This is a genomic window from Paraburkholderia sp. BL25I1N1 (assembly GCF_003002025.1).
In the GTDB taxonomy this organism is placed as follows: Bacteria; Pseudomonadota; Gammaproteobacteria; order Burkholderiales; family Burkholderiaceae; genus Paraburkholderia.
In genome coordinates this window covers 340821-436217 of record NZ_PVZB01000002.1, presented here as the reverse complement: position 1 = coordinate 436217, position 95397 = coordinate 340821, and the positions used below count along the sequence as shown (strand labels likewise).

79 protein-coding genes and 2 pseudogenes (1 of these 81 cut by a window edge) are annotated in these 95397 nt (G+C 63.7%); 53 read left to right on the top strand and 28 right to left on the bottom strand.

The window, feature by feature from the left end; translation table 11 throughout:
- The 5 genes and pseudogenes from B0G73_RS04790 to B0G73_RS04760 all read left to right on the top strand — a co-directional run.
- Window positions 1–128: pseudogene (locus B0G73_RS04790) on the top strand (electron transfer flavoprotein subunit alpha/FixB family protein); the annotation flags it as partial.
- A gap of 737 nt (window positions 129–865) precedes the next feature.
- On the top strand, window positions 866–1879 hold the full coding sequence (locus B0G73_RS04775; RefSeq protein WP_106278356.1) for an IS110 family transposase: 1014 nt from the start codon (window positions 866–868) through the stop codon (window positions 1877–1879).
- Between the two features lie 2053 nt (window positions 1880–3932).
- On the top strand, window positions 3933–4571 hold the full coding sequence (locus B0G73_RS04770; protein ID WP_106278355.1) for a TetR/AcrR family transcriptional regulator: 639 nt from the start codon (window positions 3933–3935) through the stop codon (window positions 4569–4571).
- Window positions 4572–4602: 31 nt separating this feature from the next.
- Window positions 4603–6183, top strand: coding sequence for an MFS transporter (locus B0G73_RS04765; RefSeq protein ID WP_106278353.1), 1581 nt, complete (start codon window positions 4603–4605; stop codon window positions 6181–6183).
- A 487-nt stretch (window positions 6184–6670) separates the two neighbouring features.
- On the top strand, window positions 6671–6943 hold the full coding sequence (locus B0G73_RS04760; protein WP_106278351.1) for a YodC family protein: 273 nt from the start codon (window positions 6671–6673) through the stop codon (window positions 6941–6943).
- Between the two features lie 73 nt (window positions 6944–7016).
- Here the strand turns inward: B0G73_RS04760 and B0G73_RS04755 are convergent, their stop codons facing one another.
- Window positions 7017–7328, bottom strand: a complete 312-nt coding sequence (locus tag B0G73_RS04755; RefSeq protein ID WP_106278350.1) for a superinfection immunity protein — start codon at window positions 7326–7328, stop codon at window positions 7017–7019.
- A 221-nt stretch (window positions 7329–7549) separates the two neighbouring features.
- Between B0G73_RS04755 and B0G73_RS04750 the strand changes: the two genes are divergently transcribed.
- From B0G73_RS04750 to B0G73_RS04740, 3 genes are all read left to right on the top strand, one after another.
- Window positions 7550–9010, top strand: a complete 1461-nt coding sequence (locus tag B0G73_RS04750; RefSeq protein ID WP_106278348.1) for a M20 family metallopeptidase — start codon at window positions 7550–7552, stop codon at window positions 9008–9010.
- A gap of 55 nt (window positions 9011–9065) precedes the next feature.
- Window positions 9066–10169 (top strand): malate/lactate/ureidoglycolate dehydrogenase, encoded by a 1104-nt coding sequence (locus B0G73_RS04745; protein WP_106278346.1) that lies wholly within the window; start codon window positions 9066–9068, stop codon window positions 10167–10169.
- Window positions 10170–10599: 430 nt separating this feature from the next.
- A complete protein-coding gene (locus tag B0G73_RS04740) occupies window positions 10600–11484 on the top strand; it encodes a crotonase/enoyl-CoA hydratase family protein (RefSeq protein ID WP_106278344.1) in 885 nt (294 codons plus the stop codon).
- A 75-nt stretch (window positions 11485–11559) separates the two neighbouring features.
- On the opposite strand, the gene pdeR is transcribed toward B0G73_RS04740, so the two are convergent.
- Window positions 11560–13563 (bottom strand): cyclic di-GMP phosphodiesterase, encoded by a 2004-nt coding sequence (gene pdeR / locus B0G73_RS04735; protein ID WP_106278342.1) that lies wholly within the window; start codon window positions 13561–13563, stop codon window positions 11560–11562.
- A 227-nt stretch (window positions 13564–13790) separates the two neighbouring features.
- Window positions 13791–18263 (bottom strand): DEAD/DEAH box helicase, encoded by a 4473-nt coding sequence (locus tag B0G73_RS04730; protein WP_258193168.1) that lies wholly within the window; start codon window positions 18261–18263, stop codon window positions 13791–13793.
- A 256-nt stretch (window positions 18264–18519) separates the two neighbouring features.
- Here B0G73_RS04730 and B0G73_RS04725 point away from each other — a divergent pair, with 256 nt between their 5' ends.
- Window positions 18520–19572 (top strand): aldo/keto reductase, encoded by a 1053-nt coding sequence (locus tag B0G73_RS04725; protein WP_106278338.1) that lies wholly within the window; start codon window positions 18520–18522, stop codon window positions 19570–19572.
- A gap of 30 nt (window positions 19573–19602) precedes the next feature.
- On the opposite strand, the gene B0G73_RS04720 is transcribed toward B0G73_RS04725, so the two are convergent.
- Window positions 19603–19974, bottom strand: coding sequence for a carboxymuconolactone decarboxylase family protein (locus B0G73_RS04720; protein ID WP_106278336.1), 372 nt, complete (start codon window positions 19972–19974; stop codon window positions 19603–19605).
- Window positions 19975–20090: 116 nt separating this feature from the next.
- On the opposite strand from B0G73_RS04720, the gene B0G73_RS04715 reads away from it, so the two are divergent.
- On the top strand, window positions 20091–21050 hold the full coding sequence (locus B0G73_RS04715; RefSeq protein WP_106278335.1) for an AraC family transcriptional regulator: 960 nt from the start codon (window positions 20091–20093) through the stop codon (window positions 21048–21050).
- Here the strand turns inward: B0G73_RS04715 and B0G73_RS04710 are convergent, their stop codons facing one another.
- The 4 genes from B0G73_RS04710 to B0G73_RS04695 form a co-directional block, all read right to left on the bottom strand.
- Window positions 21051–21620, bottom strand: a complete 570-nt coding sequence (locus B0G73_RS04710; RefSeq protein ID WP_106278333.1) for an aromatic acid exporter family protein — start codon at window positions 21618–21620, stop codon at window positions 21051–21053. It abuts the gene before it with no gap.
- Between the two features lie 66 nt (window positions 21621–21686).
- Window positions 21687–23006, bottom strand: a complete 1320-nt coding sequence (locus B0G73_RS04705; RefSeq protein ID WP_106278426.1) for a sodium:proton antiporter — start codon at window positions 23004–23006, stop codon at window positions 21687–21689.
- 91 nt (window positions 23007–23097) lie between these two features.
- Window positions 23098–23484: a DUF3175 domain-containing protein gene (locus B0G73_RS04700; RefSeq protein WP_106278331.1), complete on the bottom strand. Its 387-nt coding sequence runs from the start codon at window positions 23482–23484 to the stop codon at window positions 23098–23100.
- Window positions 23485–23637: 153 nt separating this feature from the next.
- Window positions 23638–24165: a PRC-barrel domain-containing protein gene (locus tag B0G73_RS04695; RefSeq protein ID WP_106278329.1), complete on the bottom strand. Its 528-nt coding sequence runs from the start codon at window positions 24163–24165 to the stop codon at window positions 23638–23640.
- Between the two features lie 27 nt (window positions 24166–24192).
- Between B0G73_RS04695 and B0G73_RS40390 the strand changes: the two genes are divergently transcribed.
- Together B0G73_RS40390 and B0G73_RS04690 are read left to right on the top strand one after the other, a co-directional pair.
- Window positions 24193–24336, top strand: coding sequence for a hypothetical protein (locus B0G73_RS40390; protein ID WP_181196492.1), 144 nt, complete (start codon window positions 24193–24195; stop codon window positions 24334–24336).
- Window positions 24337–24540: 204 nt separating this feature from the next.
- Window positions 24541–24834 carry a hypothetical protein gene (locus B0G73_RS04690; protein WP_181196491.1) on the top strand — a complete coding sequence of 98 codons (294 nt, stop codon included), beginning with the start codon at window positions 24541–24543 and terminating at the stop codon, window positions 24832–24834.
- An 84-nt stretch (window positions 24835–24918) separates the two neighbouring features.
- On the opposite strand, the gene B0G73_RS04685 is transcribed toward B0G73_RS04690, so the two are convergent.
- Complete coding sequence (locus B0G73_RS04685) at window positions 24919–26238, bottom strand: DNA topoisomerase IB (protein ID WP_106278325.1); 1320 nt, start codon at window positions 26236–26238, stop codon at window positions 24919–24921.
- 200 nt (window positions 26239–26438) lie between these two features.
- On the opposite strand from B0G73_RS04685, the gene B0G73_RS04680 reads away from it, so the two are divergent.
- From B0G73_RS04680 to B0G73_RS04660, 5 genes are all read left to right on the top strand, one after another.
- On the top strand, window positions 26439–26780 hold the full coding sequence (locus B0G73_RS04680) for a chemotaxis protein (protein WP_106278323.1): 342 nt from the start codon (window positions 26439–26441) through the stop codon (window positions 26778–26780).
- A gap of 148 nt (window positions 26781–26928) precedes the next feature.
- Window positions 26929–27480, top strand: coding sequence for a type 1 glutamine amidotransferase domain-containing protein (locus tag B0G73_RS04675; RefSeq protein WP_106278322.1), 552 nt, complete (start codon window positions 26929–26931; stop codon window positions 27478–27480).
- A 102-nt stretch (window positions 27481–27582) separates the two neighbouring features.
- The gene (locus tag B0G73_RS04670; RefSeq protein ID WP_106278320.1) at window positions 27583–28146 is read left to right on the top strand and encodes a DUF4142 domain-containing protein; all 564 of its coding nucleotides are present in this window, start codon (window positions 27583–27585) and stop codon (window positions 28144–28146) included.
- Entirely contained in the window at window positions 28143–28487 is a 345-nt protein-coding gene (locus B0G73_RS04665; protein ID WP_106278318.1) for a DUF1488 domain-containing protein, read from the top strand. The genes B0G73_RS04670 and B0G73_RS04665 overlap by 4 nt, the downstream gene beginning before the upstream one ends.
- 93 nt (window positions 28488–28580) lie before the next feature.
- Window positions 28581–29162 (top strand): hypothetical protein, encoded by a 582-nt coding sequence (locus tag B0G73_RS04660; RefSeq protein ID WP_106278424.1) that lies wholly within the window; start codon window positions 28581–28583, stop codon window positions 29160–29162.
- Window positions 29163–29269: 107 nt separating this feature from the next.
- Here B0G73_RS04660 and B0G73_RS04655 read toward each other — a convergent pair whose 3' ends face one another.
- On the bottom strand, window positions 29270–29512 hold the full coding sequence (locus B0G73_RS04655; protein ID WP_106278316.1) for a hypothetical protein: 243 nt from the start codon (window positions 29510–29512) through the stop codon (window positions 29270–29272).
- A gap of 368 nt (window positions 29513–29880) precedes the next feature.
- Here B0G73_RS04655 and B0G73_RS04650 point away from each other — a divergent pair, with 368 nt between their 5' ends.
- Window positions 29881–30333 carry a PA2169 family four-helix-bundle protein gene (locus B0G73_RS04650; protein ID WP_106278314.1) on the top strand — a complete coding sequence of 151 codons (453 nt, stop codon included), beginning with the start codon at window positions 29881–29883 and terminating at the stop codon, window positions 30331–30333.
- A 205-nt stretch (window positions 30334–30538) separates the two neighbouring features.
- Here B0G73_RS04650 and B0G73_RS04645 read toward each other — a convergent pair whose 3' ends face one another.
- The gene (locus tag B0G73_RS04645; RefSeq protein WP_106278312.1) at window positions 30539–30880 is read right to left on the bottom strand and encodes a BON domain-containing protein; all 342 of its coding nucleotides are present in this window, start codon (window positions 30878–30880) and stop codon (window positions 30539–30541) included.
- Between the two features lie 510 nt (window positions 30881–31390).
- Between B0G73_RS04645 and B0G73_RS04640 the strand changes: the two genes are divergently transcribed.
- The 12 genes from B0G73_RS04640 to B0G73_RS04585 all read left to right on the top strand — a co-directional run bounded on the left by B0G73_RS04640 (window position 31391) and on the right by B0G73_RS04585 (window position 47518).
- Entirely contained in the window at window positions 31391–32872 is a 1482-nt protein-coding gene (locus tag B0G73_RS04640; RefSeq protein WP_106278310.1) for an RNA polymerase factor sigma-54, read from the top strand.
- A 134-nt stretch (window positions 32873–33006) separates the two neighbouring features.
- Entirely contained in the window at window positions 33007–34185 is a 1179-nt protein-coding gene (locus B0G73_RS04635) for a pyridoxal phosphate-dependent aminotransferase (RefSeq protein ID WP_106278308.1), read from the top strand.
- A gap of 186 nt (window positions 34186–34371) precedes the next feature.
- The gene (locus B0G73_RS04630) at window positions 34372–36153 is read left to right on the top strand and encodes a S10 family peptidase (protein ID WP_106278307.1); all 1782 of its coding nucleotides are present in this window, start codon (window positions 34372–34374) and stop codon (window positions 36151–36153) included.
- A 181-nt stretch (window positions 36154–36334) separates the two neighbouring features.
- Window positions 36335–37081 carry a FadR/GntR family transcriptional regulator gene (locus B0G73_RS04625; RefSeq protein WP_106278305.1) on the top strand — a complete coding sequence of 249 codons (747 nt, stop codon included), beginning with the start codon at window positions 36335–36337 and terminating at the stop codon, window positions 37079–37081.
- 373 nt (window positions 37082–37454) lie between these two features.
- Window positions 37455–37787, top strand: coding sequence for a helix-turn-helix transcriptional regulator (locus tag B0G73_RS04620; protein ID WP_106278303.1), 333 nt, complete (start codon window positions 37455–37457; stop codon window positions 37785–37787).
- Between the two features lie 3 nt (window positions 37788–37790).
- Window positions 37791–39110, top strand: coding sequence for a type II toxin-antitoxin system HipA family toxin (locus B0G73_RS04615; protein ID WP_106278301.1), 1320 nt, complete (start codon window positions 37791–37793; stop codon window positions 39108–39110).
- Between the two features lie 236 nt (window positions 39111–39346).
- Window positions 39347–40090, top strand: coding sequence for a (Fe-S)-binding protein (locus B0G73_RS04610; protein ID WP_011492097.1), 744 nt, complete (start codon window positions 39347–39349; stop codon window positions 40088–40090).
- Complete coding sequence (locus tag B0G73_RS04605) at window positions 40087–41481, top strand: lactate utilization protein B (protein ID WP_106278300.1); 1395 nt, start codon at window positions 40087–40089, stop codon at window positions 41479–41481. Before B0G73_RS04610 ends, B0G73_RS04605 begins: the two co-directional genes overlap by 4 nt.
- The gene (locus B0G73_RS04600) at window positions 41468–42055 is read left to right on the top strand and encodes an LUD domain-containing protein (RefSeq protein WP_106278298.1); all 588 of its coding nucleotides are present in this window, start codon (window positions 41468–41470) and stop codon (window positions 42053–42055) included. The genes B0G73_RS04605 and B0G73_RS04600 overlap by 14 nt, the downstream gene beginning before the upstream one ends.
- Window positions 42056–42316: 261 nt before the next feature.
- The gene (locus B0G73_RS04595) at window positions 42317–44227 is read left to right on the top strand and encodes a VRR-NUC domain-containing protein (protein WP_106278296.1); all 1911 of its coding nucleotides are present in this window, start codon (window positions 42317–42319) and stop codon (window positions 44225–44227) included.
- Window positions 44224–46488, top strand: a complete 2265-nt coding sequence (locus tag B0G73_RS04590; protein ID WP_106278294.1) for an ATP-dependent DNA helicase — start codon at window positions 44224–44226, stop codon at window positions 46486–46488. Before B0G73_RS04595 ends, B0G73_RS04590 begins: the two co-directional genes overlap by 4 nt.
- Before the next feature lie 178 nt (window positions 46489–46666).
- A complete protein-coding gene (locus B0G73_RS04585; RefSeq protein WP_106278292.1) occupies window positions 46667–47518 on the top strand; it encodes an alpha/beta fold hydrolase in 852 nt (283 codons plus the stop codon).
- Here B0G73_RS04585 and B0G73_RS04580 read toward each other — a convergent pair.
- The 4 genes from B0G73_RS04580 to B0G73_RS04565 all read right to left on the bottom strand — a co-directional run bounded on the left by B0G73_RS04580 (window position 47457) and on the right by B0G73_RS04565 (window position 54403).
- Window positions 47457–50120 carry a mechanosensitive ion channel family protein gene (locus B0G73_RS04580; RefSeq protein WP_106278291.1) on the bottom strand — a complete coding sequence of 888 codons (2664 nt, stop codon included), beginning with the start codon at window positions 50118–50120 and terminating at the stop codon, window positions 47457–47459. The two genes, B0G73_RS04585 and B0G73_RS04580, sit on opposite strands and share 62 nt — an antisense overlap.
- A 380-nt stretch (window positions 50121–50500) precedes the next feature.
- Entirely contained in the window at window positions 50501–50851 is a 351-nt protein-coding gene (locus tag B0G73_RS04575) for an NIPSNAP family protein (RefSeq protein ID WP_106278289.1), read from the bottom strand.
- 156 nt (window positions 50852–51007) lie between these two features.
- Window positions 51008–52744: an MFS transporter gene (locus B0G73_RS04570; RefSeq protein ID WP_106278287.1), complete on the bottom strand. Its 1737-nt coding sequence runs from the start codon at window positions 52742–52744 to the stop codon at window positions 51008–51010.
- Between the two features lie 222 nt (window positions 52745–52966).
- The gene (locus B0G73_RS04565; RefSeq protein WP_106278286.1) at window positions 52967–54403 is read right to left on the bottom strand and encodes a sigma-54 dependent transcriptional regulator; all 1437 of its coding nucleotides are present in this window, start codon (window positions 54401–54403) and stop codon (window positions 52967–52969) included.
- Between the two features lie 131 nt (window positions 54404–54534).
- Here B0G73_RS04565 and B0G73_RS39980 point away from each other — a divergent pair, with 131 nt between their 5' ends.
- From B0G73_RS39980 to B0G73_RS04550, 4 genes are all read left to right on the top strand, one after another.
- The gene (locus B0G73_RS39980) at window positions 54535–54927 is read left to right on the top strand and encodes a hypothetical protein (protein ID WP_146144151.1); all 393 of its coding nucleotides are present in this window, start codon (window positions 54535–54537) and stop codon (window positions 54925–54927) included.
- A gap of 821 nt (window positions 54928–55748) precedes the next feature.
- Window positions 55749–56036, top strand: a complete 288-nt coding sequence (locus tag B0G73_RS04560; RefSeq protein WP_106278284.1) for a hypothetical protein — start codon at window positions 55749–55751, stop codon at window positions 56034–56036.
- 66 nt (window positions 56037–56102) lie between these two features.
- Window positions 56103–57305, top strand: a complete 1203-nt coding sequence (locus B0G73_RS04555) for an AAA family ATPase (RefSeq protein WP_106278283.1) — start codon at window positions 56103–56105, stop codon at window positions 57303–57305.
- A gap of 343 nt (window positions 57306–57648) precedes the next feature.
- Window positions 57649–59091 (top strand): nicotinate phosphoribosyltransferase, encoded by a 1443-nt coding sequence (locus tag B0G73_RS04550; RefSeq protein ID WP_106278281.1) that lies wholly within the window; start codon window positions 57649–57651, stop codon window positions 59089–59091.
- Here the strand turns inward: B0G73_RS04550 and B0G73_RS04545 are convergent.
- Together B0G73_RS04545 and B0G73_RS04540 are read right to left on the bottom strand one after the other, a co-directional pair.
- Window positions 59088–60941 carry an ATP-binding cassette domain-containing protein gene (locus B0G73_RS04545; protein WP_106278279.1) on the bottom strand — a complete coding sequence of 618 codons (1854 nt, stop codon included), beginning with the start codon at window positions 60939–60941 and terminating at the stop codon, window positions 59088–59090. The two genes, B0G73_RS04550 and B0G73_RS04545, sit on opposite strands and share 4 nt — an antisense overlap.
- Window positions 60942–60946: 5 nt before the next feature.
- The gene (locus tag B0G73_RS04540; RefSeq protein WP_106278277.1) at window positions 60947–61834 is read right to left on the bottom strand and encodes an extracellular solute-binding protein; all 888 of its coding nucleotides are present in this window, start codon (window positions 61832–61834) and stop codon (window positions 60947–60949) included.
- Window positions 61835–61929: 95 nt separating this feature from the next.
- Between B0G73_RS04540 and B0G73_RS40385 the strand changes: the two are divergent.
- Window positions 61930–62255 (top strand): annotated as a pseudogene (locus B0G73_RS40385) (nitrogen fixation protein NifQ); the annotation flags it as partial.
- A gap of 30 nt (window positions 62256–62285) precedes the next feature.
- Window positions 62286–62687, top strand: a complete 402-nt coding sequence (locus tag B0G73_RS04530) for a winged helix-turn-helix domain-containing protein (protein ID WP_241974981.1) — start codon at window positions 62286–62288, stop codon at window positions 62685–62687.
- A 27-nt stretch (window positions 62688–62714) separates the two neighbouring features.
- Here the strand turns inward: B0G73_RS04530 and B0G73_RS04525 are convergent, their stop codons facing one another.
- On the bottom strand, window positions 62715–64067 hold the full coding sequence (locus tag B0G73_RS04525; protein ID WP_106278273.1) for a DUF2325 domain-containing protein: 1353 nt from the start codon (window positions 64065–64067) through the stop codon (window positions 62715–62717).
- A gap of 147 nt (window positions 64068–64214) precedes the next feature.
- Window positions 64215–64814: a hypothetical protein gene (locus B0G73_RS04520; protein ID WP_106278272.1), complete on the bottom strand. Its 600-nt coding sequence runs from the start codon at window positions 64812–64814 to the stop codon at window positions 64215–64217.
- Window positions 64815–65144: 330 nt separating this feature from the next.
- On the opposite strand from B0G73_RS04520, the gene B0G73_RS04510 reads away from it, so the two are divergent.
- A complete protein-coding gene (locus tag B0G73_RS04510) occupies window positions 65145–65636 on the top strand; it encodes a nuclear transport factor 2 family protein (protein ID WP_106278268.1) in 492 nt (163 codons plus the stop codon).
- A gap of 94 nt (window positions 65637–65730) precedes the next feature.
- Complete coding sequence (locus B0G73_RS04505) at window positions 65731–66618, top strand: 2OG-Fe(II) oxygenase (RefSeq protein ID WP_106278266.1); 888 nt, start codon at window positions 65731–65733, stop codon at window positions 66616–66618.
- Between the two features lie 19 nt (window positions 66619–66637).
- Here the strand turns inward: B0G73_RS04505 and B0G73_RS04500 are convergent, their stop codons facing one another.
- The 4 genes from B0G73_RS04500 to B0G73_RS04485 all read right to left on the bottom strand — a co-directional run bounded on the left by B0G73_RS04500 (window position 66638) and on the right by B0G73_RS04485 (window position 70772).
- On the bottom strand, window positions 66638–67288 hold the full coding sequence (locus B0G73_RS04500) for a cation diffusion facilitator family transporter (protein WP_106278264.1): 651 nt from the start codon (window positions 67286–67288) through the stop codon (window positions 66638–66640).
- Window positions 67289–67454: 166 nt separating this feature from the next.
- Window positions 67455–67889, bottom strand: coding sequence for a GNAT family N-acetyltransferase (locus B0G73_RS04495; protein WP_106278262.1), 435 nt, complete (start codon window positions 67887–67889; stop codon window positions 67455–67457).
- Window positions 67890–67925: 36 nt separating this feature from the next.
- Window positions 67926–69365 (bottom strand): MFS transporter, encoded by a 1440-nt coding sequence (locus B0G73_RS04490; RefSeq protein WP_106278260.1) that lies wholly within the window; start codon window positions 69363–69365, stop codon window positions 67926–67928.
- Window positions 69366–69890: 525 nt separating this feature from the next.
- Complete coding sequence (locus tag B0G73_RS04485; RefSeq protein WP_106278258.1) at window positions 69891–70772, bottom strand: oxaloacetate decarboxylase; 882 nt, start codon at window positions 70770–70772, stop codon at window positions 69891–69893.
- 171 nt (window positions 70773–70943) lie between these two features.
- On the opposite strand from B0G73_RS04485, the gene prpR reads away from it, so the two are divergent.
- The 3 genes from prpR to ahpF all read left to right on the top strand — a co-directional run bounded on the left by prpR (window position 70944) and on the right by ahpF (window position 75416).
- Window positions 70944–72995 carry a propionate catabolism operon regulatory protein PrpR gene (prpR, locus tag B0G73_RS04480; RefSeq protein WP_258193167.1) on the top strand — a complete coding sequence of 684 codons (2052 nt, stop codon included), beginning with the start codon at window positions 70944–70946 and terminating at the stop codon, window positions 72993–72995.
- Between the two features lie 114 nt (window positions 72996–73109).
- Entirely contained in the window at window positions 73110–73673 is a 564-nt protein-coding gene (gene ahpC / locus B0G73_RS04475) for an alkyl hydroperoxide reductase subunit C (protein WP_054035375.1), read from the top strand.
- 150 nt (window positions 73674–73823) lie between these two features.
- Window positions 73824–75416, top strand: a complete 1593-nt coding sequence (gene ahpF / locus B0G73_RS04470; protein ID WP_106278256.1) for an alkyl hydroperoxide reductase subunit F — start codon at window positions 73824–73826, stop codon at window positions 75414–75416.
- 137 nt (window positions 75417–75553) lie between these two features.
- Here ahpF and B0G73_RS04465 read toward each other — a convergent pair whose 3' ends face one another.
- A complete protein-coding gene (locus B0G73_RS04465; protein ID WP_106278254.1) occupies window positions 75554–75967 on the bottom strand; it encodes a DoxX family protein in 414 nt (137 codons plus the stop codon).
- An 80-nt stretch (window positions 75968–76047) separates the two neighbouring features.
- On the bottom strand, window positions 76048–76773 hold the full coding sequence (locus B0G73_RS04460; RefSeq protein ID WP_106278252.1) for a pirin family protein: 726 nt from the start codon (window positions 76771–76773) through the stop codon (window positions 76048–76050).
- A gap of 131 nt (window positions 76774–76904) precedes the next feature.
- On the opposite strand from B0G73_RS04460, the gene B0G73_RS04455 reads away from it, so the two are divergent.
- Window positions 76905–77792 (top strand): LysR family transcriptional regulator, encoded by an 888-nt coding sequence (locus B0G73_RS04455; protein WP_106278250.1) that lies wholly within the window; start codon window positions 76905–76907, stop codon window positions 77790–77792.
- Here the strand turns inward: B0G73_RS04455 and B0G73_RS04450 are convergent.
- Window positions 77789–78805 (bottom strand): 1-aminocyclopropane-1-carboxylate deaminase, encoded by a 1017-nt coding sequence (locus B0G73_RS04450; protein ID WP_106278248.1) that lies wholly within the window; start codon window positions 78803–78805, stop codon window positions 77789–77791. The genes B0G73_RS04455 and B0G73_RS04450 overlap by 4 nt on opposite strands.
- Before the next feature lie 162 nt (window positions 78806–78967).
- Here B0G73_RS04450 and B0G73_RS04445 point away from each other — a divergent pair, with 162 nt between their 5' ends.
- The 5 genes from B0G73_RS04445 (at window position 78968) to katE (ending at window position 84535) form a co-directional block, all read left to right on the top strand.
- Window positions 78968–79498 carry an Lrp/AsnC family transcriptional regulator gene (locus B0G73_RS04445; RefSeq protein ID WP_106278246.1) on the top strand — a complete coding sequence of 177 codons (531 nt, stop codon included), beginning with the start codon at window positions 78968–78970 and terminating at the stop codon, window positions 79496–79498.
- A 147-nt stretch (window positions 79499–79645) separates the two neighbouring features.
- Window positions 79646–80161: a peptide-methionine (R)-S-oxide reductase MsrB gene (msrB, locus tag B0G73_RS04440; RefSeq protein ID WP_106278420.1), complete on the top strand. Its 516-nt coding sequence runs from the start codon at window positions 79646–79648 to the stop codon at window positions 80159–80161.
- Between the two features lie 24 nt (window positions 80162–80185).
- Complete coding sequence (msrA, locus tag B0G73_RS04435) at window positions 80186–80929, top strand: peptide-methionine (S)-S-oxide reductase MsrA (RefSeq protein WP_106278418.1); 744 nt, start codon at window positions 80186–80188, stop codon at window positions 80927–80929.
- A 383-nt stretch (window positions 80930–81312) separates the two neighbouring features.
- Entirely contained in the window at window positions 81313–82209 is an 897-nt protein-coding gene (locus B0G73_RS04430) for a MipA/OmpV family protein (protein WP_106278244.1), read from the top strand.
- 196 nt (window positions 82210–82405) lie between these two features.
- Entirely contained in the window at window positions 82406–84535 is a 2130-nt protein-coding gene (gene katE / locus B0G73_RS04425; protein ID WP_258193173.1) for a catalase HPII, read from the top strand.
- Between the two features lie 75 nt (window positions 84536–84610).
- On the opposite strand, the gene treF is transcribed toward katE, so the two are convergent.
- Complete coding sequence (gene treF, locus B0G73_RS04420) at window positions 84611–86425, bottom strand: alpha,alpha-trehalase TreF (RefSeq protein WP_106278240.1); 1815 nt, start codon at window positions 86423–86425, stop codon at window positions 84611–84613.
- 262 nt (window positions 86426–86687) lie between these two features.
- Here treF and B0G73_RS04415 point away from each other — a divergent pair, with 262 nt between their 5' ends.
- From B0G73_RS04415 to B0G73_RS04395, 5 genes are all read left to right on the top strand, one after another.
- Window positions 86688–90323, top strand: coding sequence for a response regulator (locus B0G73_RS04415; RefSeq protein ID WP_106278238.1), 3636 nt, complete (start codon window positions 86688–86690; stop codon window positions 90321–90323).
- An 18-nt stretch (window positions 90324–90341) separates the two neighbouring features.
- The gene (locus B0G73_RS04410; protein WP_106278236.1) at window positions 90342–91187 is read left to right on the top strand and encodes a protein-glutamate O-methyltransferase CheR; all 846 of its coding nucleotides are present in this window, start codon (window positions 90342–90344) and stop codon (window positions 91185–91187) included.
- A gap of 10 nt (window positions 91188–91197) precedes the next feature.
- Window positions 91198–91812, top strand: a complete 615-nt coding sequence (locus B0G73_RS04405; RefSeq protein WP_106278234.1) for a chemotaxis protein CheB — start codon at window positions 91198–91200, stop codon at window positions 91810–91812.
- Between the two features lie 9 nt (window positions 91813–91821).
- Window positions 91822–92949, top strand: a complete 1128-nt coding sequence (locus B0G73_RS04400) for a hybrid sensor histidine kinase/response regulator (RefSeq protein ID WP_106278232.1) — start codon at window positions 91822–91824, stop codon at window positions 92947–92949.
- 96 nt (window positions 92950–93045) lie between these two features.
- Complete coding sequence (locus B0G73_RS04395; protein ID WP_106278416.1) at window positions 93046–93864, top strand: helix-turn-helix transcriptional regulator; 819 nt, start codon at window positions 93046–93048, stop codon at window positions 93862–93864.
- Window positions 93865–93972: 108 nt separating this feature from the next.
- Here the strand turns inward: B0G73_RS04395 and B0G73_RS04390 are convergent, their stop codons facing one another.
- Window positions 93973–94914, bottom strand: a complete 942-nt coding sequence (locus B0G73_RS04390) for a LysR family transcriptional regulator (RefSeq protein WP_106278230.1) — start codon at window positions 94912–94914, stop codon at window positions 93973–93975.
- A 237-nt stretch (window positions 94915–95151) separates the two neighbouring features.
- Here B0G73_RS04390 and B0G73_RS04385 point away from each other — a divergent pair, with 237 nt between their 5' ends.
- Window positions 95152–95397: the start of an amino acid aminotransferase gene (locus tag B0G73_RS04385; RefSeq protein WP_106278228.1), read on the top strand. 954 nt of this gene lie beyond the right edge of the window; only the first 246 of its 1200 coding nucleotides appear in the window; its start codon is at window positions 95152–95154; its stop codon lies beyond the right edge, outside the window.

The window sequence follows — 95397 nt, the reverse complement described above, 5'->3', positions numbered from 1 at the left end:
TGAAAGACAGCAAGGTGATCGTTGCGATCAATAAAGACGAAGAAGCGCCGATCTTCAGCGTCGCCGATTACGGACTGGTGGGCGATCTGTTCACGCTCGTGCCTCAACTTTGCGATGCACTGAAGTAGCCAAGCCCTCATCGCTCACACGACTAGGGTTGCGGCTAAGTGTGCTCATGACCCATTTGAGGTTGTAGGCCAAGATCCGACCGACGGGAATGTGAACAGCAGACCCCAATATACCCGAAGATGAAGCGGCTGGGGCCTTTCGCCGATCCTGCGGAACGCTTCGGTGTTCGCCTCATTGTCATCTGCGATGAACAGATCTTGGAGCTTGACGCCGGTGTGCCATGCATCCAGCCTCGCGTGCATCTCTTTCGTCATAGACCGGGTTGCAACCGTCAAACGCGTCAGCAGGCACCTGTACATCGGCCAAGAGCGGTCTGTCGGCATTTACGCTCCGAAGTAGTCGAGTTGGGGCGTCATGCACTGAAGATCTGCGACCGAGAGCCTTATGTGCTCGCCTGTTGCAGATTCTGCTCCATATCGTTGCACGGTCCTTAGAATTCGACGTTTGTTCAACTCGAACGCGAGTCGCACCTGGTGTGCAGTCTCATTGCGAGCACCAAGCTCTTCGCAAACGACTTCAAATGGCAGCGCGAAGGCGCGGTATCCCCAGCCGAACCCACAACAATCTTCGACGCACAACTTTTACTGTAAGCGTGCGATCTGCCACACCGCATTTATAAGGGCGGATTGCTGGCGCTGAGTCGAATGATGATCATGTAGCCGGCCTCCTCGCCGCGGTTGTGCGACGAGGGTTAAAGTCAGTTTGCGAAACGCACTTTGACCCTGCGGAGACCGACATGAACTATTGTGGCATGGACCTGCATTCGAACAACTGCGTCATTATCGTCAGCGACGATAACGATCGCATCGTGTACCAGAAACGCCTGCCGAACGAGCTCGCGCAGCTTGCGGCAGCCCTTGAACCGTACCGGAACGAACTGGCGGGTGTGGTCGTCGAGAGCACGTACAACTGGTACTGGCTGGTGGATGGACTGATGGATTCAGGTTACCGGGTACACCTGGCCCATCCCGCTGCCATCAGGAAATACGACGGACTTAAACACAGCGGAGATTTCGCCGATGCGGCCTATCTGGCGCAGTTGCTGAGGCTCGGCGTGCTGCCCGAGGGCTATGTCTATCCGCGCGAGGAACGCGGGGCACGCGACCTGGCACGCAAGCGCATGCAACTGGTGCGCTATCGCACAGCACAAATCCTTTCGATCGAGGGCATCCTGATGCGGCAGACAGGGAGCAGGATAAATGGCGAGGCAGTCAAACGCCTGACGGCCAGTCAGATCGATGAATTTGCACTGGCGCCCGATGTCGCGCTGGCTCTGGAGGCCAACCGCGCGGTCAGCCAGGCGCTGGGGCAGCAGATCGAAGCGCTGGAGAAGCGATTGAAGGAATGCGTAAGTCTGCGTGCCGAGTACCACCTGCTCAGGACGGTGCCGGGCATCGGCGACACGCTCGCGACCACGATCATGCTCGAGACCGGATCGATCAGCCGCTTTACCCAGGTCGGCAACTTCAGTTCCTACTGTCGCTGCGTTGACAGTCTGAGGGAGAGTAACGGCAGGAAGAAAGGCGAAGGCAATACCAGGAACGGCAACAAGTATCTCGCGTGGGCGTTTGTCGAGGCAGCGAACTTCGCGATGCGTCACTGCCCGCAGGCCAGAAGCTTTTACGATCGCAAGAAGAGCAGGACGAACCGCGTCCTGGCGATCAAGGCACTGGCACACAAGCTTGCGCGGGCGTGCTACCACATGCTGCGAGACCAGAAGCCCTTCGATGTACACCTGTGTTTCGGGTAACGGTTTGGCCAGGGGCGATGAGCCAGGTGAAGGGACTGGTGTAAATCCATCCGAATGATTTGGACGCCGCCCTTGTGCCATCTGAACGCATGCAGAACGCTGAATCGCCCAGGCCGTGAGCCATCAAAGGACTGGCGTCGTCATGGCGATAGCCACAGGGAATGCAAACAACCCCCTGGACACGGTCTGGCACCAAAGTTTCTCTGGGGCGGCGACTGCCGCCAGGGCCGGTCGCGAAGCTTTGCGACCGGCTTGATCCCGACGGGTGTCTGGTGCGATTCAGTTCGCAACCAATGATTGAGAAAACGGGCGCGGTTACTGTTTGCACCAATGAAGATGGCGCACTGTCCTCGCTGTGAATTGACGCAACTGTTTGCGGCGTACTTCTTTTACCCTTGACTCCGGCCGGCTAATGGGTGTCCCTTCATGGCGTGCGCCGTGAAAAGGCGGCGCTTTTCCAGTGGGTGAAAGCCCCACCCGGCAACCGCTCCAGCCGGAAGCAACCGGAGCAATCGTGGAGGTAACGAAGCGGTTGAAGCCTTCGGTGAAGCGTGTCGCGAAATACGGTGACGGGGCGAGTGTGCAGGCCGTAACGCGAGTGAACGCCGAGCAAGCCTCGAAAAGGACGATGCGCAGGCCGACCCGAGAGCCATGTCGGGGAAGGCTGATACCGTTTCAATCTGCCATCCTTTTCCAGTTAGGGCATTGCGTATTGTCTGTGGGACACGACTCGCGTTTGCCGCAAGACATAGCAAGGTAGTTGGACGTGACATCGCCACGTAGAGGTCACGCATTTGTGCTTGCTGAGTCTTCGGAAGCTTGTTCAGCGGCTTTGAGGGCATGCCTGCGATGTACTCGAGTCCGAGCGTAACGTCGAACTTCCGACTGATGCCACCGTAGGACTCAAGCACGAGCGAAGCTGAATGCGTCTCTCCTTTCATGCTCGCGACTGTTCCCAAGTCGAATTGAAGTGACCGTCCTTGATCAGACACGTCGCACATGGCGACCGAAGGAGCGACTGCTGCGTTCGTAATGGCCGATGGTTTGTCGAACACACTCAACCCCATGAACGTTTCCATCTCAAGATCGTCGGGAAGATACGGCGCAAGTGCGTTGATTCAGTTTAGGCGATCAATGCGTTTTCACACACTCTGCCTCGCAAGCTGCCGTTGATTCAGGCGGCATCGAAGGGCGGCAACGGGTCGTCAAGACTCGTTCGCCGTTCCCGGAAGCCGACGTTCGACTGCATCTCATTGCGGATTACAGCAAAGTGGTGCTCTGCAGCCGCACGGCGACGGAACGGCGAGCGTCGGCAATGGCCGATATCGAGTCAATCGGCTTGGCAGTTCACCAGCGGTGATTGCCATTGGCCGTCCACGCTACGAGTACTCGCCTGCAGACGAGCAATCGTAATGGTTACGCTCTGAGCTGCTCGCACTGAAGGCGGCAAAGAGTTCGAATGTTTTTAACGCCATGAGAGCTTCAAGTCTCAATCGTATGGGCTCTTGTCGATCGGCACGCCCTCATTTTGATTGTTCGGTTTCGGATGTCGAAGTTGGAACTGCTTGCGGCCTCGAGTATTTGTGCCGCCATAGTGTTCGGCTACGCGACGATCGAAGGTGACGGGGCAAGAGGTACCCCGATTCGTCGGCCTTGTGTGTGCAAGGTGTGATGGCGATATCGCTGCGGTTCATCTAACGTAGAGTTGTTGTCGCCCGCGCACGCTCGTGCATCGCGAGTTAGTTGTGATGTGCGAGGGTAGCGAGGAAATTGTCTGCAGGCAAAGCGACGCTGATCGAGCTTTGGCGTGGCTCTGCGGGAAGGCCAACGACCTCTCGAATTATTGCAGGCCGACTCTGTGCGAAAGCGGCTGATACTTAAATATTAAAGACAGCTTTCATTTTTCGAGGTCTATTGCACGGCTGTCCAGCGAGGTTTCCGAGTCTATTGCTCAATTTTCGCGGTCTATTGTGCAGGGACACGATCTCTCGGACACTCACGCCTACGGAAACTCGTCTTGATTTCTTGAACGGTTAGTCATAATATCCGCTGCATGAAGCAATCAGGCGATTCGAAACAATCCACGAAGAAAGCCGGCGAGGTCTGCTCGCGCGGCAGGCCGCGCGAGTTCGACACGGACACGGTATTGGCGAGCGCGAGCCAGGTGTTCTGGAATCACGGCTACCACGCCACCTCGATCGACGACCTGTGCAAAGCCACCGGCCTGTTGCGCGGGAGTCTCTACGGCGTGTTCGGCGACAAGCACGGCATCATGCTGGCCGCGCTGGATCACTATGCGGAAGGGTCGGTCGCACGGCTCGCCGAGCGGCTGAACGCACCCGTGCCGCCGGAAGAATCGCTGCGCAACGCTTTGCTGCATTACGCTCGGGTCGCGTGCGCGCTCACCGGCGAGCGTAGCTGTTTCATCACCAACACCACGCTTGAAATGCAACCGGGCGACGAACAACTGCGCACCCGCGTCGCCGCGATTCAGCGCCGCATGGCGACGCTGCTGGCGGCGTCGGTGATACGCGGTCAGGCGAGCGGCGCCTTCAACTCCACGCTCGACGAAAAAGCTGTCGGCGATTTTCTGCTCTGCGTCATGCAAGGGCTGCGGGTGCTGGGGCGGGTCGCTCACAAGGAAGACGCGCTGATAGGAATCGTGGACGTCGCCATGCGTGCGCTCGTCTAAATTTTTTTGCCGAATTTTTGAACGATCAGTCATGAAAAGCGAAGCGATGAAGTCCGCTGCGGCGGCATGCGTTGGACCTCAAGGCGCCGCAGCCTCAGCGGTGATCTGTCCTAGCACCGCGGCCGCGAATCTGGCGACTGGTGTGCCAAAGGGCGTGGTAAAGGGTATGGCACCAGCGGCCGACAAGACCCAGACGCGCTTCGAACGGCAAGGCCTAGCGCTGGCGGTGCTATTCGTCGGCGCCTTCCTCGCGCCGCTCGACTACTTCATCGTCAACCTCGCGCTGCCCTCGATCCACACCGGCCTGAACGCCACCGACGCGCAATTGCAACTCGTCGTCTCGGCTTATGCCTCGGCGTATGCGGTGTTGCTGATCACGGGCGGGCGGCTCGGCGATCTGTTCGGCCGCCGCCGCATGTTCATGACGGGCATGGCAGCGTTCGTGGTCGCCTCGGCGCTGTGCGGGTTCGCGACCAGCGGACACATGCTGGTGATCTCGCGGATCGTGCAGGGCATCGCCGCCGCCGTCATGGCGCCGCAAGTGCTTGCCACGATTCGCGCGGTGGTGCCTCTGCATCAGCAGACCAAGGTGATGAGCCTGTATGGCTTCGTGTTCGGCTTGTCGTCGATCGTCGGTCAGTTGGGCGGCGGCGCGCTGATCACCTATCACCCGTTCGGCCTCGACTGGCGCATCATTTTTCTGATCAACATTCCGATCGGTATTGCGGCGTTTCTCGGCACGTGGAAGTTCGTGCCGGAGAATCAGCCGGCCACGCGCACCGGCATCGACGTGAAGGGCGTGGCGCTGCTGTCCGCCGTGCTACTGCTGGTCATCTATCCGATGACGCATGGCCGCGAAGCCGGCTGGCCGGCGTGGACCTTCGTGATGTTCGCGCTTGCGCTGCCGGCGTTCGCGCTCTTCGTGATCACCGAGCAGCGCGTGGAGCGCGGCGGCGGCCATCCGCTGGTGGATCTGCAGTTGTTCCGCAACCGGGCCTTCGCGTTAGGGCTCGTGCTTGCGTTTCTGTTCTACTGCAATAGCGCGTTTTTCCTGACCTACGGGATCTTCCTGCAGACCGGTTTGCACTGGACGCCGCTCGCCTCCGGCATGGCGATCATGCCGTTCGCGATCGGTTTCGTCGTCGGGCCGCTGGCCTCGCCGGCGGTGGTCAAGCGCATCGGCGGCCATGTGCTCACGCTCGGTTTTTCGATGATGACGGTCGGCTTCATGGTCACGGGCTGGTCCGCCACCCAATCGGCTACGCCGGATCTGCTGTTCTATTGCGGGCTGGTATGCGCGGGCGTCGGTCATGGGCTGCTGCTGCCGTCGATCATGCGCATCGTGTTGCTGGAGGTCGTGCCGGAGAAAGCCGGGCTTGCTTCAGGCGTGGTGTCGTCGACGCTGCAGATCGGCTCGGCGTTCGGCACGGCAGCCATCAGCGGTGCGTTCTTCGGCGCGATTGGCGGGCGCGCGGCACCTGGCGACTACGCGCACGCGTTCCAACTCAGCCTCGCGATCAACGCACTGCTGATGTTCTTGTGCATCGGCTTGAGCGTGCTGCTCGTGCGGCACCAGCAACTCGTGCTCCGCCGCCCGGCGCAGCCGGTTTGAAAATCCGGCAGCGGCAATCGTTTTCAACAAAGATTGCCCGAGGTTATTAGGCATTTTTTTAAACGAGAGTGATTTTAAGCATGGCGCATTTACCGGTGAGTTCGTTATTCACAGGTAATCTTGCTATGCACGATCAGAATAAACCCTGAATCGCTGTCCGCCGGAGCATTAGATATGACGAAACCGCATTCGCATTTTCTACTGGCGGCGCGGGCACTCCGCAGTAAGCCTTGCGATCGTGCAGTGCGGCATGGAAAGGCGGCCTGACAGCCGATTGCAGGGTTTTCCCGGTTTTTACCCATCGACAGCCGGAAGTGGAAGCCATCCCACTTCCGGTGAAAACGGTATCAATAAAAAGCGCTTGCGGCCATTAATTTCGATTGTTAATCTTGCCCAATCCTTTAGCGTTTTCCTTCAGCAGATCCATAGTCGAAAAAACCGGCACAATGACTTAAATACCGTTCAACGGTTCCGTAGGGGGACGAATATGCTGACCGCTACCATTGACGCATTCCAGGCACCGCTCACCGCCCCGATCAACATCGGCGACGTCGTCACCTTGAAGGAAGGCGGCTCGCGCATGACGGTAACCTACGCAGGCCCCGTTGCGCTCAATCCTGGCGACTGGCTGATTTGCGAATGGTTCGATGAGCACGGCGAACTGCGCCGCGAGATGTTTTCACCCGCGAGCGTACGCGTCGAGCCGCGCTCCATTCCCGCTGGTTCCGTCTTGTGGAACCGCATGAGCCGCGCGGCCTGAACGGCCCGCAGCGGGGTCGGCCGGCGCCTTGGCCGACCAGCCCGTTTTTCCGCCTCGCCACACCACGCCTGATTTACTTGCCGGAGCGATCCCGCTCGCTCGCGCGTCGTTGCACGCGCACCAGCAGCGCGCTGGAAAACGCCCGCATGCTGACGAGCTTGCGCGTCTCCACGACTTCGCCCGCAATGTTCTTCGGCGGGTTCGGTTGCAATGACCAGTAGAGCGCGAGCAGCCAGCCGAACACGGTCCAGCCGAGACAGGCATTGAAGAGCGCCAGCGTCAGCACGTCATGACGCTTGCGCCGGTCCGCCACCACGGCCGGCAAAAAGTAGAGCGCCAGCGCCAGCACCGCGGCGATGGCCTGCACGACGACATTGCCTCCCATGAAGCGGCTCCCTCGCGATAGGCGACCCATGCTGCGATTGTCGCGCGATTATTTTGTTTGCGTAAGCTCGCCGCAAAGCGTTGCGCCGTGCGTGGGATGACTGCCACCGGCAGTTCGCGCCGCCCGCTCAGCGAGGCCAATGTATTGCGAGGGGTTCAGCCAATCCCGCAACCGGACTATGATGATCGTTTCGACAGAACAGATCCCCACGGACCGCCATCATGATCTCCGACGATACCCAGCAGGCTCAGCGCATCAACCCCGAGACGCTACGCGAATTCGTGGACCGCAAGTGGAACGACGAGATCGTGCCCGCGTTGACGGACTACATTGCCGTGCCGGCCAAGAGTCCGGCGTTCGATCCCGAGTGGGTCAAGCACGGCTATCTGGAGCGCGTGATCACCGACGCGGCGCAATGGGCCGAACAGCAGCCGGTGCGCGGTCTGAAACTCGAAATCATCCGCTTGCCTGGCCGCACGCCGGTGATCTTCTTCGAGTCCCCAGCGACGCGTTCGGGCAGCGAAGAAACCATCGTGCTGTATGGGCACCTCGACAAGCAGCCCGAGTTCGACGGCTGGCGCAACGACCTCGGGCCGTGGACACCCAAGCTCGAGAACGACAAGCTCTACGGCCGCGGCGGCGCCGACGACGGTTACGCCATCTACGCAAGCATCACCGCTCTCGCCGCGCTGGACGCGCAAGGTGTCGAGCGTCCGCGTTGCGTCGGTCTGATCGAAACCTGCGAGGAGTCGGGCAGCTACGATCTGCTGCCCTATGTCGACGCGCTGCGCGAGCGGCTCGGCAAGGTCGGTCTGGTGGTGTGCCTGGATTCGGGCGCGGGCAACTACGATCAGCTGTGGCTCACCACGTCGTTGCGTGGACTCGTCGCCGGCGATCTCGAAGTGCAGGTGCTCGACGAAGGCATTCACTCGGGCGGCTATGGCGGCATCGCGCCGTCGAGCTTCCGTATCATGCGGCAACTGTTCGACCGGCTGGAAGACTCCGCCAACGGCACGCTGCTGCCAAAGGGTTTCCATATCGACATCCCCGCGGACCGTTTGCGTGAAGCGGAAGCCACCGCCAGGATTCTCGGCGACGACGTCTGGAAGAAGCTGCCATGGGCGTGCGGCCAGGACGGCCGCCAGGTGCTGCCCACCACCACCGATCCGAAAGAGGCCTTGCTCAATTCGACATGGCGTCCGTCGCTGTCGGTGACCGGCGCGGCCGGCTTGCCCGCGCTCGCTGACGCCGGCAACGTGCTGCGTCCGCGCACGGCGTTCAAGCTGTCGCTGCGTCTGCCGCCGATGATCGAAGCGGAGAAGGCCGTCGCCGAGCTGAAGGCGCTGCTCGAAGTCGATCCGCCGTACAACGCCAAGGTGACGTTCAAGCCGGACGCGGGTGCGGCGAGCGGTTGGAGCGCGCCCGATCTTGCACCGTGGCTCGCCACCGCGCTCAACGACGCGTCGCGCCGGCACTACGGCGCCGACGTCGCGTATATGGGGCAGGGCGGCACCATCCCGCTCATGAACGTATTGAAGGCAGGCTTCCCCAAATCGCAGTTCATGGTGTGTGGCGTGCTCGGACCGAAGTCGAATGCGCACGGGCCGAACGAGTTCCTGCACGTGCCGTATGGCAAGAAGCTCACGGCCGCGGTTGCCGAGGTGATCGCCGCCGCGCCCTGAGCAAGTTCTTTAACTTCTGCTTGGCCTGAATCCGTCACGTCCGCCGACCTTGTGAATGACCGATAACTCGACCGCTCAACCCGTCACGCCCCGGATTCCGGCCGATCAATTGCATGCCTATGTGAGGGCAATCTGGGAGCGGGCGGGCAGCACGCCACGGGAAGCGGAACTGGTCGCCGATCATCTGGTGGCGGCCAATCTGACGGGCCACGACTCGCACGGCGTGGGGATGATTCCGCGCTATGTGGCGTCGCTTGCCGACGGCGAGCTTCAGTTGAACCTGCATGCCGACGTGGTCAAAGACGCGGGCGCCGTGCTGACCGTCGAAGGCGGCAGAGGCTTCGGTCAGGTGGTGGCGTTCGAGGCGATGGAGCGGGGTATCGAGCGCGCCAAACGCCTCGGCATCTGCGCGGTCGGCTTGCGCGGCGCGCATCACATCGGGCGTATCGGTCATTGGGCCGAACAGTGCGCACGGGCGGGTCTCGTGTCGTTCCACTTCGTCAACGTGGCGGGCGATCCGCTCGTCGCGCCGTTTGGCGGCGCGGACCGGCGCATCGGCACGAATCCGTTTTGCGCGGCGTATCCGCGGCCCGGCAAGCCGCCGCTCGTGCTCGACTTCGCGACCAGCACGGTGGCCTATGGCAAGACGCGCGTCGCCTATAACCAGGGCAAGCAGGTTCAACCCGGCGCGCTGATCGATCACGAGGGCCGCGCCACGCTCGAACCCAAAGTCATGCACGAAGCGCCGTTCGGTTCGCTGACGCCGTTCGGCGGACATAAGGGTTTCGGGCTCGCGGCCATGTGCGAGATCTTCGGCGGCGCGCTCTCGGGCGGCTTTACCACGCACTCGACCACGCTCGGCACGACCAACGCGATCATCAACTGCATGCTGTCGGTGATCATCGATCCGGCCGCGTTCGACGCGCCCGATGCGCAAGCCGAAGCCGACGCGTTCATCGACTGGGTGAAGGCCTCGCCGCTCGCGGCCGGCGCCGACCGTATCTATGAGCCCGGCGAACCCGAGCGCGTGACGCGCGCGCAGCGCGAGGCGGAGGGTATTCCCGTGGATTCGGCCACATGGGCGCAGATTCTCGCCGCGGCGCTCGCCGTCGGCATGAGCGCGGAAGAAGCCGGCCGCTGGTCCGCGCGTTTGCAATAAACGATTTTGATGCAAAGGCGCGGGCGCGATGGGTCGCCCGCGTTTTGATTATGCGAAGCGCATACACCGTCTGTTAGCCAACCCATCGCAGAAGAAAATAATTCGCCGCTTATCATTTTCGATTGCATTTTCTAATCGAAAACAATTTCTCTTTCTTGCCATTCCGGTAAGACATTCAATCCCCGGCCGCGCGCAAACTGATTGCGCGCCGCGCGCCTGTTTGCGGGTTGATTTCGCCCATTTTCGGTGCGCAAGCGTTTGCGTCGATACGACATGCCCCCTGTGCGTTCTCTTTCCCGCAGAACGCCTGCTGGCGGGATTTTGAACGCGGCTTGCATTCATCTGTTGGTTACCCCGCTCCCATCCAATTCCGGTCTGCTTTAGGCTCGCATAGCAATACCACTGTTTAACCTTAAAAGGACCGTTCAAAATGAATCTGCATAACCATCACGCCTGCCGTCCGTTCCTCGAAGCCGGCAATCTTTCTCAAATTTCGGCTTACTACGAAGAAGGCCGCAATGTCATGTGGATGATGTTGCGGGCGCAGCCGCGTCCCTGTTTCAATCTCGATCTGGTGCATGACATCCTGGAACTCGCGCAGGCAGCACGGGAATCAGGATTGCCGATCGATTTCTGGGTCACCGGTTCGTTGATTCCGACCATGTACAACGTCGGCGGCGATCTGGACTTCTTCGCAGACGCGATCCGCGCCGGCAAGCGTCAGGCGTTGATGTCCTATGCGCGCGCCTGTGTGGATTGCGTGCATGCGGCGTCGCGGGGATTCGACACGGGGGCGATTTCGATCGCGATGGTGGAGGGCACGGCACTCGGTGGGGGCTTCGAGGCCGCGCTCGCGCATCATTTCCTGCTCGCGCAGAGCGACGCGCGTATGGGCTTCCCGGAGATCGCGTTCAACCTGTTCCCGGGCATGGGCGGTTATTCACTGGTGGCGCGCAAGGCCGGCATGCGGCTCGCGGAGGAGCTGATCGGCGTCGGCGAATCGCATACGGCCGAATGGCATTACGGCAAGGGTCTGGTCGATCAGCTGTTCGAACCCGGCGAAGCCTATATGGCGACCCGTACTTTCATCGACACGCTCAAGCCGAAAATGAACGGCATCCGGGCGATGCTGCGGGCGCGCCAGCGCGTGCTGCAACTCTCGCGCGCCGAGCTGATGGAAATCACCGAGGATTGGGTCGACGCCGCCTTCACGATCGAGGAGAAGGACCTCGCCTTCATGGAGCGGCTGGTGACGCTGCAGAACCGCCGCACCTCGAACCTGCGTCAGACGGCCAGCGCGGCCAATTTCGCCTGAACTGACCCGAGGTCGGCGACGGGTTCGACCGCGGGTTCGACCACAACGAGCCGCAACGGTGGCGGCACCAGAAGCTCAGGCAATCAGCCTGAGCTTCTGTCTATCCTGCAACCAGCGTTCGAATTCAGCCGCCGGCATGGCCTGACCGTACAGGAAGCCCTGCACGTAATCCACGCCCAGGCCCTTCATGAACACTTCTTCCGACTCGGTCTCGATCCCCTCGGCGACCACCTTGAAATTTAATTCCTGCGCAACGGCCACCATGGAGCGCACGAGTGCCTGCGCTTTGGTGTCGGCGTTGATCGAGCGCACGAAGCTGCGGTCGAGTTTGATGACGTCGAGCGGAATCCGGCCGAGCTGCGATAGCGACGAATAACCCGTGCCGAAATCGTCCAGATGAACCTGCGCGCCGAGTTGGCGGAACTGCTTGATCAGATCGATCGCGGCCGTTTCGTCTTCGATCAGGCAGCTCTCGGTCAGTTCGAGGTCGATCAGGCAAGGGTCGAGCCTGGCGTTCTGCAACGCCTCGCTGAAATGGCGGACCACGGCCGTATCGACCAGTTGCCGCGCCGACACATTGATTGCGATGCGCAGGTTGTAGCCGTCCGCCTTCCATTTGGCGGCCTGTTTCGCGGCCGTTTCCATGACCCAGCGGCCCAGTACGCCGATCAGCCCGGACTCTTCCGCGTAACGGATGAACTCGTTCGGCATGATCTGCCCGCGCTCCGGCGAATTCCAGCGCACCAGCGCTTCGACGCCCTGCACCACGCCGGTGGCGAGCGACAGTTTCGGCTGGTAGTGCAGCGTCAGTTGGCCTTCTTCGAGGCCGCGCCGCAGGTTGGTGTCGAGCCACATGTACTCGGCGACGCGGCGGTTCATTTCCGGCGAGAACACGCGGTGCGTGCGCTTGCCTTCGTCTTTGGCGACGTACATGGCCGTGTCGGCGGAACGGATCAGCGATTCGAGGCTGTCGCCATGTTCCGGATACAGCGCGATGCCGATCGAGCAGCCGGTGTAGACCTCTACGAGCCCGAGCGCGAACGGTGTGCGCATGCGTTCGAGAATGCGCTGCGCGGTGGTTTCGAGTTCGTGCGCCGTGCCCTTGGCGGCGAGGACGATGAATTCGTCACCGCCGAGACGCGCGAGCGTATCGCCTTCATTCAGGCACTCGCCGATGGCCGACGACACGTCGCGGATCAGGCGGTCGCCGAAGACGTGGCCGTAGTGGTCGTTGACCTTCTTGAAGTTGTCGAGGTCGAGGAACAGCACGCCGACGGCTTCGCCTGGCGCTGCGTCTTCGATAGCGGCGCGGATCTTGTCCTGGATCGCGTTGCGGTTCGCGAGGCCGGTGAGCGAGTCGGTATTCGCCAGTTCGGTGAGGCGTTCCTGCGCGAGCCGTTGCTCGGTGATGTCGGTGCCGGAGCAGATCAGGAATTGTTCGTCGATGCCGCTGCCGCTCTGCACGAACTTGTTGCGGAACAGAAACAGCCGCTCGCCATGCACTGTTTTGACGCGCCGCTCGACTTCGTACGACACACCGCGATTGAAGAAGCCCGCAATGTTCTGGCTGGAGGCCGCGCCGTCTTCGGTGGACATGAACAACGCCCAGACGTTGCGGCCGACAATGTTCTCTTCCTTGACGCCCGTAAGTTCTTCGGCAAGACGGTTGAAGCGCTGTATTCGACCATGCCGGTCGACGATCACGACAACCGAATTCACTTCGGACACGACCTGTTCGGCAAACGAGAGGCCGTGCACCAGATCGCGGGCGACGGATTCGGTGTCGTCATAGGCCGAGGCGGTGCCGGCCCAACTGTTGCTGCTGAGTTTTTTACCGACCAGATGCAGACGCAACGGTTCGCCGAACAGCCGCACGTCGAGGACGAGGTGCGAGGTCACGCCTGTGAGGCAACGGATTTGCGAAGCCTGCTGAGGATTCAACGGAATGGCGACACTGGCCGGCACGTCGCCAGTGACGGGCGTGAGTTCGAGCGCGTTGCTGTCGTTCGACAGACGCCAGCATGGGCTGCTTGTGCCGAACTGGGCAAATAGCACCTGCTCGTGTTGGTCGTCGTTCATGAGCTCCCCGGGCGGTGTGTGCCGGTGGCCGCCTTGAAGGCGGAGGCGGCAGACAGTCTTCATCATACTTAAGACTGTCCCCATTGTAGCGAAGCGATTGGAATAAGGCTTATAAAGATTTACGGTCAGTAAAACTTGTGCCTTTAGGCTTTTTCACGCCCTTTTCTACATGCTATTTTTTCCGTCACACTCAGGTAATTTACGGCGATCCGCGCGCATTCCAAAAGCTAAAACCGCCGCGCCAGCCACGCGCGAGCCTTTTCTCTTTCGGCGGGAACCGCTTCCAGCGACGGTTCGAACCAGAAAGTCCCTGCCACGAGCGTCGCCGCCACGACCCCGTCGCGATACAGAATGCGGTTTCCCGCTACTGCGGGCACCCGTTCGCCAACCAGCAAAGTGCCCGCGAGATTCAGTGGATCGGTCCCGGCGACACAGACAAAAGCACCGTCGTTCGCATGTCGCCGCACTTCTCGCAGCACGGGAATTGCTTCGGGCAGCGAAAATTGTTCGCCGGCGAGGCCGTTCACAAAGCGTCCGCCGCGAATCACGCCGCGCGCTTCGAGCCGCTGAAAAACGCGCAGCAGGTCTCGCCACGGCGGCAGCCACTCGGCTTCGCGTTCGAGCAGACGCCAGAACACCACGCCATAACGGCGCAACAGCGTCATCGCGACATGTTCCAGCACTTCGGGCGGCAATTGCCGGCGGCGCTCCGGCACATTTTCCGTCGCGGCAGCAGGACCGGCGGTGGGCCGGCTGACGAGCGCCCAGCGTCCCGCATCGTCCATGCCGCCGATCAGCGCGCTCGAGCGCGCGCGCCGGTTGCTGGAAAACGCGTTGCGTTTGGCAACCGGTTTCAGCAACGCGCGCAAGCCCGCGAAACTGTCGGAGTTCACGAGGCCCGCCGCCACTAGCTCACCCAGCGCATTCTCCAATTCCATACGCAATACGCGAACTTCGGCGAGCAATTCGTCGAAGAACATCGCGCCGTGTTGCAGGAGCGTTTCATACACGCTCTGCGCGCGCGCCGACAACTCCGGTTGTTTCGACGGATCGAGCAACGCGCTCCATACGCGCACTTGCGCACGCGGCAGCAGCACGATTGGCGTGCTGCGGATCGGCCCGCCGGTGCCGCGCGCGCGTTCCGTCAGGCGCGTCCAGACGATCTTGCCGGCCCGGCATAGTTCGTCCAGCGAAGTATTCGCGTACGCCTTCACGCGCGCGGGCAGGATGTCTTCCTCCCATGCGGCCGCCGCGGCCTGGAAACCTTCGAGCTGTTCGAGGACCGCGGCCAGCGCGTCGCGCCCTTCGCTGCGTGTGTCCGGCGTCAGATGCTGCCACTCGAACAGAAAGCGCATGAAATCGTGCCGCTCCACCGGCTCGATTTCGCGCCGCAAGCGTTTCACGGTGTAACGGTGAATCCGCGCGAGCAGATGTCGTTCGCACCATTCTTCTTCGGCCGCTTGCGGCGCGAAGCGGCCGCGCATCACGTAGCCTTCGGCTTCGAGGCGCGTCAGGCTCTGTTCGACCGATGCGGCCGGCAATTGCAGCGCGTCGGCAATCGCGCCGACAGGTAGCGGGCCGAAGCCGGTCAGACGCGCACGGAGCACGTCGATCAGCGCGTCGTCTTCGTTCCAGCTTTCCGTGAAACCTTTCGGCGCGGCCAGCGGCGGCGCGAATTCAGCGTGCGGATAGAGCGCCTGAAAACAGGTGACACGTTCGACCGGCAGCCACAGGGCGCAATCGTGGGCGAGCTGCAGGCGGGTGGCGCGGCCGGACTCGGCCAGCGAAGCGAGCCAAGCCGGCCAGCCTTCGTGGCGGCGCGCTTCGGCCTCGGTGATGCAGGCAAGGCCGGTCAACGCTTCGTGCATCTCGTCGGCGTTGCGCGCTTGCGGCCATGCTTCGTCGCGCACGCTTTCGATGGCGTCGGCATCGAGCGCGCCCAGATCGTCGGCACTCGACGGGTCGGTCCAGCGGCGGTTCAGCACGGCTTGCGTGCGGCGTTCCTCGATCGGCGCGTCGTCGAGATAGGCGTACGGTTTCGCGTTGAGGATTTCGGCGGCGAGCGGCGAGGGCGCCGGCAAATCGCGCGCGACCAGTTGCACGTCGCCCTGTTCGATACGGCGCAGCAGCGCGATCCAGCGTTCGCTGTCCATCGCCTCGTGCAAACAGTCGTCGACGGTTTGCTCCACTAACGGATGATGCGGCAGCTCGCGTTCACCGACCACGTTTTCCAGACACGCGGCCTGTTCGGGAAACACGTTCGCGAGCAGATCTTCGCTGCGCATGCGCTGCAATTGCGGCGCGGTTTTGCGCCCGCCCGTGTATCGCGGCAGGCCGAGCGCGGTCGTGGCGTTCCAGCGCCAGCGCACGCCGAACAATGGCGCATCGAGCAGCGCCTGAATCAGCAGATGCTCGGCACTGTTCGAATGCAGATAGCGCCATACTTCGTCGAGCACGAAGGAGTGGCTGCCGGTCAGCGACAGCACGATCGCGTCTTCGGTGGCGGCGGCTTGCAGCTCGAAGTTGAACGTGCGGCAAAACCGTTTGCGCAACGCGAGGCCCCACGCGCGGTTGACCCGGCTGCCGAACGGCGCGTGGATCACGAGCTGGGTGCCGCCAGATTCGTCGAAGAAACGTTCCATGACCAGCGTGTTCTGCGTGGGCAGCACGCTGAGCGCGGCGCGCGCGCGGGCGAGATAGTCGACGATCTGGCGCGCGGCGGCTTCGTCGAGATGCAGGTTGTCGATCAGCCAGTCGATGGCGTGGTCGATGCGGGCGGAAAGCGTGTCGGCTTCGGCGCCCGTTTCCTCGGCCGCCGCGTTTTTATCGTCGAGAAGGCGAGCGATCTGTTCGCGCAGACGCGCGACGCCGAATGACAACTCGTCGCTGCGCCCCGGCGCTTCGCCGAGCCAGAACGGAATATTCGGCGGCTGGCCCTGCGCGTCTTCGACCCGCACGCGCCCGCTTTCGATCCGCAGAATCCGATATGACGCGTTACCGAGTTGAAACACGTCGCCGGCCAGACTTTCGACAGCGAAATCCTCGTTGACGGTGCCGATATTGATGGCCTGCGGTTCGAGCACGACGGCATAGTCGGCGTTTTCGGGAATCGTGCCGCCCGACGTCACGGCGACCAGCTTGCCGCCGCGCCGGCCGCGCAGCGTGCCGCTCACCACGTCGCGATGCACGTAAGCGGCGCGCGGACCGTTGCGGCTCGTGTAGCCTTCGGCAAGCATGCGCAGCACGGCGTCGTACTGGTCGCGCGTCAGGTCCGCGTATGGGGCCGCGCGCCGCATCAGGTCGAACAGCGCGTCCTCGTTCCATTCCGCGCTCGAGACTTCCGCGACGATCTGCTGGGCCAGCACGTCGAGCGGCGCGCGAGGAATGCGTAGCGCGTCGAGTTCGCCGCGCCGCACGCAATCGAGCAGCGCGGCGCATTCGATCAGATCGTCGCGCGAATTCGGAAACAGTCTGCCTTTCGGCATGCCGCCGACATGGTGGCCCGAGCGCCCGACCCGTTGCAGGAACGGCGCGATCGCGCGGGGCGAACCCATCTGGCAGACCAGATCGACGTCGCCGATATCGATGCCGAGTTCCAGCGAAGCCGTCGCGATCAGCACGCGCAGTTCGCCACGTTTAAGGCGCTGTTCGGCGTCGAAACGATGTTCCTTCGCGAGACTGCCGTGATGCGCGGCGACCACGTCCTTGCCCAGCCGCTCGGTCAGATGACGCGCGGCGCGCTCGGCCATGCGGCGCGTGTTGACGAAGATCAGCGTGGTGCGGTGCATCGCCACCAATTCGGCGAGGCGGTCGTAGACGCGCTCCCATACTTCGTTGGGCATGACCGCTTCGAGCGGCACGGGCGGAATCTCGAGCGCCAGGTCGCGTTCGCGAATATGACCCACGTCGACGATCGCGCAGTCGGCGGGAATCCCGCTGTCGATGCTGCCGCCGCCCACCAGAAAGCGCGCGACCGCGCTCACCGGTTTTTGCGTCGCCGACAAACCGATTCGCGGCAAGCGCCTTTGGCACAGCGCGTCGAGCCGTTCCAGGCTGAGCGCGAGATGGCTGCCGCGCTTGCCGCCGGCGAGCGCGTGAATTTCGTCGACGATCACCGTGCGCACGGTCGACAGCATGCGCCGGCCGGAGTCCGAACCGAGCAGCACGTAAAGCGATTCCGGCGTGGTGACGAGAATATGCGGTGCGCGCTTCTTCAGCGCATTGCGTTCCTGCTGCGTGGTGTCGCCCGTTCTCACGGCGGTGCGGATATCCAGCGGCGGCAAGCCGCGCGCGTCGAGTTCCGCGGCGATGCCCTGCAGCGGTAACTGCAGGTTGAGGCGGATGTCGTTGGAGAGCGCCTTCAGCGGTGACACATAGACCACCAGCGTTTCGTCGGGCAGTGCGCCGCCGTTGGCGAGGCCCTGCTGGACCAGATCGTCGAGCGCGGACAGGAAGGCGGTGAGCGTCTTGCCCGACCCGGTCGGCGCGGCCACCAGCGTGGAGCGGCCACCGCGAATCTGCGGCCACGCGGCGGCCTGGGCGTCGGTCGGCGCGGGGAAGGTCTTGAGGAACCAGCTCGCGACCGCGGGATGGAAATCGGCGAGCGCGCCGGCCGTCGAGAGCCCGATGGCGGGCGTCGCGACGGATGTGACGGCGGGCGCCGCGCCCAAAGCAGCAGTAGTGGTGGAAGCCGAAGTCATGCTTGCATAGTTGGGGGCGAGGCGTGCCATATCCAGAGGGCGGCGAAAGCTGCCGGTTGCATGGTTCAGGAGTTAGTCTGGCAGGTTTACCCCAGTTTTGCCGAGGGCTGCGGATCGGCATTTATGTCGCGAGCGAAAGCCGCGTTGCGGGAATTTTTGCCGCGTGACGCGCGCCTGAGTCACGCGCTGCCGGATTTTGCCGATTGCAGTACTCTCTACGCCTCACCCATCCACGAACCACGATGGAGTCTCGACGATGCGATACAACCAGTTGGGCCGTACCGGTGTTTTTGTCTCAGAGCTATGTTTGGGCACGATGACCTTCGGCGGCGGCGGGGGCATCTGGAAGCAGATCGGCGACCTGCAGCAGGCGGACGCGGAGCGGCTGGTCGGCCGGGCGCTCGACGCGGGCATCAATTTCATCGACACAGCCGACGTCTATTCGGAGGGCCTGTCCGAACAGATCACGGGCCAGGCGCTGAAAAACCTCAAGGTGCCGCGCGACAAGATCGTGGTGGCCACCAAAGTCTTCGGCCAGACGGGCGAGTTTCCCAATGCGCGCGGCGCTTCGCGTTATCACATCATCGACGGCGTGAAGGCGAGTTTGAAGCGTCTGCAACTCGATCACGTCGACCTGTATCAGATCCACGGTTTCGATCCGGCCACGCCGATCGAGGAAACCCTGCGCGCGCTCGACACGCTCGTGCAGCATGGCCATGTGCGCTACGTGGGCGTGTCGAACTGGGCCGCGTGGCAGATTGCGAAAGCGCTCGGCATTTCCGAGCGCCTCGGGCTCGCGCGCTTCGAAACGTTGCAGGCGTATTACACGCTGGCGGGCCGCGACCTCGAACGCGAACTTGCGCCGATGCTGCACAGCGAAGGCCTCGGCCTGATGGTGTGGAGTCCGCTTGCGGGTGGCCTGCTGAGCGGCAAGTATGGGCGTGAGCAGCAGGGCGAGGCGGGCAGCCGTCGCACGACGTTCGATTTTCCGCCGGTCAATCGCGAGCGCGCGTACGACTGCATCGACGTGATGCGCGCGATCGCCGAGTCGAAGCAGGTGTCGGTCGCGCAGATTGCGCTCGCGTGGCTGCTGCATCAGCGGGTGGTCACCACGGTGATTGTCGGCGCGAAGAAGGTCGAGCAGCTCGACGACAATATCGCCGCGACCGGCGTTTCGCTCACCGCGGATGACCTCGTCAAACTCGATCAGGTCAGTGCGCTGCCGACGGAATATCCGGGCTGGATGCTGGAGCGTCAGGGCGAGCCGCGTCGCAAACAGCTCGAAGAGGCGCGGCATCCGGCGGTGTAGCGGCAGCCCGGCATCTCGCGATGCCGCCGGTCATTCCGTAGCAGCCTGCGCTGCGTCAGACGCCTGCGCTGTATAAGCCGCCGTGGCATCCATCGTGCGAGCCGAGTACACCATGGCGGCGCCCGCATTGACGGCGATCGCCACGCCCAGCGCTTCGGCGATTTCCTCGCGCGTTGCGCCATGCTTGAGCGCTTCGGCGGTATGGACAGTGATACAGCCGTCACAACGCAGGCTGACCGCCACCGCGAGCGCGATCAGTTCGCGCGTCCTGGCGCCGAGCAGGTCCTTCTTCTGGCCGGCGGTCGACAGCGCCTGATAGCCCCTGACGGTATCCGGCGAGAGTTTGGCGATTTCGCCGATACGGCCGAACAGTTCCTGACGGTAATCGATCCAGTTCAACATGGCAGTGCTCCTTGGGGTGATGCGCGTCGGCAAGTGCCGGCGTCGTGAGACAAGTATTGCGCCGCGCCGCGATATCCTGAATACTCGATTCGCTCAACTTTTAGCGCGATCGTCTCATGGATACGCTTAGCCGACTGATCGACCTTGCCCGGCCCCAAGCCAGTCTCGACCTGCGTTGCCTGCTGTCGGGCGCCTTCGACATCGATCATGGGCAATTGGAAGCGGGCATCGCGCCGTTTCATCTGGTGCTGGACGGCGCGTGCGTCGTCGAAACCGCCGACGGCGCCCAGCGCGAGTTGCGCACGGGCGACTTCATGCTGTTTCCGCGCGGCGCGGCGCATCGGGTGCGCGATGTGCAGCGCTCGAACGCCACCGCACCGTTGACGCAAAGCCATGACGGCATGCTGCCGTTGCGACGCAACGACGGGCACGACGGGAACGACAGCGCGCGCGTGCCCGCGGACCTCGATCTTCTGTGCGGACGCTTCGTCTATTCGCCGGGTTCGTCGGCATTGCTGCTGAACGCGCTGCCTGATCCGTTGCATGTCTCGCTGAGCGGCATGGAAACGCGTGGCTCGCTGCAAACGGTGATCGCGCTGATGCGCAGCGAGGCCGAACGACGCCAGGCGGGCGCGCTCGCGATCGTCACCGCGTTGAGCCACGCGCTGCTCGCCATCGCGCTGAGGGCGCACGGCGAGCAGAACGCCTCGGCGTCAAGCGTACTCGCCTTGCTTGGCGACGCGCGCCTCGGCGCTTCCGTGCAGGGCATGCTGAGCGCGCCCGAACGGGCGTGGACCATCGCCGAACTCGGCGCTCTCGCCGCCATGTCGCGCGCCACTTACGCACGCCACTTCAACGAGCGCGCGGGCATGACGGTGATGGACTTTCTTACGCAGATTCGCATGACCATCGCCTGCGATCTGCTACGCCGCACGCAGCGCAGCGCGGCCGAGATCGGCGAGGCGGTGGGCTATCAATCGGAAGCCGCTTTCGGCAAGGCGTTTCAGCAAAGTGTCGGCGTGCCGCCGGGACGCTACCGGCGTCGTCCGCAAGAGAACGATGGGGCGGAAATCTAGCTACGGCTTGCCCGGTTTGCCCAACCAGCGATGCTCGATCCACGACATCAGAAAGGCCACCAGCAACGCGCAGACCGTGCCGAGCGTCACTTCGCCGAGGCGAAGCAGGGCTCTGTCCCACGCGGGCCCCATGCCCGGCACCAGCAGCATGATCGTTGCCGTGATTCCGCCCAGGCGCGCCGCGCTGCCGACATTCAGAGTCCAGCACAGGGCGATCGCCACGCCCACCGTGGCCGCGTAAGCCGCGAAATAGCCGGCGCCGAACGTGGCGCCCACCAGTCCGCACAAGCCGCCCAGCATCGCGCCGATGAATTGATCGCGCGACAGGTTGCGGGTGTCGACATAGCTATGCTGGCTGACCGCGATCGCCGTGATGGCGGCCCAGAAGCTTTGTTCCGTATGCAGCAGGCGGCCGATGGCGACCGCCAGACTCGCGCCGGCGACCGCCTGCACAGCCATGAAGCTGCCTTCGATCAGGCGCTCGCCGAGCGGCAACGACTTAAGAAAGGCAAACAGCGAGTTGGCGGCGCTCGCCCGTGCGGTGCGTCGGGAATCGTCGGGTGGGATCATCGGATGGGAGGAGCCTTGTTGCGGCATGAAGGTCACGTATTCTAGCGACTCCAATTGACGGTCGAACTAACCTTCACGACTGCGCAGCCGGCGATACCAACTCATCAACGGTGTCGCCGAAACGCCGTGAATCACCACGGACGCCGCGATCGCCGCCAGCGTGAACGGCACGAGTGGGGCGACCTCGGTTGCAGCGCCGTTTTCCAGCGCGTACGCGAGGTAGTAAAACGAACCGATGCCGCGTATGCCGAACCAGCTCATCAAACGGCGCTGCGCCGGCGTCGCGCTCGATCCGAGCAGCGACAACTCCACCGCTGCCGGCCGCACCAGCACGAATAGCGCCGCGGTCAGCGCGACGGTGTGCCAGGTAAAGAGCGGCGTGTGCAGCGTGGCGAGCACATTGCCGACCATTGCCATGACGGCGACCTCGGCGATGCGTTCGAGCTCGATCGTGAAGCCGAGCACCGACTCCGTCATATACGCGTGCGCCTTGCTCGGATTCGCCGCGGTCGCTTCGACGTCTGCGGAATCCACGGTGCCGATGGTCTCGCGTGGCGACTGGCCGCCGCTCGCGCGGTGTTCGACACGGCGCATCGCGACACCGGCGGCGAACACGGCCAGAAAGCCATAGGTGTGCGCAAGCTGCGCGGCGCCGAACGACAGCACGATCAAACCGAGCGCAAAAAAACCTTCGAGTCCGAGCGCCTGCGCGTGGCGCGTGCGCAGCCACGTCACCGCGTGTGTGGTGGCCCAGCCGAGCATGCCGCCGATCGCGATTCCGCCCGCCACGCCCCACACCATGCTGCCTGCGAGCGCCAGGTTCAACAGATCGCCCGCTTCGGCGGCGGGCGCCGCGCATAACGCGAGGCCGAGCATCGCGAAAGGCAGCGCGATGCCGTCGTTCAGTCCGCCTTCGCCGGAGAGCGCGAAGCGCAGCAGATCGTGGTCGCCCGGGTTGTGCACTTGCACATCGTGGGCCAGAACCGGGTCGGTCGGCGCGAGGATCGCCGCCAGCAGCAAGGCCGGCCCCCAGCCGAGATGCAGGACGTACACGCCGAACAGCATCAGCAGTGGAATGGTCGCGAGCATCGCAAGAAAGCCCAGACGCAGCGGCACGGTCCAGAGTTTTTCGAGCATGCCAAGCCGCAACCGCAGGCCGATAGCGAACAGCGAGACGAGCAATGCGACTTCGGTAATGGTGCGCAGCAGGTGCGCGTCGGCGATCATATCGAGGTGCAGCAAGCCAACACCGGGCGGCCCGAGAAAGTAGCCGATCGCGAGATAAAACATGGCGGCGCTGATGGGTAGGCGCCGCAGTGTGGTCGCCGCCAGGCCCATGAAAACGAGCACGGCGCCAACAATGAGAAACCACAAAGTTTCGTGCATGAGCATCCGGTGAGGGCCCGCATGCGCGTGCTGCATGCGTGGCCGGTTGAACAGCGGTGCGCCCCGCCGCGCCGATTACTGGCGTGTCATTTCAGGGCGCGCGTCCGAATGCTTCGCGCAGCTTGCGCTTGGCCTGTTGCAAGGTGTCGCGGCGCGTTTTCGGCAGGTTTTTGCCGGCGCGGTTGATATAGAAGTTCAACATCGACATGGCCGACTGGAACGGCGTGCCTTTGCGGCGGCGGCTCTTCGTGGATGACTGCTTGAGCGATTGCGCGATTGATTCCGCGCTGCCGGTTTTGAACACATCGTGCTGGATATCCATCGCGTCACTGGTTTCCATCACGTGATGCGACCACTTCTTCGGGCTTTTAGCGGCATGCGCCGCGTGAGCCTTGGCATGCCGCTGGCGCGGCGGCCGGCCCGACTTGCCGCGCGTGACCGGGCGCCTGGACTTGCTGGTGGATTTGCGTGTGGCCATGCTGCCGCCTCCTTATCAAATCTTGCGCGCGCTGATCACGCTCATTGTGCTCTCAAAGTGAAAGGCGCCGGCTGCCGCGATGGCGGCATGCCGGCGCATCGGTGTCAGCACACGTGGCGCCCTACGGCCACGTGCGCCGACCGTGAGCACGCGTTACAACTTCAGGCCGCCGGCCTCCGGCGCATCCGACGACGCGGGCGGAACGTCGCCCACGCCATAGTCGTCGCGACGCAAGTTCGAGTCGCGGCCCCAGTAGGGTTCGCTGCCGTAGTACTGATGCACGGACGTGGCCCAGGTCTGGTCCGCCATGGATGGCCAGTGGTCCTTGTCGAAGCCCGGGGCGTTCTTCACGCGTTCCGCGGTCATGTTCAGCACGAAACATTTGCGGCCGGTATCGAGCGTCAGTGCATGCCATGGAATGGCGAGCAGCTTGTCGCCGATGCCGAGAAAGCCGCCGCTCGAGAGCACGGCATACGCAACGCGGCCCGAGCCGACGTCGAGCATGATGTCCTTGATCTTGCCGATGTCCTCGCCGTCGCTGCTGAGTACCTTGTTGCCGTCGAGTGTGGCGGCGGCCATCACGTCCGGGCCGGGGCCGTCCGCGGTCGCGCTGCCCTTGCCGATGACCCGGGCGCCCTGTTCCTGGCGCATGCCGCCTTGCGTCTGTGTCTGGTTCACCATGATGAGCCTCCTCTACAGGTTGGGTGTGTGCAAGTTGAGCAACCGGCGTTCCTTGGTGTGGCGCAAGGCGTGCGCGCGATATTGCGCGAGGTGCTCCATGCGTCGTACACGCGCGCGGTTTGCGCGAAGCGCGTGCGTAGCGGCGTGCCGGACGTGGCGTTGAACGCGTAAAGCGTGCTGACACGATTGAAAATATTTCGTCGGAGAAGAGGAAGACAGCTAAGGAGCAACTGCCGACTGACTGGCTCGCGACGACGCGTTTCACAATGAGGCTGGCGGCATGTCCTTGCAATGCGGCATAGCCCTTGCGGGATGGTTGGCCAGCAGCGCGATTGATCATTTGCGCGCGCTGTCCATCTATCCACGGAGACTTTGATGAAACATACAAAAGCATTGCTGGTGTCGGCACTCGTTGCGACGTCGGGCGCGGCGTTCGCCCAAGCGGGCGGCGGCAACGGTAACGGCGGCGGTGCCGGCACCGGCGGTTCGGGGAACGCTCACGGCGCGGCGACAGCGGCACCGACCACGAATGGACAACCCACATCGGGAGCGATGAGTTCCAGTGGCTCCAAATCGCATCACATGTCCAAAACGAAAACCAAGAAGCCGATGACCGATTCGACCAATACGCCGGGCGCGGACGCAAGCAGCGATACGAAAGGTCAGTGAGCGCGCAGTGAAGCGGCGGGGCCAAACGCGACGATTCAAGAAGCGCGACAGGCCCCGCGCTGTGATCTCTCCAGTTTCAAGGTTCTAAGGCGCGGGCTGTTTCACTGCACGCGACGCACTCGCCGCGCGCGCGCCTGCCACCCGAGGTGCGGCGGCTCGCCGTGCAGCTTGCGCTCCCGTCTTTGCATCGACCTTCGCGGCTGCCGCTTTGCGCACCACGCGCGATTTCTTCAGCAGACTCGTGATCGAATCGTCGATGCTTTCCGCCACCGCCGATTCGCGCGCCTTGCGGCCTTTCGCACCCGCCTGCCGTGCGAGCTTCGCCGCGCGTTTCTCCGCCTCCGCAAGCAGCGTGGCCAGCGCGACTTCATCCGCTTTCAACCCGCGGCGCGATTCAGCGGGCGCGAGGCGCTGCAACTCGTCCGCTTCGAACGAACTGATCACGGCGGGGTGAATGTAGCAACGCCTGCACACGGCCGGCGTATTGCGCAGCAACGCCGCCACGTCCTTCACGGTCGCGACGATATGACGGCGAGCTTCAGCCGCGCTGCTGCATATCAGGCGACGCAGCGCGGCCAGCGCATAGACGCTGCCGGCCCACGTGCGATAGTCCTTGGCCGTGAAGTCCGCACCGCTCGCGCGGCGTAGATAGTCGTTGATATCGGCGGAGCCGACGGTGTGGCGCGTGCCGTCTGCGTCGAGATACTGGAACAGGTCGTGGCCCGGCAGATCGGCGCAACGCCGCACGATGCGTTTGACGCGCGGGTTGTTCACTGTCACGTCGTGTTCGACGCCGCTTTTACCGCGAAATTTGAAGCGCAACTGGCCGGCTTCGATCTTCACGTGCTTCTTGCGCAGCGTCGTCAAGCCATACGACTGGTTATCGCGTGCGTATTCGACACTGCCGATCCGGATCAGCGTCGTATCCAGCAACTGCACGATCGCGGCGATGACTTTGTCGCATGGCATGCCCGGCAGATTCAGGTCGCGCGCGACACGGGCGCGGATCTTCGGCAACGCACGGCCGAACTCGGCCATGCGTTCGTATTTGTCCGCGTCGCGCGTTTCACGCCAGCGCGGGTGATAGCGGTATTGCTTGCGGCCACGCGCATCGCGGCCCGTCGCCTGGATATGGCCGCGCGGATCCGGACAGATCCACACGTTTTCATACGCCGGCGGAATGGCGAGCGCGTTGATGCGTTTGATTTCGTCTTCGTCGCCGATGCGTTTGCCCGTCACGTCGAAATACGCGAAGCCGTCCTTTTCACGCTGGCGCGTGACGCCGGGCCTGGTGTCGTCGGCGTGGCGCAGGCCCGGCGGCAGGGCGGCGGGCGTGGACTGTTTAGCGCTGTCGTCGTCCGCGCGTGCAGGGCGGCGTTGAATCGGGGTCGTTGTAGCAGCCATCGTCGCTGGTAGAAATTTCAAGCAGAAGGCGCGTGGCGCCGGTGACCGTGCCTGCAAGCAACGGCAATGCCTGGCGCCGTCGTCGGCACGGCGGGGATGGCGCCAAGGTTGTTTCGGAATTGCTTCGCGAGCGGGCGGAACAGTCCTTGCGGAAGCTCGCTACGTGTATTGAACGAAGCGAATCAACCAAGGAGAGCGCCATGAGCAGCACCCTGAATCCCGATGAAGAGCCGCAACAGGTCGTCAAACGAACCGCCGGCACGACCGGCGCGCTCGGCCCGAGCGATTCGTCTGATAGCGGCAGCGATGTGGCCGGTGCGAAGCGTCATGAATTCGACGTGGATACCGAATTGGACAATCACGCGCTCGAAACCGGCGACACCGAACTCGGCAGCGATACAGATCGTGCCGGCACAGGTGAACGCGCCGCCGCCGACGGCGATTCCACCCTGATACCGGATGCGGACATCGAGCCGGACCGTGTGATCGATCCGCTGGCCAATGACGATGACGGCCTCGACGATGACCCGCAAGGTTTGTGAACGGGCGTGGGGCGGCAGGCGTCACGCGGGCGCGTGAACCGGGCGTGCGGTCCGGACGTATGGGCACGTACTTTGCTCACATTGAGTTAATCGAAGGGGCTGGCCACGCGGCATTGCCGGCCCGGCACTGAAACGAAGGAGATGAGGGATGGCTAGTGCGTTGAATGGTTACAAGGTGGCGGTACTCGCGGTGGACGGATTCGAGCAGGCGGAACTGATCGAGCCGCAACGCGCGCTCGTCGAGGCGGGCGCGACAGTGCATGTGATTTCAGCGAAGCCCGGCAAGATTCAGGGTTTCAAGCACGTGGATAAGGGCGACGCCGTCGAGGTGGATGCGACCTTCGACAAGGCCGGCGCGGACGATTACGACGCGGTGGTATTGCCAGGCGGCGTGGTCAACGGCGACGCCATCCGTCTGCTGCCGCAGGCGCAAGCCTTCGTCAAGGCAGCAGACGGCGCAAAGAAGCCGATCGCGGTGATCTGCCATGGCGGGTGGTTGCTGGTGTCGGCTGGAATCGTTAAGGGCCGCACGATGACGAGCTGGCCGAGCCTGCAGGACGACATTCGCAACGCCGGTGGCAGCTGGGTGGACCAGGAAGTCATGGAAGACGGCAATCTGATCAGTAGCCGCAAGCCCGACGATCTGCCGGCCTTTAACAGAACGCTGATTGCGCAATTGTTGAAACGCAAGGCGGCATGAATTGGTATTGAAGGTGACGAAGCGCGCGCGGAGTTGGAATGAAGGCTGCGCTCCGTCTTATCGGTTCCGCTTCGGCGTATCCGTCGACCTGGGAGAAAATGCATGAAAATCCGGTATTCCCTACAAGCGATGACCGTCGCACTGAGTTTCAGCGCGGCGTCCATCGGCGCGGTCTACGCGCAGGCGAGCGACGCCCCGGCGAGCGCTGCGCCGGTCAGCGGCACGAAGCTTTCGCCGGCGGATCAGCAATTCGTGCAGGACGCGTCGCAGTCCGACGCCACCGAAATCGCGGCCAGCAAAGTCGCGCTGAAGAATTCCAGCGATCCGCACGTGAAGAAATTCGCGCAGCAGATGATCACGGATCACACGAAACTCTCGCACGGCATGGCGGCGCTCGTCTCGAAGAAGGGCTTCACCTCGACGCCGTCGGCGGATTCCGCGCTGGTTGGCAAACTCCAGACGCTCAAGGGCAAGGATTTCGATCAGGCCTATGTTGAGCAGGTTGGGGTGGAAGCACACCAGCGAGCGGTCGATCTCTTCCAGCAGGAAAGCACCAGCGGCACCGACGCGCAACTCAAGGCCGCAGCCGCGCACGCGCTGCCGACCATCAAACATCATCTCGCGATGGCGCAGCAACTCGCCGGCGCAATGAAGGGTTCGCCATGAATGCGATCCGGCCGCGGCCGGCCTATGAGGATTCCCTTATGCAGATCACTTTTTCCGACGACAAGCCGGTCTTCGACGGAGCGAACCTGACCGTGCGCTTCATGGCGCGGGTGGACGGCGAGCCGGTCGTATGCACGATTACCGCCGAGGCGCTCGAGGATCATTTCGGCGCCGATTCCGCCCTGGAAGCCACGCTGATGTCGGCTTTCGACAAAGGTCGTCAACGTATCCGTTCGGTTTGCGCCGAAGCACTCGACCAGAACGACGGTGAAGGCGTAGTGTTGCATAGCGGACTGTTCAGAGTGGAAGGCATGGAACCGGATCGCGGCACCACAGCGTAAGGCCGGCGCGTGCCGCCGCTCGCGCGCGCGATGCCGCGCGGCGAAATGCGGCGGCATGGTCCGCAAACGCTATCAACGATGCAAGGAGGCCTTATGTCACTCATCGTCGCTGCACGCTTTACGACTTTTCCCGCCGCTGAAGACGCGGCGGCTAAGCTCTTCAACGCAGGTTTCGTCGAGGAAGACGTCACGCTGTTCTTCGTCAATCCGCGCGGTCAGCACGCGCGTTATCCGATCGGCGGCGACACCGGCACCGATGCCGGCGCCAAGGAGGCGCCCAAAGGTGCGGGGATGGGCGTCACGATCGGCGCGGTAGCCGGCGCGGTGGTGGGCGTCGGGATCTTCGCGGCTTTCTCCGCGCCGATTATCGTTTCGTTGATTGCCGCGGGCGTCGGCGCATATGTGGGCTCATTGGTCGGCGCCATGTCCCTTACGCGCGATGCCGGCCACACAGGCCATCGTTCGGCATTCCATGAAGAGACGCGCGATTCCGGCGTGCTGGTCGCCGTGCATGTCTCGCCGGATAATCAGTTCGATGCCGCGCGGGTGCTGCGCGAAGCCGGCGGCATGGCCATCGAGCGCGCGAGCGGACGCTGGCAGCAGGGGCGCTGGGCCGACTTCGATCCGTTGAAAAAGCCGGTGCCGCTCAGCGAGTTCAGCGAGAAGAGTGCTTGAATCGCTGGATATTTTCCTCGCGGTAATTAGCAGAACGGCCCGATATCGATCGGGCCGTTCTTTTTTGCCTATCCGGTCGCTATTCAAACAAGCACCTAAACCCATGCTCAAACCCAGACTTGCGGCGCACTGCGCTGGGGTTGGGGTGCTCGATCGACCTGATGCTTGTCGCGCGTCGCCTCGCAGGCGGCCGACACCAAGCCGTCATGCGTCAAGCCACATGACGGCGACGTAGCCTGCGCTTGCGAAGCCGGCGCTTCCTGCGCCAGCACGTGTTCGCGAATCTGCATCACAGTTGCCGAGCTGATGATCGCGACGGCGGCGAGAAATTCTGCGCTCCTGATCTTCATGGTGATTCTCCCTGTCGTTGTTGCTTGCCCATTCTTTTCAATCCGTTGGCACGTCTTGCCGTGTGTTGTTGCATGCACGCGTGCTCGGGCGGAGCATATTAAGCAACCGTTGTGCCATCGAGCAGAAGCCCGCTGCGCGGGGCGTTGCCGCCGATTGCGCCGCGTAGCGGCGGGCAAGATTTACGCGTGTTGGCAAGATCGGACCCGCGCGTCGACGCAGCGCGCAAACGTTCATTGCCGCGTGTTCCGGGCACGCGCCGTGCGAACGCATCTATGAACTCCGTCGCCGGAGGGAGAGTGCCTCGCGATTCGGGCAACTTATCTCCGGCGGCGGATTCCGTGACTAACGAAACCCCTGGAGGTATTGAATGGCTACGAACGTTGTTTCCGTGCTGAACGATCTGGTCGAAACGTCGAAGGATGGCGAGAAGGGCTTTCGCAAGGCAGCCGAAGATGCGCATGACGCACAGCTGAAAACGCTATTCCTGTCGCGCGCGGAAGACTGCGCGCGCGGCGCGCGTGAATTGCAGGACGCGGTTCAAGGACTGGGCGGCAAGCCCGAAACGGGCGGCAGCATGAGCGGCGCGTTGCATCGCGGCTGGGTCGACGTGAAGTCGGCTGTGACGGATCGCAGCGACCACGAGATTCTCGCCGAGTGTGAGAAGGGCGAGGACGTCGCGAAGAAGCGCTATCACGATGCACTCGAAAAGGAATTGCCGGCGGATGTGCGGGCAATCGTCGAGCGGCAGTATCAGGGCGTGCTGCAGAATCATGATCGCGTGCGTGATCTACGCGATCAATATGCGGCGGCGAAGCGTTAAGAAATAGGTGAGTGACCGGCGCCCGAAAAGGGCGCCGGTTGTTTCGGATCGAGCCGGATCGCATCGGATTGCGACGGGCAGAACTCCAAAGCGAGCCGCACGTAAAAAAAGCCATTCGCATTGCGTATGGCTTTGTCGTTGCTGTGAGTCATGAGCACCGGACGGTGCCGACCGAGATCGACACCGTCCGGCCAGACCCGCCGTTTTATTCGGCGGCGATCTTCAGATGGTTCTTCACGCTCGACACACCCTTCACGGCTTCCACGACTTCACCGGCCGCTGCCTTGTCGTCGGCCGAAGGCACCGTGCCCGTGAGCCACACCACGCCCTTGCGGGTCTTCACGTGGATGTGCGTCGACTTGACGTTCTTGGCGGCCAGCAGATCGGCCTTGACCTTGGTGGTGATGGCGCCGTCGTCGACATGCTGGCCGACGGTTTCCGATGCCGCCGACGGGGCGCTGCTTTGCGCCATGGCGTTCGTCGCGTTCAGTGCGAAAGCGACACAAGCGATGCTACCTGCGGTCTTCAGAAGTTGGATGGTCTTCATGGTTTCTCCTTCGGGTGTTGATCAAAATTGCGGTCTTGTTGCCTGCGGTCGATCGCGGTCGAAACCGCTGATGACACGCGTGGGATCGTTGCCGCTACGGTTCCGTCAGGGCCCGTTATCGACACCGGCCGACGGTCTGTGCATGCGTTTCGCTTCCGAGTTGCTTGCGCGTCTGGCATGCACGGACCGGCGTCCGTCCACATACTGCAGGGACGCAAGCGGTGTGCCCGGCGTGGCGTCAGAAACCTGGGATGGCGGGAAAGCCGTTACGGCACAAGTATTTAGGCTGACGAATACGATGCCGCAGTGCATCGACGCCAAGCATGGCGGCTGTCGGCGGGAGGGACCGCAATTTGCCGGGAGCTTGTAAAAAAGGCGCCTGGCGGCCTGCGCAATTGGCGGGCCTGAAAACACAAAGCGTAGAAAAAACAGTGCGTTGCGGGAGTTGGTACGACAGTTGCTTTAAACGGGCTACTCACCCATTTTCGCTATCAAAGGGACCTCACTACAATGCCTTCCATTGAACTACGCACAAGGCAGTCTCTCGCACTCACGCCGCGTCTTCAGCAATCGGTGCGTCTGTTGCAGTTGTCGTCTCTAGAGTTCCAGCAGGAGTTGCGCACCGCGCTCGACACCAATCCGTTCCTCGAGTACGACTCGTCGGAAACGGAAGACGTAGCGCTCGCAACCGCGACCTCCGGCGAAGACGGCGGCGCGCTACCCGCCACCGACGCGGTCGCAACCGCCGAGCCCGATGCACTGCCGTCTGAATCCGGCGCCAACGACACGCTGGAAAGCGCGGGCCAGGATGACATGCCCGGCGACTTCTCCGGCGACTACAGCAGCCGCAGTTCGACGCGCCAGAACGGCGACTCGGACAGCAGCGACCCCGCCGAATGGGCCCGCTCGCAGCCGACCTTGCGTGAGCAGTTGCACGATTCGCTGCGCCTCTATCGACTTGACGACCGCGACCGCGCGGTGGCCCGCTTTATCATCGAAGCGCTCGACGACGACGGTTATCTGCGTCAGGAACTGTCGGACCTCGCGGCCAGCGTCGATCTCGAACCGGAACTGACCGAAGAAGAATTGCTGGTGGCGCTGCGTCTCGTCCAGTCGCTCGATCGTCCGGGTCTGGGCGCACGCTCCTTGTCCGAATGCCTGTCCCTGCAGGTGAATGCGTTGCCCGCCGACACGCCGGGGCGCGACGTGGCGCGTCAAGTCGTCGAACATCATCTTGAACGGCTCGCGCGTCGCGAGCAGGCTGAACTGCAGAAGCAGATCGGCTGCAGCGCGGAAGAGTTGCGCGTGGCCTGCGCGCTGGTGCGCAAGCTCGATCCGAAGCCGGGCAACAGCTACGGCCGCACTGAAGACAATTACGTGGTGCCGGACGTGATCGTGCGTCAGGTCCGCAACAAGTGGGTCGTAACGATCAATCCGGCGGTGCAGCCGCGGGCGCGCATCCATCGCATGTATGCGGAATTGTTCGCGCAGTCGGCCGGCGCCAGCCGTTCACCGCTCGCGCAGCAATTGCAGGAAGCGCGCTGGCTGATCCGTAACGCGCAGCAGCGCTTCGATACGATTCAGCGCGTGGCCGAATGCATCGTCGCGCATCAAAAGGCCTTCTTCCAGTACGGCGAAATCGCGCTCAAGCCGATGGTGCTGCGCGATGTCGCCGACGAACTCGGCCTGCACGAATCCACCATCTCGCGCGCCACCGGCAACAAGTACATGGCCACGCCGCGCGGTATTTTCGAGTTCAAGCATTTCTTCCCGCGCGAACTGGGCACGGAAAGCGGCGGCACCTGTTCAGCCGCTGCCGTGCGCGCGCTCCTCAAGGAAATGATCGCCGCGGAGAACACGCACGATCCGCTGTCGGACGTCACGCTTGCCAGAATGCTCGCCGATCAGGGCGTGCTGGTGGCGCGCCGCACCGTGGCGAAATACCGGCATCTGATGAAGGTCCCGCCGGCGGAGTTGCGCCGCCAAATCTAAACGCGTCGCCCGCGAATCGGGGGCAAGCCCGAGCGCCACGCGGGACTGTTTGTTCGCGTGGCGCTTTTTCGTATCTGGACGTTTCGCGCGCGCCCCTTTACATTGGCGGGTCCATGGGAAACGGGGTGCGGTCAATGAAGTATTCGAATCTGGTCGAACGCCTGCAAGGCCGGCGCACCTCAGCGTGGGAAATCCATCGTGTCGCGCAGCAGGCGGAGGCGAGAGGCGAAGACGTCATCGTCCTGAGCGTGGGCGACCCCGACTTCGCCACGCCCGCGCCGATCGTCGAGCGCGCCATCGAAGCCTTGCGCGGCGGCGATACGCACTACAGCGCCGTGTCCGGCCGCGAGCCGGTGCGCGCGGCGATCGCCGCGGAACACACGCGCATGACCGGCTGCGCCGCGAGCGCCGCCAATGTGATCCTGACCGCGGGGGCGCAGAACGGCGTGTTTGCCGCGTCGCTGTGTCTGCTGGAAGCGGGCGACGAAGTGATCGTCCCCGAGCCCATGTATCTGACCTACGAGGCTTGCGTGCGCGCGGCCAGCGCCACGCTCGTGACGGTGCCTGTGGATCCGGCGCGGGCGTTTCATGTCGACTGCGACGCGCTCGAAGCCGCTGTTACCTCACGCACCAAAGCCATCTTCTTCGCGACGCCGTGCAACCCGACCGGCGTGGTCATGCAACGCGCCGATCTCGAACGTATCGCACGGCTCGCGTGCCGGCACGACCTATGGGTGCTCTCCGACGAGGTCTACGCCGAGTTGACGTTCGAACGCGAGCATGTGAGCATCGCCGCGCTGCCCGGCATGGCCGAGCGCACCGTGACGCTCGGCAGTCTGTCGAAATCGCATGCCATGGCCGGTTGGCGCGTGGGCTGGGCGATCGGGCCCACGGAGCTGATCGAGCACATGGGGCGGCTCGCGCTTGCCATGCTCTACGGCTTGCCCGGCTTCATCCAGCAGGCCGCATTGACGGCTGTGCAGCACAAGGCGCGGATCGCCGCCGAGATGCGCGAGATCTACCGGCGCCGGCGCGACGTGGTGTTCGAGCGTTTGCATCGCGTGCCGGGTTTGCGGTGCCTGTTGCCCGAGGCGGGCATGTTCATGATGGTCGACGTGAGCGGCACGGGCCTCGATACGGTCGACTTCACCTGGCAGCTGTTTCGCGCGCAAGGCGTGTCGCTGCTCGACGCGAGTGCGTTCGGCGAGACGGCGAATGGTTTCGTGCGGCTGGGTTTCGTCGTCGACGAAGCGCGTCTGATCGACGCGTGCGAACGTATTGCTGCATTCGTCGGCGCGTTGCCCGGTCGTTGAGTCTTTCGCCAACGTTTCGTTTGCTTTTCGATTGGCGTAACGCGGCGATGCGTCGTGGGAGGAATGCGTGTTCTCGCCGGTTTTCGATTGACGCCGTAAATGCTTGCGTCAAAAATCGAGCGCCGAGTTCGTCTTAAGCCTGCACCTTGCGGACATCGGCGCCTATTGACACTCGTCGGGAAACTCATGGGCCTTCGCTTTACCTTCTGGTTGCGCCAATCCTTGATGGCGGGATCCATGGCGGCCGCGCTCGTCGCGACGGCGCTCGTGCTTGCTGCAGTCGCCATGTTCAGCACCCTGTGCGCGGCGGCTGAACCGGGCGACTCGCCGGAAGCCGCAGCGAGCGCCGATACCGAGGCATCGGAGCCGGACGCGCCCCGCTTCGTGAGCGGCCAGCCCAATCAGAGCGCGGAGCCGAACGGCCAACCGCAGCAGGACTCGCATGCGGCGGCGAAACGCGCGCCTCGGCAGCCACGCGCGGTCGCGTCGGCGCAGAACGAAGCGTCTGGCAGCACGGCGCAGCGCAACGCGAAAGCGGAACCGACGGGGATTCCCATACCGCCGGAAACCGCATCGGTCACGCAGCATTCCATTCGGCTCGATGGCCGCAAGATCGACTACACGGCCACCGCCGGCAACCTGCTGTTGCGCGACAAGACGGGGCAGGCCAACGCGAGCGTTTTTTATATTGCCTACACTGTCGCCAGCAAAACGCCGCAGACGCGGCCGGTCACGTTTCTGTTCAACGGCGGTCCGGGCGCCGGCACCGTCTTTCTGATGATCGGCTCATTCGGGCCGAAGCGGGTGCGTACCGCGAGCCCGGATATCACGCCGCCCGCACCCTATACGCTCGCCGACAATCCCGACAGCCTGCTCGATAGCACCGACCTCGTCTTCATCGACGCCGTCGGTGCGGGCTTGTCGCGCGTCGTGGGTCATGGCACGGGCAAAGACTTCTGGGGCGTCGACAAGGATGTGGATGCGTTCTCGCAATTCATCGACCGCTATCTGACGGTGAACCAGCGCTGGAATTCGCCGAAGTATCTGCTCGGCGAATCGTATGGGACCGCGCGCGCCGCGATGCTCGCGTATCAGTTGGGGCAGAACAATATCGCGCTTAATGGCGTGATCCTGATGTCGTCGGTGCTCGATTCGGCCGCGTTTTCGGCGGGCTCGGATTTTAAAAGCGAAAGCTATCTGCCGAGCTTCGCGGCGATCGCCTGGTATCACGGCAAGATCGTGCCGAAGCCGGCCAGTCTGCCTGCTTTCCTCGACGAAGCCCGCGCGTTCGCCCGCGGGCCGTATGCGCAAGCCCTTGCACAAGGCGATGCGCTGCCCGACGCCGAGCGTGACGCGATCGCCGCGCGCGTCGCGCAATTCACCGGCCTCGATATCGCTTATGTGAAGCGCAGCCGCCTGCGTCTCTATCCGTCGCGTTATCGCAGTGAATTGCTGCGCGATCAGGCGCGCAGTGTCGGCCGTTACGATGCGCGTTTTGAAGGCATCGACTTCGACAGCGTGTCGGATCGCCCCGACTACGACGCCTCGGTGAGCAGCGTGTCGAGTGCTTTCGACGCGGCGTTGCATCAGCATTTCGCTCAGGACCTGCACTTCACGCCGGCCGACCGCTACCGCGTCTTCAACGACGAAGCGCTGACGCAATGGGACTGGAAGCATCGCGAATGGTGGGGCGAGCGTTTGCCCGTGCCGTATGCAGCCGGCGATCTGGCTGAAGCGATGCGGCAGAATCCGCAGTTGCGCGTGATGTCGGTGAACGGCTATTTCGATCTGGCCACGCCGTTCTACGCCACCGAATATGCGCTCGCGCATCTGGGCCTGGACGGGCCGCTGCGCGCCAATGTGCGAATCGCATACTATCCGACCGGTCACATGATCTATCTCGACGACGCGGCCTTGCACACGCTCCGGCGCGATCTGGCGGTTTTCTACGCGGCGGGTGCGCGCTAGCGGGTTCCCGACGACTCGCAACGCCGGCAGGCTCGCGTGCCAGCCGGATTCGGCGTGTCCCGTTGAACGGTATAATTCGCTGCAACGTCGAAGCGCGACTGCAACGTCGCAACGCATCGTGCCTGGACACTCTCCACGGCCTGAAAACCGCTTGCTCAACCGGCTTTACTCACCGCTGCCCATGCCATTTCTCCCGATCCAGGCCTTCACGCGCAAACGGCTGTCCGACGTGGTGTCCGACCAGATCAAGCAACTGATCTCGGACGGCACGCTGATGCCCGGCGACCGCTTGCCGGCTGAACGCGATCTGGCGACGCAGCTCGGCGTGTCGCGGCCGTCGTTGCGGGAAGCGCTGATTCGGCTTGAAGCGGACGGCTACATCGAGACATCGGGGCGGGGCGGTTTTACGGTCGTCGATGTCACGGCGCCGATCATCTCCAAGCCACTCGCCGAGCTGCTGCTGCAGAATCCGCGCACCAGTGCCGATATTCTGGAGTTGCGCCAGGGGCTCGAATCGATTTCGACGGTGTATGCCGCGGAGCGCGCCACGGCCGCCGACCTGAAAAAGATCAGCGTCGCGTTCGAGGCGTTGAAGGCCGGCTCGCAGTCTCAGGATCGCGTCAATCTCGCGGAACTGGACGCCGCGTTTCACCTCGCGATCGCCGACTCTACGCACAACATCGCGCTCGCGCACGTGATGCACGGCATCCATACGCTGATTCGCGAGGGCATGCGCCAGTACCATCGGCTGATCGATTACGACGACGCGATGGAAAAGCAGTTGATGAGCCAGCATCAAGCCATTTACGACGCCGTCATGGCACGCGACGCGCAAAAGGCGCGCAAGGCCGCCGAGCGTCATCTGACCTTCGTGCGCGAGATGTACAAGGAAGATGCGGCGAAGCCTTCGTCGAGTGTGGTTTCGTGATTGCGCGGGCGCGCCCACTGGCCGGCATCTGTTGCTTTTAGTCTTCGCCCTTCAATCATCTTCGGCCGGCGCGGCGATCCATCAACGCGCGAAGTGAAACGCTCGGGCACTCCCTCCCTGCTGATGCATGACCGACTCATCTGCGGAAGGACCACGTGTTCAGCTCCGGGCAGTTGCTGTCAGTGCAAAGGGAAACCAGCATTGCCGTCACCGCGGTCGGCGTGGTCCAACGGCGTCTTTATGTGTCATATAGAGCACATTGACAGATATAAGCGACTTAAGGTGTAGTATACGACACATAATCTTTAGCCGATAACGTATCGCTTAGAATACAATGTCACCTTGACTGCACTTAACGTATCGCAGGTGGCACATGGACCTCTTCGAGCTTGGAGAAACATTTCGCCTCGCGCGGATTGCCGCAAACAAGACTCAGCAGCAGGTTGCCGAGCAAAGCGGCATCACGCGCGCGCGGATTAGCCGCTTTGAGACGGGACTGCTTCCCGAACTCGGCACCGTCAAGCTGCTGAGTCTCTTCGAGGCAGTGGGGCTCGAGCTTCTGGCTCGTCCAATAGGCCATCGGCGTACGCTCGACGACGTTCTGACCGAACAGCGAACGCTTCCTGTTTCCGTCGACGAAACCCGGCGGCGTGTCCGGCTCCCGCGCTCCGAGGTTAGCGTCAGGGCCACAGGAAAACGCGGATAGCTCATGGGCGTACTCGATATCTACTGCAACTTCACGTTGGTCGGGACGCTGACGGAAGAGGCGCACAGTGGCGTCTTCACCTATCTGCCCGGTACGCCGACCGCCGACGTCGTCTCGCTTCTCATGCCGGTACGAAACGGCTCCTACACCTGGCCCGGGGGCATCATGCCTTCGTTCCAGATGAATCTGCCGGAAGGCTTCAAGAAAGATCTCATTCGTCAACATCTCGGTCCTCACGCGGACGTGAGCGATATGGGGCTACTCGCATTGACGGGCGCCAATACCATCGGGCGGGTGAGAGCAGTCCCGCACGGGACGCCGCTCGACACTGCGGGGTCTAACTTCGATATGGCAACGCTTCTCGCGAGTCCGGACTCCAGAGACAACCTTCTCAAACACCTTGAGGCAGGCATTAGCGAGGGTGTTTCGGGGGTCATGCCTAAAACACTGGCTTCCGGTGAGGAGAAGGCGACCGTCTGGACGGATGAGTTCATTTTAAAAACTGGTCCGGTCGACCTGCCGGGGCTCAGCATCAACGAATACCTCTGCCTTGAGGTCGCGAGGAACACGGACCTGAATGTTCCGGAAACACGCCTTTCAGAGGACGGCCGTGTGCTCGCGATACGGCGTTTCGATCTGCAAGCGGATGGCACGCGCCTCGGGGTCGAAGACTTTTGCGCATTGAAGGGCTTTGATCCTGTACGCAAATACCAGGGCACTGTCGAAGACCTTGCGAAGCTCTGTAATCAGTATCTCGGCGTGGATCACCGGAAAGACAGCAAGCGCAAGCTGTTCTTGCTGTTGCTGCTGAACTATGCGCTGCGTAACGCTGACGCGCACATGAAGAACTACGCGTTGACGTACACGAATGAGCGGGACGCTCGCCTTTCTCCCGTGTACGACATCGTGACTGTCACCGCTTACCCTCGCTATCAGGATGACGCACCGGCGTTGTCGCTGAAAGGCAAAAAATTGTGGTGCTGCGGTAAAGCGCTGTTCGAATACGGCGGTGCGCGGCTGAGTCTCTCGCCGACGGATATGAACGCAGCACTCGAGCAGGTGGTAAGCGCGGTGCAGAAAGTGCTTCCGCTGGTCAGCGCATACGCGGACCGGTATCCCGAGTTCAGGAATGTCGGCAAGCGAATGCTGGAGGCGTGGGCGCGAGGTCTCGAGGACATCAAGCCGGATGCGAAGCCTGGAAAGGGGGTGCCTGCTCCTTTGCGTGAACAGGCGGGATTGTCCGAAACGCATTCGGACATGAGGCGAAAAAACCATAACCCGTATAGCGACCCGAACGGACCGTTTGGTCACAAGTCTCGATAACTGGGCGTAGCGTTTGCGACTCGCGCGACGCAAGCTGTCATCCGTCGCCATCGCGCCATTGACACGCTTTCTGGACTTCCTTATATTCTTGGTCAGACCAACCTTACCAGTCAGACTAGTGCGGCGAAATCCTTGACAATCGTTCAACGCCGCCGCGGCGCCGTGCTGGTTCACCAACGCGATTCCGCAGTAGAGTAGGTGAATCGCCGGCTGCTGCTTTTCCTTTCAAAGAGCCTATGAAAGTCGCCCTGTTCATCCCGTGCTTCATCGACGCGTTCTATCCGGAAGTGGGGATCGCCACGCTCGAATTGCTCGAACGCTTCGGCATCGAGGTCGACTATCCGCAGGAGCAAACCTGCTGCGGCCAGCCGATGGCCAACAGCGGCGCGCATGCAGAGGCCGCCGGCGCCGAGCGCGTGTTCGCGCGCAACTTCGCCGGTTACGACTACATCGTCGGGCCGTCGGCGAGTTGCATCCATCACGTGCGCGAGCATCTAACCGCGCTCGAACAAACCGACGAAGTGAAGAAGGTCCGCGCGAACGCTTATGAACTCGTCGAGTTTCTGCACGACGTGGTCGGTGCGCGTGAATTTCCGTGGGCTGAGTTTCCGCATCGCGTCGGATTGCACAACAGTTGCAGCGCGTTGCGGCATCTGAAGGAAGCGTCGATTTCGGAAGTGGCGGGTACACCGTTTTCCAAGCCGCGTACCTTGCTCGAAGGCGTGAAGGGCATCGAGTTCGTCAAGCCGGCGCGGCCCGACGAATGCTGCGGTTTCGGCGGCACGTTCTCCGTCACCGAAGAGCCGGTGTCGGTGCGCATGGGGCAGGACAAGGTGCGCGATCATCTGAACGCGGGCGCCGAATATATCGTCTCGGGCGACATGTCGTGTCTCATGCATCAGCAAGGCTGCGCCGAACGCATGAAAGCCGATGCGCGCTTCATCCACATCGCGCAGGTCCTCAACGGAGCACGCGCATGAGCAACCGGATCGATCACGCGAAAGCGGCAGGCGCTTTCATCGGCAAGACAGAGCATGTTGCGTTTCACGACAAACGTCTATGGGATTTGCGCGAGAAGCGCGACGTGCAGGCGCGCGGCATTGCCGAATGGGAGACGATGCGCGAACTGGCGTCGGGTATCAAGGAACACACGCTTTCGAACCTCTCGCAGTATCTCGAACAGTTCGCGGCGGCCGCCGAGGCCAACGGCGTGACCGTCCATTGGGCCGCCACCGCTGAAGAGCACAACGCCCTCGTGCACCAGATCATGTCGGAGCGCGGCATGACCACGCTCGTCAAAAGCAAGTCGATGCTCACCGACGAATGCAAGATGCGCGAGTACCTCGAACCGCGCGGCATCACGGTGATGGAAACGGATCTGGGCGAACGCATCCAGCAACTCGATCATCAGGATCCGAGCCATATGGTGGTGCCGGCCGTGCACAAGCTGCGCGCCGATGTCGCCGAACTGTTCGGCCGCACCATCGGCACCGATCCGAAGAACAGCGACATTCACTACCTGGCGGAAAGCCAGCGCATGAACACGCGGCCGTACTTCGTGCGCGAGAAAACCGCCGGCATGACCGGCTGCAATTTCGCGGTGGCGGAGACCGGCACGGTGGTGGTGTGTACGAACGAAGGCAATGCGGATCTGTCGGCGAATGTGCCGCCGTTGCATATCGCGTCGATTGGAATCGAGAAGCTAATTCCAAAAGTGTCCGACCTCGGCGTGTTCATCCGCATGTTGTCGCGCAGCGCGCTCGGCTCGCCGATCACGCAGTACACCTCGCATTTCCGCGCGCCGCGTCCGGGCACGGAGATGCATTTCATTCTCGTCGATCACGGCCGCTCGGAGCGGCTCGCCATGGTGGACTTCTGGTATTCGCTCAAATGCATTCGCTGCGGCGCATGTATGAATACCTGTCCCGTGTACCGGCGCAGCGGCGGGCTGTCGTACGGCGGCACCTACTCGGGGCCGATCGGCGCGATCATCAATCCGACTTTCGATCTGAAGCGCTATAGCGCGCTGCCGTTTGCGTCGACGCTCAATGGCAGTTGCACCAATGTGTGTCCGGTGAAAATCAATATTCACGAGCAGATCTACAAATGGCGCACGGTGATCGCTGAACGCCATGAAGTGCCGTTCGTGAAGCACGAAGTCCTGAAAATGGCCGGGCGTTTGCTGGCGAGTCCGACCTTGTATCGCGCGACGGTGTCGTCCATGGGCAGCGCGCTGCGGCGGCTGCCGAATTTCGTGCTGTATAACCCGCTGAATATCTGGGGCAAGCAACGCGAGTTGCCGGAGGCGCCAAAGCTGACCTTCCACGCCTGGTACAAGAAGAATCGTGGAGACGGCAATGGCAACGCGTGAGGCTTTTCTGGACAAGGTGCGGCAGGCACAGCCACCGTCGCGGCCACGGCCTGAAGTGCCGCTCTTCGACGAGGCGGGCGGCGATCTGCGCGCGCGCTTCACGGCGGCCTTGCAGGCAATGGGCGGCACCTGCGTCGAAGCCACGTCTGCTGCCGAGGTGAGCGGGCTGATTCGCGAGCGCTTCGGCGCTGAGGCGTCGGTGGCTTCGGCGACCGCGGAAGTGTCGGGCACGCGCCCGCTCACCGCCGACACGGAACCCGCATCGCTACAGGATATCGACGTGGGCGTGGTGCGGGCGCGCTTCGGCGTCGCCGAAACCGGCTCGGTGTGGTTCAGCGAGCGCGAGTACGTGGTCAACGCGCTGGGCTACATCGTGCAGCATCTGGTCGTGCTGCTCGACCCGGCGCAACTGATCGACGGCTTGCAGGACGTGTACCGGCGCGACGATTTCCGTGACGCCCGCTATGCGGCGCTCGTCACCGGACCGTCGGCGACGGCGGATATCGAAGGCGTGCTGATTCGCGGCGCGCAAGGCGTGCGTTCGTTGACGGTGGTGTGGCTGGCGGCGCAATGAAAATGCAGTAGCGGCGGCACCATCGAATGGCACAATGCGGCATCCCGTTCGATAAGCCTGTCACTCTGCTGACATGGAACTTCGGCATCTCCGATACTTCGTCGCCGTTGCGGAGCGCGCGAGGGTAAAGCGGCGCGCGGACGGATTCGCATGGCGGTACGTTCAAGCCGCGCCATGATGTCGCCTCAAGGCCGTGCGGCCGGGCTGCCCACGGAGTTTGCTATCATCACTGTATAAACATACAGGTTTCATGAAAGTGCCGTGGCGACACCCGTCTCTCCCTACGCCCTCTACTATCTGCTGAACTTCGAGCGCGCCCTGGCGTGGCTCGCGCAGCGTTACGACGATCTGTTCGACGCGCACGAGCAAGCGTTTCTGCGCGAGTTCGCCGCGCTGCCGCAGTCTTCGCGCGCGCTACTGGTTCGCATGCTCATGCGCAAAGGCACGCTGTTCCGCGCGAGCCGCCTGTCTTACGACGAAATCGGCTGCCCGTTGCAGGCAGCGGCGCCGATCGCGGCGCTTGGCTGGGTCAACACCGAACCGGGACTCACGCTCGACGAATTGTTCGCACTCACCACGCGTGCCGAGTTGATGGAGATTTTCTCAGACGCCATCGCGATGATTCCGGGCGCAAGGAGCCTGCGCAAGCCGGATCTGCTGGAAACACTGCGCCCGTTTTTTGCAAGCGAAAGCGACGAGGAAGGCGCCACTGCGCGTCCGCTTTCGGTATGGCATAGCCGAACGGAGGACCGCGTTTTTCACGTGGCGATCGCGCCGCTTTGCGAACGCTTGCGGTTGATGTTCTTCGGCAATTTGCAGCAGGAGTGGTCGGAGTTCGTGCTCGCCGACCTCGGCGTCTTCCAGTACGAGAAAGTGGCGTTCGCGCCGTCGTCGCGCGCGTTTCAGAAGCGCGCGGACGTCGACGTCTATCTCGCGTTGCACGCGTGCCGTGAAGCGCTCGAATGGTTACCCGGTGGCGAGGCGGAAGCGGCGGCAATCGAAGAGATCGTCGCCACTGTCGCCTCCGTTGAAACGGCCAACCCCTGGCTTGAAACGCGTCGCGCGAAACTGTTGTTCCGCATCGGCCACCTGTGCGAGCGTCGGCAGAACTGGGCGGCGGCGCTCGCCGTTTATGAGCGTTGCGCGTGGCCCGGCGCGCGTCATCGGCGCATGCGCGTGCTCGAACGCAGCGAGCGTTTCGACGATGCTTTCGCGCTGGCCTCGCAAGCCGCCGCCGCGCCGGAGAGCGAAGAAGAGGCGCAACGCGTCGCGCGCATGCTGCCGCGTTTGCAGCGCAAACGCGGCGAACCGGTCGCGCGTGTGTCTGCCGCTCGGCCGGTCGAGCGCAGCACGCTCGTGCTGCCGCGACCCGATGCGCCGATGCCGGTCGAATACGTCGCCCGCGATCACTTGACATGCGAGACCGCGCCGGTGCACTACGTCGAGAACGCGCTGATCAACTCGCTGTTTGGGCTGTTGTGCTGGGAGCCGGTTTTCGCGGCGTTGCCCGGCGCATTTTTTCATCCGTTCCAGCGCGGTCCGGCCGATCTGCACGCGCCGGATTTTCATGCGCGCCGCGCTGAGCAGTTCGCCGCGTGTCTCGACCAACTCGATAGCGGTGGCTACCGCGAGACGATTGTGCGGCATCTGCATGGCAAGGCGGGGCTGCAATCGCCGTTCGTGTTCTGGGGGCTGCTTACGCCGGAACTCGTTGCATTGGCGCTCGACTGTCTGCCGGCCGCGCATCTGAAGCTGTGGTTCGAACGCTTGCTGCGCGACGTGCGCGGCAATCGGTCCGGTTTGCCCGACCTGATCCGCTTCTGGCCGGCCGAACGTCGCTATGAGTTGATCGAAGTGAAGGGCCCGGGCGACCGCTTGCAGGACAACCAGATTCGCTGGCTCGCGTATTGCGCGCAGCACGGGATGCCGGTGCGCGTGCTCGACGTGCGTTGGGCCGATGAAGAGGTCGTTGCCGAAGGTGGCGCGGCGGAAGATGCCGCCGAAGTCGCTGCCGAGGCCGCCATCGAAGCTGTCTCTGAGGCCGCTTCAGAGGCTGCCACCAACGCCACTATCGAGGCCGCTGCCGAGGCCGCGACAAAGGCCACTATCGAGGTCACCACCAAGCCCGCCACAAAAGCCGTCATCAGCCCCACCACCGAGGCCCGCGCATGACCTACGTGGTCGCCGTACGGGCGATGTGCGAGTTCACCGCGAGGCGCGGCGATCTGGATCTGCGCTTCACGCCGGCGCCGACCTCGCTAGAAGGCATGGCGGGCCACGTGACCGTCGCCGGCCGGCGTGCGAGCGGCTACGAAACCGAGATCACGCTGACCGGCACGCACCGCAATCTGACCGTGCGCGGGCGTGCCGACGGTTACGATCCCGTCGCGAACCGCGTGGAAGAGGTCAAGACCCATCGCGGCGATCTCGAACGCATGCCGGCCAATCACCGCACGCTGCACTGGGCGCAGGCGCTCGTCTACGGTCATCTGCTGTGCCGGACGCGGGAGCTCACGGAGCTGACCGTAGCGTTGGTGTACTTCGATATCGGCACGCAGAAAGAGGTGCTGCTGACGCAAACGCATACCGCGCGCGACCTGGAGATTTTCTTCGTCGAACAATGCGAGCGCTTTCTCGATTGGGCCGTGCAGGAAGAGGCGCATCGGGCCGCGCGCAACGCGGCGCTCGGCGCGCTGCAGTTTCCGCATGGGCAGTTTCGCAGTGGGCAGCGTGAGCTGGCGGTGTCGGTGTATCGCGCGGCGCGCGACGGCAAGCCTTTGATGGCGCAGGCGCCGACCGGAATCGGCAAAACGCTCGCGACGATTTTCCCCTTGCTCAAGGCGTGCGCTTCGGACCAGATCGAGCGGATATTCTTTCTGACCGCCAAGACGCCGGGCCGCGCGCTGGCATTGGACGCGATCGAAACCCTCCATCAAGGCGCCACGCGTCTGCCGTTGAGAGCCCTCGAACTGGTCGCGCGCGACAAAGCCTGCGAGCATCCCGACAAAGCCTGCAACGGCGAATCCTGTCCGCTCGCGCGCGGCTTCTATGACCGGCTCGACGCGGCCCGAAGCGCGGCGTTGGCCGGTCCGCGCCTCGACCGCGCGGCGGTGCGCGACGCGGCGCTCGCCAACCAGGTCTGTCCGTACTATCTGGCGCAGGAACTGGCGCGCTGGGCCGACGTGGTGGTCGGCGATTACAACTACTACTACGACAGCAGCGCGATGCTGTACGCGCTCACGCAGATCAATCAGTGGCGCGTCGGCGTGCTGGTCGACGAGGCGCACAATCTGCTTGATCGCGCGCGGCGCATGTACAGCGCGTCGCTCGATCAGGCGGCGTTCCGGCTCGCGCGCAAGACGGCGCCGGCCACCTTGCGCAAGCCGCTCGAGCGGTTGCAACGCGAGTGGAGCGCCGTCAAGCGCGCGCAGACCGAGACCTATCAGGTCTATGCCGACGTCCCCGGCAAACTGCTCTCGGCCGCGCAGAATCTGATCGGCGCCGTCACCGATCAACTGGCGGAAGCACCGCTTTCCATCGACGAAGCGTCGCTGCGCTTTTTCTTTGACGCGATGCATTTCGTCGCGCTGGCCGAGCAGTTCGGCGAGCATTCCATCTTCGATATCACGCTCGCCACAGACCGTTACGCGCCGCGCGACAAAACGAATGCCACGCTGTGCGTGCGCAACGTGATTCCCGCGCCGTTTCTCGCGCCTCGCTACGCGGCCGCGCGCACCACGGTGATGTTCTCCGGCACGCTCAACCCGCATCATTTCTATCGCGACACGCTGGGCCTGCCCGAACAGACCCAATGGCTCGACGTGGAAGGCCCCTTTCGCGCCGAGCAGTTGCAGGTGCGCGTGGCCGGCAACGTATCGACGCGTTGGCGCGACCGCGAGCGTTCTCTCATGCCGATCGTCGATCTGATCGCCAGGCAATACGCCGCGCAGCCGGGCAACTATCTGGGCTTTCTGAGCAGCTTCGAGTATCTGCAGCGCGTGGTCGCGCTGATGCGCGAGCGGCATCCGGATTTGCCGGTCTGGGCGCAGGAACCCGGCATGGACGAAACTGCGCGCGACGCGTTTCTTGCGCGCTTTCGCACCATGAACCAGGGCGTGGGCTTCGCAGTGCTCGGCGGCGCGTTTTCGGAAGGCGTCGACCTGGTCGGCCAGCAATTGATCGGCGCCTTCATCGCCACGCTAGGTTTGCCGCAGATGAACGAGATCAACGAACAGATGCGTCGCACGATGGAGACGAGGTTCGGCAACGGTTACGACTACATGTATCTGTACCCTGGCTTGCAGAAAGTGGTGCAGGCGGCTGGGCGCGTGATTCGCACGGAGCAGGACCAGGGTGTCGTGCATCTGATCGACGACCGCTATCGGCGGCCGGAAGTGCGGCGCTTGCTGCCGCGCTGGTGGGACGTGCAATAAATAGCGCGACACCGGCGCTTCACTAGCGCGCCTCTTTACCTCTCAGGTAATCGACCCGCCTACCGCCGCCCGGCACAGTGGCGGCACGGCATCACGATTCCCACTTGAGGCCGCAACGATCTTGCACGGGACCAGAGTAAGCGCTAAAGCGCCGACTCTGGTCGACAAAGGAGACTCTATGAACGCGACCGCACCCTATCTCGCCGACGAACCGAACACCATCCGCACCGCCGACAATACGCGCCTGTTCTACCGCGACTGGGGACAAGGCACGCCGCTCCTCTTCCTCTCGGGTTGGACGCTGAACTCCGACATGTGGGCGTACCAGATGGAACCGCTGTCGCGCCTCGATTGCCGCTGCATCGCGTACGACCGGCGCGGGCATGGCCGTTCGAGCGACCCCGGCCGCGGCTACGACTTCGACACGCTGGCCGCCGATCTGGAAAGCGTGTTGAGCGCGCTCGATCTGAGCGGCGTTACGCTGATCGCGCATTCGATTGCGAGCGGTGAAGCGGTGCGCTTTCTGACGCGCTACGGTTCGGCGCGCGTCGCCCGGATCGCTTTCGTCGCGCCCGCGGCCACGCCGTATCTGCTAAAGACCGACGACAACCCGAACGGCATCGACGCCGCGTTATTCGAGCAGGGCCGCCGCGCGCTGAGCCGCTCCTTTCCCGACTGGATCGAGGCGAACGCGGCGCCGTATTTCGGGCCCGGCGTGTCGCGCGCGCCGATGGACTGGACGATCCGCATGATGCTGCAAACCTCGCATCAAGCGATGCTCGAACTGGCCCGCGTGCAGACCATCACCGATTTTCGCGCGGAACTGGCGCGTATCGAGGTGCCGTCGCTCGTGCTGCATGGCGACCGCGATGCGTCGGCGCCGCTCGAACTGACCGGCCGGCCCACCGCGGCGCTCATTCCTGGCGCGTCACTACATGTCTACGAAGGCGCCGGCCACGGCTTTTACTTCACTCATGCGGAGAGGTTGAACCAGGATTTGCTGGCGTTCCTGGGCCGCCAGCCGGCTTAGGATCGACGGGCAACTGGTCTTCCACCGGCGCGTCGGCTTTGCCGGCGGCGGCATCGGCGGAGGGCGCGGCGGCGGGCGGTTCGTCCTGCGTTGCATCAGATGATCTGGGTGCGCCTTTGTGCACCTCATCCGCTTCGATTCTGGCCGGCGCGCTGTCCGGGTCCCACGTCAACAGATTGCGCTGCGGGTTCGCGATCTCGATGCCGCGCTCCTGGAACTGGAAGAGGATGCGCCGGTTGAATTCGCGCTGCACGCCCCAGCGCGCGCTGTCGCGGCACTGAATCTGGCCGGCCAGCGTGATGGCGGAGCCGTCGAGCGCATCGACACCCCAGAAGCTGAAGTCCGACAGAATGCCGTCCCTGAACTTGTCGTCCTCGCGCAAGGCGGCGCCGATTTCCTTCAAGGTGTCGATGGCGAGATCGACATCCTGGCCGAATACGATGTTGACCTTCACCGCCGCATTGCCGATGCCGCGATTCGTGTTGTTCACCGTCGACACCGAGCTGAACGGCACGGTGTAGAGCGAACCGTCGCCGCCGCGCAGCCGCACGGTGCGGATCGACAGATATTCGACGGTGCCGGACACGCCCGCGAGCGTGACCCAGTCGCCGACCTGCATCGCGTTTTCCATCAACAGGAAAATGCCGGTGATGAAATCCTGCACCAGTTTCTGCGAGCCGAATCCGAGCGCCACGCCGAAGATACTCGCGCCCGCCAGCAGCGGCCCGATGTTCACGCCGAGTTCGCTCAAACCGGTCAGCACCACCACCAGCGCGATCGCGCAGAAGAGCGCGCTGCGCAGCATCGGCAGCAGGGTGCGCAAGCGCGCGGCGCGCACGAGGTCGCCGCTGGTGGTCCAGCGGTCGAGCCGCTGTTCGACCGAGACGTTGACGCCTTCCCACACCAGCAGCGCGACCACGGCAGCCACGCCGATCGTGATGATCGCCGAAGCGAGCCGGTGCCCGATCGTGCCCGTACGGAACAGGTCGACCACATGCACGCCCCACACCTGCAACAGCGCGAGCGCGGTCACGATGCCGATGACCCAAGCCACCGTACGGCGCAGCAGCGGGTAATAGCGGTACGCACGCTGATGCACGAGCGACTTCGTTGCGTCGTCCTGCACATTGAAGAGCCGGGCGAGCGCCCCGAACACCACGATCGACACGACCCGCGCGCCTACCAGCACCGCCAGCGAAATGCCGCCGAGGTGCAGCAGCGTGTGATAGCCGTTCCGCACGTCGAGCGCCCAGATGAACCACAGCGCCATCACGACGAACACGGTGGCCCACGCCCAGACTTCGGCGAATACGTTGCCGAACATCTCCAGCGACTTGCGCGCGGCGAGGCGCTTGCGGATCAGTTCGCCGACCGGGTTCGCGCATTGCAGCACGAGGATCGAGATCATGACGTGGCCGGCTAGCGCGACCACTTTCATCAAGGCAAGATGCGCCGCGTCGTTCAGGCCGAGCGACTGCGCGATCTCCGCGACCGCGGAGCCCGCACCCACCACGCTGACGATCCGCACCACCCAGCGCTGCATGAAGGCGGCCCACGCATCGCTCATGCGCAGCAGGCGCAAACGCGGCGCGGCCGGCTGCAGGAAGAAACCGCAGACGATCACGATCACCCGGCACAGCACGTAGATGTCGATCAGCGAATCGAGCGCGCGGTCTTGCGGCGTGCCGTCGTCGGTGAAGATCGACATCAGCGCGCTCGCCGCGCCGACGAACACCACCAGCGGCAACAGCCGCAGCACCATCGTCAGGAGTGCGCGCGGCAGGCGGCGCAGGAGCGTCCAGTGATGTTTGGCGTTCTGCTTGCCTTTGGCTTCGGTGAGCTTGCCTTCGGCCTTCGTAGCGGCGGAGGTGCCCGACGGGACGGCTTCCGCTTGCGCCTGTGCCGCGCTTACCGGCGAAGCCGGCGACACGGGCAAGGGCGGCGCGGCGTTCGGCGCATCGGCGGGTTGAGGCGCGACGTCGACGGGCAGGTCGGCTCGCGCGGCGTCGTCTTCGTCTTCCAGTTCGCGGCGCGCGGCCAGCGCCCGGTAGGCGCGGCGCAGCAGGCGGCGCGCTAGCCATTCGAGCACGAGCGCGGGAAGCAGCGCGGCCAGCAGCGACCAGGCGACGTGGCCCAGCACGGCTCGCGCTTGCGGGTTGGTCGATTGCCAGTTCCACCAGGCGCGCACCGATGCGACGTCGAGCAGCGCGGCGGCCGAGCTGCGCAACGACGCGCCGAGGTGCACGGCCCAGTGCGCGCCCTGGCGGGCCAACTGCGAGGCAAGGCCGTTCGACTTGAACGCCGCCGGCACGAGCGCGGCGGCGCCGCTTGCCGCGGCGGGCGCCGAGCCGGCCGCGGGCGCGGAAGCCGGCGGCGCGCTCAGCGCGCCGGCGGCGGCGATGGCCTGCAGCGTGTCGGCGACTTGCGCGCGGCGCTTGGGATCATTGAGAACGGCGAGCGCCTGGCGGGCTTGCTCAGGCGTCAGCGTGACACCGACGCCCGAGGCCGACGACGAGGGCGTGGCCGGCGCCGCGGCGGCGAAAACCGGCGCGGCGATGAAAGCGAGAAGGAAGAACAGCCAGATTGGGAATAGTTTGCGCATAGGGTGGAAAGCGGGGGACAGAGGCGGAAGGCTGTGCCGACGCATACGGGCCGGTTCGGCGGCGTGACCATGAACCGACATGGGTCTGGTCGTACAAGTTCCTTGGCCGGCCTCGGCGCGAGGTGCCTGAAAGCCGGCAAGCCCCGTGCGGCGGCATCTTGCGGTAGCAACAAACCTGCCTGTCGGAAAGAGCCGCATTGTCCCATGCCGGCTGCGGCGGGGCGGAATTCCCCGTTCTGCCGCCTTCGCGAGTGCCTGCCGGCTGCAAGCGTCTTTGCAACCGCAACCGCAACCGCTGGCGCTGGCGCTGGCGCTGGCGCTGGCGTAGGCGCGCCGCCCGCGTAGATGCCGCGGCCGTCGCTACGTCCACCGCCTCGCCATCACTCCGTCGCCGCCCCCCTACGCACCGGCGGCACACCCAAGGTGCCTTCCACGACTTCGGTGAAGGTGCGCTCCTCGCGCAGAATGAAGCGCTTCGTTTGCGCCAGCTTGAAATTGTCGCGTGCCTCGGCATCGGCGCGCAGTCTCGCCCGATACGCTTCATAGGCCGCGAGACTGTCGAACGCGATCAATCCCCACGCGATGTCGTTGGTCCCCTCGTGCGGCAGGAAATAGCCGATCAGATAGCCGCCGCAGCGCGGAATAATGCGGCCCCAGTTGCGGGCGTATTCGTCGAAGGCATCGCGCTGGAACGGATCGATCTGATAGCGGATGAAGCAGGTAATCGCCATGTGCAAGCTCCCTGTCTAGTCGAAGGTCCTTGTGTGAAGGACCGTGACCGCAGTATGGCGCGCGCCGGGCAGCGATGTTTCAGCGCGGTCTGAACTATGGATGGGCGTCCGTGCGCGAGGCGTGAATCAGGCGCGGTGCATCTCGAGCGGACGTTGCTAACGGATCGTCAAAAACGCCAGCGCTGCACCGGCCAGCGCGCACAACGCCGACACCAGCGCCACCGCGCGCAATGCCGCGCCGAGGGCGTCGGCTTGTGCCCGCGCCACCTCAGGTTGGGCCCGTGCCGCATCCACGTTTGTGTGCGCCGCGTCGGTTTCGGCGTGCGCCGCCGCCACATCTGCCTCGCCCACTTTGCCCTTCGACGCACCCGCCCCCGCGGCAGGCAATGCAGCGCCCGCATCCATGCCGACCTGCGCCAGGCTCGCCGCCGCGCGCGCCGCCTGCGGCACATGCAGCGCATCGAGCCGCGCTTCAAGTGCCGCGTCGTGCGACCACACGAACACGATTCCCAGCACCGCGATCGCCAGCAGACTCGCCACCCGCGCCACCGCGTTGTTGATCCCCGAAGCGACGCCTGTGCGCGCGGCGGACACCGAGGCCATTACCGTCGTCGTCAGCGGCGCGACGGTGACGGTCATGCCGAGTCCGAGCACGGCTAGCGCGGGGAGAAAGCCGCGCCAGTACTCGCCGCCGACCCACGGCAGCGCGAGCATCGCGAAGCCGGCCGCGGCGACGATCGGCCCCGCGGTCAGCAAGGCCCGCGCGCCGTAGCGGCTCGTCAGGCCGCCGGTGAAGCGCGACAGCAGGCCGATGGTCACCGGCACCGGCAGCAACGCCGCGCCCGCCTGAGTCGCGCTGTAACCATAAGCGCGGATGAGCGTGAACGGCAGGAAGAACAGCGCACCGCCCAGGCCAAAGTAGACCAGCAGCGTGACGAGATTGGCGCCGACGAAGTCGCGTGAACGGAACACGTCGAGCGGCATCATCGGATTGCGGGTTCTCGCTTCGAGCGCGACGAAGGCGATCAGCACCAGCAGGCCGCCGAGGATCGACGCCAGCACCCAGCGGTCGCCGAAGCCGCGCGCCGAGGCGAGCGTCAGGCCATAGGTCAGGGCGGCGAGTCCGGCGGTGGCCGTGGCGGCACCCGGCCAGTCGAGTCCGGCCGCCGCGTGTCCAGTGGCCCCGCCGGCGCGCGTGGACGGATTTCCGTCATCGTCCTGCCGGCTGTCCGGCACGGCCATGACCGCCAGCGCGACCGTCGCGCAGGCAATCGGCACGTTCAGGAAGAAGATGGCCCGCCACGAGAACGCATCGACGAGCCAGCCGCCCGCCACCGGCCCGAGCGCCGAGGTGATCGCGCCGACGCCGGCCCAGGTGCCGATCGCCTGGCCGCGCTCCTTGTCGTCGAACACCGCGCCGATAATCGACAGGCTGCTCGGCACCAGCAGCGCCGCGCCCACGCCTTGCACGGCGCGCGCCGCGATCAGGGCCGCGGCGCCGGGCGCGAGGCCGCAGCCGATCGAGGCGAGCGTGAACAGCCCGATTCCCGCGATGAACACCGTGCGCCGGCCAAGCTTGTCGCCGAGCGAACCGCCCACCAGCACCAGCGCGCCGAGAAACAGCAGATAAGCGTCGACGACCCACTGGATCGCCGCCACGCTCGCGCCCAGTTCGCTCTGGATGGACGGCAAGGCGACATTGACCACGGAGCCGTCGATGAAGGCCATGCTCGAGCCGAGGATAGTCGCGGCCAGCGCGAGTTTTTTACGCCGGCACGGGTGGACGAGACTGGCAGGTTGCGCGCGGATGACGAGCGCATCGCACGGGCTGGCCTGAGCGGGCAGGACGGACGAGGAACGGCGCTTGAGCGCCGGTGCGTGCGGGTCGGCCAAGTCCGCCCCCGGAGGATGGATGAACGGCCTTCAGCATAGCAATGCCGGCGCAACGGCGAAAGGCGCGAGCGATGTGGGCGACGCATGCTGATGCATCGAGTCGCGTCATTGAGCACCAGTGTGCATGCAAAGGCGTGCCCAGTCCGCGATCTTCCCGCCGGCGAGGTTCAAGCCGGCGTCAATCGAATCAGGCGCAGCAAAAACGCCGCTGAACTTACCCGCTCACACCAAAGAAGGCGCCCGTCGCTCCGCGTCGCCGTCGGCATCCGCGCCGCCGGCCGTATTGGAAGCGCGCCCGGCCGCCGGCTCCTGATGCAGCCGGTTGGCATGCATCAGCCGATACAGCGTGGCCCGCGAAATGCCGAGTTCCGCCGCCGCTTCGGACAACTTGTAGCCGTGCCGCTGCAAAGCGTGTTCGATCGCATCTTTCTCGGCCTTGCTGCGGATTTCCGCCAGCGTGACGGCCGGCCCATTGTCGGCTTCCGGCAGGCCCAGATCGCTGGCCGTGATAAAACGGCCTTCGCTCATCACCACGGCGCGGCGCACGCAATTGATCAACTCGCGCACGTTGCCGGGCCACGGATAGTTCGACATGGCGACGATCGCGTCGCTCGACAGGCCGCGCAGTTTGCGCGCGCCGTCCTGCTTGTACATGCTCAGTGCATAGTTGGCGAGCAACTTGATATCGCCGCCGCGCTCGCGCAACGGCGGCTCGACCAGACGCAGCACGCACAGGCGGTGATACAGGTCGGAGCGGAAGCGGCCGTCTTCGACCGCCTTGTCCAGATCGACGTGGGTCGCCGAAATCACTCGCGCATTGACGTTGATCGGGCCGTTGCCGCCCAGCCGTTCGATCGTGCCTTCCTGCAGAAAGCGCAACAGGACCGCCTGGCATTCATGCGGCATATCACCGATTTCATCGAGAAAGAGCGTGCCTTCGTGCGCACTCTCGATCCGGCCGATCTTGCGCTGAAGCGCGCCGGTAAACGCGCCGCGTTCGTGGCCGAACAGTTCGGCTTGCAGCAGGCTCGGCGGAATTGCCGCGCAATTGATTGCGACGAAGGGGCGGCCGGCGCGCGGCGAGCGCTCGTGAATCGCCTTGGCGGTCAGTTCCTTACCCGTGCCGGATTCACCGGCGACGAACACCGGCGCGTCGGTCACGCCGCATTTGTCGATGCGCCGGTACAACTGCTGCATCGCCTCGCATTGCCCCACCATGCCGTGCCGGCCGGCCGAAGGTTCCGGCGCGACTTCCACATGCCGCAGGCTCGACAGGCCGTGCGCATGGCCGAGCGCGAATACGAGCCGCTCGTTGAGCCACGGCCGGGTCACGAAGTCGAAGCAGTAATCGAGGATGAAGCGGCTGACCAGTTCGTTTTCCGCCTGGCCCGGCGCGATCTGGGCGACCCAGTTGGTTTCGACGCGCCGCATGCAGGACGCCAGCGCGGACAGATGTTGGGATGTGCAGTCGCCCGGCAGTTCGACCAGGCCGACCTTGATGTTGCCGCGTTCGAGCATACGCTCGGCCACGGCCGTGCTTTTGGCATGCACCGCTTGCCAGCCAGAAGCCGCCAGAAAATCGGCGAGTTTCTGATCGGGCGAGTTCGACACATACAGAACGGTACGTTCCGTGTCGACAGGCGTGCAAGTCGTATTCATGTTACCCCCGGTTGATGCAGCTCTCAGGACTGTTCTGCGACGTACGCGACAGACCGGCGTGATGCCGGCTTCCGGCCAACGGAGCCAGCCGGTCCGCTTGCGCGAGTCCGGACATGGAATGATCCACCGGTTTGGGTTCTGCTCCTCCCAGCCCGGCGGTCACGATTCACGATAGCGGCAATCTCGGGGAGCATGGAGCAGGCGGCGCAAACCGCGAGCTGCTGCATATCGGACGAATGGCGGGAACAGTGTTCACCGTTGAAACCGTCACGCGATCTTTTCCCCGAATCACTCAAACCGTTTTTAACCTCGTTGACCTGATAAAGGCGCTCTTGTTGGCGCATGGGCTTAACGATAAGCGAAACCGCTGTGAAGCGCCATATAAACAAGTCTGGATTCAGAAACGTTTTTTACGTCGCCCCGTTGTCCATGCGCTTCAAAAATGGATGGTCAAGTCCTGCTATGCGCGGCGTCGCACATATCGCCTCAATTCGTTTTACGGCAAATGTCAAACGGAACTGTAGTTCGTGATTTGCCTTGTCTCACGCGTGCGACACATTGGGCATACGTGCACTGCTACCGGATAGGGTTCCGAAGCGTCGGCATATTTAACCGGGATGCGACGCAACGCCCGGCCACGCGCGGAGCGCGCGGGCTGCCCAGCGGTCAGATGGCCGCGAATATCGCGCTGCGGCGTATCGCCGGGCGCGGAAACATGTGTCGAATTCGAATCAACGCGAGCTGCGAAGTACGCCCAAGTCCGGTGCGCCGCATCGACGATCACGGTGGCATAAGGGTTTGAGGGTGCATGGCATAGCCGTTGCAATAAGCACTTCACAGCGAAGGCTGTTGCCGCCCGGTCCCAGGTTCAGGGAAGCCAGAATAAGAAGAGACCGGCGGCAAAAAGACTTCGTAGGCGCGGCTGGGGAAAGCCATTGCGTTCTACGAGGGTGCGGCGGGGCCAATAAAAAACAGATGTCATAAAAAGAACGGCGCAATGGTCGGTACAACGTACCGGTCATTGCGACCGGACGATGTAAAGGTTGACCTCGCCACTTTTTCCGTCGGTTCTGGCGGATGTGAAGGGCGGAAAAAAACAACATGTACCGCGCTCGTGGAGTCCGCGAGCGAACGGTACGCACAACAACAAGAAAACAGCGAAAGAGCAGCGACGGGGCAGCGCGCGGTCAAGGACCAACCGGGCGCGACGAAGCGGGGAGGAATGGCCGGAGTCTCCGGAGAGAGACGCGGGTTACGAGGTGGACCGGGCGCCGTGTCCGCGAAGTTGCGGACACGGCTCACCTGGACAGAGCGGTAGAAGAAGCACATTTTTTCGGGGGTTGTCATGACCAGACAGATCACCAAACCGGCCGGCACAGTACGGCCGATTCGTCAAAGCACGACTCACTCAGTGGGCGTTTTCTATCAACGGCATATCGCCGCGCCGCGCGCTTTGTTCGCCGCTGCGCCGGTCGATCTGACTACGCTGGTGATTGCCGAGGCGATCAAGCGCCGGGCGCAAGCGGAGATCCAGCGCGAGGCGCTGCGCGACTCGGTGTATGAGATGCCGGTGTCGCAGGAACGAAACTACGAGCGCGGTGCGGACATTCATCCGTCCGATGCCGACGACTAAAACGAACCTCGACCGCTGTCGCGGCGGCTTCGCCAACCGAACGCGCCAGACCGGCGGAGAGCCGACATGATCGACATCTTCCTGATTTCATCCAGCATGGAGCGTGCGCCGCAAATCGTCGCTCGCCTCGAAGCAAGCGGCGTGGCGTACCGGCTGCGCACCGCTCAGGGCACAGCCCGGCAAGTGCGGGCGCACGACCGTGCGATTCGGAGCGCCGATATGCTGATCGTCGACGACGCCGATCTGAGCGCGCGCGATCTGGACGGCGTCGAGGAAGCGCTGGCTTGCACGCCCGCCCTGCATTGCGTGCTGATGACGGCGGCGCCGTCCACCGCCTTGCTGGGCGTGGCGATGCGCGTCGGCGTGCGACACGTGTTGTCGTGGCCGGCCGACGCCGACGAGATCACCATCATTCTCATCCAGGCCGACGCGCGTAAAAACGCCACTAGCCGTCGCGCCGGCCGCGTCGTTTCGCTTGCTTCGAGCAAGGGCGGCAGCGGCACCACGCTGATCGCCGTGAATCTCGCGTATTCGCTGGCCGCGCTGAGCAACCGGCGTGTGCTGCTGATCGACCTGAGCCAGCAATTCGGCGACGCCAGTCTGCTCATGGCCGACAAACCGCCGCCCACCACACTTGCCGATCTCTGCTCCCAGGCGGAGCGCCTCGACGCCGCACTACTCGAATCCTGCGTGATGCATGTCCACGCGAATCTCGATGTGCTGGCGGGCGCAGGCGACCCGCTCAAGGCAGCCGAACTGCTGCCCGCGCAGTTGGAATGCATTCTAACGCTGGCGCGCGAGCGCTATGACGCGGTGCTGATCGACGTCGGGCAGAGCCTGAATCCGATGACGATCCACGCACTCGATCGCAGCGATGCGATTTGCATGGTGGTGCGCCAGAACCTGCTGTACTTGCACGGCGGGCGCCGCATGCTCGATATTTTCAGGGAACTGGGCTATCCGGCCAGCAAGGTGCGGGTGGTGGTGAATCACTACGACAAGAACGCCCAGATCAACCTGTCGACGCTCGAACAGACCCTTGGCGCGAAGGTGGCGCATCAGCTTCCGCGCGACGACAAGCAGGCCAACGACGCGCTCAGCCGCGGTGTGCCGCTGGTGACGTCGGCGAGAGACAGCACGCTAGCGCAAGGCATCAGCCTGCTGGCGGACATGCTGTGGCCGGCGAGCGCCGAGCGCCGCAAAGGCGTGCTCGGCCGGTTGTTCGCGTCGCGACCGAACGTGCCGCCGCAGCTCAAGCCGGGGCATTGAACCCATCCTGTCGAGCGGGACACACCAGTTGGAAGCAAATCCGCACGTCCATCGGCTGATCTGGACAGCGGACGCGTGCCGCTGCTACGCTGCGACACCAGAGGCCGGCAGCCCGTGGCGCAGCCGACTCAAATAATAATTCGCATATCGAACGAGTCTGCAATGACATGGACCGCTCATGCTCGCGCCCTCAGTGGAAGTGCTTCGTTGCCCCGAACCTATCGCGCCGATCGAAGCAAGGCGCGGTTCGGTGTGTTTTGACGGTGTATCGTGTCGTTGTGGCCGGCCGGATGCGCGGCCCGTCTGCTTACTTTTCAGAGCGCCTATGAGCGCAGCATTGTCCATGCAAAACGAGTCCAGCGGTCTCAACGATATCGCGTCGATTCTGTCCAATCCGATTCTCAACACGGATTCGTACAAGGCGTCGCACTACCTGCAGTATCCGCCCGAAGCGTCGGCGATGTTTTCATACATCGAATCGCGCGGCGGGCGCTACGACCGCACGCTGTTCTTCGGCCTGCAGATGCTGATCAAGGAATACCTGTGCAGCCCGATCACGCCGGCCATGATCGAGCAGGCGAAAGCATTCTTCACGGCGCACGGCGAGCCGTTCAACGAAGCGGGCTGGCGCTACATCGTCGAACACCACGGCGGTTATCTCCCGGTGCGCATCCGCGCGGTGCCGGAGGGCTCGGTCGTGCCGACGCACAACGTGCTCGTCACGGTGGAATGCGACGACCCGCAGGTGTTCTGGCTGGCGTCGTATCTGGAGACCATGTTGCTGCGCGTGTGGTATCCGATTACGGTTGCGACGCAGAGCTGGCATCTGCGCGAGACGATCCGCGGCTATCTGCTGAAGAGCAGCGACGACCTCACGCAATTGCCGTTCAAGCTGCACGACTTCGGCGCACGTGGCGTGTCGAGCGCGGAATCGGCGGCGATTGGTGGCGCGGCGCATCTCGTCAGCTTCATGGGCTCGGATACCGTGCTCGGTGTAGTCGCGGCGAACCACTACTACAACGAGACGATGGCGGCGTTTTCCGTGCCGGCGGCGGAACACAGCACGATCACCTCGTGGGGCCGCGAGCGCGAAACCGACGCGTTTCGCAACATGATCGCGCGGTTCGGCAAGCCGGGCGCGATCGTGTCGGTGGTGTCCGACTCCTATGATCTGTTCGCCGCACTCGACGCCTGGGGCAACGAGCTGAAGCAGGCCGTGCTCGACTCGGGCGGCACATTGGTGATCCGGCCCGACTCGGGCGATCCGCAAACCATCGTGCTGCAAACGCTGCGGGCATTGGAGGCGTCGTTCGGATCGGCAGTGAACGGCAAAGGGCGGCGGGTGCTCAACACTGTGCGGGTGATCCAGGGCGACGGCGTGAATCCCGATTCGATAGAAACGATTCTCGCCGCCATGGACGAAGCCGGCTTCGCCGCGGACAACATCGTGTTCGGCATGGGCGGCGCGCTGTTGCAGCAGATCAATCGCGACACGCAGCGCTTCGCGATGAAGTGTTCGGCGATCCGCTTAGGCGACGAGTGGCACGACGTGCTCAAGGATCCTGTCACGGACGCCGGAAAGCGCTCGATGAAAGGGCGGCTGACGCTGCTGAGGAATCGCCACACGGGCGAGTATCGAACGACCACGCTACCTATTGCCTGGGATGAGCGCACGGTCGCGAGCGATTGGGAAGACGCGCTGGTGACGGTGTTCGATTCCGGCAAGCTGCTGATCGATATGTCGCTTGCCGAAATCAGGAGCCGCGCTCACGCGCACGAAGGCTAGTGCGCCGCGTCGCTCGCTGGCCAGACCGCAACGCCCGAAGCGCGGACATCGATCCTGCACGGTGCGCCTTCGCGCAGGCGGGTATCTTCGTTGGCAATGTCGAAGCGGACGCCGGCGATATTCACGCGGACATAGCGCTCGCCGCGCCGTAGTTCGACCGCATCGACCACGCCCGCATGCGTGCCGTCTTGCCCGACAACAATCGCATGTGACGATACGCGCCACATGACACGCTCGCCGACGGGCAGAGCGAGCCCGCTGTCGCCGGTTCCGATCACGAAGCCCGGCGCGATCTCGACCTGGCCCGACGCGCTCATCACACCTTCGCCGACGTTATGCAAGCCGAGCAGACCGGCCACGCGCATCGACGCCGGCCGTTCAAACACGGCGTCGATAAAGCCCGCTTGCAACACACGGCCCTGTTCAACCACCAGCACTTCATCAGCCAGCAACGCGGCTTCATCGGGATCGTGCGTGACGATAATCGTCACCGCCGCGATCTCGCGCTGCAACGCGCGCAAGGACTGCTGCAAACGGCGGCGCCGCGGCGTGTCCAGCGCGGCGAACGGCTCGTCGAACAGCAGCAGTTCGCTATGCCGTGTCAGCGCGCGCGCGAGCGCGACGCGCTGCCGCTGGCCGAACGACAGTTGATGCGGCAGTCGTGCAACCAGTTGCGCGAGACCCAGATGATCGAGCCAGTAACGCGCGCTCGCCGGATCGGCATCGACGGAAAAGGCCAGTTGCTGCGCGACCGTCATGTGCGGAAACAGGCCGTAGTCTTGCGGCATGTAGCCGATCTGCCGGCGTTCCGGCGGCAACGTATTCAATGGCGTCGCGCCGAGCGTCACGCTGCTCGTTGCGTTGGATTCGAGTCCCGCGATCAGACGCAGCGCCAACGACTTACCCGAACCCGACGGCCCGATGATCGCGAGGCGCCGCGTCGCCGGCGTCCATGCGAGATCGAGATTGAACGCGCCCAGTTGTCGTCGCAAATGGAAAGCGAGGCGCAGGTCCGCTGTTTCGCCGCCACTCGAAGCCGTCAGGCCCACGCCGGGTGCGAGCGTGTCGTCGCCGTTTTCGGTTTGCTCGAGCGCGGTCTTTTGCCGAAGGCTGTAGATCGACAGCGCCGCGCAGACGATCGCGATGGCGAGCGTCGGCAGCAGCAGGGGCATCATCGCCGGCAACCCCTGGCCGCCGAATACGACGTACGTGTAGACCGGCAACGAGTACGGGTGATAGGCCACCATCACGGTCGCGCCGAATTCGCCGAATGCGCGCAGCCACGCGAGCGCGAGTCCCGCGCGAATCGCCGGCCATGCGACCGGCAGCATGACGCGGAAAAAGCGGCTGCCGGCGTGATGGCCGAGCGTCGCGGCGACGTCGTCGAGTATCGGATCGACGGCGGTAAACGCGGACTTGGCGGCGATGATCAGGAAGGGCGCGGCGACGAAGACTTCCGCGAGCACGATCCCCGCGAACGAATCCGTCAGTACGCCGTTGGTGAAGCGGCCGACCCAGCTATACGGGCCGAGCAGAAACAGCAGCAGCACACCGCTGGTGAGCGGCGGCAGCGCCAGCGGCAACTGCACGACAAAGCCGAGCAGCGCCACCTTGCGCGAGTTCGAGCGCGCGAGGAAATAGCCCAGCGGCACGCCGCCCAGCAGAATCGCGAGCGAGGCGACGCTCGCGCTCGCGGCGGAAACGCCGACCGCCGACCACGTCGCGCGCCAGTCGACATTGGCCCAGTCCGCCGCGCCGAGTTGCGGCACGCTCGCCACGAACGGCGCGCACAGATAGATGGCCAGCAGCGCCGCCAGCCACAGCAGCGGACGCGCAGCGGTACGTTTCATCGCGCTTACTGCGCGGCGTCGATTACGGCTTGCACCGACGGCGGCATGGCTTGTACGTTGCCGCTCACGGTCGGTTTGATGACGTCCACGCCATGTTGCTTGAGCAGCGCGCGGCCTTGCGTGCTCAACAGGAAGTCGACGAAGCTGCTCGCGCCTTCACGATTCGGCGCGTCGCTGAGAATGGTCAGCGTGTAGCTGGCCTTGGCCTGCAATTCGGGTGCGGGGCGGATTGCAGGAATCTTCAGGTCGGACGTTTCGGTGGAGTAGAAAAAGCCGGCGTCGAGCTGGCCGGATTGCAGACGGCCCACCAGCGTTTCCTCAGGCAACACCTGTTCGGGGTTTTCTGCGGCGCCAAGCGTTTTCTCGACGAGGTCCGGTTGATGGTAGAGCGCAGCCGCCCTGGTCACCATCTCGACGGTGAACGCGCCCTTCGGGTCGAGCTTCGGATCGGTCCGCCCGATGCGGATGCCCGGCTGCTGCAGCACCTGGTCCCAGCGCTTGCTCCTGAACTGCGGCGCGAATCTGCTCTGCGGGTTGTAGCCGATCATCAACGGCGATTCGGCGAAGTTCACGTACCACGTGACGTGATCGCCGTTTGCCGCCCCCGTCAGACCGTCATTCACCTTGGGGCTCGCGCTGATGAATACGTCGCCGCGGCGCAGTTTGCCCTTGATCTCGTTGGCGATCTTGTTCGAGCCCGCCGCGTAGCCGCGAAAATGCTGGCCCGTGGCTTTCTCGAATGCCGGGCCGATGCCGCGCTCCATCAGATTGACGAGCGAACCGGCGTACAGCACGTTGACTGTGTTGTCCTGCGCGAACGCGGGCACGGTCGTCACGATGCCGGAAACGACCACGACAGGAGCGACGAGAGAAGCGAGCAGCTTGCGAATCATGCGATAACCCCGATGCGTTATTAAGAGCGCTATATTACGACGTCCTCGCGTTGTCTTGTGTGACGACGCTGCCCCGAGTTAATTGAGCGGGAGGCGTCCACACGCTCCACGCCCTATTGCTCATACACGCCAGCGCCACGGTCCGTGGGGACGACGCGCAGTGTCTCGCGGCGATCATCGCTCATGCCTGTTTGCGCCCGGATCATCTGTGGCGCGATCTCGGTCTCGCCGGCCGCGACGAAGTCACGTGGATGTTGACGCGTTATTTCCCTACGCTCGTCGCGTTGAATACCGCTAACCTGCGGCGGAAGAAATTCCTCGCCGAACGACGCGCGCTGTCATTGGGTTTGCAGCCAGGGCGAGCGCCAGGTTGTCCGGCTGCGAAGACTACGGGCATTGCATCCCGGCGCTTCAAGCATGACTGTGCGGCCGTTCGTGTATGCTTTCGCGCATGGCTGACACCCCAAAAAACACCCCCGCGCCAGCGGCAAAAAAAGCCGCGAAAACGCGCCCCGAAGTGCGCTTCAGAATGCGCATCCGTAGCGCGGACGCGGTCGCGCTCGGGCCGGGCAAAGTCGAATTGCTCGAAGCCGTGCGCGAATTCGGCTCGATCTCGGCGGCGGCGCGCAGCCTCGATATGTCGTACCGGCGCGCGTGGCTGCTGATCGACGAACTGAACCGCTCGCTCAAGTCGCCGGCCACGCATTCGGAGCAGGGCGGTCAGAGCGGCGGCGGCTGTACGCTCACGCCGGTGGGAGAAACCATCATTCGCCTGTACCGCGACGTCGAAGTCGAGGCGCAGCGCAGTTGCGCGAAACAGATCGCCGAGTTGACCAGGCTGATCCGCTCCTGAGCCGCCGGGTTCGTGAACAGAGCTCGCTCAGCCGTGCCGCAGGTAAAACACCGGAGTTGGCGGATTGCCCAGTTGCGCGAGATTTTCCGGATACAGACGGGCCATCAATTCGACAAAGCTCGCTACGCTGGCCGTGCGCAGCGGGTGATACCGGATCTGATGGCGTTCGCAGACGCGCTTGAGCATGTTCATCGAATCGTGGTCAACGCAGTCGACCGGGAACACGACGAGATCCGCGCCCGGCAACGCCGCGGCAAGCAGGCCCTTGCGATCTTCCACCCCGCCGTCGTGCACGATGAGTTCGCCGCCTACCGCTTCCACCAGTCGCTTGAGCGCGGCGTTCGAACCTGGCCTGCCGCCCACGTACACGATCCGTTTGCCTTGCACGCTGTCGAGGCTCGCCCGGCGCGTGCCGGCTCCGCTCACCGCGTCGGCTGCATCCAGCGTCGCATGTTCGAGGGCGTCGCATTCGCTTTGCACGAGTCTGAGCAGCGTCAACGTTTGATCGTGGCTCCGGCGTAGCGCGAGTGCTGCGGCCTGTTCCTGCAGCGCGCGGTGTTCCGCGGCCTCGCGGCGGCTCGTGTGCAGGGCGACACGCTGATCGGCGTCGGCCAGTTTGTCGCGCAGCCGTTGCGCTTCGGCTGCGAGATCGGCGGCATCGGCGGGGATCTGGCGGGTTGAATGCGCCGTGAGTTGGGCGATCTGTTCGTTGAGCGCCGCAATCCGCGCGTCGCGTTGCAAGCTGAGCTCCTGCAAGCGGCTCTGCTGACGCTCGATTTTTTCCTTCAAGGCGGCGTTTTCCTCTTCCAGCGCGACCAGCCGGCGTATGTCCGCGCGATTGGCCGCGCCCACCAGATGCGACAGCATGTGCAATTCGCCGAATGCCTTCTGACGGACGGGCAGGGTCGCGAACGGATGCGTCATCAAGGCCCAGTAGGCGGGCGGAATGTCGCCGCTCTTCAGCGCTTCGTCCCAGAGATTGAGCAGATCGACGTCGTCGGCGGCTTTGTCGAAGCGGCGGATCGCGCCCGCATAGCGTTCGTCGAGCAATTTGTGCAGCGCCTTGGCGGCCGCGCCGCCTGCGATCGCGAGTTCGACCGCCGCGTGATGAATCTCGAGATCGCTCGCGTCGCGGCGGTCGAGTCCCTTGAATTTGGGCACCAGCTTGCGCAATTCATGCGTGCTCAGACACGTGCCGATGATCGAGCAATGCAAATGGCTGTCGAGTTCGGCGAGACGCGCGCGCCGTTTGGTGTTCGAGAACGATACTTTGGCGGGAACGCAGCACGCGTCGGTGACGTGCATGCCGGTGCCGGCAAGTTCGTCGCCGGACAGTTTCAGACGCGTGGGCTGGGCGAGGCGGAACGGGGGCGTGTGCATGGGAATCTCGAATCCGGTTCGTGTCAGGCGGGTTGAACGTGCATGTGAAGCACATGGCGCACGTTCGCCCCGCGAGTGCGGTCGACGATATATTCGGGAAGATATAACGGTGGGCGCGAGAGAACGTTCATCTGCGGATGTCGCGAATCAATCGTTTGAAGGAGTGAGGGCGGGTTCGGCGACGCGCGCTTTGCGTCGGGGCGCCGTGCCGCCCGCCGGGCTCCGGGCAACAGCCGGGCGCGGGCCGGCTACCGGACTCGTCGCGCTCGCCGCGCGTGCGTGCTGTTCGAGCACATGCCCGACGCACAGGCCCACGAAGGCCGCATCGAGCCGTTCGAGTTCGGCGACCACCTTGCGCAGCGCAGTCAGGTCGTTGCTGAAGGTGTCGCAAAAGATCGCGTCGCGCAGTTGTTCGGCGCAGCGTGCTTCTTCGATCGCCGCTTTCAGGTCGTGCAGACGCGCGAACGCCGCGGCGCTCGCCCGTTCGGCGAGGATCGACAGCAACTGGTGCAGTGAATGCGAGCCCGACGTGCCGACCGAGGCGAAATTCAACGGGTCGTCGGTGAGCATCAGCACGAAACGCTGCACGCTGCCGTAGAGACGACGGTAGGCATCGACGACATCGCGGATCGATTCGGCGCGGCCACGCTCGGACGCCGCCTTCACAGCGACGATGGTCGACGAAAGCTCGTTGGGCGAGCGCCCGAGGCGTCCGGCCGGGGCGGATAAGATGGATCGACTGCGCACTGCTAGTGGCTCCTGTTGGCTCTTACTGGCTCGTTTGGCCTCGTCGCGCGCGGCTCACGGACGTACCGAAGAACGCGCCGCCACGCACCACGAAGCGTACCGTGATATTCAGCAGGATATAACGAAAAGCGACCCGCGTGCTGAACAGAAGCTGTGGGCCGGCCGCAGCGAGGCCGCGCGGATGCGTGGCGCGGCGTCGAACGGCCAGGCACGCCGCAATGCCCATTGGGCCCGTTTTCCGATATCGTGTGCGGCGTGCCCGCCGTCGAATGATCGCCGGGCGCTTTTCCGGATCGACTTCGAAAACGGCCAACGCACCCCATCAAAACAATGAGCCATCCCAACGCCAACACCAACACCGATCTGATCCAGCGTTTCTACACAGCGTTCCAGCAACGCGACGCCGAAACCATGGTGGCCTGTTACGCGGACGACGTCGTCTTCAGCGACCCCGCGTTCGGCGAGCTACGCGGCGAGGAAGCGCGCGATATGTGGCGCATGCTGGTGGCGCGCGCGCAAGATTTCTCGCTGACGTTCGAAGGCGTCGAAGCGGACGAGCGCAGCGGCCGCGCCCACTGGATTGCGAGTTATCTCTTCAGTCAGACAGGGCGCGCGGTGGTCAACCGCATCGACGCCCGTTTTGTGTTCCGCGACGGACGCATCGTCGAACATCGCGACAGCTTCGATTTGTGGAGCTGGACGCGCCAGGCGCTCGGCCTCAAGGGGACGCTGCTCGGCTGGTCGCCGCTCGTGCAGCGCGCTATCCGGGCGCAAGCGCGAAAGGGCCTCGAACTCTACCGGCGGCGTCAACAGCGCACTTGAGCAGCGTGCCGCGCAGTCGGGCCTAAGACCGCCTGCTTGCTATCATTCAGCCACGTGATGCTGAATTTCTTCGAGCGGACGAATGAGGAATGCTATGCCAGTAGTGGATGCCGCATGGGAAGAGTGGCTGAGCAGCAACGTGGCGCGCGGCTGCAGTCCCGATTCGATGGTCGACGCCATGGTGCAGGCCGGTTTTGCCACCGACGCCGCGCGCGCGGCCGTGCACAGGACCTTCGGCCAAGACCCGGCTAAAGCGGCGAATCCGGCCTTTGCCGCGGCGGCCGCGACCGAGGCGGCGCTCGCCAAAGCCGCGCCACGAACGTACCAATACGATGATCCGCCCGTCGCGCGCGGCAATCTGATCCGCGCGCACGATCGCGACGTGCGTGTGCTGATGCGCTGCGAGCGTCCCCAGGTGATCGTGTTCGGCGACGTGTTGTCGCCGGACGAATGCGCCGAGATGATCGAGCGCTCGCGTCATCGGTTGAAGCGCTCCACCACGGTCAATCCCGATACCGGCAAGGAAGACGTGATCCGCAATCGCACCAGCGAAGGCATCTGGTATCAGCGCGGCGAAGACACGTTCATCGAACGGATGGACCGGCGTATTGCGAGCCTGATGAACTGGCCGGTCGAAAACGGCGAAGGGCTGCAGATTCTGCACTACGGCACGACCGGCGAATACCGCCCGCACTTCGACTACTTTCCGCCGGATCAACCCGGCAGCGCGGTGCATACCGCGCAAGGCGGCCAGCGCGTCGCCACGCTGGTGATCTACCTGAACGACGTGGCGGACGGCGGTGAAACTATCTTCCCGGAAGCGGGCATATCGGTCGCGGCAAGACAGGGCGGGGCGGTGTATTTCCGTTATATGAACGCTCAGCGCCAACTTGATCCACTCACCTTGCATGGTGGCGCGCCGGTGCTCGGCGGCGATAAATGGATCATGACGAAGTGGATGCGCGAACGCGCTTACGGCTGACGCGAACCGCTTCCAGATTTTATTCAGCCGGTTGACCGGCGGCGGCAGTCGCGTTGCCGGGCGAGCCGGCGAAGAGTTGCTTCAACGCACTGCGGCCGCTTACGAAGCCCATGCGCATGATCATCAGGCCGATCGCCGCGCCGACGGTGTGATCGAGCATCGGCATGCCGGCCAGACTGCCGGCGAGTCCCAACGTCGCCACCAGCGCCGAAACCGCGTCGACGCGCGCGTGCCACGCGCTGGCCAGCAGAATCGCCGAGCCGGTGCGGGTGCCTTCGGCGCGCATATAGCGAAACAGGGCTTCCTTGGCGAACATGACGAAGCCGCTCACGGCCAGCGCGCCGATATGCATCGTGGTGCCGCCGCTGAGCGTCGAGGTTTGCGCGACGCTGGTCCAGAGCATTCCGGCGGCGGTGACCATCAGTGCGGCGGCGATGAACAGCGCGCCCAGCGCCTGCTCGATGCCGGGGTCGGCGCTGGCTCCGGCAGTGCGCGGCTGTCTTGTGGTGAGGTACAGCACGATCAGCACGACGCCGTCAGCAGCGAGGTCGCTCAAGGTGTGGATGCCGTCGGCAAACAGCCCGTCCGAATGCGCCATGACGCCGATGGCGATCTGCATCGCCGAAAGGAACGCATTGAGCAGCGCGCTGGCGAAGGCCGCCTTAAACAAGGCGGCCGCCGTCGACGGAAGCGCTGCGGGTCGCGCGCGCGGAATGCTGTGGCATGGGCTGGGGACGGTTTTTACTGTCTGTGCGGTTTCTGTTCCCGCAGCAAATTAACCATCCAACGTGGCACACCGATGACAGCGCCGCGAGGGTTCGCGGCGCGCGCTGCGCTCAGGCCGGCTTGTAGACGTCCGGGTTATGCCGCTCCATGTAACGTTCCGGCGTCGCGAGTCCTGTGAAGCCGTGCGGCTCGTATACGCGATGCGCGTCCGTCGTCACCAGCACGATCCTTCGCAAGCCCTGCAGCGACGGGCTCGCGAAAACGCGCTTCATTAAAGCGGACGCATATCCCTTACCGCGATACGCCGGCAGCACGAACACGTCGCACAGGTACGCGAAAGTCGCCTCGTCGGTGATCAGGCGCGCGAACGCGATCTGTTTGCCGTCGATATAGCCGCCGAAACACAGCGAGCCCGCGACGGCCCGCTCGAACGTCTCGCGCGGCATGCCCCTGGCCCACGGCGTTTCTCGCGACAGGAACGTATAGACCATCTCCATATCGAGAGCGGCCTTGTCATTCGAAACCGTCAGTTCGTGTGCTTGCAACGCGTATCTCCTGCCGTTTATCAACGTGCGTTCTCGTCAACCCTTGGCCGGGTCTTCGCTGCCGCGCGACCCGCCGCCGATGCTCTGGCCGGCATTGCGTGCGAGACCCATATAGCCGATCACGGATGCCAGCGTCACCACGCCCGCGAACAGAAACGCGAGACGGAAATCGTCGAGCGTGAACACGCGGCCCGTGATCTCGCCATTGAAGAACGCCGCCGCGCGCAGCGACACCGCGCCGAACGCGATGCCGAGGCCGATTGTCATTTGCGCGGCCGCGCTCCATAGCGTGCTGGCGGCGCTCATCTGCGGTTGCGCGACGTCGGCATAGGCGAGTGTGGCGAGCGTGGAGAATTGCATCGAACGCGCCACGCCATAGATGAACACGACGAACAGCACCAGCGCGAGCGGCACGTTCGGGCTCAGCAATCCGCACGCGATGATGAACACGCCGGCGACCGTCACGTCGACGATCGACACCATGCGGAAACCGTAACGCTGCAGGATGCGTGTGGTCAGCGCCTTCATGCCGAGGTTGCCGAGCGCGCTCGCGAGCAGCAACAGCCCCGACTTGAACGCCGACAAGCCGAAGCCGACCTGGAACAGCAGCGGCATCAGATAGGGCACTGCGCCGATGCCGATGCGCGTGAACGAGCCCGTCACCACCGTCACGGAAAAAGTGGGGATTTTCAGCGTCGAGACGTCGATGAGCGGATGCGGATGACGCTTCGCATGCTGGAACGCCACCACGCCCGCCAGCAAACCGCCGACGATGATCGCCCCCGCGATCCACGGATTCTCGCCGGGCTGGCTGGCCAGCTCCGCGCCGTAGAGAATCGCCGTCAACGCAGTGCCGCTCAGCAGCAGGCCGACCACGTCGAGCGGCTTGCGTTCGGTGCCGCGCAGGTTCGGCACCAGCGCGAGCGCCACGGCCATGGCGGCGAGGCCGAACGGCACGTTGAGCAGAAAGATCCAGCGCCACGACGCGTAGGTCGTGATGAAGCCGCCGATCGGCGGGCCGACCACCGGCGCGGCAATCGCCGGCCACGTGATGGTCGAGATCGCCTGCATCATGCGGCTCTTTTCGGTGCTGCGGACCACGATCAGGCGGCCCACCGGCACCATCATCGCGCCGCCTATGCCTTGCAGGAGACGAGCGGCGGTGAACTCGACGACGTTCTGCGACAGGCCGCACAACACGGAAGCCACGGTGAACACGCCGATCGCGCTGAAGAACACCGTGCGCGAGCCGCAGCGGTCGGCGACCCAGCCGCTCGCGGGGATGAAGATCGCCAGCGCCAGCATGTAGGCCGTCATGCCGAGACTGAGGCTGTTGGGGCCGACACCGAACGAGTGCGCCATCTGCGGCAACGCGGTGGCGATCACCGTGGTGTCGAGATACTCCATGAAGAAGGTGGCCGCGACGATATACGGAAGCCAACCGACGTGCGTGTTGCGTGTCTCGCTGCCGCTCATTGCGCGGCTCCTGTCGGGCGGCTTGCGGTGTCGTGCGAGCGCATTCGAGCGCCGATGCTGTGCCGGCGCTTCACGCGCGATGGTTGGACCTTCATGTTCTTGCTACTACCTTTTGAAAACGTGTTTCCGGCATCCGGACGGGGCGGACGAGCGACGGGATCGCGGCCGCGGGTGGGGCGCACCGGCGCAGCCATCGACGATGGCAAGCGAGCGCCAGCCCTGAATCCTAACGCAATAAATGGCGCCATACCGTCTACCGCGGCGAGTGCCGCGCATGCGCGGCGGGCGGCGCACGCAGCGTGCCTGTTAGGTCGGCAAGTCAGTGGGCTTGAAAGCCCGTAAGCTCGTAAGCCCGTAAGCCCGAAAGCCCGAAAGCCCGAAAGCCCGCAAGGCCGAAAGCCCGCAAGGCCGCAAGCCGCGCGCGCCCCTGCAACGCGTCGAGCCCACACGCGCACGGAAAGCCGGCAAAGCAGCAAGCCCGCTAGCCGAGCCAATCAACCGGACACAGCGTCCTCGTCATGCTTCTCAGTCTTTCGCGGCGTACTCCCGATCCAGCTTGTCATACAGCGGCTTGTTGACGAGCCGCTGGCGTTCGCTGAACGGCGCGACCAGCGTGGCGTCCTCGTCGAGCCGGCCATTGCTCTTCAGCGTGCCGAGCGCGCGCTGCATGCCGAGCACCGCGCCTTGCAGCGCCGCGTTCGCGTACAGCACGATGCCGTAGCCGAGCTTGGCGAGCGCCTCGCGCGATTGCACCGGCGTCTTGCCGCCGATCACGATGTTGATCAGTTGCGGCTTGTCGAACAGCCCCGGCAAACGTTCGATGTCGGCGAGCGACTCGGTCGCTTCGATAAACAGGATGTCGGCGCCGGCCTCGATGAAGCGATGGCCGCGCTCGATCGCGTCCTCGATGCCGTGGACCGCGGCCGCGTCGGTGCGCGCCATGATCTGCAGATTGCCGTCTTCGCGGGCATCGACGGCCGCGCGGATTTTGCCAACCATCTCGCTCACGCTGACCACTTCCTTGCCGGAAAAGTGGCCGCATTTCTTCGGCATGATCTGGTCTTCAAACTGGATCACGTCGGCGCCGCTGCGCTCCAGCACGCGCACCGTCTGGCGCACGTTCAGCGCGTTGCCGAAGCCGGTGTCGGCGTCGACGATCAGCGGCAGCGCGACCGCGTCGCGAATCCGCGCCGTATGTTCGGCGACTTCGGCAAGGCCGATGAAGCCGAGGTCGGGCAGACCGAGCGACATATTGGTCACGCCCGCGCCCGTGATGTAGATCGCCTCGAAGCCGGCGTCCTCGATCACACGGGCGCTCATCGCATTGAAGGCGCCGGGCACGAGCAGGCCCTGGCGTTGGTTGACTTTGGCGCGGAAGGCGGCGCGGCGGGCGGCGGATTGGGTCATGACGGTGTGTCTCCTGTGAGGAAAGTCGGATAAAAGTCGCGAGCGGGATTAGGCAGAAAGCGTGCCATTCCTCCGTTCAGGCAGTTTGCCCCAAACAATCAGAGAGTTAGCCCGCAAGCGGCGGGGCGAGCGTTCGTGGCACAATGAGCGCACTGTTCCATGAAACGTTCCATGGAACGTTTCAACATAGACCGGAGCGCCGCGGTGTCTTCTTTCACGTCGTCCCTTGCGAACCCCGATCCGGGCCGCCCAGGCATCGCACTGGTGAGTATCAGCCGGTTGCAATCGCTTTGCGAGACTGTCGCGCCGCGCTACGCCGGGCGCGCGAAATTCTTCTCCGTCCGGGAGGGCTACGGCGCCGCGGTCACCGCCTTGCAAGCATACGTGGACGCAGGCTCCGTCGACGTGGTGCTCGCCGCCGGCTCGAACGGCGCTTACCTGCGCGACAACCTGAACGTACCGGTCGTGATGGTCAAGGTGAACGGCTTCGACGTACTCAGCGCGATCACCCGCGCCACGACCACATGGCCGAACGCGCAGATCGGCCTCGTGCTGCACGAAACGATCTCGCACGAACTAGCCGACCTGAGCGCGTGGCTGAAAGTCAGCCTGAAGCAGCGCGCCTACCGTTCGATCGACGAAGTGCGGCTCGCGGTCGACAGCCTCGCGGCCGAAGGCTGCAGCGTCATCATCGGGCCCGGCATGGCGTGCGACTTCGCCCAGCAGGCCGGCCTCGCGAGTGTTTTCCTGTATTCGCTCGGCGCCGTCGAAGAAGCGTTCGAGCGCTCGGTCGAACTGGCGCGCGTGAGCCGCCAGAAGGAATCGAAGCGCGTGCGCCTGAACACGATCGTGGCGCATCTACGCGACGGCGTCGCCGCTTTCGACGACGCCGGCCAGGTCGAGGCCGTCAATCCCGCCATGCTCGACCTGCTGGGTCTGGACCGCGAGCAGGACGTGCCCGCGCAAGTCGAGCGCGCCGTCGGGCCGCTGTTGCGTGAGACGCTCGAACACGACCTGCCGATCGAGGAGCGTATCGAGCAGATCGGCGGCCGCGCGCTGATCGTCAATTGCGTGCCGATCGTGGAGCAGGGCGTGCGCTCCGGCTCCGTGGTGACCTTGCAGGACGCGCTGGTCGCGCAGCGGATCGACCGCTCGCTGCGCACCAGCCAGCGCCCGAAGCATCTGGTCGCGCGGCATCGGCTGGACGATCTGATCGGCAACTCGGCGGCGCTCGAGCGCGTGCGGCGGCTGGCGCGCGCCGGTGCCGCGCACGACGCCACCGTGCTCCTGAGCGGCGAAAGCGGCACCGGCAAGGAGTTGGTCGCGCAAGGCATCCACAACGCGAGCCGGCGGCGCGGCAATCCGTTCGTCGCGTTCAACTGCGCGGCGTTGCCCGAGGGCCTGATCGAAAGCGAACTGTTCGGTCATGAGGAGGGCGCATTCACGGGCGCGCGGCGCGGCGGCAAGCCAGGGCTGTTCGAAATCGCCCATACGGGGACGATTTTCCTCGACGAAATCGGCGAAATGCCGGCGGCGCTGCAAAGCCGCCTGTTGCGGGTTCTGCAGGAGCGCGAGGTGATGAAGCTCGGCTCGGGGCGCGCCACGCCGGTCGACGTGCGGGTGATCGCCGCCACGCACCGCGATCTGCACGTGCTGGTCGAGCAGGGCGCGTTTCGCGCGGATCTGTATTTTCGTCTGAACCTGCTTCAGTTAAAATTGCCGTCGCTGCGCGAACGGCGTGACGATGTGCCGCAACTGGCGCGTCACTTGTTAAGCCGCAGTGCGATCGAGTATGGCTTGTCGGAACGCGCGCTCGAGCGGGTGCTGGCGTTTCTCGCGCCCCTGTTCGAACACTACGCGTGGCCCGGCAATGTGCGGGAGCTGGAAAATCTGTTGACGCGCGCCGCGATCTATCTCGGCGATGCAGCGGGCGTTGCCGGTCAGGATTGGCAGGCGATGTTTCCGGAATTCGGGCGCATGGAGCGGGCGGGGACCGCCAAGGCGAGTGTAAGCGGCATAAGCGGCACGAACGGCGGCGCGAATCCAGCAAACGCCGCCGCCGAGCCCGCCCTGAGCCGCATCAGTCCGAACCGCGAGGACGTGCTCCACGCCCTCGAACAGGCTGGCGGCAACCGCGCCGCGGCGAGCCGGGCGCTGGGAATCGGCCGTACTACCCTCTGGCGGCTTCTGAAGGCTGACCCACGGCGTGATAGGCAGGAGTAGCGAGATAAATAGCGTCAGACTATCGTCGTTATTAAAACACTCTGCTTTACCTATTAAGCGTCGTCTGACATACTGACTCCACTTTCCAACCACTCCGAAAGAGGACTCAGCAAAATGCCGATCATCAACAGTCAAGTCAAACCGTTCAAGGCGCAGGCTTATCACAATGGCGATTTTCAGACCGTCACGGAAGAAAGCCTGAAGGGCAAGTGGTCGGTGTTCGTTTTCTACCCGGCTGACTTCACCTTCGTGTGCCCGACCGAACTGGGCGACCTGGCCGATCGTTACGCCGAATTCAAGAAGCTCGGCGTCGAAATCTACAGCGTGTCGACCGATACGCACTTCACGCACAAGGCATGGCACGACACGTCGGACACGATCCAGAAGATCAAGTACCCGATGATCGCTGACCCGACGCTGGCAATCTCGCGCAACTTCGACGTGCTGATCGAAGAAGAAGGCCTGGCACTGCGCGGCACGTTCGTGATCAACCCGGAAGGCGAAATCAAGCTGGCCGAAATTCACGACAACGGCATTGGCCGTGACGCAGGCGAACTGCTGCGCAAGGTGCAAGCTGCGCAATACATCGCGGCTCACCCGGGTGAAGTCTGCCCCGCCAAGTGGACGCCGGGTGCAGAAACGCTGACCCCGTCGCTCGACCTGATCGGCAAGATCTAAGGTCTCACGACCTTTCGCAGTCGGCGCCTCGCGGCGCATCAGCGTGCGGATCGCTTTTCACAGTGATCCGCACGTCCCCGGACCTCGCGCGCTCTAACCGGCGCGTGCGGCGCCGGGAACCCAACACCATCGCCACGGAATCGAATAGCCATGCTTGATGCCAATCTCAAGACTCAGTTGAAAACGTACCTCGAAAAGGTTAGCAGGCCTATCGAGATCGTCGCGTCGCTCGACGACAGCGCAAAATCGCAAGAGCTGCTGGCATTGCTGAACGATATTGCGACGTTGTCGGAACGCGTCAACGTGATCGAGCGTCGTGGCGACGCCGAGCGTAAGCCCTCGTTTTCGATCGGCGAGCCGGGCAAGGACACGGGCATCCGTTTCGCCGGCATTCCGATGGGTCATGAGTTCACGTCGCTCGTGCTGGCGTTGTTGCAGGTGGGCGGCCATCCGGTCAAGCTCGAAGACGCCGTGATCGAACAGATCCGCAATCTCGACGGCGACTATCAATTTGAAACCTATTTTTCGCTGTCATGCCAGAACTGCCCGGAAGTCGTCCAGGCACTGAACGTGATGGCGCTGATCAATCCGCGCATCCGTCACGTGGCGATCGACGGCGCGCTGTTCCAGAATGAAGTCGAAGCGCGCCAGATCATGGCGGTACCGACCATGTTCATGAACGGCGAAGTGTTCGGCCAGGGCCGCAGCGGCGTGAAGGAAATCCTCGCGAAGCTCGACACCAACGCCGGGGCACGTGCCGCGAAGGAACTGGAAAAGAAGCCGGTGTTCGATACGCTGATCGTCGGCGGCGGCCCTGCGGGCGCGGCTGCGGCGATCTACTCGGCGCGCAAGGGTATCGCGACGGGCGTGGTGGCGGAGCGCTTCGGCGGTCAGGTGCTGGATACGCTGGCGATCGAAAACTTCGTTTCCGTGACGGAAACCGAGGGGCCGAAGTTCGCCACGGCGCTCGAGCAGCACGTGAAGACTTATGAAGTCGACATCATGGACGTACAGCGTGCAGAAGCGCTGATCCCGGGCCGCATCAACGAAGTGCGTCTGGCCAACGGCGCGGTGCTCAAGGCCAAAACGATCATTCTGGCGACGGGCGCGCGCTGGCGCGAAATCAACGTGCCGGGCGAACGCGAGTACCGCAATCATGGCGTGGCGTACTGCCCGCACTGCGATGGTCCGTTGTTCAAGGGCAAGCGCGTCGCCGTGATCGGCGGTGGCAATTCCGGTGTTGAAGCGGCGATCGATCTGGCGGGTATCGTGCGCGAAGTGACGCTGTTCGAGTTCGGCGCCACGCTGCGTGCCGACGAAGTGCTGCAACGCAAGCTGCGCAGCCTCGCGAATGTGACCGTCATCACGCAGGCCCAAACCACGGAAATCACCGGCGACGGCAAGAAGGTCAACGGTCTGGTCTACAAGGATCTGCGTTCGGGCGAAGTGAAGCAGATCGAACTGGAAGGCGTGTTCGTGCAGATCGGTCTCGTGCCGAACACTGAATGGCTCAAGGGCACGGTCGAGTTGTCGAAGCACGGCGAGATCGTCGTGGATGCACGCGGCGCGACGTCGGTGCCGGGCGTGTTCGCCGCCGGTGACGTGACCACCGTGCCGTTCAAGCAGATCGTGATCGCCGTGGGCGAAGGCGCGAAGGCATCGCTTTCCGCGTTCGATCACCTGATCCGCAATAGTGAAGAAGTGGAAGTGGTTGGTGAAGCTGAAGTTGCAGTAGCGGTTTAATGCAGTGGTGTGAGTAGTGGAAGTGGACGGCGGCCTTTGGGCCGCCGTTTTTGTTTACGCTTGACATCGCCCGGCATCAAGCCGGGCGGCTTTCTTTCTGACGTACCGCCCGCACCGCTCCGCGCAAGACAGCAGCCTCAACGCCGATCGATCGAATACTTCCCGGCGCCCGTCACACACAGCAGCAACAGTCCGCCGATAATGCTGATGTTCTTGTAGAAGTGAATCATATTGTCGTACTGCACCGCGCCGGTCATGTTCCAGTAATGATGGCCAATGAACGCGGTGCCGAGCGTATAAATCGCGAGCAGCAACGCAAGCGGCCGCGTAAAGAATCCGACCAGCAGCGCGATGCCGACGACGAGCTCCATCACCACGGCGATCACCGCCGACAACTCAGGCACCGGCGCGCCGCTCGACGTCATATAAGCCACGGTGCCGGAAAAACCGGTGAGCTTCGACCAGCCGAACATGACGAACAGCACCATCAACAGAACGCGGGCGACGAGGATGACCGCGTCTTTCTGATTTTCAAATAGCGTATAACGCATGATTTTTATCTCAACAGAGTAGGAAGAAAGTGGCTCGCCGGCTTGTTTCCGGCGAGCCCGTATTTAGCTCATTCGGCCGTTCAAGCCCACAACTCCGACGTCTCGATGTTGCGCAAGTCGAACACGAGAACTTCCGCGTCGTGGCCTTGCGTGAAGGTTAGCGCTTCTTCGCCGCGCACACGCGCACCATCGCCTTCCTTGAACTCGACGCCGTTCACAGTCACGCTGCCGCGCGCCACGTGGACATACGCATAGCGATCGCTCGCCAGTTCGAGCCGCGCCGTTTCGTCGCCGTCGAAGAGACCGGCATAGATCCGCGCGTCCTGTTGCACGGTCAGCGAATCGTCTGCGCCATCCGGCGAGAGCACGAGGCGCAGTACACCGCGCTTCTGGTCCGCGCCGAAGTGACGCTGCTGATAACGCGGCGTCGTACCTTTTTTCCCCGGCGCGATCCAGATTTGCAGGAAGTGCACCGGGTCGCTCTTCGAATGGTTGTATTCGCTGTGCGCGACACCGGTTCCCGCGCTCATCAACTGGATGTCGCCGGGCAGGATCACCGAGCCGGTGCCCATCGTGTCCTTGTGCTCCAACGCGCCTTCCAGCACGTACGAAAAGATTTCCATGTCGCGGTGCGGGTGCTTGCCGAAGCCTTGCGCCGGGGCAACGCGGTCGTCGTTGATCACGAGCAGGTCGGAAAAGCCGTTTTGCTTGGGATCGTGATAGCTAGCGAAGGAAAACGTATGACGCGAGCTGAGCCAGCCGTGCTCCGCGCGGCCGCGTTGATTGGCGTGTCTGATTTCAAGCATCTTTTTTCTCCTTGGGTTGTGCGATCCGGCCAGATGTTTGTCCGCGATCCATGAATGAGAGTGTAGGTCAATCCATACCGGTATAATCGCCATGGAATCGGAAACACTGTCACTGTGGAGTGGACAATAAGATGCAGCTCGATGACATGCGGATTTTCGTCGCCACGGTGGACGCGCACAACTTCACGGCCGCCGCCAACCGCCTGTCGCTGTCGAAGCAGTTCGTCAGCCGCCGGGTGATGGCGCTGGAGGAAACGCTCGGCGTGCAGTTGCTGATCCGCAATACGCGCAAGCTGGCGGTGACCGACCTCGGGCAGGAGTTTTACGAGCGCGCCAGACGCATCCTCAGCGAAGTGGAAGACGCCGAGCAGGCCATGTCGCTGCGTCGCGCCGGGCCGCGCGGGCTGCTGCGCGTGAGCGCGCCCATGTCGTTCGGCATGGCGCATCTGTCGCCGCTCGTGGCGATGTTTCTGCGCGAGCACGGCGACGTGCGCTTCGAGATGGAATTGAGCGACCGCACGGTGGATGTGGTCGGCGAAGGCTTCGACATGACGATCCGGATTGGCAGCTTGCCGGATTCCACGCTGATCGGGCAGAAGCTCGTGGATATCCGCATGGTGGCCTGCTGTAGTCCCGGTTATGCGCGACGCCGCGGTGCGCCCAAGGTGCCCGCCGACCTGACGCGCCATTCGTGTCTGTTATATGGGCACGGCGGCGCGGTGAGCTGGGAGTTCGTCGTCGATGGCGTGACGAAAGGCGTCGAGGTCCACGGGCCGTTGCGCGCCAACAATGGTGAGCTGGTGCGCGATGCGGCCGTCGCGGGCCTCGGGATTGTTCGGCTTCCTGATTTTATCGTCGCCGATGCGCTCAAAAGCGGTCAGCTCGTGCCGGTGCTCGAGGCATTCCTGCCTGCCGCCACGAGCGTCTACGCGGTGTATCCGCAGCACAGGCAAAGCTCCCTCACGATCCGGGCGTTCGTGGAATTCTTGAGGGAGCACTTGAGAAAGCGCCTGGTTTAGCCGTTGCGGAACATAAAACTGTAGCCATTCAACGCCGGCACGCCGCCGAGGTGCGCGTACAACACGCGCGAACCTGCGGGGAATTCGCCGTTGCGCACCATCTCGATCATGCCGTGCATGGATTTGCCTTCGTAGACGGGATCGGTCAGCACGCCTTCCAGGCGCGCGCACAGACGGATCGCTTCCAGCGTGCCGTCATTCGGCAAGCCGTATTCCGGGCCGCCGAAGCGCTCGTCGAGCACCACGTCCTTGCTGGTGATATCGCGTCCGAGCCCGACCTGTTCGGCGGTTTGCTTCGCGATGCGGGTGATCTGGTCGCGCGTCTGCACGGGCTTGGCCGACGCGTCGATACCGATTACACGCTCGGCGCGGCCGTCATCGGCGAAACCCACCACCATGCCGGCCTGCGTGCTGCCGGTCACGGAACACACGACGATATAGTCGAACTTGAAGCCCAGTTCAGCTTCCTGCTGGCGAACCTCCTCGGCGAAGCCGACAAAGCCGAGCCCGCCGAGCGGATGGTCGGAGCAGCCGGCCGGAATGGCATACGGCTTGCCGCCGGCGGCCCGCACGCTTTCCAGCGCATCTTCCCAGCTCCTGCGAAAGCCGATGTCGAAACCATCCGCGACGAGGCGTACATCGGCGCCGAGAATGCGCGACATCTGGATGTTGCCGACCCGGTCGTAGACCGCGTCCGAATAGTTGACCCAGTTCTCCTGCACCAGCACGCACTTCATGCCCAGATGCGCCGCCACGGCCGCCACCTGGCGCGTCTGGTTCGACTGGATCCCGCCGATCGACACGAGCGTGTCGCAACCCTGCGCGAGCGCTTCGGGAATCAGATATTCGAGCTTGCGCGTCTTGTTGCCGCCGAACGCAAAGCCGCTGTTGCAGTCTTCGCGCTTCGCATACAGATGCACTTTGCCGCCGAGGTGGTCGCTCAGGCGCTTGAGCGGCTGGATCGGCGTCGGCCCAAAGGTCAGCGGGTAGCGAGGGAATCGTTGCAGGTTCATGGCAGTTTCGTGGTCGGGTAGGTGGGACGCGAACGGCAACCGGTCGCGTTGAGCAAATGGTAGGGAAGAGAGCTAGAAATGAGCTTGCAAAAAAATTTGCTTGAGCATAGTTTTGAAAGTACAAAACCGCGATCCGTTTAAGAAATAACTGTAAATAGGACTATGAGCACAACAAAAATTCGTCGCACCCGGACAGCGGTGGCAGCCGCCGCCACCGTCCCGGCCGATCCGCTGCAGGCGCTCGACCGCATCGACCGCGCGATCCTGCGCCAATTGCAAACCGATGCGTCGATTTCGAACGTCGCGCTCGCGGCGAAGGTCAAGCTAAGTGCGCCGGCGTGTTTGCGTCGCGTGGAGCGGCTCAAGGAGTCGGGGCTGATCCGCGGCGTCGTCGCGTTGATCGACCCGAAGGCGGCGGGGGCGGGGATGCTGGTGATCATCGGCGTGGTGCTGGACCGCTCCACGCCGGAGTCGTTCGCCGAGTTCGAAAAAGCGGCGCAGAAGGTGGCCGGTTGCATGGAGTGCCACGTCGTGACCGGCGAATTCGACTACTTCATGACGATCCGCACGCGCGACAGCGACAGCTTCAATCGCCTGCACGCGGAGCAGTTGCTCTATCTGCCGGGCGTCCGGCAGATCCGCTCGTTCATGGTGCTCAAGGAAATTCTCTCGACCACGAAATTTCCACTGTAATCGCCATTGCGGCGGCCACCGGGACACAAAAAGACGCGCATGCTGTCACTTATCCCGCTCTCGTGCGACCAAGCATCGGGAACACTCGCGGGCGGCGCGGTCGGCGCCGGAACGGGTGAGCGGTACGGACTTTCCGGAGCGATCATCATGGCTTGCAACAGACGGATATTCTTCAGGTTAATCGGCGCGCTAACGCTGGCCGGCGGCGCCTCGACGTGGCGCACGGCGCGCGCGGCACAGGCGCCAGGCGGCGGCGCGGCAGCCGCCTACGAGGTTACGCACAGCGACGCCGAATGGCGCAAATTGTTGACCGACGCGCAATACCGCGTGCTGCGCGAGGCGGGCACGGAGCGCCCGTTCACCAGCCCGTTGAACGACGAGCACCGAGCGGGCACGTTCGCCTGCGCCGGGTGCAAACTGCCGCTGTTCTCGTCGAAGACCAAGTTTGACAGCGGCACGGGCTGGCCGAGTTTCTGGCAACCGCTCGATCACGCGGTTATCACGCATACCGACAAGTCGTTCGGCATGACGCGCGACGAAGTGCTATGCCGGCGCTGCGGCGGCCATCTCGGCCACGTGTTCGACGACGGCCCCAAGCCGACTGGCCTGCGCTATTGCATGAACGGTCTGGCGATGACATTCACGCCCGCAACGGGCGCGTGATTCAGACGAATCAGGATGGACCTCATGAACTTCCACAAACGCATTGACGGCAGTCCGGCGCGCTCGCGCGTGGCGGCGATTTCACTCTCGGTCGGACTCGGCGCGCTCGCGCTGCTGCTGGCCCAGCGCATGGCGTTTTCATCGGAGGCCGCCGTCGTGATCGCGCCACCGGCGCTCGACGAACCGGTGTCCGCCGCGACCGCGCACGAAGAAACCGCGGTCTTCGCGGGAGGCTGCTTCTGGGGCGTGCAGGGCGTGTTCCAGCATGTGCGCGGCGTCACGAAGGCCGTCTCGGGGTACTCGGGCGGGCAGCGCGACACCGCGCAGTACGAAACGGTCAGCGGTGGCGAGACGGGGCACGCGGAGTCGGTGCAGGTCACGTTCGACCCGACCAAGGTCACTTACGGCCAGTTGCTGCAGGTGTATTTCTCCGTGATTCAGGACCCGACCCAATTGAATCGCCAGGGGCCGGACAGCGGCACGCAATACCGCTCGGCGGTGTTTCCGCTGAACGACACGCAGCGGCGCGTGGCGCAAAGCTATATCGCGCAACTCGACAAGGCGCGCGCCTTCCCGGCGCCGATCGTGACGAAGACCGAGCCGTTCAAGGGCTTTTATCCGGCCGAGTCGTATCACCAGAACTATCTGACGTTGCACCCCAACTCGGCGTATATCGCGATCAACGACATGCCGAAGGTCGCCAACCTGAAGCGTCTGTTCCCGAATCTGTACCGCGACAAGCCGGTGCTGGTCGAGGCATCGCAGTAGGCCACGAGAAGGCTGGCGTGGCGTCTTGCGGCGCCGGCCGCGCCTTGTTCACTGCATCTGCGTTAGCATCCGCATGCGCGTATTCGTCTCTTCGTGTCTTCGTCTTCCGCCGATCCGAGCCCGTTCTCCAGCGACTAGGCCCGCATTTTGCAAGAGTGCGTCCATCGGCAAATCTTTCGTGCCGCTCTGTTCAGACAAAAGCCGCTATTTACAGGCTTTCTGACGGATGCGGCTCCTGAGATTGCCGAGCGATACGTGTCGTTCGCTGAAAAAGTTACATGCCGCAAGTAGCAACGCGGCGGTCGCCCTGGTGCTTTTTATCCCTCGCGGATCCCGGGGCGAGAACATAACCCTCTTCGCATAGGCGAGATCGGAGGCTTCTGGTGTTTAACAGCCGTAGAAAGCGGGGCGGTAAGCTCCGCAATAAACAAACAGGCATCGCGGCATCCTCCCTGATGGCCGTGGCCATCGGCGGCGTTGCCGTCATTCCGCATTCGGCCTCGGCGCAAACTCCCTCGCCGCTGGGCGAATGGCAATATTCGGTCGGCATTCCATTGCAGAAGATGTGGCAGCCCAATATTCCGGACTGGCAGGTGCGGGTTGGCGCGGCGACATCGTTCCAGCCGCGCTATGAGGGTTCCGACCGGTATCACCTGATGGCGGGACCGAGCGTCGACGTGCGCTATAAGGATCTGTTCTTCTTCTCGAGCGGCGAGGGTTTTGGCGTCAATTTTGCGCAAGGCGAGAACTGGCGCGCGAGTCTTGCCACTGTCTACGACCTGGGACGCCGCGGTCATGACGATCCGCAAGAGTTGGACGGCCTCGGCAATATCAACCCGGCGCCGGGCGTCAAACTGTCGGGCGAGTACGTGATCTCGCAGGATTTCCCGCTCGTGCTGCGTGCCGACGTCAGGCGCTATTTCGGCGGCTCGAACGGCTGGATCGGCGATCTCGGCGCCTATATGCCGATGCCGGGCAGCACCAAAAAGTTCTTCTGGTTCGCCGGTCCGAACGTGACGCTGGCGGATTCCACTTACATGAATAGCTGGTTCGGCGTGAATCAGACCCAGGCGGCGAATTCGAAATACTCGCAGTACCACGCCAGCGCGGGATTCAAGTCGGTGGGCTTCGGCATCAGCGCGATATGGCTGTTCGACAAGCACTGGTTCGCCACCGCGGACGGCGCCTTCGAACAACTCGTGGGCAGCGCGGGCAATAGTCCGGTCACGCACCGCAAAGCCAACGGCGTAGCCGACATTTCGATCAACTACCGCTTCTGATCGCGCGCGCTCGCGCATCCATCAATGCACGGCGGCGCGCCATTCGCGGCGCGCCCGCCGCATAGCCCATTCATTACCGCTCAGCTATCACCAAGCGTGACTAGCCGCGCGCCCGCGCGGGTATATCGATTGCTGCTCTATCTGGTTGCGTCAGACCGGATTTCCCCACCGGCACGCCCCCGAACGCAAGGAGCAGATTCTCATGGCAGGTAAAACGAATACGCAGAAGCCCGCAGCGAAGGACGCGCAGGCGACTAACCCGCAAGTGGATCCGAAATCGAAGGATCTCGAACAGTTTCGAGTCAGCCCGGAAGGCCAGGCGCTGAGGACCAATCAGGGCGTCAAGATCTCCGACAATCAGAACAGCCTGCGCGCCGGTCCCCGCGGCCCCTCGCTGCTCGAAGACTTCATCATGCGTGAGAAGATCACGCACTTCGACCACGAACGCATACCCGAGCGCATCGTGCATGCGCGTGGCTCGGCAGCGCATGGCGTGTTTCAGGTCTACGAGTCGATGAAGGAATACACCAAGGCCGCATTCCTGCAGGACCCCGCTGTCCAGACGCCGGTCTATGTGCGCTTTTCCACGGTGCAAGGCCCGCGCGGTTCCGCCGATACGGTGCGCGACGTGCGCGGTTTCGCCGTGAAGTTCTACACGCAGGAAGGCAACTACGATCTGGTCGGCAACAACATGCCGGTGTTTTTCATTCAGGACGCCATCAAGTTTCCCGACTTCGTGCACGCCGTCAAACCGGAAGCCCCGAACGAAATGCCGACCGGCGGCTCCGCGCACGACACCTTCTGGGACTTCGTTTCGCTGGTGCCCGAGTCCGCGCATATGGTGCTGTGGACCATGTCGGACCGCGCGATTCCGCGCAGCCTGCGCACCATGGAAGGCTTCGGCATTCACACTTTCCGTTTCGTGAATGCGCAAGGCAAGGGACGCTTCGTCAAATTCCACTGGCGCCCGGTGCTGGGTTCGTATTCGCTGCTGTGGGACGAAGCGCAGAAACTGGCCGGCAAGGATCCGGACTTTCATCGGCGCGACCTGTGGGAGTCGATCGAAGCGGGCAACTTCCCTGAGTTCGAACTGGGCGTGCAGATCATTGAAGAAGCCGACGAGCACAAATTCGATTTCGACTTGCTCGATCCGACCAAGCTGATTCCGGAAGAACTCGTGCCGGTCAAGATCATCGGCAAGATGACGCTCAATCGCAACCCGGACAACTTCTTCGCCGAGACCGAACAGGTGGCGTTCCATCCGGGCCATATCGTGCCGGGCATCGACTTCTCGAACGATCCCCTGTTGCAAGGCCGTTTGTTCTCGTACACGGATACGCAGATCAGCCGGCTGGGCGGCCCGAACTTTCACGAGATTCCGATCAACCGGCCGGTGTGCCCGTTCAATAACAATCAGCGCGACGCGATGCACCGCCAGGCGATCAATGTCGGCCAGGCTTCGTATGAACCGAATTCGCTAAGCGGCGGCTGGCCGAAGGAAACCGATCCGGCGCCGTCCGACGGCGGCTTCGAAAGCTATCAGGAGCGCGTGGAAGGCACCAAGATCCGTGTGCGCAGCGAATCGTTCGCCGATCATTTCTCGCAGGCCGCGCTGTTCTATAACAGCATGTCGCAGCCTGAGAAAGACCACATCGCCGCGGCCTATCAATTCGAACTCGGCAAAGTGACGAAGCCGGAAATTCGTGCGCGCGTGGTGAACGAGATTCTCGCCAACTTCGACGCGGGACTCGCGGCGCAGGTGGCCGAAGGCCTCGGTTTGCCGGCACCGAAGAAAGGCACGACGAAGCTGAGCGGGCCCAAGGAATCGCCGGCGCTGAGCCTGCTCAACCGGGTGCGGCCGGGCATCAAGACCCGCAAGATCGCGCTGCTGGCCGCGCCGGGTTCCGATGGCGCCGCGATCAAGGAACTGCAGACGGCGCTGCAGGGCGAAGGCGCGGTGCCCATGCTGATCGCGCCAACGCTTGCCGCGATCGACGGCATGGCGCCGGACGCCACGATTGCCGGCTTGCCGTCGATCATGTTCGACGCGGTGATCGTGGTGGGCGGCGACAAGGGTGCGAAGACGCTGGCCGGATCGGGCGACGCGCGGCATTTCGTGCTCGAGGCGTTCAAGCATCTGAAGGCGATCGCGGCGATCGGCGCGGGCCGTGACGTGCTCGCTGCCGCGCACTTGCCCGATCATGCCGACGGCGTCGCAACCGGCGACGACAAGCAGGCCGCCGACGTGCTGAAGGCCTTCATCAAGGCGGCCGAGCAGCATCGCGTGTGGTCGCGGGCGAAGCAGGCCGAGACCGTGCCGGCTTGAGCGTTCGGTGAGCCGTCAAAAGACCTGGCTGGTTCGCACTGGCCAGGTCTTTTTTATTGCAGCCTAAAGAGCGCGCTAAGGATTCACCCGCGCGCCATGCAGCCGATGCGTATTCTTCGGCGCGGCGGCAGCGGAAGCCGCGGCCGCCGACACGCCCGCCGGACCTTCGGGGATATCGTTTGGACGCGACGTCTGCACCGTCTGCGGATACAGCACGAGCAACTCGCGCAGCACGCCGTTGGTCCAGCCGAAGCCATCCTGCAGCGGATACTCGCCGCCGCCGGCCGAGACGCCCGGCGTAGCTGCGTCGATATCGTATTTTTCGACGAGCTTGCCCGTGTGCTGGTAGTACGACACATTGGTCCTGATCCAGCGAGTCGCGATGGTTTGCGCGAGCGCCATTTCGCTATAGCGCCGCAGGCCGATCACAGCCAGATACTGCAACGGCGCCCAGCCGTTCGGCGCGTCCCACTGCTGGCCCGTCGCCGTTTGCGTGGTGGCGAGCCCGCCCGGGCGCAGCAATTCGCGCTGCAATGTCGCGGCGACAGTTTTCGCCTGCTGACGGGTCGCTATGCCCGTATACAGCGGATAGACCGTCGCGGCCGTAAGCCGGTGCGTGAGCATGTGATGCACGAAGTCGTAGTCGCCGAATGCCTGCAGTTGCGGATCCCACAGCACGCGGCGAATCGCTTCGGCGCGCGCGGCGGCGCGCTGTTCCATATTCTCCGCATGCGTGACGTCGCCGCGCAGACGATAAGCCCTGGCAAGCGTGCGTTCCAGATCGGCCAGCAGGCAATTCAGATCGACGGGCACGAGCGAGGTCACGTCCACGGTGGCGAGCGTCTTGCCGTCCGCAAACCAGCGCGAACTGAAATCCCAGCCGGTTTCGCCGCCCGCTCGCAGATTGCGCCACAGATCCGCGGAATCGCGTTGCGGCGTCTGCTGCGCGGTGAGCACGTCTTCGCGATACGACTCGTCGCGCGGCGTGGCGCGTTCGTCCCAATAGCGGTTGAGCAGCGTGCCGTCCGGCAGGCGCACCACGTGCCGGTTGGCGTGGCCGGCGGGCAAGCCGTCGGCGCCGTCCATCCAGTAGGCGTACTCGCGCTGCAACTCGGGCAGATACTGCGCGTAGATCGTGTCGCCATCTTTTTCGGCGACGAGCTGCACCATCTGCGCGAAGAACGGCGGTTGCGAGCGGCTCAGGTAATAGGTGCGGTTGCCGTTTGGAATATGGCCGTACCGGTCAATCAGGGTTGCGAAGTTTTTCAGTTCATCGACAACCAGCGCATGTTGTCCGCTCTGTTCGAGTCCGAGCATGATGAAGTACGAGTCCCAGTAGTAGATCTCGTCGAAGCGGTCGCCCGGCACGATATACGCGTACGGCAGCGGCAGCAACGAGGACCATGGGCTCGCGGTCGCATCCGGCTCGCGGCGCAGCACGTTCCAGAGCGTATCGATATGGCTCACCACATCCTGATTCGGATCGGACACGTAGGCCTTGGCGGTGCGTGTGGGCAGCGTGAAGTTCCGCTTCACGAAGTCGGCGAGGTTGAAGTTGGGCTGTTGCTTCGCGGCGTTGTACGCCGCCACGATCCGCGCGGGCGCTGAAAGCGGCACCATGTCCGCAAAGGTTTTGCTGTCGGGATAGAGATGCGCGAGCTGCACGTCGCGATAGAGCGCCGCGTATTGCTCGGACGGCGGCACGGGCACGACCGGCGAAGCCTGCGTGGGCGCCTCGACGTGCACGGTGGCGGCGACAATGCCGCCGTGCGCCGCGGGCGGCTCGGCAAGCTGCGCCGCGCCGCCCAACGAGGCATGCCACACGAAGGCCGCGGCGAGGGCGATACGCCAGGGCGCGCGGGAGAAATCGGTGAAGGCGTGAGAAGGCATCGGCTACCGGAAGAAAGTGGACGGCGATCGGATGATCGAAGAGCGGATTTGCATTCCTCGCACGATTGACCCACGCGGGTCGCGCAAAGTTGCGTGAGTCCGTATCCGCCCCGTCCAGTAAGCCTAAACCCCCCGCGCGCACCTCTCAAAAACAAGCCCATCCTGTATGATTACGCGCGTCGCTTCGCGAGAGAAAGAATCACGCGAAATACCCGAAAAATATTCCGAATCGACTCGATTCGCCCCGCCGAAGACAGAAAAAATGACCGCATCCCAGGCCGTCGACCAGAATCGTTTTCGCAGCATTATTCGCCGCAATATTGCCTTGCCTCTGGGTGTCGGCCTGGTCACGATAGCCGTCTTCGTCGGACTGATTGCTTATCTGGTCTCGACCATGAACTGGGCCGAGCATTCCGAGCGCGTGATCGGCCGGGCCAATGAAATGCTGCGTCTCGCGGTCGATCGCGAATCGTCGATGCGAGGCTTCCTGATCACGGGCGACGAAACTTTCCTTACGCCGTACGAAACCGGCGGCCCGCGCTTCAAGACGCAGATCGAGGCCTTGCAGGCGATGGTTGCCGACAACCCGCCGCAAGTCGAAAAGCTCAAGCAGATCGAGGCGATCCAGCAACGCTGGAGCCGTTTTGCCGAAGAGATGATCGACGCGCGCCGTCGCAATCAGAACGTCGAGGGCGCTGTGGCGAGCGGGCGCGGCAAAATCGAATTCGACGAAACACGTCGTGAATTCGGCGATTTTCTCGACGTCGAGTTGCGCCTGCGGCAGGAGCGCAGCGACGCCACGCGCCGCGTCACCACCACGCTGGTGAGCGTGTTCCTGCTGTTCAGCCTGGGCGTGAGCGGCCTGCTCGCATGGGTGGGCCGCCGCGAATTGATGAGCCTGTCGGCCACCTATGACGGCGTGCTGCGCCAGCAGGCCGAACAGACCGACATGCTGCAGGAGCAGGTGTGGCTGCGCTCCGGGCAGCGCCTCCTCGCTGAAAAGGTGGTCGGGCAGACTACCTCGCCGCTGGTCGGCCGCGCGATGCTCGACTTTCTCGCGCAATATCTCGACGCTGTCGTGGCCGCGCTCTATGTACGCGATAAACAACACGGCACGCTGCGGCGGATCGCGACCTACGGTTTTAGCCGCGACAACGAGCAGGCCGCCGCGCGCAATTTCGCCGAAGGCGAGACGCTGATCGGTCAGGCGGCTTTGGCGCGCCGCACGCTGGTCTTGCGCGACGTGCCGGCGGATTACGTGCAGGTGATGTCCGCGACCGGCAAGAGCGCGCCGAAGAACCTGCTCATCATGCCGATCGAAAACGACGGCCAGGTCAACGGCGTCGTCGAACTGGGCTTCATTCGCGAGCTGGGCGTGCGCGATCAGGAGTTCATGGAACTGATCGCGAAGAGCATGGGCGATTTCGTCGAAGCCGCGTTGTATCGCGAGCGTCTGCAGGACGCATTGGCCGAAACGCAGCAGTTGAACGAAGAACTGCAGGTGCAACAGGAAGAATTGCGCGTCTCCAATGAAGGACTCGAAGAGCGCGGCCGCGCGCTGATGGAATCGCAGACGCGTCTGGAAGCGCAGCAAGCCGAGCTCGAACAGACCAATGTGCAGCTCGAAGAATACGCGCAGCGTCTCGAGCGGCAGAAGTCCGATCTTTTGCGCGCGCAGGACGATCTCGCGGCCAATGCGGCGCGCCTCGAACAGTCGAGCCGCTACAAGTCCGAGTTCCTCGCCAACATGTCGCACGAACTGCGCACGCCGCTGAACAGTTCGCTGATTCTCGCCAAGCTGTTGCAGCAGAACCGTACCGGCAATCTGACGGAAGAGCAGGTGCGCTACGCGGACACGATCCACGCGTCGAACAGCGACCTGCTGGTGCTGATCAACGACATTCTTGATCTGTCGAAGGTCGAAGCCGGGCAGGTGACGGTCGAACTCGAAACCGTGTCGATCGACGCGACCCTGCAGGCGCTCGAGGAAACGTTCAAGCCATTGGCCGGCGCCAGGCATTTGAGCCTGACATTCGAGCGCTTGCCGGGCACGCCGGATACCTTCATCACCGACGGCCAGCGCGTCACGCAGATTCTGCGCAACCTCCTTTCGAACGCGGTGAAATTCACCGAACGCGGCGAGGTGGCGCTGTCCGTCGCGCCGGCCGAAGGCGGCATGCTGCGCATCGACGTGCGCGACTCCGGCATCGGCATCGCCGCCGACAAGCTGGACATGATCTTCGAGGCGTTCCAGCAGGCCGACGGTTCCACCAGCCGTCAATACGGCGGCAGCGGTCTTGGTCTGTCGATTTCGCGCGAGTTTTCGCGCTTGCTGGGCGGCCGGATCACTGTTGCCAGCGAAGTCGGCAAGGGCAGTGTGTTCACGCTGTGGTTGCCGCTCGATGCGGAGGTGGCGCTGAACGCGAGTCAGGACGCGCACCACGCGACGGCGCCGGCGTTTGCATCGGCTCAGACATCGGCACATACGTCGGCACATACGTCGGCACAGACAGCGGCCGGCGCGCCGGCTGTGGCCGAGCCGCTGCTGGCACGCCCATCTGCGGGCGGCAGCCAGCCCGGCGTGATCACGCCAGCCAACGGCCTGATCAACGGCTCAACCAGCGCTTCAACCAACGGCTTAACCAACGGCTTAGCCAGCGGCAACTCGTCCGAAACCACACACACACCGATTGCCGACGACCGCGACAACCGCACGCGTGCCGGCCGTCTGATCGTCGCCGTGGAAGACGATCTCGCCTTCGCCGAAATCCTGCGCGATCTGACCCACGAACTCGACTTCGACTTCGTCCATGCGAGCAGCGCGGCCAGCGGTCTCGCCCTCGTGCGCGACATGCGCCCGGCCGCTGTGCTGCTCGATGTCGGCTTACCGGACCGTTCCGGCCTGACCGTGCTGGAGTGGCTGAAGAACGATCCGCTCACGCGTCACATTCCGATCCATATCGTCTCGGCCACGGATCACGCCGACAAGGCGCTGCACCTCGGCGCGATCGGCTACACGCTCAAGCCGACCGCGCGCAGCACGATGGAAGCCGCGATCCGCCGCCTCGAAGCGCGTCTGCAGCAGCGCCTCAAACGCGTGCTGGTGATCGAGGACGACACGCCGATGCGCGAAAGCATCCGCGCATTGCTGCAAAGCGAAAACACCGAGATCGTTGCAGTCGCAACCTTGGCTGAGGCATTGGAATATCTGGCGAAGTTCAGCTTCGACTGCGTGGTGACCGATCTCGCGCTGCCCGACGGCACCGGCTACGATCTGCTCGAACGGCTCGCCGCGAACACCGCGCATGCCGCGCTGCCGGTGATCGTCTACACGGGCCGCATGCTGTCCGACGAGGAAGAGCATCGTCTGCGCCGCTATTCGAAATCGATCATCATCAAGGGCGCGAAGTCGCCCGAGCGCCTGCTCGACGAAGTGACGCTGTTCCTGCACAGCGTGGAGTCGTCGCTCGCGCCCGAGCAGCAGCGCATGCTCCGCACCGTGCGCCAGCGCGACAATGCCTTCGAGGGCCGCACGATCCTGCTGGCCGAAGACGACGTCCGCAATATTTTCGCGCTCTCGCACGTGCTGGAGCCGCTCGGTGCGAAATTGCAGATAGCGCGCAACGGCCGTGAAGCGCTCGAAGCGTTGGAAAACGGCCCGGAAGTGCATCTGATCCTGATGGACATCATGATGCCGGAGATGGACGGGCTGACCGCGATGGGCGAGATTCGCCGCAATCCGCGCTTTGCGCATCTGCCGATCATCGCGCTGACGGCGAAGGCCATGGCGAACGACCGCACGCGCTGCCTCGAAGCCGGCGCGGACGACTACGTCTCGAAGCCGATCGACGTGGACAAGCTGGTCGCGTTGTGCCGTGTCTGGTTGCGCCAACGGTAGAAGGAACGCGAGAACACGATGAGTCAGTCCGAATTCGACGCACCGCAACGCATGAGCGACTTCGACATCGAGTTGAAGCTGCTGCTGGAGGCGGTCTACCTCAAGTATCAGCACGACTTCCGCCACTACGCGATGTCGTCGCTGCGCCGCCGCCTGTCGCAGGCGCTCGAGGAATTCGGACTGAAGACGCTGTCGCAGCTGCAGGACCGCATCATGCGCAACGGCGATGAGTTCTCGCGGCTGTTCCAGTACCTCACGGTGCAGGTCAGCGAGATGTTTCGCGACCCGGCGTATTTTCTCGCGCTGCGCGAACACGTGCTGCCGCGTCTGCGCACCTATCCGTCGATCAAGGTGTGGGTTGCGGGGTGCAGCACGGGCGAGGAACTCTGGTCGCTGAAAATTCTCTTCGACGAGGAAGGGCTGACCGAACGCACGCTGTTCTACGCGACCGACATCAACCCGGACGCGCTCGCGCGCGCCGAGTCCGGCATCTACGCGCTGGACCGGATTCAGGGCTTTACGCAAAACTATCTGGCGGCCGGTGGCAAGCGTTCGCTGTCCGACTACTATCATGCGGCGTATGGCGGCGCGCGCTTTGCGGGCTCGCTGAAAGAGCGCGTGGTGTTCGCCGACCACAGCCTGTCCACCGACGAAGTTTTTCTCGAAGCGCACCTGGTGTCGTGCCGCAACGTGCTGATCTATTTCGACCGCGGCTTGCAGGATCGCGCGCTCGGTCTGTTCGAAAACGCGCTGGTGCGGCGCGGATTTCTCGGTTTGGGCAGCAAGGAAAGTTTGCGGTTTTCCAGCCACTACGAAGCGTTCGACGAATTCCGTCCGAGCGAACGCATTTACCAGAAGCGCTAGCACGCTCACCATGCCACGCTCAACTGTCCAGCCAAATGTCGATGCCGAAGCGGCGCGCGGCTATGAGCTCGTCGTGATCGGCGGCTCGGCGGGCGGCATCGAAGTGCTGAATGTGCTGCTCAGCGCGCTGCCCGCGGGCTTTGCGCCGGCCGTGATGATTGTCACGCATCTGCCGCCCGATCCGCGCAGCTATCTGGTGGATGCGTTCGCGCATCGCTGCGCGTTGCCGGTGCTCGAGCCCGATGCGGGCGAGCGCATCATGCCGGGGCGCGTGCACATCGCGCCGCCGGGCTATCACATGCTGGTGGAGGTGGACCGCACCGTCGCGTTATCGACCGATGCCGCCGTGCGCTTTTCGCGTCCCTCGATCGACGTGCTGTTCGAATCGGCGGCCGCCGTATATGGCGAACGCCTGCTCGCGCTCCTGCTGTCCGGCGCCAACGACGACGGCGCGCAAGGCCTGAAACGCGTGCGCGCGCTGGGCGGCACGAGCTGGGTGCAGGCGCCCGACACCGCTGTTTCCCCCGAAATGCCACGCGCCGCGATTGAACGCGGCGCGGCGGATTTTATCTACACTCCCGAAACCATGGCCCGGCGGCTTGCTGCATTGCCGGCCTCTTTCTGACGCGATGCCATGACGAACTCACCCGTGAACATTCTGATCGTCGACGACATCGTTCACAACATCACGGCGCTCGAAGCTCTGCTGGCCCGGCCGGATCTCGCCGTGCTGGTGGCCGACTCGGGCACGGCGGCGCTCGACCTGCTGCTCAAGCACGAAGTCGCGCTGGCGATTCTCGACGTCAACATGCCCGGCATGAACGGCTTCGAACTGGCTGCGCTGATGCGTGGCAGCCCGCGCACCTCGCACGTGCCGATCATCTTTCTGACGGCAACCGCGCAGGACGCGTCGCGCACGTTCCGCGGCTATGAGGCGGGCGCGGTGGACTTTCTCTACAAGCCATTCGATCCGCGGATTCTGCAATCCAAGGTCGATGTGTTCGTGCAGCTCGAACAGCAGAAGCGTCAACTCGCGGCGCAACTCGTCACCACGCGGCAAATGCTCGAAGCCAACGAAATGCTGATGGCCGTGCTCAGTCACGATCTGCGCACGCCGCTCGGCGCGGTGCTGGCGTCGGCGGAGTATCTGATGCGCACGGCGGCCGACGAACAGTCGGCGACGGTGGCCGCGCGCGTGAAGAACAGTTCGCTGCGGATGGCGCGAATGGTCGACCAGTTGCTCAATCTCGCGCGTTTGCAAGGCGGGCGCCTGCCGCTGCAGCCGCGCTCGATCGAACTGGCGACGCTGTGCCGTTCGGTGATCGACGAATTCGCTTCGCGCGAGAACGGCAAGCAGATCGTGTTCGCGAGCCGCGGCAATACGTCGGGCGCGTGGGACACCGACCTCGTCTGGCAAGCCGTGTCGAATCTGGTGAGCAATGCGCTGCATCATGGCGCGCCGGGCGGCGATATCGGCGTCGAGGTGGATGGCGAGGCGGTCGAGTGCGTGCGTCTGAAAGTCGCCAATCGCGGCACGATTCCGGCCGAGGTGTTTCCGCATCTGTTCAAGGCGTTCGGCCCGAACAACAGCGGTGCGCGCTCGCGCGAAGGGTTGGGCTTGGGCCTGCATATCGTGCAGGAAATCGCGCGCATGCACGGCGGCAACGTCAGCGTGAACTCCGACGAAGCCGTGGGCACGGTCTTTACGATCGAGTTGCCGAGAATGGTGACGTTCCAGCGCGGATCGTTTACGGGGAAGTAACGGCGCGGCGTCGCGCCGTTAGTGAAGAACGTGCCGCATGTGCCGCTGTGCTACGCTTGCCGAACCGAACTACCGCACGGCGACCGGACTTCCATCATGCGTTCATGGCGCATTTCTCCACCGCATCGCAACGAACAGATCAGCATTTCGCGCGCGACCGAGCTGGTCATGTCGATTTCGCATGCGGATGCCGACGCGCTCGCAGCCAGCATTTTGAAAACCGTCGGCGATACGCTGCCGGTTTCGCAATGCACCATCTTCGCCTATGAATTCGACGCGAGGCCGCGCACGGTTTCCGCCGCCGATCATCGCGGCGGCCGCTTTCTGCGCGACGTCGCCGATCGCTATGCTACGCATTTCTATGCGCTCGACGGCAATCGCGCGATCATCGGGCAGCCGCACGACAAACCGGCGCGCGACGCGCTGGTGCTGCATCAGCAGCAAAGCGAAGAGATCGAAAACGAAGCGTATCGCGCGGCCTGTTATGCGCAGCCGAACGTGTCCGACCGGCTGTCGCTGCTCGTGCAGCCCATGGAAAGCGTCTGGCTGTCGATCAATCTGTATCGCGACCGCGCCTATGGCGTGTTTCAGCCGGGCGAACTGGAACGCGTGGAAAGTCTCGCGCCCTTGTTCGCGCACGCGGCGAAGGGCCATTACGCGTTGAATGGACAACATCAGCAGGGCTCGGCGGCGGCGATGCTGGCGCGGGTCAGGCGCGCTTGCCCTGCGCTCACGTCGCGCGAACTCGACGTGCTGCGTGGCACGCTAGAAGGCGCCAGCGCTGTTGAAATCGCGGTGCAGATGGGCGTCAAGCCAGCGAGCGTGATTACCTATCAGAAGCGCGCTTACGCGCGGCTCGGCATCTCGAGCCAGAGACAGTTGTTCGCGTTGTGCATGACGCCCGAACTGGCTTGATCCTGAAACGGAGCGCGGCCGGCTTGCGCGTTTTACGTTAAGCCGGTGGGGCGGACACTGTCTCTTGAGCGCAACCACCTCGCAGCGCAGCTACCACGCAGCTACCAATTACGCACGCTTGCCGCGTGCCTCCGCCTGCGTCTCGCGATCCCAGCGCTTTAACCACGGCATGATGAAGTCCGCGAAACCGTCGGCGGGCGGCGACAGCGCGCGTTCCGTGGAACGATACACGCACACCTCGCGGATCGTTTCAGGATCGACGATACGCTTCATCACCAGCCCGAAGGTGCGCGCCAACGGCGCGACGTAGGCCGGCGCGAGCGTGATGGCCAGCCCTTGTGAGGCGAGGCCGAACGCCGTGGTGACGTTGTCCACCACATCCACGGGAATGATGCGGGCTTCCGCCGGCAGATTGGCCAGCATTTGCCCGACGGCGCGTTCGTGATCGCGGCCGGTGGCGACGATCGGCACGCCGCGCAAATGCGGCCACTGCACACGGCGGCGCGCGTTCAACGGATGGGTCGGCGCGCACCACATGACCCACGGACTCGCGAACGCCGGATCGCAACGCACGCGCGTGCCGCTTTGCCGGTCGGGTCCGATCGCGAGATCCACGTCGCCGCTTTCCACGCGCTCCACCAGCTGCTCGACGACGGTATCGCAAATGCGCACGACCACCTTCGGCTTGTCGCGCGCATATTCGGCGATGGCCGCGGGCAGTGCCGTCGCCGCCAGCACCAGCGGCGCGCCGATCCGAACGATGCCGGCGGCGCGGTTGCGGATATCGTCGGCGGATTGCGCGGCGGCGCGCACGTGCCGCAGCACCGATTCCGCCGACGCCAGAAAATCCTGCCCGGCGCTCGACAGATTCACGCGCCGCGTGGTGCGGTCGAAGAGGCGGAAGCCGAGTTCCGTTTCGAGGTCGGCGAGCAACTGGCTGACCGCCGACGAAGTCAGGCCGAGCCGGTCCGCCGCCGCGCCGATGCTATGCAGATCGACGATGGCGAGAAACGCTTCAAACTGACGGAGGGTGACGCGCGTGAGTGGCATGAGGCGATTCTAAAGAAAAACTAACGAATCGTGAAAAATCGATTGATTGTGCCGCGCGCCGCATGCGCGGAAACTTGTGCCAATCGACGCACCCGGCCAAACCCGCTTAGACTCCCGTCTCGCCAGTCTGAGTCAGGCCGGTTCACGTGGGCTGTCGTTTTGCCACACGCGCGCCACGCGCCCGCCATACCAAGCGCCACACCGAGACCACGCTGCGGCCACATTCAAGGAATTGCCATGTTCGACCACATTCCCGCTTATCCAGGCGACCCGATTCTGAGCCTGAACGAAGACTTCCAACTCGACCCGCGCACCAACAAAGTCAATCTGAGCATCGGCATCTATTTCGACGACGCCGGCAAGCTGCCGGTGATGAGCGCCGTGCGCCGCGCCGAAACCGCGCTGCTCGATTCGATCGGCCCGCGCTCCTATCTGCCGATGGCCGGCCTGCCGCTCTATCGCGATACGGCTCAGGCACTTGTA

Bases quoted from the DNA above. Each gene is read 5' to 3' on its own strand.
- B0G73_RS04775 (WP_106278356.1), top strand. From the start codon at position 866: ATGAACTATTGTGGCATGGACCTGCATTCGAACAACTGCGTCATTATC.
- B0G73_RS04770 (WP_106278355.1), top strand. From the start codon at position 3,933: ATGAAGCAATCAGGCGATTCGAAACAATCCACGAAGAAAGCCGGCGAG.
- B0G73_RS04765 (WP_106278353.1), top strand. From the start codon at position 4,603: ATGAAAAGCGAAGCGATGAAGTCCGCTGCGGCGGCATGCGTTGGACCT.
- B0G73_RS04760 (WP_106278351.1), top strand. From the start codon at position 6,671: ATGCTGACCGCTACCATTGACGCATTCCAGGCACCGCTCACCGCCCCG.
- B0G73_RS04755 (WP_106278350.1), bottom strand. From the start codon at position 7,328: ATGGGAGGCAATGTCGTCGTGCAGGCCATCGCCGCGGTGCTGGCGCTG.
- B0G73_RS04750 (WP_106278348.1), top strand. From the start codon at position 7,550: ATGATCTCCGACGATACCCAGCAGGCTCAGCGCATCAACCCCGAGACG.
- B0G73_RS04745 (WP_106278346.1), top strand. From the start codon at position 9,066: ATGACCGATAACTCGACCGCTCAACCCGTCACGCCCCGGATTCCGGCC.
- B0G73_RS04740 (WP_106278344.1), top strand. From the start codon at position 10,600: ATGAATCTGCATAACCATCACGCCTGCCGTCCGTTCCTCGAAGCCGGC.
- pdeR (WP_106278342.1), bottom strand. From the start codon at position 13,563: ATGAACGACGACCAACACGAGCAGGTGCTATTTGCCCAGTTCGGCACA.
- B0G73_RS04730 (WP_258193168.1), bottom strand. From the start codon at position 18,263: ATGACTTCGGCTTCCACCACTACTGCTGCTTTGGGCGCGGCGCCCGCC.
- B0G73_RS04725 (WP_106278338.1), top strand. From the start codon at position 18,520: ATGCGATACAACCAGTTGGGCCGTACCGGTGTTTTTGTCTCAGAGCTA.
- B0G73_RS04720 (WP_106278336.1), bottom strand. From the start codon at position 19,974: ATGTTGAACTGGATCGATTACCGTCAGGAACTGTTCGGCCGTATCGGC.
- B0G73_RS04715 (WP_106278335.1), top strand. From the start codon at position 20,091: ATGGATACGCTTAGCCGACTGATCGACCTTGCCCGGCCCCAAGCCAGT.
- B0G73_RS04710 (WP_106278333.1), bottom strand. From the start codon at position 21,620: ATGATCCCACCCGACGATTCCCGACGCACCGCACGGGCGAGCGCCGCC.
- B0G73_RS04705 (WP_106278426.1), bottom strand. From the start codon at position 23,006: ATGCACGAAACTTTGTGGTTTCTCATTGTTGGCGCCGTGCTCGTTTTC.
- B0G73_RS04700 (WP_106278331.1), bottom strand. From the start codon at position 23,484: ATGGCCACACGCAAATCCACCAGCAAGTCCAGGCGCCCGGTCACGCGC.
- B0G73_RS04695 (WP_106278329.1), bottom strand. From the start codon at position 24,165: ATGGTGAACCAGACACAGACGCAAGGCGGCATGCGCCAGGAACAGGGC.
- B0G73_RS04690 (WP_181196491.1), top strand. From the start codon at position 24,541: ATGAAACATACAAAAGCATTGCTGGTGTCGGCACTCGTTGCGACGTCG.
- B0G73_RS04685 (WP_106278325.1), bottom strand. From the start codon at position 26,238: ATGGCTGCTACAACGACCCCGATTCAACGCCGCCCTGCACGCGCGGAC.
- B0G73_RS04680 (WP_106278323.1), top strand. From the start codon at position 26,439: ATGAGCAGCACCCTGAATCCCGATGAAGAGCCGCAACAGGTCGTCAAA.
- B0G73_RS04675 (WP_106278322.1), top strand. From the start codon at position 26,929: ATGGCTAGTGCGTTGAATGGTTACAAGGTGGCGGTACTCGCGGTGGAC.
- B0G73_RS04670 (WP_106278320.1), top strand. From the start codon at position 27,583: ATGAAAATCCGGTATTCCCTACAAGCGATGACCGTCGCACTGAGTTTC.
- B0G73_RS04665 (WP_106278318.1), top strand. From the start codon at position 28,143: ATGAATGCGATCCGGCCGCGGCCGGCCTATGAGGATTCCCTTATGCAG.
- B0G73_RS04660 (WP_106278424.1), top strand. From the start codon at position 28,581: ATGTCACTCATCGTCGCTGCACGCTTTACGACTTTTCCCGCCGCTGAA.
- B0G73_RS04655 (WP_106278316.1), bottom strand. From the start codon at position 29,512: ATGAAGATCAGGAGCGCAGAATTTCTCGCCGCCGTCGCGATCATCAGC.
- B0G73_RS04650 (WP_106278314.1), top strand. From the start codon at position 29,881: ATGGCTACGAACGTTGTTTCCGTGCTGAACGATCTGGTCGAAACGTCG.
- B0G73_RS04645 (WP_106278312.1), bottom strand. From the start codon at position 30,880: ATGAAGACCATCCAACTTCTGAAGACCGCAGGTAGCATCGCTTGTGTC.
- B0G73_RS04640 (WP_106278310.1), top strand. From the start codon at position 31,391: ATGCCTTCCATTGAACTACGCACAAGGCAGTCTCTCGCACTCACGCCG.
- B0G73_RS04635 (WP_106278308.1), top strand. From the start codon at position 33,007: ATGAAGTATTCGAATCTGGTCGAACGCCTGCAAGGCCGGCGCACCTCA.
- B0G73_RS04630 (WP_106278307.1), top strand. From the start codon at position 34,372: ATGGGCCTTCGCTTTACCTTCTGGTTGCGCCAATCCTTGATGGCGGGA.
- B0G73_RS04625 (WP_106278305.1), top strand. From the start codon at position 36,335: ATGCCATTTCTCCCGATCCAGGCCTTCACGCGCAAACGGCTGTCCGAC.
- B0G73_RS04620 (WP_106278303.1), top strand. From the start codon at position 37,455: ATGGACCTCTTCGAGCTTGGAGAAACATTTCGCCTCGCGCGGATTGCC.
- B0G73_RS04615 (WP_106278301.1), top strand. From the start codon at position 37,791: ATGGGCGTACTCGATATCTACTGCAACTTCACGTTGGTCGGGACGCTG.
- B0G73_RS04610 (WP_011492097.1), top strand. From the start codon at position 39,347: ATGAAAGTCGCCCTGTTCATCCCGTGCTTCATCGACGCGTTCTATCCG.
- B0G73_RS04605 (WP_106278300.1), top strand. From the start codon at position 40,087: ATGAGCAACCGGATCGATCACGCGAAAGCGGCAGGCGCTTTCATCGGC.
- B0G73_RS04600 (WP_106278298.1), top strand. From the start codon at position 41,468: ATGGCAACGCGTGAGGCTTTTCTGGACAAGGTGCGGCAGGCACAGCCA.
- B0G73_RS04590 (WP_106278294.1), top strand. From the start codon at position 44,224: ATGACCTACGTGGTCGCCGTACGGGCGATGTGCGAGTTCACCGCGAGG.
- B0G73_RS04585 (WP_106278292.1), top strand. From the start codon at position 46,667: ATGAACGCGACCGCACCCTATCTCGCCGACGAACCGAACACCATCCGC.
- B0G73_RS04580 (WP_106278291.1), bottom strand. From the start codon at position 50,120: ATGCGCAAACTATTCCCAATCTGGCTGTTCTTCCTTCTCGCTTTCATC.
- B0G73_RS04575 (WP_106278289.1), bottom strand. From the start codon at position 50,851: ATGGCGATTACCTGCTTCATCCGCTATCAGATCGATCCGTTCCAGCGC.
- B0G73_RS04565 (WP_106278286.1), bottom strand. From the start codon at position 54,403: ATGAATACGACTTGCACGCCTGTCGACACGGAACGTACCGTTCTGTAT.
- B0G73_RS04560 (WP_106278284.1), top strand. From the start codon at position 55,749: ATGACCAGACAGATCACCAAACCGGCCGGCACAGTACGGCCGATTCGT.
- B0G73_RS04555 (WP_106278283.1), top strand. From the start codon at position 56,103: ATGATCGACATCTTCCTGATTTCATCCAGCATGGAGCGTGCGCCGCAA.
- B0G73_RS04550 (WP_106278281.1), top strand. From the start codon at position 57,649: ATGCAAAACGAGTCCAGCGGTCTCAACGATATCGCGTCGATTCTGTCC.
- B0G73_RS04545 (WP_106278279.1), bottom strand. From the start codon at position 60,941: ATGAAACGTACCGCTGCGCGTCCGCTGCTGTGGCTGGCGGCGCTGCTG.
- B0G73_RS04540 (WP_106278277.1), bottom strand. From the start codon at position 61,834: ATGATTCGCAAGCTGCTCGCTTCTCTCGTCGCTCCTGTCGTGGTCGTT.
- B0G73_RS04530 (WP_241974981.1), top strand. From the start codon at position 62,286: ATGGCTGACACCCCAAAAAACACCCCCGCGCCAGCGGCAAAAAAAGCC.
- B0G73_RS04525 (WP_106278273.1), bottom strand. From the start codon at position 64,067: ATGCACACGCCCCCGTTCCGCCTCGCCCAGCCCACGCGTCTGAAACTG.
- B0G73_RS04510 (WP_106278268.1), top strand. From the start codon at position 65,145: ATGAGCCATCCCAACGCCAACACCAACACCGATCTGATCCAGCGTTTC.
- B0G73_RS04505 (WP_106278266.1), top strand. From the start codon at position 65,731: ATGCCAGTAGTGGATGCCGCATGGGAAGAGTGGCTGAGCAGCAACGTG.
- B0G73_RS04490 (WP_106278260.1), bottom strand. From the start codon at position 69,365: ATGAGCGGCAGCGAGACACGCAACACGCACGTCGGTTGGCTTCCGTAT.
- B0G73_RS04485 (WP_106278258.1), bottom strand. From the start codon at position 70,772: ATGACCCAATCCGCCGCCCGCCGCGCCGCCTTCCGCGCCAAAGTCAAC.
- prpR (WP_258193167.1), top strand. From the start codon at position 70,944: ATGGAACGTTTCAACATAGACCGGAGCGCCGCGGTGTCTTCTTTCACG.
- ahpC (WP_054035375.1), top strand. From the start codon at position 73,110: ATGCCGATCATCAACAGTCAAGTCAAACCGTTCAAGGCGCAGGCTTAT.
- ahpF (WP_106278256.1), top strand. From the start codon at position 73,824: ATGCTTGATGCCAATCTCAAGACTCAGTTGAAAACGTACCTCGAAAAG.
- B0G73_RS04465 (WP_106278254.1), bottom strand. From the start codon at position 75,967: ATGCGTTATACGCTATTTGAAAATCAGAAAGACGCGGTCATCCTCGTC.
- B0G73_RS04460 (WP_106278252.1), bottom strand. From the start codon at position 76,773: ATGCTTGAAATCAGACACGCCAATCAACGCGGCCGCGCGGAGCACGGC.
- B0G73_RS04455 (WP_106278250.1), top strand. From the start codon at position 76,905: ATGCAGCTCGATGACATGCGGATTTTCGTCGCCACGGTGGACGCGCAC.
- B0G73_RS04450 (WP_106278248.1), bottom strand. From the start codon at position 78,805: ATGAACCTGCAACGATTCCCTCGCTACCCGCTGACCTTTGGGCCGACG.
- B0G73_RS04445 (WP_106278246.1), top strand. From the start codon at position 78,968: ATGAGCACAACAAAAATTCGTCGCACCCGGACAGCGGTGGCAGCCGCC.
- msrB (WP_106278420.1), top strand. From the start codon at position 79,646: ATGGCTTGCAACAGACGGATATTCTTCAGGTTAATCGGCGCGCTAACG.
- msrA (WP_106278418.1), top strand. From the start codon at position 80,186: ATGAACTTCCACAAACGCATTGACGGCAGTCCGGCGCGCTCGCGCGTG.
- treF (WP_106278240.1), bottom strand. From the start codon at position 86,425: ATGCCTTCTCACGCCTTCACCGATTTCTCCCGCGCGCCCTGGCGTATC.
- B0G73_RS04415 (WP_106278238.1), top strand. From the start codon at position 86,688: ATGACCGCATCCCAGGCCGTCGACCAGAATCGTTTTCGCAGCATTATT.
- B0G73_RS04410 (WP_106278236.1), top strand. From the start codon at position 90,342: ATGAGTCAGTCCGAATTCGACGCACCGCAACGCATGAGCGACTTCGAC.
- B0G73_RS04405 (WP_106278234.1), top strand. From the start codon at position 91,198: ATGCCACGCTCAACTGTCCAGCCAAATGTCGATGCCGAAGCGGCGCGC.
- B0G73_RS04400 (WP_106278232.1), top strand. From the start codon at position 91,822: ATGACGAACTCACCCGTGAACATTCTGATCGTCGACGACATCGTTCAC.
- B0G73_RS04395 (WP_106278416.1), top strand. From the start codon at position 93,046: ATGCGTTCATGGCGCATTTCTCCACCGCATCGCAACGAACAGATCAGC.
- B0G73_RS04390 (WP_106278230.1), bottom strand. From the start codon at position 94,914: ATGCCACTCACGCGCGTCACCCTCCGTCAGTTTGAAGCGTTTCTCGCC.